Below are 111905 nucleotides of genomic sequence, written 5' to 3' on the forward strand. Positions count from 1 at the left end.
TGCTCTCGGAGTAAGCCTGGCCGGCGTTCCAGCGCCGCAGGGTCCAGTCGATGTCCTCCAGTGAGTCGCTGCCGCTTCGGTGCAGGCCGCTGCTGAGGTAGATCAGGCGGTCCGGCCGGTCGATCAGTGCCGTGAGCAGGTACGGCGCCAAGGTGTTCACGGCCAGTGTCCGGGCGTGCCCCTCGGGCGTGGTTCCGCGTGCGGGTTCCAGGTACCTGCCGGCGTTGTGGATGACGGCGGCCATTCGGCCGATGCTATTCACCTGGTCGGCCAGTGAGCGGGTTTCCGCCAAGCTGCTGAGATCGCCGACGGCGACGCCGGCCGCCTGTGCAGCCAGGTCGCCGAGGTCGTTGGCGCGCCGCGGCGTTCGGGCGTGCAGGACGACATCATGGCCCGCGCGGAGGAGGGTTTGTGCCGCGGCCAGGCCCAGCCCGTCGGCGGAACCGGTGATGAAGATGCGTGCCACGAAATCTTCCCCTCATCGTGGAACATTGCGGAACAGGACCCGGAAGAAGCGGACGCGTTCCGGCCCGCGAGACTCCTGTGTGGTTGTCAGCCCGTGGCGTTCTGCGATTTAGCCAGGGCCAGCCTCGGGCCCTCCCGGCCGAGGACGCAAAGGGGATGCAGCAGGTGCAGCCGGAGACGGTCCGCTATCCCGAGGACACGGTAAATAGCCTCCGCCCAGCCTTGCCCCGCAAGGGTGACTCCTGCGGGGAGGCCTCCCAGTCCTGCGCCAATGATCACTGCGTCTGCTCGCTCCAGCATGCCAACTCCTTAGGACAGATTCATCCATTCAACGGAGGACCAGCTGAACTCAACAGGGCCAAAGGTCTTGGGACCCGGGCCGCTGGGAGGCCGCGTGGAGCCGGGGTCGTTAGCCGGGCTGATCTTTCCCGAGCGCACGCCAGGGATTTCTCCGGCATCGCCGGGCGGTCGCCCTCGCGCAGCCAGTCGTCGAAGTCGGCTTCGACTTCCGTGACCATGGCCAGGACGTTAGAGAGGAGCCGGCCTACCGGATCGGTCGGGTCGTGGACGGAGTCGCCGAGCTCAGGTTGAATGTGTCGTTAAGACGATCCCAAACCGGGGGAACCACGCAGGTTCGGCCGTCAGTTCTTCGTCTTCAGTTCCTCGGCGAGCATCACTATGATGCCGCTGGGACCACGAACGTACGTGAGTCTGTAGACGTCCTTGTAGGTCGCCACGCCGCGTAGCGGCTGGCAGCCGTGCCTCGCGGCGATCTCAAGGGCTTCGTCAATGTCGTCGACGGAGAAGGCGACGCGGTGCATGCCGATCTCGTTGGGACGGGTCGGGGCCGACTCAATTGCTTCGGGGTGGATGTACTCGAAGAGCTCCAGGCGGCCGTGACCGTCTGGTGTTTGGAGCATCGCAATATTGGCGTGGTTGCCATCAAGGCCCACGGCGGTATCGGTCCACTCACCACTGACCGTGTCACGGCCGACGACCGTGAGACCGAGGTCGGTGAAAAAGGCGATTGTTGCTTCGAGGTCGCGAACGGCGATGCCGACGTTCTCAAGTTTAATGGCCATGCATTGCACGCTACCGAGTCGGGCCGACTGGCTCCAGTGGGGATGGGGACTAAATCGGACAAGCCCCGTGGGCAATCAGGGCAACGGCAGCTCTGTCATGGGCACATTCCGTGCTGACACGGCTTCCCCTGCACGGAGTGCTGCCAGGCGTTCTTTCCACGCCTGTAGCGCCTCGGGCGCCTGCCGTGTCCAATCGGTGACTTCGCCTACGACCCTGAGCGGGGCACGGCTGCGATATGACCGGGTCGAGTTCCATGAAGGCTTCGAAGCCGTCCGTCGTCGTCGTCGAGTAGCGGCGCAGCCCCAATCTAGAGCCGGAAACAAATGGTCAGGAAGCCGGCGGCATCCGTTTCCAGGGTGGCACGCACGGAAGTGTAGTCGTGGATGTGCAGAACGCCGGCGGGGAGCGGGCCGGTATTCGGGCCCACTGCCACCGTGCGGATGCCCGCAGCCAAGCCGGCCGCGATCCCGGCCGGCGCATCCTCGAAGACGAGGGCGTCCGCAGGATCCACCCCCAGCAGTTCGGCCGCCCGCAGGTACCCCTCTGGATGCGGCTTGCCCCGGGTGATCACGTCAGCGGTGACAACCGTCGCAGGCATGCCCAGCCCGGCTGCGTCCATGCGGATATCCGCCAGGATCCGGTCCGCCGACGTCACCAGGGCAACGGCGTTGAGGGGAAGAGTGCCCAGGAGTTCCGCGGCGCCGGGCAGCGGCACGATCCCCTCGATCCGGACGCGCTCCGCGGCACCGAGCTCCGCGGCAAGCGCTTCGATGTCCGCACCTGCCGGGGCGAACCGGCGGACAGTGTCGATGGCCTGGACGCCATGTGACGTGCGCAGGATCTCGGCGGAGTCCAGGCCGTAGCGGTCGGCGAACTCACTCCATACCTGTTCCACTATGGAGGTGGAATCCACCAGCGTGCCGTCCATGTCGAAGAGGACAGCACGGCAGGTGAGGAAGCGCAGGGCAGCGGTTGCGGGCATAGCCATGATTCAATCATGGGCCAAGCGGACGGTGGATCCCCATCAGTGGGCGCAGAACTGGCCTTCGGCCCGAAGGGTCGGTACCGTCGGAAGTAGAAGTCCGCGAGCAGGCAGGGGCACCATGGGCAAGAACGGCAAGAACCGTCACCGGGGCAAAGCCGGGTCCGTCACCGGCGTCCCGGCCTCCGCACCCCAATCCCTGAGCGCCGTCCGGGCCGACCGTGCCGTGGACGCGCTCACGCCCGCATTCGTCCGCTGGTTCGAGGAGGTCTCACCCGGCTCGGCGCTAGCGGCTTTGGAATGCCTGGAGCCGATCAAGGCCGTCCTGGGCCGTTACATGGACACCACAGCCGCGGCCGACGTGACGAGCCTTGAACCTTTTGGATTGTCAGTCGCCGTGTCGGACGAAATCCTGGCCGCGTTGGACGACGCCGGCGACGTAGCCGACGCTACGACCGTCGAGGCGGATGCCTTCGAGAGCACGACGTACGTTGTTCACTCCGTTGGCGCCTTCGTCGAGTTCCTCGTCGAGACGGGCCGGTGGAGCGGTACAGAGGATCAGCTGGCCGCAGTCATGGACTTCCTCGACACGACTGCGGAGGACGACGGCGGCGGCGGCGGTTTCGTCGAGGTGCCGGACATCCCTGATGAGGAGGCCCTGGCGGCCTTCGCCCAGCTGCCGCTTATCCAGAGGGTCACGGCGCTGTTGCAGTGGATCGGGGAGGGGAAGCCCGTCACAGCAACCGGTGCGCTCCGGCTGCGGGACATTGAGGCGGCCGCCGCGTGCGTCGGCGTCGTCGTCCGCGGCGGGACCAAACGGTCGGGTTCCCCCCAGCCGGGCACCGGCGGCCCGGCCGATCAGGTGCCAACGGTCCGCAGCATGTACGAGGTGCCGCTGCTGGCCCTTCTGTGGAACGTGCTGGAGGCCGCCGAGCTGATTGAGATCAAGTCGGCGAAGGTGGTTCCCGCGGCGGAGGCCGGTGTGTTCCGGACGGGCGGGACTGCCGGCCGGCTGGGCGAACTGGTGTTTATCGTTGACCTGTTCCTGGCGACGGCGGTGCTCGGCTGGGATCCGGCGCAGCCGTGGGAAAGGCTGGTCTCCAGTATGCAGGCCTCCATCCTGCTCGCGGCGGCATCGGCCGATCCGCCGGAAACGGCGCGGATCATGGCCGCACCAGACCTCGCGCCGCCTGCGGAACGGGCAATGACTGATCTGTTGACGGGGGTGGCCATGACTCGTCTGGAGGGGCTCGCCGAGCTGGGGCTGCTGACCATCGACGCGCATATCCGGGTGCCGCCGGCTCTCATCCGCTGCGTTGCGAATGTTTTCGACGACGACTTGGTGCTCGCAGACCTGGGACTCGGGGAGGTGCCTGACGACGGTGCCGGAAGGGAGCCGCTCCAGGCGGCCCCGGGGACGGCGGCACCGGCGCTGTCCGCGGTCCGGGAAGCGCCGCGGGGGGCAGGAGGGCCGGTTCTGCAGCTGAAGGTCATGCTCAACAATTCGAAGCCACCCGTCTGGCGGCGTGTCCTGGTTCCCGCCGGCATGCCGCTGCCTCAGCTGCACCAGGTGATCCAGGCGCTGTTCGGCTGGTTCGACTACCACCTGCACGAGTTCCGCACCGGGGGATTCCGCGGGCCCGCGTATGCGCCGGTGGACCTGGACGGCGACAGCGACTTCCACGGCGATGCCTCCCTTGACGAATCGAAGGTGACCGTCGGCGAGCTGCTGCCGGCCGCGGGCAGCACCATGAGCTACACGTACGACTTTGGCGACAACTGGGTGCTCGCCATCAAGGCGGAGAAAATTCTGCCGGACGACGACGGCGGCGGGCAGCTGCCGCGGTGCATCGCCGGGCGCGGCGCGGCGCCGGCGGAGGACAGCGGCGGCACGTGGGGCTGGGCGAACGTGGTCGAGGCGGTCAACGATCCCAGTCACGAAGAGCACAAGGAATATCGGGAGTGGCTGGGAATGCTGCCGGGCGAAGCGCTGGATCCCACGGCCTTTGACCTGGACGAGGCCAACGAGGACCTGGCCGGCCTCTTCTGACAGCTGCGGCGCGCGCATTATCCCCACCCTCCCGCGAAAGGGCCGTTCCTGCAGGGGCTCAGACCCTCTACATTGAAGTTCATGATGACTTGCCGATTCGCTGCCGGTAGCGCGTCCGCGGATGCCCCCTCCGGCCGACGCCGCGGGGACCCGGTTCGGTGATTCCGCCTGACAGCACCGGCCCGCCGGCGGCCGGGAGGGAACCCGGGGCTCCGCCGCCCCGGCGCGCAGCTGATCTGCTGCGCGCGCTGCGGGTGCGGAACTACGCACTCTTTTGGACCGGCCAGCTCATCTCCGGCACCGGCACCTGGATGCAGATGGTGGCGATGGCCTGGCTCGTGCTGGACATCAGCGGGTCAGCAGCTGTCCTTGGCCTGGTGACCACCATGCAGTTCCTGCCGCTGCTGATGTTTGTGCTGCCGGCCGGAGTCCTGGCCGATCGTCTCCCCAAGCGGCGAATAATGCTGGCGGCCCAGGCGCTCGCTACGGTGCAGGCGCTCCTGCTCGGCTTTCTGGCGCTGGCCGGCTCCCCGCAAATCTGGCAGCTGGCCCTCCTGGCATTCACCCTCGGGGTCTCGAACGCGATCAACAATCCGGCACAGCAGGCGTTTGTACCCGAAATGGTGGGCCCCACGCTGGTGCCCGACGCCGTGGCGATGAACAGTGTGCAGTTCAACTCCAGCCGGATGATCGGGTTTGCCCTTGGCGGCTTGGTGGTGGCGCATTTTTCGGCCGCAGCCGTCTTTTTCATCAACGCGGCGAGCTTTGCCGCGGCACTTGGCGCCCTGCTTGCCCTCCGCAGCGGCGAGCTTCGCGTCTCCCGGGTCGGGCCGGCCCGTCGAGGCGCCCTGCGGGAGGGACTGCGTTATGTCATGCATACTCCCGCTGTGCTCTTTGTCCTTGGGGCACTGGCCGTCGTCGGCACGTTCGGCTACAACTGGCCGGTCGCGGCGCCGCTGCTGGCGCGCGATGTGCTGAATGTGGAGTCCGTCGGCTTCGGCGCGCTGATGTCGGCGTTCGGCGCCGGGTCCCTTGTCGCCGGCGTCGGACTGGTGGTCGTCGGCGGCAGCAACGACCGCCGGATGATCACCTCGGGCGGGGCTCTTGCGCTGATATTGATCCTTCTCGGCATCTCACGGTCCTACCCGGTGAGTCTTGGGCTCATGGTGCTGGCCGGACTCACCGGCACGGTGTTCACCACCACAGTCAACACCCGGCTCCAGGGACTGGCGCCGGACCGGCTGCGCGGCCGGGTCATGAGCCTGTTTGTGCTCCTGCTGGCGGGCACGACCCCGTTCGGCTCGGCCCTGCTTGGTTTCGGTGCGGAGGCCTTCGGCGTCTCGGCGACCATCATCGGATTCGGTGTCATCACCCTGGCGGGCCTGGCCGGACTGCTCGTCCTTCGCGCCCGGAAAGACCGCGCTGTCCGTCGCGGCGCCGTTCCAGCTCGACGACGTCTCTGGCGAAGGAGAACATGAGCAGCGGAAAGGCCACTGCCGGGGCCGCACACGCAACAGCAGGTGGGATCCCCGGCGTCAAGGCAAGGAGCAGCGCGAAGGGCTGGAAGGCCCCGATTGCCTTACGCGCCGCGCTCAAGGGAAGCGGCGCGCGAAGGTGGGGACGAAAGTGGCCGGCGGCCAGAAAAACGTAGTACAGGGCTCCTATGCCGAGGGTCCAGGGCCCGATGGCAGCCGCGGCTGCGGCAGCCAGAACAAGCACCAAAGCGGCGTCGGTCGCGGTATCAAGTCGTGCTCCCGCCGCCGATGCAGTTCCATTGCGCCGGGCGACGGCACCGTCGACAGCGTCGAGCAGGAAAGCAGCGGCCCCCATGACGACAAGGAGCGGGTCGTGGGGGAACCTGTGAACAACACCGGAACGGCCGACACAGCGCAAAGGGACACCAGGACGGCCCGCAGCAGTGTGACCCGGTCCGCGGGCGTTGAGTAGCGGGGAATGCGCCGCAGGACGGAGGTGGCGGCCACTCCGATCACCACGGTGCCGGCGGCCAGGCCGACGGACTGCAGACCGGGGCCGGGGGAGTGCACCGAGGCGAGCCAGCTGCCTGCGACGGCGTATGCGGCGACTGCCGCCATCGCGTCGGCCGATGCGCGCTCCGCGGTCCTGCTTTTCATGAGCCACCTCGCCCACATGCCAGCAACAGCATGCCGGCCGGACCACCATCCCGTGATGAACCTCGGGTCGTCCCTTAAGGGAGAGCCGTGACCTCAGCGGCCTTCTTCGGGGAGGCAGCCGCGGGGCTGTCCAGCGCCTCCGCGATGATCTGGACGATGTGGCGGGAATCGCGGCCGGCCAGATCGGTCACCTGGGTCCGGCAGGAGAACCCGTCGGCGAGGATGGCCCGGTCCGGGGCATCGGCGATCTTGCCCAGAATGCCCTGTTCGGCAATGGCCACGGACACTTCATAGTGGCCCTTTTCCATGCCGAAGTTCCCGGCGAGACCGCAACATCCGCTGGAGGTCTCCACGTCGCAGCCCATGGACTTCAGCAGCTCCAAATCCTTCCCGTACCCCATGACGGCGTTTTGATGGCAATGAGGCTGCGCAAGAATCCGTTCCCCGCTGGCGGGCGGTTGCCAGTTGATGGACGTGAGGAATTCCGACACGGTCTGTGTCCGGGCGGAGACCTGCGCGGCGCGTTCATCGTCGGGCAGCAGTTCGAGCAGGTCAGAACGGAGCACCGCCGTGCAGGACGGTTCGAGTCCGATGACGGTCCTGCCGTCGGCCACATGCGGGTGCAGGACGTCAAGGGTCTTCCCGAGGGCGGCTTTGGCCGCGGTCAGCTGTCCGGTTGAAATCAGTGTCAGGCCGCAGCATGCGCCAGGGCCCGCAATTTCAATATCACATCCCGCAGCCTGCAACACCCTGATCGCGGCTAGGGGGACATCGGGGCTCAACGCATCGGAGAACGAATCCACCCAGAGCAGGACCCGGTGCGGAGGTGCCGCCCGTCCCGCGGCGCCTAGCGCTTCCGGGATCCGCACTGTCTTCGGAGTTGAGGATTGAAACTTCACCAGGGAATGGAACGGTGCTTTGGGAAATGCCGGCAGGGACCGGCGGGGATCCGCGCCGGCCAGCCGCAGCATGGTCCGGCGGAGGACACCGATGGACGCGACCTTGTTGACCAGGGGGCCGAACGGTCCGATCAGTCCCAGCCAGGTGGGCAGCCGGCCGAGGGTGTAGTGGGTGAGCGGACGCAGCCGGCCCTTGTAACTCTGGTGCAGTGCCTCCGACTTGTACATCGCCATGTCGATCCCGGTGGGGCAGTCGCTGGCGCACGCTTTGCAGCTCAGGCACAGGTCGAGGGCCTCGTGGACCTCCGGGGACTTCCAGGATATGTCCACGATGCCGCCGTTGAGCATTTCCTGCAGGACGCGCGCCCTGCCCCTGGTCGCGTCCTTTTCATCTTTGGTGGCGAGGTAAGAGGGGCACATGAACCCGCCCTCCTCGCGGAGGTCGGCCCGGCACTTTCCCACGCCTACGCAGCGGTGCAGGGCATTGGTGATGTTGCCGCCGTCGTGGGCAAATGCGAAACCATCTGTGGCCAGCAGGTTGCCGGCCTGCGGGCGGCGCAGGTGCGCGTCGAAGGGGTCAGGCTTGATGATGACACCCGGGTTGAAGATGTCCTGGAGGTCGAAGAGGGCTTTGAACCCGGACATCGCGGCCAGGGCCCGGGACGAATACATTGTTTTCAGCAGTTCGCCGCGCGCCCGGCCATCTCCGTGTTCTCCCGATAGCGAGCCGCCGTACTTGGCGACAAGGTCCGCTGCGGCCGTCAGGAAGCGGCGCATCACGGCGGCGTCATGGTCCAGCGGGAAGTCGATCCTGACGTGGACACAGCCGTCACCAAAATGGCCATAGGCCAACCCCGAAACGTTCTCGCGGGCCATGAGCCGCTCAAGATCGCGAAGGTAGTCGCCCAGATGTTCGGGCGGGACGGCCGAATCCTCCCACCCCGGCCAGGCCTGGTTCCCGGCGGCGGTTCGCCCGGCCAGGCCGGCGCCGTCGGCCCGGATCTGCCACAGCCGTTTGGCCTCGGGTCCGGCCGGAAGGATCATTGAGTCGATCGCGCCGGCGTCCAGGACCATCCGCTCTGCGGCAGCTACCGCCTCCTCCGACGTCGCTCCGCCCACTTCCACCATGAGCCAGCCGTTCCCCGCCGGCATGGTGGGGACGGCGTGCTCGCCTTTGGCGTTGCGGATCACGTTAACCAACTGCGCATCCAGGCCCTCCAGGGCCAGCGGATGGTGCGGAAGCAGGCCAGGGACCGCGTCGGCCGCAGCCGGCATATCCGGATATCCCAGTACTGCCAACGCCGGGGCGGCCGCCTGCGGAACCAGCCTGACCTCGGCCTCCAGGATGATGCCGCAGGTTCCTTCCGTCCCGGTCAGGGCTGCGGCCAGGTTCCCGCCGTTCTCGGGCAGGAGATGCTCAAGGCTATAGCCCGAGATCTGTCGGCCGAACCGGCCGAACTCCAGCCGAAGCACGTCCAGATTGGCGGCGATGAACTCATCGAGTCCGGGGATCTGGGCGGTGGCGCCCCTGCCCGAGCCCAGCTCCAGCACCTGTCCCGCGCCGGTCAGCCAGCGCAGCCGGCGCACGTTGTCCGCTGTCCGCCCGTACGAAAGCCCATGGGGGCCGCACGCGTTGTTGCCGATCATGCCGCCGATGGTGCAGCGGGTGGACGTGGACGGATCGGGCCCGAACCGCAGCCCGTGGACAGCGGCGGCCCGCTGCAGGTCGCTGAGGACGACGCCAGGCTGTACCACCGCCGTCCGGCGCTCCGGATCAATGCTGATGATCTGGTTCATGAACCTGCTGAAGTCCAGCACCAGTCCGGGCCCCACCGCGTTTCCGGCGCACGATGTGCCTGCGCCACGGCCGGTGACGGCCAGACCGTGCCGGCGGGCAATCCTGACCGCCTCGAGAACGTCGTCCGCGTTCCGGGGCATGACAACGACCTGGGGCACCACCCGGTAGTTCGAGGCGTCCGTCGAATATTCCGCACGCCGACGCGTGCTGCTGTCAACGATGCCCGCAATGGCCGCGGTCAGTTCTTCAACAATCTGGTCAATATTCATGCGTGGAGCTCTTCCTTGTCCTGCGGCGGTACGTGGGTGCGGCTAGTACTGCAGGGGCTTGCCGCGCAGCTCCATGGCGCGGCGGACCCGGCTCTGGGCCAGGGAACGGGCGGCATGGTGGGTGGTGGAATCCAGCTTCTCCGCCTCCGCCAGGACGATGGCCGTGTTCGCACGGAGCTTATGGGAGACGGTGGTGAAGATCTGCTCGGTTTCGGGACGGAACGGCGAATACCGGGACTCCATGGCAAAGGCCGCACTGACCACGCCGCCGGCGTTGGCGACGAAGTCGGGCACCACTGTCACAGATGCCGCGCGCAGCGCCTGCTGCGCCGCCGCGTTGGTGGGAAGGTTGGCGCCCTCGACCACGAGCTTGGCCGAGATGCGGCCAACGTTTCCCTCGTGGATGACATCCTGCAGGGCAGCCGGGACCGCGATTTCGGCGTCGACAAACAGCTCGGTGCCGGCCGGAATGGCCAGCTCCGGAAACTCTTTGACCAATCCGTCGCCGAGCCGGGCCCGCATCGCCAGCAGCCTGGGGATGTCCAGCCCGGCGGGATCGTGAAGCGCGCCCTCGGCAGTGGAAATCGACACGATGCTGTAGCCGAGCTCATGAAGCCGGGCAGCCGTGGCATGCCCCACAGCGCCGAATCCCTGGATGGCCGCGCGCTGGCCCTGGAGTCCGATGGTTGCCGCTGCCTCATCCGCGACTTCAGCGACGCCGTAGCCGGTGACGCCCAGCTGATCGTAGGGTACGCCGCCGAGGTCGTACGGTGTCCCTACTGCTGCACCGCGGTCGCCCAATTCATCGATGATGATGGCCGCGTCGTTTTCCGTCAGCCCCATGTCCAGGCCATAGACATACTCGGACGGAACCTCATTTCTCAGGGCCCGGACAAAGGAGCGGAGGATTGCCTCCTTGTGCGGTGAGTTGGGATCGGCCCGGATGCCGGCCTTCGCCCCACCGAAGAACAGGTCGACGCCGGCCCACTTCCAGGTCATAACCCGGGCCAGACGGGCAATCTCCTCGACGGTGACGCCAGGCTGCATCCGGGTGCCCCCCTTGCCCATGCCGCGGGCGGTGTTGTCGATGACCAGCACGCCCTTCATTCCGGTTTTGGCGTCGCTGACCGTGACGATCTTTTCCGGTCCCCATTCATCCATCATGTCGAACAGACTGGTCATCGCTGGATACTCCTAGTGTGCTGGCAGGTACCTGATGTGGCAGCTACGTGATGTGACGGGGGGGCTGCGGAGACGGCGCCGGCCGGACCGGCACCGTCTCCGCAGGGGTTTCTAGAGGAACTTCACGCCCTGGGCGAGCGGGAGCTGTCCGGAGTAGTTGACGGTGTTGGTCGCCTGGCGCATGTAGGCCTTCCACGAATCGGAACCGGACTCGCGGCCGCCGCCGGTTTCCTTCTCGCCGCCGAACGCGCCGCCGATTTCTGCCCCGGAGGTGCCGATGTTGACGTTGGCGATGCCGCAGTCCGATCCGCTGGCCGACATGAAGCGTTCAGCCTCCGCCTGGTCGTTGGTGAACACAGCCGAGGACAAACCCTGCGGAACGTCATTCTGGATGGCGATGGCGTCGTCGAAGTCCGTGTAGGTCATCACGTAAAGCAGCGGTGCAAAGGTCTCGTCCTTGACGACGGCGGTCTGGGCCGGCATCCGGACGATCGCCGGTTCCACGTAGTAGGCGCCGGGCTCGTCGTCGGTGTTCACCCGGCCGCCGCCGCAGAGGACGGTGCCGCCCTGTTCCTGAGCCGACTTAATGGCGTTCTGCATGCCATCGAAGCTGGACTTGTTAATCAGCGGCCCGATCAGGTTCCCCTCATCCAGAGGGGTCCCAATGCGCAGTGTGCCGTAGGCACTGACAAGTTTTTCCGTCAGTTCGTCAACGATCGACTCGTGCACAATCAGACGGCGCATGGACGTGCAGCGCTGGCCGGCGGTTCCGACGGCCGCGAAGACTATGCCGCGCAGGGCCAGATCGAGATCGGCCGACGGCGCGATGATCGCCGCGTTGTTCCCGCCGAGTTCGAGCAGGGCCCGGCCGAAACGGCCGGCCACGCGGGGGGCGATTTCCTGGCCCATCCGGACCGACCCGGTGGCGGAGAGCAGGGCAACGCGCGGATCATCGACGATGACCTGGCCGCCGGAACGATCGGCCAGGACAAGCTTGTGCAGGTCCTGGGGCGCGTCGACGTCCGCGACGGCGCGGGCCAGCAGGGCGTCGGCGGCCAGCGCGCTGAGCATGGTCATGCCCGAGGGCTTCCAAACGATGGTGTCGCCGCAGACCAGGGCCAGCGCCGTATTCCAGGAGTAGACCGCAACCGGGAAGTTGAACGCGGAGATGATCCCGACAACGCCCAGGGGATGCCAGGTCTCCATAAGACGGTGGCCGGGGCGCTCCGAAGGCATGGTTTTGCCGTACAGCTGGCGGGACAGGCCGACCGCAAATTCGCAGACATCGATCATTTCCTGGACCTCGCCGAGAGCCTCGGACTGGATCTTGCCGGCCTCGGCCGTGACAATCCTGGCCAGATCCTCTTTGTGTTCTGTCAACAGCTCCCCCCAGCGCTTGACCAGGTTGCCGCGGAGCGGCGCGGGCACATCGCGCCAGGTCTTGAACGCCTCGTGCGCCTGGCCGATCATCGTGTCGATCTCCGCCGGTGTGTTGACCGGCAGGGTCATCAGGACCTCGCCGGTGAGCGGCGAGGAGGCCTCGTGCGGGCCGCCGAGGCCGTCAAGATTGACGCCGCAGGCCTCCAGGGCGCCGCGGACGATCCCTGCCAGTTCGGACGTGTGGGTGAGGGTTTCAGTCATCATGATCTCCTGTGGTTGTTTGGTCTGCGGGGCTGTCTAGGGGGTGACGGTGATGTTCAGGCGGCGTGCCAGGACAGCGATCGAGTCGTCCTGCTGCCGCTGGTAGAGATCGTTCGGGTTGTGGACCTCGGAGCCGACAATCTGGGACATCCGGTGGATGTCATAGCTGGTTCCGGTCTGTTCGTCGTCCTTTGAACCCTCATCCGTCAGGTTCGACTGGAAGATTCCGGCGGCCGAGCGGGGGAGGAAGTCCTCATAAACAATGGGTTCCGGGACGGCGATTCCCGCTTCTATGAGATCGGTCAGGGACGCCGTACCGGCAAGGGGTGCGCCGTCCAGGGCCTCTTCGTTGAGCCGGTAGGTGAAAAACGCCAGTCCCTGCACGGCCAGCTCCCTCTCGGTGCGGGGAAGGTGTTCCGCCCACACCCCCGTGGCAACCTCGACGCGCGTGGTTCCGGCCGGCGCCAAGGCCAGCCGGGCGTCGGATTCGGCGACCATCCGGTCGTAGAGGTCGCGGCCGGCCACCGTCAACGCAATGCCGCGGGCCTCGACTTCGCCGAAGCGCACCCGCAGTTCACCTTCGTTGGTGGACCCGTCGGCGTAGCGGAACACCCGGTGTTCACCGAGCGCCCGGAAGGAAGTTTGTCGCAGGAGCAGATCCGGGCCATCCCAGCGCGGCGGTCCCTGGATCTCATCGATCATGCTGATGCCGCGCGCCTGCATGCGCTGGTACAGCTCATCGATATCCAGCACCCGGGGCGTGAGGTGGTTGATGTGGGTCGTGGAAACCCCACCGATGTCGGAGGCGACGGCGGAGACCGCTTCCAGCCTCTTGTACCACTCGTAGTCCACGGGCTCCCCGGAGAGTTCAAAGGCCGCGGTGGCCAGCTCCAGCAGCTGTTCTGCGTCGTCCGTCGGGAGACCGCCGCTTGCGGCTGCCCTGTCCGCGAGGTCAAGCAGTTCCGTACCGAACAGCTGCCGGGCGTCGATGAATTCGGCCAGCTCGGCGCGCAGTTCGCGGTCAAAGAACCGGGGGTCCTCGGCCGCTAGCATGGAGGTGAAGACACGGAACGGATTCTTTTCCAGTTCAGCGCCATCGATCGGGCGGAAGGCGGTCGAGACCACGGGCACGGAGCTTGAGGACGCATCTCGAAGGTCATAGAACCCGACCGGGTACATGCCGAAGGCTGCAAAAATGCGTGCAACCTGGGCCATCTCTCTCGGGGAGCCCACGCGGATGGCGCCGTGGCGCTCCGCCGTCACCCGTGAAATGCTGCCCAGCCTCTCGGCCTCGGCGCCGTGCTTGGCTACGTACGCTTCGTTTACTTCGGTGGAAACCTCGACGAGCGTGTTGTACGCGGGAACTTCCCTGCCGTACATGGCGGAGAGCCGCTGCGCGAACTCGGCTCGAAGTTCCCAGGTTTCAAGGGCAGTCATGGCGTGGGTCCTTTCAGGAATGTTGTGGGGGAGCGTGATGGCGGCACGGAGCGCTGTGGCGTTCCGCGCTAGATGATGTGCACTTCTTGAATGAGCTGGTCGGCCGTGTGGAAACGGTCGGCGGAGAACGAGGTGTGGTCCATGAAGGATTCCCGGTCCAGGTAGAGGTCCCGGACGAGTTCGCCGACGGCCGGCCCCTGCAGGAAGCCGTGGCCGGAGAATCCCGTGGCGTAGTAGAAGCCCCCCACTGAACTGGAGGCGCCGATGAGGGCATTGTGGTCCGGCGTGTTCTCATACAGTCCTGCCCAGCCGCACTCAAGCTCCGGTGCCGCCAAAGCAGGGGCGCACACGCGGGCGGCTGCGTTGAACTCCGGCAGCCATTCGTGTGTGAAGTCACGGGCGAAGCCAGGCTCCTGGTTGGAGTTGGAGATGCCAAGGAGCATGCCGTTGCGGTAGTTGTGGAAGTACAGCGTGGTCGACAGGTCCAGCGTGAACGGCACGGTAGGCATCGGCGAGCTCATCTGACGGGTCATGCCGATCTGCCGCCGCACCGGGACAACCGGCAGATTGACGTTGACCATTTCGCCCACACGCTGGGACCAGGCGCCGGCACAGCAGATGACGGCATCGGTGGTGATGGTGCCTCGATTGGTGGTCACCGAGCTGATGTTCCCGCCCGAAGCGGCCACATCCATGACTTCCGTGTGCTCCAGAATGCACACGCCCAGAGCTGCCGCGGCGTCGGCGTAGGCCCGGACCACTTTCCCCGGTTCCGCGAATCCATCCTCCGGTGAGAACGAGGCGCCGATGAGGGCCTCCTGGCGCAGGAAGGGATTGATGTCGACTGCTTCGGCAGGAGAAATCATCCGGCTGTTGCTGCCGAGACTGTTTTGGATGACGGTGCTGCGCTCACAGTCCAGGATTTCGGATTCGCTGCGGCACAGGAAAAGGTAGCCGACTTTGCGCAGTCCGATGTCGGTGGAGAAGCGCCGGCCGAAGCCCTCGAAGGCCCGCAGGCTGCGCTGGCCGAGCACAATATTGGCCGGATCCGAGAACGTCGCCCGCACACCGCCGAGCGGCTTGGCGGACGATCCCGCACCGAGGTCGGACCGGTCGACCAGAACGATATTGCGGACGCCGGCTTCGGCCAGGTGGAACGCGATGCTGGTTCCCATGATGCCGCCGCCGATGATGACCACGGCCGCATGTGAAGGCTGTTGGGTCCCGGGGGGAAGCTGGAGCGACACCACATTTGACATTGATCGTCCTGTCTCAGTTGCGGAAGCCATACCCGCCCAGCGGCGAGTATCAACTATCGGTAACGGGTTATATATAACTATCTTGGAGTCGAATGTGATCTGCGTCAAGCAAAATTTTCCGCCGGATCCCCGCTGCAGCGAAGTGGCCATGAATGGGTCCGGGGCGCTTCGTGCGCTGGGCGTGCCACGCGTGACAGGGCGATGCCACGAGGCGTGCGGGAACGGCAGGGGTGCCCCGTTAGGGCAGCGCGCAGCTGAACGGCAGGGGTGCCCCGTTAGGGCAGCGCGCAGCTGAACGGCAGGGGTGCCCCGTTAGGGCAGCGCGTAGCTGAGGTGCTCGACCATGAGGGACTCGACGAGCTTCCGGTCGCCCGCAATCAGGGCGGCCAGGATGGGTCCGTGTTCGGCGGCGCTGGCGGCAAGCAGTCCGCGCTCAGCCAGGTGGTAGGAGCCGCTGATCCGGCTTTGGTCCCGAAGATTTTCAATGATCTTCGTCATGCGGGTGTTGCCCAGCAGCTCGACTATGGCCAGGTGGAACTGCTGGTCATGTTCGAGGTAGTCGACCATGGTGTCGGGCTTGGCTGTCGCGAGCGCTGCTTCTGCCAGTTCCGTGAGCCGCGCGGCGTCGGCGGGGGAGACGCCCTGTTCGGCGACGCGGCCCACTGCAGTCACCTCGATCAGCAGGCGGAGGTCATAGACCTCCTTTTGGTCCTTCGGGGTCATCTCCACGACCCGGAACCCTCGGTTGCGCACCACTTCGAGGAGGCCTTTTTCGCTCAGGGCCATCATGGCCTCGCGGACCGGGCTGTTGGAGACACCCAGCTGGGTGGCCAGGGCGTTGGCCGAGTAGATCTTGCCTGGCTGCATGGTGCCGGACATAAGGGCGTGCCGAACTATGGAGGTGGCCTCGTCTTTGAGGGTGACCCGGCCTTCGCCAAGCTCAGATATCCCTGCAACGGCTATTCGCTGTCCCTGCATTTCGCTCCTCAGACGGTGGCCCTCACGGCTAACACTAAGTCACAACCTGCGCGCCGCTGTGATGGGTTGTGATGATTTTCGACTTGTTTCCACGTTTTCAGCGGCGATTTCAATGCTTGACATCCACGGGGAATGGATGCAGATTGGTAATCGACAATCGATAGTGTGTCATATATCACTAGCTTGATCGTGGGCGATGGCATCGAATCGTTGGGCTCTGAACAAACTTCAGCTCTGATCAAAGGGGTCATTATGAACACTCGCAAAATCCTGGTGGGCGGCGTTTCGATTGCCGTGCTGGCACTTTCGCTGTCCGCATGTGGCGGGGCAGCCGAGAGCGCCGTCGCGAAAGGGTGCCAGCCCGAATCAACGTTCAAGACGATTTCCGCTGGCTTCCTGACCGTTGCCGCGCCCGAGTTTCCGCCGTTTTCCTCGAACAAGGACGGCAAGCTCACCGGTGTCGATGCTGACATCATCAAGGAATTCGCCGCCAAGAACTGCCTCGACATCAAGGTCGAGCCGACGTCCTACGCGGGGACCATCCCGGCCGTCCAGAGCGGGCGGGCCGACGTGGCCATCGGCTGCTACTACCGGACCGCCGTCCGGGCCGAGATCGTCAGCCTCTCCGATCCGATCTACACGGACGAGATGGGGATTGTTTCCGAGTCCGGGGTCAAGGACATCAAGGACCTCGAGAGCATGAAGGTGGGCACCGTCGACGGCTATCTGTGGGTGCCGGACATGAAGAAGGTCATGGGTGAAAAGCTGACCATCTACCCTAGCGCAGTGGAGATGCAGGCCGACCTTAAGGCCGGACGCATCCAGGCTGGAATCGACGGATTCGGCTCGGCCCTCCAGATGTACAAGGCCGATGCCAAGTACAAGGTTGCGGGAGCCAGTGCTGACTCCCGGGTTATTGCGTCCAAGGAGCCCGCCCAAATCGGATTCCCGATCGGGAAGGACAACACGGACATGACCAAGGCGGTGAATTCCTCCATCAAGGCCATGAAGACCAGCGGCAAGATCGCGGAGGTCGTGAAGTCGTACGGCCTGCCCCAGTCAGCCGTTGAAACCGGTGAACCGCGCCTCGTGAAGTAGGTGCGGACCCTGCCACCAACGTCCTGCACCGCGAGTTAAGGATCGATTCCATGGATTCACCGACCGGCCCTTCGGGGCACCCGCCAGCACCCCTGTTCATCGACGGCGGCACCGTAGCCGCGGCACTGACGGCGCGCGAGGCGGTGGCCGCCATGGAATCGGTCCTGGCATCCGGGTTCGATCCCGAAAGGAGCGCCGCGCGGACCCGGGTGGAAACGGCCGGGGGGACGTTCATGCAGATGCCGGCGAGTAACGGCCAGTACGTCGGAACCAAACTCCTGACCATCACGCCGGGCAATGCGACATCCGGATCGCCGGTCATCCAGGGACTCTATGTCCTGTTCGGTGGCCACGACCAGCGGCCGCTCGCTGTGCTTGACGGTGTGGCGTTGACCGCACTGCGGACGTCGTCTGTTTCTGCGATGGGCGCCATGCTCCTGGCTGCGCCCGGGCCCAAGCGTCTGGTCGTCTTTGGCACCGGGGTGCAGGCGTGGGCCCACATCGTGGCGTTTGCCGGGCTCTTTGAGTTGGAGGGCGTGGACATTGTCGGCCGCAACGTGGAGGCAGCGGAACGGCTGGTAAAAAAGGCCGAAGCAATCGGTCTTGCTGCCGCCGCGGCCGGTCCGGGAGCCGTGCGGGAGGCCGACCTCATCGTTTGTGCCACGGCTTCGCCGACGGCACTCTTTGACGGTGCCATGGTGAAGGATTCCGCGGTCGTGGTGGCCATTGGCGCGCATGACCGGGAGCACCGCGAGCTTGATGACAATCTCCTCGCCAGGGCCACGGTGTGCGTGGAGTCGAAGGAGTCTGCGGGGCGCGAGGCGGGCGACGTCATCCAGGCCATGGAATCGGGTGCCATTGCCGGGCCCGCACAACTCATCACCCTTGCGGACCTGGTTCTAAAACGCCGGGAGGTCGCCGCGGACCGGCCGGCGGTGTTCAAGACAACCGGCATGCCGTGGGAGGACCTTGCGGTCGCCACCGCCCTCTTCGAAGCCTGCACCTCCGGCGGCAGCGATCACCGGCCCGGCGGGCTGCAGATGCAGGCGGTGCCCCGGATGGGACCGGGGCGCAGCATTGACAGACCCGGCACGACTATTAGAAACGGACGAACTGATGATTGAGCCGAATATCCGGACCGGCACCCCTGTGGTCCGGGTGACGAATCTCGCCAAGGCCTACGGTTCGAACGTGGTGCTTCGTGACGTCTCCCTGTCAGTGCCGGAGGGATCCGTCACGGCCATGATCGGGCCCAGCGGCGCCGGAAAGAGTACCGTCCTGCGCTGCATGAACTTGCTGGAGCAGCCGGACAGCGGCGAAATCGAGATCGATGGACACCGCATCAATGCCGGCCGAAAGCCCAACCCCAAGAATCTTGCGGCCCTTCGCCGCAGCGCCGGCATGGTCTTCCAGCACTTTAATCTCTTCCCCCACATGACGGTCCTGCGGAACATCAGTTTGCCCCAGGAACGGGTGCTTGGGCGCAGCCGCGACGAGGCCAACGAAAAATCCATGGAACTGCTCAAGCGCATGGGGTTGGCCGAGAAGGCTGACCAATATCCGTCGAGGTGCTCCGGGGGCCAGCAACAGCGCATCGCCATTGCCCGCGCGCTGGCTCTTGGCCCCAGGGTCATGCTCTTTGACGAACCGACCTCGGCGCTGGACCCCGAAGTCGGGGTTGAAGTGCTCGAGGTCATGAAGGAGCTCGCGTCCACCGGCATGACGATGGTCGTAGTGACCCACGAGATGGCGTTCGCTGGCAACGTCGCCGATGAACTGGTGGTGATGGCGGACGGCGGCATCATCGAGAAGGGCGAGCCGGGGCAGATCCTGCAGGATCCGCAGCACGACCGCACCCGCCGGTTCCTTCGCGCCGTGCTGGAGCGCTGACCCGTGGAAATGCTCCGGGCCATCGCCATCGGCCTGCCGCTGACAGTCCTCGTGACAGTCCTGGCCCTGATGATCGGGACGGTGCTGGCGCTGCCCATCGTTGCCGGGCTGCGGAGCCGCCACAGAATCCTATGGCTCATGTCGCGCCTGCTCGTTGACCTGCTGCGGGGGGTCCCACCCGTGGTGTGGCTTTTCATCCTGTACTACGGCGTCTCCATCGGCGCCATCCGCCTCACGGCTCTGCAGGCTGGTGTCCTGGGCCTTGGCGTGGTAGCGGCAGCCTATCTCGCGGAGATCTTCCGCGGCGCCATCTCTTCCATTCCCAAGGGCCAGTGGGAGGCCAGCTCGGCGCTGGGTTTCCACCGGGCCACCGTCTGGAGCCGAATCATCGGTCCGCAGACAGCACGGGCCGTAGTCCCGGCCTACACGACGTTTGCCATCGGGCTGCTCAAGGATTCCTCCATCGCCTCGTCCATCGGCGTGGCTGAGATCGTTTTTATGTCCAGCCAGTATGCCCGGCAGTCCGGGGAAGGCATCATGGTGTTTTTTGTGGCTGCCGGTGTCTACATCATATTGAGCGTTCCCCTGGGACTGCTCTCCAGGCACCTTGATGTCAAGATGCGCAAGGCGGTGGCTCGATGAACAACCTGGTCGAAGTCGCGATCCAATATGGCCCCACACTCTTTGACGGACTCAAGGTCAGCCTCACCCTGACCCTCCTGAGCCTGGCCTTCGGCCTTCCGCTGGGGCTGGTGTTCGCCTTCGGCGTGACAGCCCACAACAGGTCTTTCCGTTATCTGTCGGTGTTCTTCGTCGAGGTAGGCCGTGGAGCGCCGGCCCTGGTGCTCCTGCAGCTCATGTACTACGGACTTCCGAACGCCGACATCACCCTCAGCTCCATGGCCTCGGCATGTTTGGCCCTGACCTGGACGACGGCGGCCTATAGTGCCGAGCTGATCCGTGGAGGCATCCAATCGGTTCCTCCGGGTGAAGTCGAGGGGTCCCACGCACTGGGCATGAGCTATCGGGACTGCCTGAGGTTCGTGGTCATCCCGCAGGGACTTCGCATCGCCCTTCCTTCGTTGATGGGCTTTGCAGTCCTCCTGTTTCAGGCGACGTCTCTGGCGTATTCAGTAGCCGTGCCGGAACTCATGAGCCAGGCGTACTCGATCGGCTCCTCCACGTTCCAGTATCTGCCGGTCTTCATCATTGCCGGCCTGCTCTACGCCGCCATTTCGATCCCCGCAACGTGGCTCTCCGTCTATGCGGAACGCATGCTGAGCCGACACCTGTAGCCGATGCCAGAAAGCAACCAGATGAAGAAACCGCAATCAGCCATAGTCGTCGGCGCCGGCGTCGTCGGTCTGTCGACAGCCTGGCACCTGCAGCAGCAGGGACTGTCGGTCACGGTCGTCGACAAAGTCGGGCCCGCCGCGGGGGCGAGCTGGGGCAATGCCGGCTGGGTGACGCCGGGCCTGGTCATGCCCCTGGCGGAGCCGGGCGCCTGGAAATACGCCCTGCAAAGCCTGACCGATCCGAACGCCCCGCTGCACGTGCCGCTGCGCTTTGACCCGCACTTGTGGAAGTTCCTCATGCGGTTCGCCGGCAACATGAACGCCCGGAAATGGCAGCAAACCATGTCAGCGCTCCGGCCCATCACGAGGACCGTGGACGCGTCCTTCGCCGAGCTGAAAGCGCAGGGCATTTCCTCGCCGGTCATCGCGGCCCCCTACGTTGCAGGCTTCAGCAGCGCCACGGCCGCGGCAGCGTTCCGGGCCGAGCTCGAACACCTCCACGCCATGGGCCAGAGCATAGGCGTCAGCACACTGGCCGACGGGAACCGGCCCGCAGCGCTCGCCGACGCCGTGGTGCACGGCCTGGAGATATCCGGACAGAGCTATCTTGATCCAGGGGACTTTGTCTGGGACCTTGCGGGGGCCTTCAAGGCGTGCGGCGGCGAGATCAGGGATGGTACAAACGTGATCTCCGTTGATGCAGGGCCTTCCTCGGCGACCGTGACGGCCGACGACGGAAGCCTCCTCACGGCCGACGTCGTCATCCTTGCCACCGGCGCGTGGCTGCCCAAACTGGCCGCAAAGTGGGGCCTAAAAATTGGGGTCCAGGCGGGTCGGGGCTACTCGTTCACTGTCGACGGCGACTGCCTCCCGAACGGGCCGCTGTACTTTCCGGAACAACGGGTCGTCTGCACGCCCTACCGGGGGGCCCTCCGAATCGCGGGAACCATGGAGTTCCTTGGTCCCGACGAGCCGGCCGATTCTTCCAGGCTTGAGTCAGTCGCCAAGGCTGTCCGTCCGCTGCTGCGGGGCATCGATTGGTCCTCTCTTCGCGACGCGTGGGTCGGCTCGCGTCCAATCACGCCCGACGGGCTGCCTATCGTTGGCCGTCTGGCCTCGGACAGAATCTTTGCGGCAGGTGGGCACGGCATGTGGGGGATGGTTTTGGGACCGGCCACGGGCAAGCTGCTCGCCGCACAGATCGTGAGCGGTGAAGCACCGCACGAGATTTGGGCGTTCAACCCCCTGCGTAGATAAGACAGTCATCAGGCATTCCGCCTGCCTGCAACAAGAACGAAGGGCACACTCATGCGAATTCTCGTCATCGGCGCCACCGGAACTGTGGGCCAAAACGTGGTGCGGGCACTGTCCGCGCACCACGAAAAGGTTGGCCCAGGGCAGCTGGAAATCATCAGCGCGTCACGCTCATCAACTGAACATCCCGTTGATTGCCGGGACGATGCCAGCGTCGCGGCACTCTTTGACCGGGTAGGGACGGTGGACGCGGTGGTCAGCACCATTGGCGGAGCCAAGTGGGCGTCGGCAACGGATGCGAGCCTGGAAACCTACGCAGCGACAGTGAACGGCAAGCTGCTGTGCCAGGTCCGCATAACCCTGGCTGCCCGTGGCCATGTCCGGGAGGGCGGGTCCATCACGTTAACAAGCGGGATCGTGGGAAATTTTTCCTTCCCCGGCGGCTCGCCCAGCGCCATCGCCAACCTCGGGCTTGACGCTTTCGTCAAGACTGCCGCCGCGGAGCTGCCACACCTCCGACTGAATACTGTCAGCGCCACAGTGCTGGAAGAATCCGCCGATGCGTATGCGGCGGTGTTCCCCGGCTTCGCTGCCGTTCCCGGCGCCGTGGCGGCCGCGGCCTTTGTGCGCAGTGTCTACGGTTCCGAAACGGGTCAGACGATCAAGGCCTGGTCGTAGCCCAGGAAGCGCATCCGTGTCAGGATCAGGTATGCCACCACGCCTCATGCTGCTCGACACCGCGTCGCTGTACTTTCGCGCCTTTTACGGCGTGCCTGACACGATCCGACGCGCCGACGGCACGCCGGTGAATGCTGTTCGCGGGCTGCTCGACATGATCGCGCGGCTCACCGCCGACTACGACGCGACACATCTGGTTGCCTGCTGGGACGACGACTGGCGGCCGCAGTGGCGCGTTGACCTGATCCCGGGCTACAAGTTGCACCGGGTCGCCGAGGAGGTCGCGGGTGCCCCTGACGTGGAGGTCGTGCCGGACGCGCTTGAGGCACAGATTCCGATGATCCGCCGGGTGCTTGGTCTCGCCGGCATCGCCATTGTGGGGGCGGCCGGACATGAGGCCGACGACGTCGTCGGCACTTACGCGAGCCACGCTGAGCTTCCCGTGGATGTGGTGACCGGCGACCGCGACCTCTTCCAGGTCATCGACGACGCCCGCGAGGTGCGGGTGATCTACACCGCGCGCGGCATGAAGAACCTCGAAGTCCTGACCGACGCGGTGATCGTCGGAAAATACCGTGTGCTGCCCGGGCAGTACGCCGACTATGCGACCCTCCGCGGCGACACCTCTGACGGCCTGCCGGGCGTCGCCGGCATCGGCGAGAAGACCGCCGCGTCACTGCTCGGGGAGTACGGCACGCTCGACGGGCTGCTCGCGGCGGCCACGGATCCGGGAAGCGTGCTGTCGGCCTCCGTCCGGTCAAAGCTCGCCGCGGCCGCCGACTACCTGGCGGTCGCACCCGCCGTCGTGAATGTCGTGCGCGACCTTGAGCTGCCGACGCTGGAGCAGGCCGGCGCGCAGCTGCACCCCGTCGTCGGCGATGCCCGCGCCGAACTCGAGCGTCTGGCCACCGATTGGAACCTCGGAGGCTCGGTCAGACGGCTCCTCGACGCGCTGGACCTGCGGCACTGAGGGGGGCGCTCCGGTCAGTCCCCACGATCGCCGGACCTGTCGGGCTTCTTGGTCATGGACTCGGGCGGCGGCGGGAAGGCCTCGGCGGGATAGAGCCCGGCGACCTCGAGCATGTAGTTCGCCCACTGCGGGCCGGCGAGCATGTAGCCGTCGATGCTCTTGTAGAACTTGCCGTTGACGGTGATGTTCTGGCCGGGGCGTTTTTGGCCGTCCAGGGCGTCGCCGAAGAAGGACGCGGTGGCCAGGCCGCTGGTGTAGCCGACCACCCAGGTGGCGCCGTTGGTGTTGGAGGTTCCGGTTTTGGCCGCCACCGGAAACTGGCTTTGGACCTTGGGCTTGATGTAGACACCGGACCCTTTCTTCAGCACGTCCTGAAGCACGGAGGTCACACCGCGGGCAACGCTGGGCTTGATGGCCTCACGGCAGGACTTGCTTTCGGACGGAAGCTGCTGTCCCGCCGGGTCGGTCACGCCCACAATGGCGACGGGCTCGCAGTACTTGCCGTCATTGGCGAACGTGGCAAAAGCGTTGGCCAAAACGAGCGGTGCCACACCAATGGCGCCCAGCAGGTTGCCCAGTTGATGCATGTTCACCGGAGCGTTGTCCAGGCCGCTGTGGATTCCTGTTTTGTCCACCATTTTCTGGATGCCGCAGAAATCCAGTTGCGCGGCCTCCGCGAAGGTAGCGGTGTTGATGGAGTTGTAGAGCCCGTAGTCGACGCGCATGCGGCGGTAGTACCCGGTGTCGTTGTTCTGCAGATCATCGGCCGCTCCGAGGGCCCGCTGCTTCGTGTCGTAGGCACCGAGGACTTTGCCGCAGCTGGATTTCCAGCGGAAACCAAGCGGATACGACCGGCGGGAGGCGTCCACCTGGTCGGTCAGGGACTTGCCCTCCTGGAGCCACTCCGCCAGGGTGAACGGTTTCATGGTTGACCCGGGTTGGAACCCGCCGGCGCCGTTGAGGTCATTGCCCTTGGCGTCCTTGGAATCGACGTTAAAATTCAGCTGGGTGTCGAACTTCCCGGGTTCGGGGAGGAACACGGTGTTTTGCGCCATCGCCAGGATCTTCCCCGTGCCTGGCCCGATGGAGACCAGCGACGCGCCCCACCTGTCCGGGTTGGCCCCGGCCGTGGCGTCGACCTGCGCCTGCGCGGCCGCCTGCAGCCGGCTGTCCAGCGTGGTGGTGATGGTCAGCCCGCCGCGGTACAGCTTCTTCACGCGCGCGGCAAGGTCGACGCCGTACGCCGGGTTGTTAAGGATCAGGTGCGAAACGTAGTCGCAGAAGTAGGGTGCCATGTCGGCGGCCGCGCACCCCTGCCTCCCCGGCGTCATGTTCAGGTCCACCCCGGTGGCGGCCGCGGCGTCGTGGTCCGCCTGGGAGATCCGGCCGAGGCTGAGCATGGCATCGAGGACATGGTTGCGCCGCTGGATGGCGTTCTCGGGATAGACGGCGGGGTTGTAGAAACTGGGGCTTTTCACCAGGCCGGCGAGCAGTGCAGCCTGCGGCAGGGTCAGGCCCTTGGCTGTGGTGCTGAAGAAATAGCGCGAGGCGGCTTCAATGCCGTAGGCATCCCGGCTGAAGAAGACGATGTTGAGGTATCCCTCCAGGATCTGGTCCTTGGTGTACTTCTTTTCCAGTTCGATCGCGAGCCGCATCTCGCGCACCTTGTCGGCGATGCTCTTCTGCCCGTTGAGGACGATCTGATCGCCCTTGTCCGCGGACACCAGGGACTCGTTGAGAACGTTGGTGATGTACTGCTGGGTGAGGGTTGAGGCGCCCTGCCGGCTTCCACCGGTCAGGTTGGACGCCAGGGCCCGAAGAATCCCCTGCGGGTCGACGCCGGCGTGCTCGTAGAAGCGGCGGTCCTCGACGGCGACAATCGCGTCCTTGATGAAGGGGGACATCTGGTCCAGCCCGACCTTCACCCGGTTCTCCGAATAGAAAGTGGCGATCGTCTTCCCGTCCGCGGTCAGGACCTTCGTGGATTGCGACGGCGAATCAACCTTCAGCTCCGAGGGGAGGTTGTTGAAGTACGTGGCCGATGCCTTAAGGGCAACGCCGGCCCCTGCCAGGGCGGGGACCACGAGGCTGGCTGCGAGGACGCCGCAGACCGCACTCACGGTGAAGTAGCCGACGACCCTCCGGAAGGCCGCCAAAAGCTTCGAACCGGGGCGTGACATGTCCCGACCCTAGGGGCGTTCCCCGGAGGGCACCTCATCCGAAGCGGATGGTCCGGCCGCCATCACCGGCAATGTGCGGCGGGGAAGTCTTGAGTGTCGCTCCACCGCGTAGTAGCGTGACAAGCACTGTCAACACGCATCACAAGGATTCGGGAGCGATTATGGCATTTATGACACGTGGGCTGGTGGCCGCCACTGCGGCGCTGGCCTTGAGCGTGACGGGCGGCGCCGTTGCCGGCCCCGCGTTCGCCGATCCGCGGGAGACAGTCAAGGATTCGACCGCCACCGGGTACGGCGGTGCCGTGAGCACCGTGGACCCGGAGGCATCAGCGGCGGCGATCGAGGTCCTGCGCAAGGGCGGAAACGCCGCGGACGCCGCCGTCGCCGCAGCCGCGACCCTCGGCGTGACTGAGCCCTACAGTTCCGGGATCGGCGGCGGAGGCTACTTCGTGTTCTACGACGCGAAGGCCGGCGAGGTCGGCACCATCGACGGCCGGGAGACGGCACCGGCAGGAATGCCGCAGGACGCGTTCATCGACCCGGCGACCGGCCAGCCCTATCGCTTCACGCCTGAGCTCGTCACGAGCGGCGTTTCCGTTGGCGTCCCCGGAACTCCGGCCACGTGGGAGCGTGCCCTGGACCGCTGGGGGACCGTCAGCCTCGGCGATGCGCTCAAGCCGGCCATCAAGGTGGCGACCCGTGGCTTCGTGGTCGACGACACGTTCCGCCAGCAGACCCTCGACAACAAGCTCCGCTTCGGGGCGTTCACCTCGACCAGCAACCTCTTCCTCCCGGGCGGCGACGCCCCCGCCGTCGGCAGTGTCTTCCAGAACCACGAGCTCGCCGACACCTACCGGCTCCTCGCGAAGGAGGGCACCAGCGGTTTCTACGGCGGCCCGCTCGCAGCGGAGATCGCGGCCACCGTCCAGGCCCCGCCCAAAACGGCCGGCACACAGCTGCCCGTCCCCGTCGGGCACCTGACGACGGCGGACCTCGCCGCCTACCGTCCCCTGGACCAGGCGCCCACGCACGTGGACTACCGGGGCCTGGATGTCTATGGCATGGCGCCGTCGAGCAGCGGCGGCACCACAGCCGGCGAGGCGCTGAACATCCTGGACTCGGTCAACCTTTCCGGGATGTCCACGCCCGGCGCCCTGCACTACTACCTCGAGGCGAGTGCGCTGGCGTTCGCGGACCGCGGCAAATACGTGGGCGACCCGGCGTTTGGCGCCGTCCCCACCGCCGCGCTTACTGACCCGCTGTTCGGCAAGGAACGCGCCTGCCGGATTGACCCGCTGCAGGCGGCTGCCAAACCGGTCCTGCCGGGGGACGTGTCCGCGTACGACGGCGTGTGCCCTGCCGCCGCCGTGTCCACCTCCGATGAGAAGGACACCGAAAACATCTCCACGACCAACCTGACAGTCGCGGACAAGTGGGGGAATGTCGCTGAATACACGCTCACCATCGAGCAGACCGGCGGGTCCGGCATCGTGGTCCCGGGCCGCGGTTTCCTGCTCAACAACGAGCTGACCGACTTCTCCACCGTGTACAACGCGGCGGACCCGAACCGGATCGAGCCGGGGAAGCGCCCGCGCTCGTCCATGTCGCCGACCATCATCCTCAAGGAGGGTGCGCCGTTCCTCGCGCTCGGCTCGCCCGGCGGGTCGACGATCATCACTACCGTCCTGCAGACGATCCTGAACCGGGTGGACCTGGGCATGACCATCTCCGAGGCCATTGCAGCCCCGCGTGCCTCGCAGCGGAACACGGCCAAGGTCACGGCGGAGCCGGAGTTCATTGCGGCGTACGGGAGCCAATTGGCGCCGTACGGCCATGAGTTCACACCGTCGGGTGACGCGTTCACCTCGGCAGCAGAGATCGGCGCCGCGACCGCCATCGAGTTCCTGCCCGGCGGGGGCATGGTCGCCGCGGCCGAGCCCATGAGGCGCGGGGGCGGATCCGCGATGGTCCTGACCCCGACGGCGAAACGATGAATCGCGGCGGGGGGCGTCATGTACCGGGATCCCCAAAGCCGGCGGAGCGCCCTATCTCGTGGTGCTGCATCCATGCAAGCATGGGGGCTCACCGAAAACGCACTGTGAGGGGACTCGATGAAATCCAACGAACTGCTGCTCGACGCCTTCGTCCGGATCCGGGAGACCGTCGCCGCCACGCTTGACGGGGTCGACGACGATGCCCTGGTCCGCCGGCCCTCAGGAAACGGCAACTCGATTGCGTGGCTGATCTGGCACCTCAGCCGGGTGGAGGATGCCCAGGTCGCCTCCGCCGCCGGCCTCAAGCAGGTGTGGACCTCACAGGGGTTCGCGGGACGCTTCGGTCTGCCGCTGCCGGAACGCGACACCGGCTATGGCCATTCGACCGGGCAGGTCGACTCGGTGAAGGCCCCTCCGGAGCTGCTGCTCGAATACTACGACGCCGTGCACCGGCAGACCACGAAGTTCCTGGCTGCCCTCGGCGATGTGGATTTCGACCGCATCGTCGACACGCGCTGGGACCCGCCCGTCACGCTCGGGGTGCGGCTGGTCAGCACTATCGCCGATTGTCTCCAGCACGTGGGGCAGGCCGCGTATGCCAAGGGCCTGAAGCCGGCCCCCGCCCGCTGATATGTAGGTCGGGGTTGTCAAGGGGCAGAGGTGAGCGGCTCCTGGCGCTTTGTGGTTCCGGGGGCCGCTCATCGTGTGCCGGCCCGGTCGTGGTGTGAGTGGTGGCGAGTCGTTTTCGACTGGGGCAGTGTCAGGCTGATATTCGCGGGTTGGTTACCGCATGACGATCTGTTCGGCTGGAGCATTGTCGGTGTCTAGGATCGAGCGTCGACGGTTGGGGCCGTCTGCTCATAGCGGGCTCTCGAGTTAGCTCCGCGTGCTGCCGTCGCACTTGCACCACGTCCCGGGGGCACGATCTGGGTCAGGCCGCGTTCATGCGTTCTCCTTGCTGGAGTGGGGCGGCCAGGGACCAGCACCAGCCGGCGAGTTCGCGGGCGATCGCGGTGTTGGCCTTGACTGACATTTTGTGGCGTTCATCGAAGACTTCCCACTTGTGGTGGAGCCGGTGGTTGCCTTCCAGGGCGCGGATGCGGGTTGCCGGGGCCACACGGTCGAGCTGGCGCAGCAGCCGATCCCCGGGACGGGCGTAGGGGCGCCGGTGCTGCCAGGCGGCTTCGATGAGGAGTTTGCGGGCGTAGGTGTTCCCGGCCTTGGTGATCGGGCCCTGGTGCCGGGATTGGCCGGAGGAGTTCTCACTGGGGACCAGCCCGAGGTAGGAGCCGATGGACGAACCGGTGAAGCGGGTCCAGTCCCCGGTCTCCACGGCCAAACCGAACGCGGTCGTAATCTGGATGCCCCGCAGGCACATCAACGCCTCAATCACCGGGGCGTAGCGGCATGTCGCGGCCGTGGCGGCGACCTGCTTGTCGATCCTTTTGAGTTGCCCGGCGAGCAGTTCCGCCTGCTCGACGTCGGCCTCGTAGGTGAACTGCAGTGCCGGTTCATCAAAGTGCTGGCGGTGCAGCCACCGGCTGTGTTCCTGCGTCCATCTGGTCTCTTTGGGGTAGCGGATGCCGTGGCGCAACAGGATGGCGTTCACGTGCTGGCGGGCGTGCGCGAGGTCCTTGGCCGTGCCCGAGCGCAGCCGGGACAGGTCCCGGAGCGCTTCTTCCTCCGGGTCCTGGATCCGCACCTCGGCCACCGAGCCCACGGCGAGCATCTCAGCCAGCACCCGGGCGTCCCGCCGGTCGGTTTTAATCCGGTCCCCGGGTGCGCGCAGCAGTTTCGAGGACGTCGCGACGACGCAGCTGATGCCTGCGGCCCGGAGGTATCTGGCCAGGACAAACCCTGTCGGCCCCGACTCGTAGACGACCTTGACCGGCGGGGCGAACCGGCGGATCCACTCCAGGACCATGGCCGGGTCAGCGGCCATGGTGTGGGTGCTGATTTCGCCGGTGGCCGGGTTCAACGCATGGCCCACGACGTTGACCGCGTGAACATCCAGACCAATGAAAGTATGCTCAAACATAGCCGGGACCTCCCAAACTTCACATGTGGCACTACGATTGCACCCCCGACGAGCCGCCCAGGCCAAGGGAGCCGTTAATGGCAACCCACGGACCCTGTGAAACAGAAGGCCCCGGCCCCTTTGCCGTTACCTGGCCCCGTCCGGGATAGAGGACATCACCGCCGGGATCAGGCCCCGAAGCGCCGCCTGCCACGCAGACCGCAACCGATCACACCAAAGCCGGCGCTGCCGGGACCGCCCGGCGATAATGGCCGGTCCCGGACGGGACCAGGACCCGCAAGCTCTCACTTCATATCGTCTAGGCCGTGCACTAGGAAGGGCGGGTGGCCGTGGTGCCGGGATCGGCGTCAATGGCCGCGGCGACCAACCGGTCGAAACTCGCCGTCCCGTTCTCCGGGGGCACCACGGTGAACACCGCGAGCCATCTGTTGGGCGCATCCTTCTCCAGTGCGGCAATCCGTTCCACATGCAGGTTCAATCCGGGCACCCCGCCAACGAGGAGCGGCCGCCGCTCGCCGCTCTTGACCATGCGCCGGAATTCTTTGACCGACAGCTGGTCGCCGGGAGTGTTGGTCACCTCGGCGACAGTGTCGTTGACCCTTTTGGTCAGCCCGCGCATGAATTTCCGCCGGCCCGAGAGGGCGGGAAAAGTGAGCAGGGCCGCGAAGAAGAAGGTGAACAGGACGACGGCTCCGAAACTCCTGAGGCCGGGCAGGAAGATCATCAGGATCAGGCAAAGGATCATGCCGAGGATACTGAAAAGAACGAACTTGATCACGGGATGTTCGCCCGGCGTCCTGGACCAGCGGACCAGCGCCACGGTGTGTTTGCCTGGCTGATCGAGGGAATTTCCCATGACTAGTACCCTTTCACTTCCATTAGCGCTTCGGCCAGGATGACGGCTTCGCGCGCTTCCCTGAGATCGCCCAGCAGGCCCATGTCAGCGAGGGCTGGAGCGGCCATGGTTGAGCCGGCGAGTGCAGAAAAGATGCTGCCCAGCTTTTCGCGGTCCTGTGACAACATCCGGGACGAATCCAGTTTGACCCTGCTTGCTTCAAGCTCCAGCAATGACTGGTGAATTGCCGCGAGACGACGGTGCATCATCGACAGCTTTTCCGTGATGCGCTGGGTACGCCCCGCGAGCATGGACTGCATCTTCCCTGCCACGTCGTGGAGCTCGCTCAGTGCGGCGTGGGTGTGCAGCGCCCAGGACTGCCGGGCGAGCTGCTCGTCTACGTCGAGTCGACGTCGTTCCCACTCCCGCGCTGCGGATTGGTAAGGCCCCAGGAGCAACGAGACGGCTGCCAGCGCCTTGTCCAACGAGGCCGCCCGCGTGCTCAGGTTCGTTGTCGCGGCGTCCAGTCTCGCCAGGAATTCGTCGTAATTGTCATGAGCCGGGGGGCCGTTGGTCTTCATGGGCTGCCCGCACGCCGTGCCGCCGCGCCGCCGCAGCCGTCCCGCCCGGGACGGCGCGATCTGCCTCGCCGGTATGTGCCCCCAACCCTCATGGCAAGAGAATAGAGGCTCCGGGCACGTTGTCATAGGGTCCCCTCTTTGCCCGGTTCTGGAGCCCGCGGCGGAGGCCCGCATCCGGCGGACCTTGACACTGACTTTTGCGGACACAGAGACTGAAAGGTCCAGGCAGCTCACCGAGGCTAGGGAATGGAAGACAAGATGGCCGGTACAGGTTCATTCGTGGTTGTGGTTGGTTTTGATGGTTCCGAGAGTTCTCAAAATGCCCTGCAGTGGGCCGTGGACGAAGCGAAACAGCGCAACGGCCAGCTTCGTCTCGTCACGGCCTGGAGCAAACCGGCGCTTGCCTGGTATCCGGCCATGCTGGAAACGGCCGTCGGCGAAATCGTGACAGAGGATTCCCCGGAAAAAACAGCAGAGACGCTCCAGGCTGCGGCCCTGAAGACCGCTGAAGATGCGGGGGTGGCCGCCACCGGTCAAGTCGTCCACAATGACTCGGCGGCGTCTGCACTTCTCGAGGCTGCCAAGTCCGCGGACCTCGTTGTGGTTGGCTCCCGAGGGCACGGCGGATTTCCCGGCCTGCACCTGGGTTCGGTGCCGGCCCAGGTCATCGGCCATGCACCCTGCCCGGTCCTCGTCGTCCGGCCCAAGGCCTCTTAGGGAGTGAATGCCCAGCTGGGCCCGGCCTTTGTCGGCGCCTTTTCGATCAGCGCTCCCGAGGTTCCGGCGGGGCTTTGCGGCAACCGTTGTAAGGGCGAGGGGGACGGCCTACCATGTGGCCACAGCCCCGCTCCGGGGACCAACTCCGGGACCTGCCCTCATGGGGTTCCGGGCACACCTTCGGATGCCCGGGTCCTGGACATCACGGGAAGGTAAGCGACCATGGCCAAATATCTGTTCGAAGCGAACTATGTGGGTGAGGGCATCAAAGGCCTCATGCGCGAAGGGGGCACGAAGCGCCGTGAAGCGCTTGTCGAAGCCCTCAAATCCGTCGGAGGCTCACTCGAATGCTTCTACTATGCCTTCGGCAAGACCGATGTACTGGGGGTCTTCGACGTTCCGGGGCCGGCCGACGCCGCAGCCCTTTCCCTCATGATCAATTCCACCGGCTCCGTGAACGTTCGTCTGAAACCGCTCATGACTCCGGAAGATCTTGACGAGGCGGCTAGGAAGACACCGTCCTACCGGGCCCCCGGGCAGTAAATGGCCGACAGCCGCCCACACCCCGCGTTTCCGCCTGGCCGCGTTACCGGCGCCGGCGTTTCCAGCTGGCCGCGCGGGCGGCAGCCGTCGGGAGGGGTTACTAGCCGGGCGGCCGGAACGGCCGGCGGCCAGACGGGAGGCTACCCGGCATCGTCGGGGGTGCTGCCCAGCTCCCCGAGCCGGCTTAGCTGCAGGAGGGTCGCGTGGCTGTCACCGTCGGGCACGGCGTCGCCGTGCCGGTGGATGATCCTCCACTCGCCGTCCTCGCGTCGAAAAATCGTTGTGACCCTCAGGGCGTAGGGCTCCGGCGGCGTCCCGCCGATCGACGCCGTCGTGTGCTCTATTCCCACGATGTAGGCGAGGTCCCCGCTGGCACCGGACGCGATGACCTCGTACTGAAAGGACGTGCAGTTCGAAAAGCGGGATGCCAGAAGGTCGAAGGCTGGCGCCACCTGGTCCCGGCCGATTTTGGTCATGACTGCGCCGAACAGAGTCACTGGATCAGTGCCTGACCACATGGCCTTGCGCGGTTCGGCATCGCCGTTGTGAAGTGCGGTTTCGACGTCGGTGAGCCGCGGCATGACGGCTGCCAGGAAGTCGTTGTGGCTGTCCACGGTCTGTCCTCTGTTCGAGCTCCCAGGATCAATTATCGGACGCCAAAAATGCCGCCGCAAGATGGTGTGGGAACCTCGACGCTCCACTTTTCAGCGGATCCTTGGCGTCAGCCCGCTGAGCGAGGACAGCCAGCCCTGGTACAAGGGTGCCTTGGGGGAGATCGCGGTTGGCCGAATCCTGGCGGGGCTGGGGCCGGAGTGGCTGGTCCTGTTACAACGCGGCGCATGAGGCGGCTCGGGCGTCCAAACGCCTCAGCGCCGCAGCGGGCACTGCCGTCATTGTCACCGGCGTCGTGGTGGTCGTAGAACCCAAGGCGATGACGGTCAAGGCGGCGCCGGACCAAGTTTCCGTGGTTACGGAGCGGCAGCTAATGCGTTGGCTCAAGGGTCGCCGCCATGTGTTGGACCTGGCGCAGGTGTCCCGGATCGCGGCGGCGGCCGTCCTGGCCCGGACCTGGCACCGGAGCCCTGGCCAGCCGGGTGACGCTCAAACGGTCCAGCAGGACTTCGCTGCCCTGCGGTTGCTGGTGGACAGGGCACGACGGCGTCGGGCAGCCCGGGTGCTGGGCTTGCCAGCCCTTGGATTCCTGTTGGCGGACCCCTGAGGGCGGCAATACTTCATACGCTGACCGGCCGCTGAACTTCAGATCCGTCAGACGCGCCGGGCGGTGAGCGTCCGACGGCCGATGCCGGCGGCAGAACTGCAGGGCTACCGCCACGGAATCATGCAGCAAGCCAATCGGCGGACGGCGCGCATTTTGCGGCTTTCAAGTGATGCAGGAGTTCGCGACGCTCGGGGGAGAGGACCCGGACCCGGGAGTTCCGCAGCGAACGAGCCTCGACAGGTTCCCACCCCGGCAACGGCGGGGCCAAGGATTGGTAGGTGTGTCCGGTGGGGGTGGTGACGTTGAGGGTGTGTCTGGGTCCGGGGCTGGGGCGGGAGGTCCAGCCGGGGGTTTCTTTGGTGTGGTTGCAGGCTTCGCAGAGTCCGGCGCCGTTGGTGTGGTTGGTGGTGCCGTCGTGGTGCCAGGGGATGATGTGGTCGAATTGGCGGATGGGGGCGTCGCAGTAGGGTGTGCGGCAGGTGGTGTCGCGGGCGGTGAGGTAGCGGCGGAGTCCGGGCGGGAAGAGCCGGGCTCGTGAGTCCATGGCGGTGAGGTCGCCGGTGCCGGGGGCGGTGTAGAGCCGGCGGAGCCAGACGTTCAGGGCTGCGTCTTCGCCGTCCGCGGCGCGGTCCCCGGCGCTGGTGCGGACGGTGTCGCCAACTTCCCTGCCGGTACCGGCTCCAGCGCTCATGCCCGTGCCCGTTCCTTCGGTTTTGAGGAGGGTGCGGGCCCAGCTGGCGGGGACGATGCCGTAGCCGGGGAGGCGGGCGGGTTCGCTGTGGCCCTGGAAGAGGGTGCGGTCGGTCATGACGAGTTGGATTTCGATGCCGCTGATCCCGCCGGGGGTGCCGGTGGTGCGTTCGATGAGGGCGTCGGCCATGAGTTGCCCGCGGGTGCGGGGGTCTCCTCCGGCGCGGAGGGTGGCCGCGTGCCGGGTCAGGGCGGCGTGGGCGGCGACGCCGGCGGCGACGGGGAGCAGTGCGGTGAGGTAGCACATGGTGTCCGGGGCCGGGCGGAGGCTGACGTGCCGTTCGGCGGCGGCGTGGCCGGCGCGGGCGGTGACGGTGCGGGGGTCCAGCCGGTACGCGGCGGTCCGGGCGGCGGCGATGATGCCCCGGTCCCCGGTCCCGTTGAAGGTTCCGGTGTCGGCGGCGAGTTCGTCATCCACGGCGGCCCGGTCCGTCGCGGACAGGCAGGCGGTTTCCTTCACCAGCAAGGTGGCGCGCCATTCGTTGAGCTGCCCGCTCTCCAGGGCCGCGAGGGTGTGGGGCATTTCGGTGAGGAGGGCTTGGGCCAGGCCCAGGAGCCGTCCGCCGCGGGCCGGGGATTCCCGCCGGGCCAGGGCGATCTGCGCGCCGACCCCGGATCCCAGCTCCGCCGCCGGCAGACCAAGGTTCCGCTGTTCGCGGCGCTGGAGGAGGTCGAAGGCGACGGCGATTCTCGCCTGCAGTGCGGCCGTGGCGGATTTCAGGTCCTCGAGTTCCCGGAGCTGGCCGATCAGTCCGGCACTCTCACAGGCCGGGCGGACGGCGGCGAGGGAGCGGGCCACCTCGGTGACCGCCCCACCAACCGCCGCTTCCGGAACCATTTCGGGCCCCTGCTTGCCGTCCATGGAAACACACTATCGGGCACCTGCGACATTAAAAGCGACCCGGAACGCGGCCACCAAAAATGCGAAAGAATAGCCCAATGAGCGAAGCCGGTGAATTCATAGACTGGGCGCTCCAGCGTGAGTCGTCTTGGAGCCGCGCGGAGGAAGCGGAGGCGAGGCACGGCAGCGATCACCGCTACTACGGGGCGTCCGTCGGCGCCGTGCGCGGAACGGTCCGCGACGCCCTCCGCCGCCATCCTGGACTGACGCACGATGACATCACCGCCCTAAGCTCCGAGTTATGGGAGGTGCCCGTCTTCGAACGCCGCCTCGCCGCCGTCGTCCTCCTCCAATCCAGCGCCGGTCTGCTGACCAACACGGACCTGACCCGGATCGAAGGCTTCGTGCGGAGCGCACAGGTGGGCGCGCTGGTCGATCCGCTCGCCATCGACGTCGTCGGTCCCCTGATCGCAGGACTCGACGTCGTCGGCAGGGTCCGCGCTGACAGCGTCCTGGACCGTTGGGTTCGGGATCCCGACGGCTGGCTGCGCCGCGCAGCCCTGCTGTCCCCGCTGTGCGGGCTGCGCGCCGGCGCGGGGGATTGGTCCCGGTTCGTGCGCCACGCCCGCTCGGTGCTGGCTGAGCCGAACCTGACGCAAGACGCCGGGGCCGCGGCCGCGGCCGCCGCCGACGCGGTCTCGCTGGTGCTTGCCGAGATGGCCAGGCGCCGGCCCGAGCTGGAATTCTGACCGGGCGGCCCTGATCAGCGGGTACTCTCCTGGTGCGGCAGCCGCCGCTCCACCACGGCGTAGGCCTTTTCGTCGAAGAACTCCCAATCGGTGATCACCATAAAGCCGAGGGCGTCCACCCGGTCGTTCAGAACGTGCACGTCGAAGCCACCGTCGCGGGGCTCGGCGTCCCACGTGGAAACGTGAACCTCCCCGTTTTCCAGCACCAGCAGTTCGGTGTTGACGCTGAAGTCCTCCTGCGGCTGGTTGCTTAGCTGGCAGATGGCGACACAGTGCCTGGCGCCTTCGGGGTTGTTCATGGTCGGGCCTCCGTTTCGGGGGAACGGTGATGGCATCATCCTATGCCCGGGGCCGATAAATCCGCCCGCGTCCGGCCGGGGCGCTGTGCCCCGCGAAACACACCCGGCGTTACCCCAATGTGACTTGTCGTAATCATTCCGTTACCGTTGTTAGGTGCCTGTTGTTTCCGAGACAGGCTCTCCCCTGCCGATTGCCTAACTCTGCCGCGGCGTGGGGATAACTCGCAGCAACGTCCGGCAGAGACGGGGAAACCACTTTTGACCCGCTGTTCTCCAGGGGTCTTGGGGTGAAGCCGCACGGCCCGTCATGATCGGGCCAGCGTGCGGCCGGGTGCCTCCCATCCGAATCCGACAGCTCACCTCGCAGGCATTGGGAGAGGCTCCTTTAATGACTTTTAGCAATACCCGTGCGCCCAAACGCGCCGACCTTCGCAGCAAACGCCGCACCGCCGGCACCATCGGCCGCCAGGCCGCAGTCCTCGTCGCCGCATCCGGAATGGTGCTCAGCGGCGCCATGGCCGCCAATGCAGCCGACGCACCGGCCGAACGCGACTCCGCGCCGGCGTCGTCCGTTGACGTCCAGGGCCAGGTCTCCGCGCCGGTCATGGCAGACTCCGCCGTCCAGATCACCTTCGAGCGCCCGGCCGTTGAGACTGCCCCGGCTCCCGTGGTCGAGGCACCCAAGCCCGTAGTCGCTCCGACGGCCCCCGCCGCACCGGCCCCGGCAGCCCCTGCCGCCGCCAAGGCGACCGTGAAGGTCCAGGCCGCGCCCGCCCCGGCCGCTGCCCCGGCAGCCGGCGGAGTCAACGCCACCCTGCTGTCCATGGCGTACGGCCAGATCGGCGTCACGCAGGACTGCACCGCAATGGTGGAGAAAGCCCTGAATGCTGCCGGCATCCCGGTCGGGGACATCGGACCGCAGGCCTTCCTGAAGTACGGCAAGGTAGTCGCTGACCCCCAGCCCGGCGACATCATCGTTCAGTCCGGCCACGTCGCCATCTACGCCGGCAACGGCCAGGCCATCAGCGGCGGCATGAACGGCGTCAACGCCACCATAGCGCACCCGCTGTCCTGGCTCACCGCCACCGGACCCGTGACGTTCGTCCGCGCCGGCTAGCAGCACCGCCAACAGCGCACAGCAGGCCGGTCGATCGGTTGCCTTGGGGCAGCGGATCACCGGCCTTCTGCGTGCCCGGTGTCCGGCTCCACTGTGTACCGCAGCAGCACCACGCCGTTGCCGAACGTCCGGCTCTCCAGCAGCCGGAGCGGCGTCGGCGCCTCCGCCTCCTGGAACAGGGGCTTGCCCCGGCCCACAAGGACCGGATGCACATAGATCCGGTACTCATCGATCAGGCCGAGCCGCCGGAAAGCAGCCGCGAGATCGGCCCCGCCCAGCGCGAGATCACCGCCGGGCTGCTCCTTGAGCCTGACCACGTCCTCGGCAACGACGTCGCGCACCACCTCGGTGTTCCAGTCCGCCTTCGCCAGGGTCCTGGAGTAGACGATCTTCGGCATGTCACGCCAGATCCCCGCAAACTCGGCAATCGGCGCAGGGACCGACGGGTCCCGGTCCGCCGTCGGCCAGTATCCGGCCATCAGCTCATAGGTGACACGGCCGTCCAGGAAGCCGCCCATGGCGCGGAGTTCGTCGTTGAAGTGATTATGCAGTTCCTCGTCGACCCGGTGCCAGCCCAGGTCCCGCCCCGGGCCCTCCATGTATCCGTCCAGGGACACCTGCATCATGAGGATGATCTTGCGCATGCGGGGCTCCTTCGCTGGGCTGCCGGGGTTCCAGCGTACGCCGCGTACCGCGGCCGTGGCAGGGGAGGGAAGGCCCGACGTCGGCGGCAGCATCTTGCCGGAACGTACCTCCCGCTGGATGCAAATGGGCCGAACAGAGCAGAACCGGCAACATCTTGCCGAAACTTGCGAATCACGGCAGGATGGGAGGATCGGATTCCTCAACCGGCAGTATCCTGCCGACTGGAGCCGATGACTATGGAGTCGATGACTGGGGAGCCGAGAAATGGGTGACGTGGTGTCCATTGGGGCCAGCATCCGGAGCGCCCGCAAGGACGCCGGGATCACGCAGGAGGACCTTGCCCACCTCGCCGGGGTTTCGGTGCGCACCGTGCGGGCGATCGAGACCGGGGCCGGAAACCCCTCGCTGCAGGCGGTGGCGGCCGTAAGCGCTGTCTTGGGCCTGCGGCTGACAGCGCGCTGATGGCCGCCGAACTGCAGGAGCTGAAGTTCGTTCGTGCTGCGGATGTCTACAAGGGCGGCACCCTTGCCGGGCACCTCAGCCGGACCGGCTTCGGCGGGGTCCGGTTCAGCTACACCATGGAGTACCTCGCCGGCGGCGGTCCGGCCGTAGCGGTCTCCCTCCCACTGTCCGGGGACGCGGTGGAGACTCCGGGGGGTGCGCTTCCAGCTTTCTTCGCCGGGCTGCTTCCGGAGGGTCACCGGCTCACGGTTTTGAAGAACGCGACCAAGACCAGCTTTGACGACGAACTGACCCTGCTGCTGGCCGTGGGGGCTGATGTCCCCGGTGACGTCCAGGTGGTCCCGGCCGGCGAGCTCCCGGTGGAACCGCCCGCCCTTGCCGATACCTCGAGGCCTGAGACGCTGGACTTCTCCATCCTGGTCAACACCGTGGATCTCCACGGGCTGCCGGGAGTACAGCGCAAGACCAGCGCCTCGATGCTGACCACACCACTGGCCGTCAAGGGGCACCGCTACCTGCTGAAACTGGACCCGCCGGAGCATCCCCACCTCGTGGAGAACGAGGCGGTTCACCTGCACGCTGCAAAGGCGCTGAAGATTCCGGTGGCCAAGTGTTCTGTCATCCAAGACCGGAACGGCCTGCGTGGGCTGCTGGTGGAACGGTTCGACCGGGTCAAAGGCCCGGCCGGGACATGGGTCCGGCTGCCGCTGGAGGACGGGACCCAGGTTCTGGGCCTGCCGCCCGCTTCCAAGTACGGCGTGAGCTCCGAGGACGTGGCAACGGCGCTCGCGGCCACGTGCACTGCCCCCTTGCTTGCCAGCCGCAACCTGTACCTGCAGTTTGTCTTTGCCTGGCTGACCGGCAACGGAGACCTGCACGCCAAGAACCTTGCGGTGCTGGGCAGCCCGCGCGGGTTCGTGATGGCCCCGGTATTCGATGTCCCGTGCACCCTGCTGTACGGGGACGAAACCCTGGCGCTGCCGGTCTGCGGCAAGACGCGTCACCTCAAGGCCAGGCACTGGGCGGAGTTTGCCGGTTCGCTGGGCCTGCCGCAGCGGGCCGCCGCCGCGGCGAACCGGACGGCGCTCGCCGCGGCCGCCGCGGTCCGGCTTGAGGACCTGCCCTTTACGGGTTCCCCGCTGCACGGGGCGCAGCGGGAACTCCGCTTCCGGCGGCGGGAACTGGCGGGCTGAGCCACGCTCCGTCAGGCGCGGCGTCTTGTGCTGGGGCTCTGTCGGGGGCAGAATGGCCGGATTTGAAGCCGCGCCGCGGTTCCTCAGCTGAGAAGGACAAGCATGCCTGCGAACCTGACTGCGACATCAACCGATACAGCGCCTCCGTCGATGCCCGGTCGATGAGGCCTGATGGATTCCTGGGGGCGCGGCCGGCATTACAGCAGCGGCCGGCATACACGTAAGTCGACCCGGGGCGCTGATTGGCGCCTGCTGGGATTCATGGGCGGGATCCGCCCGCAGTTCCTGATCGTGGTGGTCGCCGTCCTGGGCCTGGTCTCGACGGCGATCGTCTACGCCGCCATCCAGGCCCGGGTTCCGGTCGATGCTGCTGGTCCGCCGGCAACCCCGGTGTCCGCGTCGGCGTCCCCGTCTGCATCAGCGGACGCAGGAACAGCCGACTCGCCAGCCGCCGCAGCAACGCCGTCGGCACTACCCAGCACCCCGGCGCCCACCCCAGCGCCCACCCCGGCGCCCGTCCTGGCTCCTCCGGCGCCGGCCATCGGCCCCGCACTCGATGCCGAAATCAATGCGGTCCTCGCCGCCAACAGCGGGTACCGGGTGGGTGTCGCCCTGATCGACGTGCGTGATGGGGCGGTGCATGAGTACGGGGTGAAGACCAAGTTTGTGGCGGCCAGTACCGGAAAGATCCTCGCCGCTGCCGCCTACTACCATCTTGTGGAAACCGGCAAGGCTTCGCTGGGGGCCAGGATGGGGGCATCCACCGCCGGCCAACAGATCCGGCTGATGGTCCAGCAGAGCAACAACGAGTCGTGGGCGTTGATTTTGAACGCCGTGGGTTACCAGGGCCTGACCGACTATGCCGCCTCGATCGGCATCCCCTATGACCGGACAATGAACAGCCTGACTCCGGCTGAGATGGCGAAGATACTGGCTGAGCTGTACAGCGGCCGGCTGCTCAACCCCGCGAACACCGCCCAGCTGCTGTCCTACATGCAGAAAACCAACTACGAGAAACTCATCCCGGCCGCGGTACCGGCGGGGGTCAGCGTCTTCCACAAATACGGGCTGATCAACGGCTACCTCCACGATGCCAGCATCCTGGTCCAGGGCGAGCGGGCCTTCATTTTTGTGGTCTACACCCTGGGCTGGGACGGACCGGAGGGGGCCGCCCGGAGGAATGTCTTCTACGAGCTCACCGGCAAGGTCACCGCCGGGCTCTTCTGACGGGCATCTGTTCCCCAAACGGGCACAGAACCGTACGCTGAAGCATGGAGGTGAATGCCATGAAAGCAGCCCAGGGAGACCGCATCATTATCCGTGGCACCACGGTCGAGTCATCGGACCGCCATGGGGAAATCCTGGAGGTCAAGGGGGCAGACGGCGCCCCGCCGTATCACGTCAGGTTCGACGACGGCCACGAGACCATACTGTTCCCCGGCGGCGATTTCGTCGTCGAGAGCAGCAAGACCGCCTGATCCGGCTAGAAGCCCGACGAACTGCCCGAGCCGGAGAAGCTGCCGCCGCTGGCGCCATAGCCGGTGCTGCTGCCGCCTCCACCGCGGGCACTGCTGACACTGCTGACGCCGGTGTTGAAGCCGGAGTTGAAGGTGGGCACGGAGAAGAAGTAGTACGCGGGGTAGACGGTGCCCAGAATGCTGGGCTCGTAGGTGCGCCCGTACTTGGACTTGCTTCCGGCCTGCGCGCTCTCCATCTCCTGGCGCATCAGCGAGGCTTCCTTCTCGTTCTTGGCGTACCCGTCGATGACCGTATCGGCGTGGTTCTTGAGCAGCTCGGACAGGTGGGTGCGGGCGTCGCGCAGCCGGTCAAGGGCGGTCTCGGGCGTGATCGTTCCGTCCGAGAGTTCCGCGGTCCACTGTTCGAGGTCGCGGTGGCTCTGGTCGCGGAAGGAGCGCAATGCCGCCGCGGTCGCCGAGTCGCCCCGGGCGTTGCGCTTGCTGAGCATCTGCTCGATCGCGGCCAGGTCGGCGCGGAAGGGGGCCAGTTGCCGGTCCCAGGCAGGCGCCCACGCGGAGCCCCGGTTGAGCAGGGCGTTGGTGTCCGCGATGACGTCGTCGAGGGCGTCCAGCTCGGCGGCGGCGTCCGCGTAGCTCCTGACCAGCTTCAGGTTCGGGCGCCTGCTGAGGTCCCGGGGGGAGAGGGCATGGACCTGGTTGGAGAGGCCGGTCGCGGTGTTGTACTTCGCCATGAAGCTCCGGTGCTTCTCCAGCACGGTACTTCCGTAGCGGGAGGCTTCCGGGATGGTGCTGGCGTTGAGCTCAGTGACCTGGAGGTCCAGGCTGACGTTGGAGTAGCTGGCGTCGCCGCGGGCGAGTTCCTTGCGGCTGCTGACCCGGGTCCGCCAGCGCACGATCAGCCACGCCGCGGCGCCCGCGACGGCGGCCGCCAGGGCGGTCCATGCCGTGACGAGGAAGGCAGTGGACCGGTACCACGGCTGGTTGATCAGTTCGGCGCCGCGCTGGATGCCGGCGATGGTGCCATCCGTCCACTGCGCATCGCGAAGGAGGTCCTTGGATGCGTTCTGGATGTCCTCGCGTTGTTGCAGCGAGACTTTCCGGTCCTCACCCATGTACGTCCCGACGTGCCGGCCCACCGGGTCCAGGGCGAAGATGAAGAGCCCGTTCGCCCACTTCTGCCCGTCCGCGCTGATCCACTCCGGATGTTCGGCCCGGGCGAAGCGCAGGACCTCCTCGTTGAGGTTGTCCGAGGCCGAGCCGTTGTAGGTGTAAACGGCCACCTTGGTGGGCTGGTAGAAGTCCATCGCCTGCACGGCCGGCAGGAGCTTGTTCTGGTCCAGCACCCCGGCCCGGTCCTTCACAACGACGTCGACCGGCGTGACGGCAACTGCCGCCGGCCCCGAGCCCACCAGCCCGATTGCCACCAGCAGGAAAAGGCCTAGGATTTTCCGCACGAATCTCATTTCCCGAGCGTAATGCCTGCCGGGGGCAGCGTCGACGGACCCGCGCCGCCCGCGCAGGCTGTTTTCGGCTAGGCGGGCCACCCCTGGTTCTGAACTTTGCCGTCTCTGCCGCCCTCGCCCTCGTCGTCGCCCCGCTCATTGTCAGGGGCGTCCGACGGCGGAGAAACCGCAGGTCAGCGGGGAATGGGGCCTAAAGACACGATGACGGCGCTCCCCGCCTGCCACATACTGACCTCATGAGTCCAGAGCCGCAGGAACCCGAGCCGAACGTACCCAAACCGGCCACAGCACCGGCCGGACCGCCGGCAGCAGAACCGGCCGCGGCCCGGCACCGGCCGGACCGGACGCTGCTGGCCATCCTCGCAGCCATCGCCGTCCTGGTGATCGTCGCCCTGATAGTCGTGTTCACCCGGGGCGAGCCAGCCCCCTTGGACGCGGCGACCCCCGCCGGTGTCGTCCAGCGCTATTCCGCCGCTGTGATCGCCGGAGACGAGACGGCGGCGACCGCCTACCTGACGGATGCAGCCAAGACCCGCTGCAGCACCGACATGCCACGCTCGGGAGCGGACAGCCTCCGCGTCACGCTCGTCTCAACGACCGAGCGACCGGAGTCCGCAGACGTCAGGGTGCTGATGACCGTCTCCGAGGGCGGCGGCCCGTTTGGCAGCGCCGAGTACCAGATGGAGGACTCCTTTGACCTGGTCAAGGCCGGAGACAAGTGGCTGATCGACAGAGCCCCGTGGCAGCTCACGGTGTGCCAGAACACGGCGGTGAAGTGATGAGCACGGCATCCGCCGCGGGCTCGGCCCAGCGGACCGTCCGCCGCCTGATCACCTACCTGCTGCTGTTCGCCCTCGTGGTGATCGCAGCCATCGGCCTCAGCGGCCTCCTGGAACGGCTGCTGGTGGCGGGCACCACGCTGGTGACGGGGGATATTGCCGGGCTGGCGCGCTCGCTGGCCTTCGCCCTGATCGGCGGACCCCTCGCGGCGGTCCTCTGGTGGATTGTCTGGCGGCGCCTGGGTGATGAAACGGAACGGGCGTCGGTCGGCTGGGGCCTGTATATGACCGGGGTTTACGTGCTCTCCCTGATCCTGGCGACGACCAACCTGCTGAGTACCCTGACCACCCTGATCGGCGGCCGGTCGCTACAGTGGCGCTCCTCCCTGGCCGCCGGCCTGGTGTGGGCGGCCGTCTGGGTCTGGCACCGCTGGATGTGGCGCCATCCCCGGAAGCGGCCGCTGGATCTGACGGACGTCCCCACGGTCCTCGGCAGCTACATCGGGCTGGTGATGGGGGTCAGCGGCGCAGTCACAGCCTTGTCCGTCCTGCTGGATGCCGCGCTCCGGGGGGCCATCGCCGCCGGGATGGTGGGCAAGCCCTGGTGGATTTCCGCGCTGCAGTCCCTCGTCTGGGCCGTGGGCGGCGGCCTGGTCTGGTGGTGGCACTGGAAACACGACGGCGGCCGGCTGCTGCGCACCGATCTCGCCAGTGTCGTCCTCATGCTCGTCGGGGTCCTCGGCGCCGGGGTGCTGACACTCGGCGGTGCCGGAGTGACGGTGTTCACGCTGCTGCGGCTCGCTTTCGACCGCACAGAACCGATGGAGCAGCTGCTTGAGCCCCTGGCGACGGCGGTGGCCGCGGCCGCTATCGGCTCTCTCGTCTGGGCATACCACCGCGGGCTGGCCCGCGGAAGTTCCGAAGGCGTCCGGCAGGGAAGCCGGCTGATCGCCTCCGGCGTCGCGCTGGTTGCCGCTGCCTCCGGCATCGGCGTGATCGTCAATGCCGTCCTCGCCATGGCGGCCACCCCGTTCGTGGGATCCGGGATTCGCACGCTCCTGCTCGGCGGCATCAGCTCGCTCCTGGTTGGAGGCCCTGTCTGGTGGGTTGCGTGGAAGCCGCTCCGACGGACGCCCGCGGCGAAGCCTGGCGCTGCCGGCGATACCGGGCGCTGGCAGAACGCCCGGCGGGTTTACCTGGTCGTGGTGTTCGGCCTCAGTGCCGTGGTTGCCGTCATCACCCTCCTGGTCATCGGGTACCGGGTGTTCGAGTTCTTCCTGGGCGACCTCTCCGGGGGCAGCGTGGTGGAGAGGATCCGGGCCCCGCTCGGCTTGCTCGTTGCCACCGGGCTTGTGGCCGGCTACCACTTTGCGGTGTGGCGCGACGAGCGTGCCGCCGGCGCGGCGGCGGGGCCGGCCCGGAAGCGGACCATCGGGCACGTCGTGCTGGTGACCGGCTCCGATCCGGCGCCGCTACACCGGGTGATCGAGGACGTCACCGGGGCTGGCGTGACCGTCTGGCGGCGGGCCGACGTTGGGGCTCTTCCTGTTCCTGTCACCGTCCCCGGGCCTAGGCTTGGGCCTGTTCCTGGCAGCGTACTGGGGCCGGGGCCCGGGCAGGGGCTGGCGCCTGGCCCCGGTGCCGACGCCGGACAGCTGGCCGGCCGGCTGGCGGCGGCGCTTGAGGGTGTGACGGGAGCACGGGTGCTCGTGACGGTCAGCCCGGACGGCAGGATCGATGTGATTCCGCTGCTGGGCTAAGCTGCTGGTCTGAGGACCCCGGCGCCCGTTCCTACTCGAGGTCGAAGGTGCTCTTGTAGTTCCGCACCGCGTTGGTGACCGTGGGGAAGAAATGGTCCGGGCCAAAGCGGCTGCTGACGCCAAACTGGATCAGGCGGTCCTTGATGGGGCCCTTCATTTCGGCGAAAACGAGGCTGATTCCGCGTTTCGCCAGCTCGTCGTCGAGTGCCACGAGGTCGTCCAGCGCGGTGGTGTCCAGGCCGGTGATGGCCTCCGATGCCACGATCACCCACCGCACCGGTTCAGGGGCGGCGGCCACGAGGTTCCTGATGTGTTCGGTGAAGACGGCGCCGTTGGCGAAGAACAGCGGCGCGTCGAAACGGGCGATCACGAGTCCCGGGACGCGCTGGCCCTCGGGGTGCCGGCTCAGGTCGTGGTAGCCGGGGACGTCCCCCACACTGCCGAGCTCGGTGCGGTAGGGGTCCAGGGCGCGGCTCACGAAGGCGATCAGGGACAGCCCGATGGCGACAACGATGCCTTCAAGCACGCCGACAAACGCGACGCCCAGGAAAGTGGCCACCAGCAAAGCGGCCTCGATCCGGCTCATCCTGAGCAGCCGGAGAAGCGTTTTCAGGTCAAGGATCGACGTCGCGGCAACAATCACGACGCCGGCCAGCACGGTGGAGGGCAGGAAGGTCGTCACCCCGGGCGCGATGAGCATAAAGGCCACCACGAGGACGGCGGCAACGACTCCGCCCAGCGGGCTCTTGGCGCCGGCCTCGAGGGCGATGGGCGTGCGCGAGGTACTGCCGGAAATCGGAAATCCGCTGAAGAGTCCGCTGGCCACGTTTGCGACGCCGAGGGCACCCATCTCCTGGTTCCCGTCCACCTGCCCGCCCTGCCTGGCGGCCAGGCTTTTGGAGAGCACGGAGGTGTCCGCGAAGGCAATCAACGCGATGCCGGCCGCTGGGCCGAGCAGGGCGAGGACCTCCTCGAGGCTGACTCCGCCGATGGCGGGAACCGGCAGGCCGCGGGGCAGGGCGCCCACGGTGGGAAGCGCCGCCGTGAGGTCCAGAACGGCGGTCAGTGCCGTGGCTGCCACGACGGCGATCAGCACGCCGGGAAGCTTCCACGGCAGGAAACGGCAGACGACAATGATGGCGATGGTGCCCGCACCGAACAGCAGGGCGAGGGGATTGGTGGCACCCTGGGCCACAGCCCGTGCGGTGGCGGCGGCGCTGTCGACGAGCGAGCCGCCGGTTGCCGGGATGCCGAGCAGTTTGGGCAACTGGCTGAGCATGATGGCGACGGCGATGCCGTTGAGGTAGCCCACACGGATGGGTTTGGACAGCAGCCCGGTGACGAAACCCAGTTTGAAGACCCTGCCGGCCAGGAGCAGTCCGCCGATCAGCAGTGCCAGGACGCCGGCGAGGGCCACCGCGTGGTCCGGATTCTTGCCGGCAAGGGGCAGGATGGCGGCGGCGATCATCGGTGCGAGGCTGGAGTCCGGGCCGATGATCAGGACCCGGGAGGGCCCGAAGACGGCGTAGACGAGCAAGGGGATGACCGAGGCGTAGAGGCCCGTAACGGCCGGCAGCCCGGCCGCTTCGGCGTAGGCCATGCCGGCCGGAATGAGGAACGCGCTGAGGGCCGCGCCGGCGGTCAGGTCAGATTTGAGCCAGGGACGCCGGTAGTCCCGCACCATGCGCAGACCGGGCGGGGCTTTTAGTCCCCACGTTCCGCGCACGGTGGCCCTGGCTACGCAGCAGGGGACGCGGAGCCGCCGGCCGCCGGAGCGTCCTGGCCGTACTCCGCCGAAACGAGGATGGGGAGGTGGTCTGAGGCGCCACGCGGGAGGGTTTCGACACTCTCGATGTTCAGGCCCTGCGACGTGGCGAAGTCAAAGTGGCCCTTGAAGACCCTGTACCGCGTGTAGGTACGGCGGTCGCTGAGCGTCAGGTCGTAGCCTGCATCCTTCATCTCTTCGGTGAGGTACTTGGTGAAGAACGGGTAGTTGAAGTCACCGACCATCAGTGACATGAGGCCGCCGCCCATGCTCAGCAGTTCCGCGTGGGCGGCATGGATCTGGTTCCGGCGCAGTGAATTTGACGCCGTGAGGGGGGCCGCGTGGAAGGAGGCGATGACCAGGTCGTGGTCCGTCTCATTGTCGATCACCCGGGTGCCGATGAGCCGCTCGTGGGCGGGGGAGAGGACGCGGTCATGCAGTGACTTCTTCAGGGCAAAGGTCTTCGTTTCGTACGCCGTGAAGCGGTCCTTGCGGTAGTAGATCGCCAGGCCCAGCCGGTTGCCCTTGGTGGAACTGGCCAGGTGCAGATCGCCAATGGTGTCCGGGATGTCGTTGGTGTCGCATTCCTGGAGACACAGGGCATCAATGTCAAAATCGCGGGCCAGATCAACCAGCTCACCGCTGGCATGGTGCTTACGCAGGTTGTAGCTGATGACTCGAATCAGGGGAGCACCTCTTCGGCGGGTAGTCGTGGAAAGTCTGATTCCGAGTCTACCCAGTCCGGCTAAGCCCGTGGGAACTGAGACTGCGCGCCCGCCCGGAAGAACGGAATCATTGGGCTGACCCGGACGTTGACCCAGTAACGCGCGGCTGCGGCCGCGTTTTTGCACGAACTTCCCGGCAAAGAGCAGGAGACACCGCCATGGCAAAGGCAATCTGGAACGGCGCGGTCATCGCGGAGAGCGACAACACGGTCATGGTGGAGGGAAACCATTACTTCCCCCGCTCCTCGGTCAACGCCGCGTACCTGGAGGACAGCAGCCACAGCAGTGTCTGCCCTTGGAAAGGCCAGGCCGGCTATTACAGCCTCGTGGTTGACGGCGAGCGGAACAAGGATGCTGCCTGGTTCTACGCTGAGCCGAAGCCCGACGCCGGGCACATCAAGGACCATCTGGCGTTCTGGCAGGGCGTCCGCGTGGAAGCCTGAACGCAGGCACCGTAGGGCACCGGGGAAGCGATAGTGTGTTCTGGGATTACCAGCCACGCGAAAGGGCAGACCTTGACTGCTGAACTACCGGTGCTTGCCGAGGGCGACTACTACTACGAGGTGCTGGGCGGCGGTCGTTTCCGCTCCACCATCCACGCCCAGGGCGCCTGGAATGAACACGAGCAGCACATGGCCCCCGCCTCCGGCATCATGGCCGACTGCCTGGACCGGCATGAGCCGCGCGACGACATGCGGATGGCTCGCCTGAGCTACGAGATTCTTGGCCTGATTCCCGGCGGAGAGTTCGAGGTCGTCACCACCACCCTGCGCCCCGGCCGGACGATCGAACTGGTGCAGGCCGAGCTGACCGCCGGCGGCCGCACCGCGATCCGCGCCACGGCCTGGCGGATGATCACCTCCGACACCTCGGCCATCGCGGCCTTTGAGGATCCGAAGATCCCCGCGCCGGAGAACTGCGAACCCTACAACGCCGCGAGCATCTGGCCGGGCGGCTACATCGCGTCACTGACGATGAAGATTGCCGACGGGCACCGCGCCGGTTCGGGCACGGTCTGGCTGCACACCGAACACCCCCTGACGGACCGGAACGACAGCAGTGACCTGGCCCGGCTGGTCGGCCTGGTGGACACCGCCAACGGGATCGCCGCCCGCGTCCCACCGGGGAAAGGCAGCTACTCGTTCCCCAACCTGGACCTCCAGATCCACATGTACCGGAAGCCCGAAGGGGAGTGGCTTGGGCTGGACAACGAGGTCTCCTTCGGCACTGACGGGATCGGCCTGACCTCGACCGTGCTGCACGACCTCAAAGGCCCGTTCGGCCGGGCCGAGCAAATCCTGACGCTCCGGAAGTCCTAGGGGCCGGCAGTCCCGGCGGCGGAACCGCCGCCTGGACTGGTGGACGACGGGCTGGTGGACGTCGGTCTAGGGGGCGTCGGGCCGTTGGGGGACGACGGGCCGCTGGGGGACGACGGGCTAGTAAAAGACGAGCCAGCCCACCACGGTGGCCAGGCCGGTCAGCACCGCGCCCCAAGCGATGTCCGCCACCACGATGACGAGCGGCCAGTTCTTCAGGGTGGCGGCGTTGGTGAGGTCGTAGGTGGCGTAGGCGAAGGTGCCCAGCGCTGCGCCGTAACCGAGCGCCGTGAGCCAGCTGCCGCCGTGCAGCGCGGGCTGGAGGGCGAAGAAGACGATCCCGGCGATGTACAGGACATAGAAGGCGACGGCGTACCCTAGATTGGGCTTGTCCGCCATGAGGTGCCCCAGATGGCTCCGGTAAAACTTGCTCATCGACTTGAGCCAGACGGAATCGATGACGGCGAACGCGGCGGCTACGACGAGGAACTGCAAGATGACCATAAGGGAGCATAACAAGATGCCGGAGGCCGCGGGCGCACCCCGGACGCTGACGATTTTCCGGCAGAAGGCATCCCTTGGCGCCGCCGCGGACCTGGACCTCGCCCTCGAGCTGCTGCGGAAGGTCAAGACCGGCGGGGTGGGCCCCATGCTCCGGCTCTACCGCCCGGCGCCCACCGTGGCCTTCGGGCAGCGCGACACGCACCTGCCGGGCTTCGACGCCGCAGCGCGGGCCTGCCGGGGGCTCGGGTTCGAACCGCTGATCCGCAAGGCCGGGGGCCGCGCCGCGGCCTATCACGAGGGGACCCTGGTGATCGATCACCTGGAACCGGACCCGGATGCGATCGCCGGAGCTAAGCGGCGTTTCTCCTTCTTCGGCGAGCTGCTGGCTTACGCGCTGCGGACCGCCGGCGTTGACGCCGCGGTGGGGGAGATCCCGGGCGAGTACTGCCCCGGCGAATTCAGTGTCCACGGCCAGGACCCGGAGTTTCCGCAGCACCGGCTCAAACTTGTCGGCACCGCCCAGCGGGTGGTGGCCGGCGGCTGGCTGTTCAGCTCGGTCATCGTCGTGGAGAACTCGGCCCCGATCCGCGCGGTGCTAGAGGCCAGCTATGCCGCCCTGGGCCTGGAATGGGACCCGGCCACGGCAGGCGCCGTCAACGACCTGGTCCCGCATCTGGACGTGGACGCCATCGAGGCGGCCGTGATCGAGGCCTACGCCCGCTACGCCACCCTGGACTATGGGGACTTCGGCAGCCTGCTCGGCTGAGACCGGCGCCCCGCTCCGGTGCCCGGCCGGGAAAGTCCGGACGGATGGGGCATTCGCCGCGGACCCAACCGACGCGCAGCAGGGGCCGTTCTGGTTGCCCAAAACGGCCCCTGCTGCCAGCTGCCTTGCTAGTGGCCGCGGGCGATCCATTCCTCCAGCTGCGGCGCTTCAGCGCCGACGGTGGTCGGGTCGCCGTGGCCGGTGCGCACCACGGTGTCCGCCGGGAGCGTCAGCAGCCGCGTTTTGATGGACTCAATGATGGTGGGGAAGTCACTGTAGGACCGTCCGGTGGCGCCCGGACCGCCCTGGAACAGGGTGTCGCCGCTGAAGACGGTGCCCTCGCCCGCCAGTGCAAAGCACATGGAGCCGGGCGAATGCCCCGGCGTGTGCAGCGCCACGAGTCGTGCGCCGGCGACGTCGAAGCTGTCCCCGTCCTCGATCGCGTGGTCCGGTTCGGTGCCCGGGAACACGCGCTGCCAGAGCATCCAGTCCTCGCGGTTCAGGTACACCGGGGCCTTCACGCGCGAGCGGAACTCGCCGACGGCGCCGATGTGGTCGTCGTGGCCGTGGGTCAGCAGGATTGCCTTCACTCTCCGGCCGGCGACGGCGGCCTCGACCGCGGCGGCGTCGTGCGCCGGATCGATCACGATGCATTCCGCGTCGTTGCCCACGATCCAGACATTGTTGTCAACGTCCCAGGTGCCGCCGTCGAGCGAGAACGTGCCCGAGGTGACCAGCCGGTCGATCCGCAGGCTGTTCCCCGGACCGCCGCTCACAGTTCCACGACCGAGCGCAGCACGGCGCCGGAGTGCATCTTGTCGAAAGCTTCCTCGATCTGGTCGATCGTGATCCGCTCCGTGACGAAGGCGTCCAGGTCCAGCTTGCCCTGCCGGTAGAGGTCGATCAGCATCGGGAAGTCGCGCGAGGGCAGGCAGTCGCCATACCACGAGGCCTTGAGCGAGCCGCCGCGGCCGAACACGTCCAGCAGCGGCAGTTCCAGGGTCATCTCGGGGCTGGGAACGCCGACCAGGACCACGGTGCCGGCGAGGTCGCGGGCGTAGAAGGCCTGCTTGTACGTTTCCGGGCGCCCGACGGCGTCGATCACGACGTCGGCGCCGAAGCCGCCGGTCAGCTCGCGGATGGCCTCGACCGGGTCGACGGCGGAGGAATCGACGGTATGGGTGGCGCCGAGGTCCTTGGCGCGTTCGAGCTTTTTCGGGTCAATGTCGACGGCGATCACGGTGGTGGCACCGGCGAGCGCGGCGCCGGCAACAGCAGCCACGCCCACGCCGCCGCAGCCGATGACGGCGACGGAATCGCCGCGCTTGACGTTTCCGGTGTTGATGGCCGCGCCGATGCCTGCCATCACGCCGCAGCCAAGCAGGCCGACGGCGGCGGGATCGGCGTCGGGGTCCACTTTGGTGCACTGGCCGGCAGCGACGAGGGTTTTCTCGGCGAACGCGCCGATACCCAGGGCAGCCGAGAGTTCAGTTCCGTCCTCCAGCGTCATCTTCTGGACGGCGTTGTGGGTGTTGAAGCAGTACTGCGGCTGGCCCTTGGCGCAGGCACGGCACTCGCCGCAGACGGCGCGCCAGTTCAGCACCACGCGGTCGCCGGGGGCCACCTGCGTGACGTCCGGACCCACTGCACTGACGACGCCGGTGGCCTCGTGTCCGAGCAGGAACGGGAAATCGTCGTTGATGGCGCCCTGCTTGTAGTGCAGGTCGGTGTGGCAGACACCGCAGGTGAGGATGTCCACCAGGGCCTCGCCGGGCCCGGGATCCGGGACCAGAATGGTCTCCAGGGTGACGGGTGCTCCCTTGGAGCGGACTACTGCGCCTTTGACTTTATGGACCATGGAAATAGCTCCTCTGCTCTTGTCGCGGCTTCAGCCGCAAAACTGGTTGTCACAAACTTCTCAAGCAAACTTCAGTTGCACAACGCAACGCGGCGCGGCCACCGGGGTGGCCGCGCCGTCGTCGTCATCGGGAAAAAGGAAATGCCTTAGGCCGCGAGGCGGCTCTTGACCTCTGCCGCGGAGGGATTGGTGGCCGCGGTGCCGTCCGGGAACAGCACGGTGGGCACGGTGCGGTTTCCTCCGTTGAGCTTCTCCACGAGATCTGCGGTGCCTTCAACTTCTTCGATGTTGATCTCGGTGTACCCGATGCCCTGGGCATCCAGCTGCTTCTTCAGACGGTTGCAGTAGCCGCACCAAGTGGTCGAAAACATGGTGATGGTGCCGGATTCGGGGGTGAAGTCCACGAAGTTCTCCTTCAAGCTGTTTGACGGCGCTGGTGGCAGCGCCGGTTGCCGACAAAAAGTCGTACGTCATTGGCAACAACCGTAACCCGCAGGCCGCTATTCCCGCACAGCGGGTGCGGTTACAGGCGGACGATGGTTTCGCCCCCGAGCCCGGCAGCAACACGGTTGCTGTTCTTGCCATGCCCGGAGTCTATGGGGCGGACCAATGAGGCGACTGTGCTCTTGACGCGGCCCGGGCCACAAGGGTAGACAGGGGCCATCCCGGTGCCGTCGCGGGGGTCCCGGCTGCAGAACAAACGCGGGCAGCGCGGGGACCGTCATTCTGACCCACGGCGGAGCAGCGGAGTGAGGTGTGAGCGATGACCGGATTTGTTGCCCTCCGCTTCGTGGCGCTCGGCTGGGCAGGCTTCGTCGCCGCGGAAGCAGGGATTGTGGACGAATGGGGGTATTACTTCGGCGTCTTCGTGATTGTGCTGGCCCAGTGCGCCGGTGTTCCGCTTCCCGCCGTGGCCGCACTGCTGGGGGCCTACGCCTCGGCGCGCCACGGAAATCTGAACCTTGCTGCCGTTATCGCGGTCGGCAGCCTGGGCGCCATGCTCGGGAGCACCATTGGCTACGTCCTGGGGCGGGTGGGAGGCCGTCCCTTGATGCTGCGACTTGCACAGCGCTTCCACGCCGACGAGAAACGCATCACCCAACTGGAGTCGTTCTTCGATCGGCACGGCGGCACCGCCTTGTTCTTCGGCCGCTGGGTCATTGTCGTCCGGCTCTGGGGCGCCATTGCCGCGGGGGCTGCCAAGATGCCGTGGCCCAAGTTCCTGCTGTGGAACATCACAGGGTCCATTGCCTGGGTCGCGAGCCTGAGTGTCCTCGCCTACCTGGCCGGGGCGCTGGCCCAAACCATCGGTGACGCTCTCGACATCGGCGGCTGGGTGCTGGTCCCCTTCGTCGTGCTTGGCCTGGTGGTCGTCTGGCGCCGGCGCAGACGCCGGAAGCTGAAGTTGGCGGAAGGGGCAGGGGACGGCGTGCCCGACGCCGACTGAAGCCGGCCAAGCTGTCAACCTGGTCCCGGCTGTCAACCTGGTCCCGGCGCGGCAGCCAACGCCATTACCCGCCTGCCCTGGGCAGCCGCGACCCTGCAACGGCCCCGGGACCGCCCGGCCACACCGTGAGGGCAGCACACCGGATGACAGGGGCGGGGCGCGGTGGCAAGCTGGTGCCATGTGTGGACGCTACGTGATGGCCCGGGCCGTCGGAGACCTGCTGGCCGAGTTTGACGCCGAACTTGAGGACGAGGTGGCGATTCCGCCGTCGTGGAATGTGGCTCCGACGGCGGATGTGCCGATCCTGCTGGAGCGGCTGGTGGACGGGGGACCGGTCCGCCAGCTCCATATTGCCCGGTGGGGCCTGGTGCCGTCCTGGGCCAAGGATCCGGGGATCGGGTCGAAGATGATCAATGCCCGCAGCGAGAGTGTGCTGGAGAAGCGGCGTTCCGGAAGGCCACCCGCTCCCGGCGCTGCGCCGTCCCGGCCGATGGCTACTACGAGTGGAAGGGTGAGGGGCGCGGCAAACAGCCCTATTACGTGCACCCAAGGGACGGCCACCCGATTGTCTTCGCCGGACTCTACGAATGGTGGAAGGACCCGTCCAAGGCCGAGGGCGACCCGGACCGCTGGCTGCTCTCCACGTCGATCATGACCACCGACTCGCCGCCGGAGGGCTACGCCGGGGGAATGCTGGCCGAACTCACGGCACTGCACGACCGGGTGCCGCTCCCGATGGACCGCGGGACGATGCAGGCGTGGCTGGGCCCGCAGGCCGACGATGCCGCCGGACTCGTGGACCTGGTCCGGTCCGGGGCGCATGACGTTGCGGAGGGCTGGACAATCGACGCCGTCGGCACCGCCGTCGGGAATGTAAGAAACGACTCCCCGGAACTCATCCAGCCGGTGGGGAGCCTGTTTTAGCCTGGTGCCAGTCGCGCCGGACGGGAGCGCCGTCTTTGGGGTGAACGGAGGAAACGGGCGGTAATCCGTGCTGGATGCGGGAATCCCCGGCGGCGCCATCGTGCGGCGGCTCGTCTGTCCGCTGGTGCGGATGCTGCGTGGTGCCGCCGACAGACGCCGGCACCACCGCTGCTTCCTGGCACACCGGCTCGAATAGGCGTGCCGCCGTGTACTCCAGCCACGTTAGCCTCGCGACCGGGAACCTCAACAGGGTCATTGTGCCCTGGGTCACAGCAGTGCGGCTTTGTCGGCGAAAGCAATGCGGGCAGAGGTGGCTTAGGGCACCGAGGTACTCCGGCGTTTGAATCTCTCACCGCCTCAATGGCCTGACCAGTCAGGGTTCCCGCTTCGATCCGGTGTCAGCAACGGCAGCCCCCTGCCGCGGCGACCCGGCAAGAGGCCGTTGTCGCGAATTATGGATGCAAATCGCCGCAGTAAATTGTTCCCGGCCTGCAACGCCGTGGGGGACACCGCATCGAGACTGAGGAATCCGTGAACTTGTCCCGCATGACCAACGTGGTGGACCTCTGTTCCTGCGGCAATCAGCTTTTGAGCCAGAGCACCGCCCTCATCACGAAGCGGATCGTGTTCCGCCGTTGCTATCACCGTCGGTGGCAGACCGCTGAACCTGACGTGCAATGGGCTCCACATCTCGAGTTTTTCAGCGTCGATGTCCGGCACCCATTGCTGTAGCGACCACGCTAAAGCCCCCGCGTCCAGTCCCCATCCCCACCCTGTCTGCTGCACGCTCGCTGTCGCCGGCAAGGGACGGGGAACCCTTGATTGATCCTGGAATTGCCGCTGGCCCGACGGCCCACTTCAGGGTGGCGACCACATCGTCAATCGCCGCCGGTGCCGGGTTCTCCGGCGCTCGCCGATAGTGGACCGCCAGTACCGCGGCGTTGGCCTCCACTGCCAGACGGCGACACGTCCGGTCATGGGAATCGAGGTCCCCGAAAATGAAGGCCCCGCCATGGACGTAGACAACGAGCGGCAGGGGCTGCGCGGTGGGGCGGTAGAAACGCAGTTGAACCGCGTTGTCGCCGGGCAGCGACAGCTCCAGTACCTGAAGCAAGCTTGGCCCGGCCGGCCTCACACGCTCGGCGCGCAGCTTGTTCACATCCAGGGGCGGGGCCTCTGCTGGTTGTGACCGGATGTCCGATATCCACTGCGTCAACTCGTCATCGGCAAATGTCTCTTTCACCTGCCAGTGATCTCCTGAGGAATGCCCCTTGACGGACCTGGACCAGCAGGGAAGGCTTTGGACCCGGCCGGCTGAATCCCACGCCGCCGTAGGAGCGGTCTATCCAGCGGGCCCCGCCCCGGTCGATTGCGGAGCGTGCCACCCCGGTAGGCGCGGAACGGCAGGCAGACGTCGATGCCGGGCGCTGCATCATGGCATTCGCCCAGGGAGACCCGGCCGGACCAGGGCCTGAGCGCACAACAGGCACCTCCGTGGAGGACGCTCTGACGAGTGCCTCCATGCGGTCATGCTGCTTCCAGGATTCTTCCGGGCTAAGCCATCCTGTGAGCTCCATGACGCCGGTATGGCAAAACCCCTGCGGGGCTGACCCGCCGACGGCGGGTCAGAGCGTGACTTTGCCGCCGCTGTCGACCGCCCAGCTGGGATTGAAGGCAACTTCCCAGCGGTAGCCGTCCGGGTCGGCGAAATACCCGGTGTAGCCGCCCCAGGGCTGGGTCTTCGGAGCGGCGACGATGGAGGCTCCGGCGGAATCGGCCTCTGCCATCACCGAGTCGACTTCCCTGGCGCTGCCCAGGTTGTGGCTCAGCGTGATGGACGGACTGGCAGTTGGGGGATCGGTGGCGGCTTCGGCCTGCATCTGCCCGGTGTCCCAGAGCGAGAGGATGAGACCGTGATTGGCCTGAATGAAGAGGACCTCGCCCCGGACTTCCCGGTGCACGGGCCAGCCCAGGCCGTCGACGTAGAAACGGCGGGAGGCCTCGACGCTGTGGACGCCCAGTGAGATCAGATCGACTCGTGGCTGCATCCTTCGATATTGTCATGGACATGTCCACAAATCACCAAGACGAAAAAGCTGCCAAAGCCGACCGGGAACAGCTGGCCGCCGTGCGGGTTGCTGTTGACGAGGTGGACGAGCAGATCGTGTCGCTGATCGGCCGCCGCGAGCGCCTGATCCGGATCGCCGGAACCCTGAAGGCGGACAGTGCCGAGGTGCGGGCCCCCGGGCGCGTGGAGCGCGTTATCGAACACGTCCGCGCCACCGCGGAACAGAAGGACATCGACGTCGACCTCGTGGAGAAGACCTACCGGGCAATGATCGACGCGTTCATCACGCTCGAGCTGGAAGTCTACAAAGCCAGCTCGTAGGGCCGGCGGCCTAGAGGGCTTCCTCCACCGGGACATTCGCCTGGTAGTCGCGGCCGTCGCAGTCGCTGAACGCCGTCATGAGGTGGCCCTTGGCCAGGCCCATGACCGTGCTGAGGGGAAAGTGCCCGGTAATGGTGTTGCCGGAGTGCTCCACGCCCTTGAGGTCAAAGTTCTCCTCCGTGCCGTCGTGGCTGAAGCAGTAGAAGGACACTGCCTCCCCGTTCATGAACTCGATCCCCATTCGTCGCTGGTGGGAATGATCCGGGGTAGCCGCCACCAGCCCCACCACATAGGCGCCCTGGCCGGGGATATTTCCGTCTATATCGAACTTCGCCACCAAGGACATGTCCTCGGCGGCGATGCTTACGTGCTTCAGAAGTGCGTTATGGGAGCTCATGGCTCAATCCTGCTACCTGTGCCTGCGTCCGTCCACCCCTGATCTAGGTTTTGCCCCGGCACCGTCGTAGACTGGAGTTGTTCGAATATGTGTTCGAATAGTTGCCTACTGTTTTGGTACAGATGATGGTTTATTCAGATGGTGTGGTCCGGGAGGCACGATGGGCATGTTCAGCGAGTCGGTGGACGTCGTCTGCTCACCTTCCGGCCAGCCGCTGGAGCTCGACTGGGCCGGCCGCCACTACACCGTCTGTGCGGAACCGGTGCGCTGGTACGAGCGGCGCCAATGGTGGGCGGAAGAACAGCGGGCGCCGCTGGGCAGCGGCCCCGGGCTGGTGGACCATGAGATCTGGCGGGTCCAGGTGCGCCCGGCGGATTCCTCCAACCTGGAAAGCCTCCTCACCCTTGACCTCACCCGGCATGTGGGCAGCGGGCGCTGGCGGCTGCTGCGGATCCATGACGCCCTGCTTCCAGTCCGGAAGCCCGAATCAGCATGAGCTTCACCCATCTCCACGTCTCCACCGCCTTCAGTGCCCACTACGGTGTCTCCTGGCCGGAGGAGCTGGCGGCCGCCGCGGCCGCGGACGGGGCAACGGCGCTCGCCTGCACGGACCGCGACGGCCTCTACGGCACGGTCAAGCACCTGTTGGCCTGCATGGCCGCGGGGCTGGACCCCATCGTCGGGGTGGACCTGGCGGTCTTTGACGACGACGGCGACCTCCGCACCCAGGTGGGGGGACGCGTCGTCGTGCTGGCCCACGGGCACAACAACGGCGCCGGCTACCGGGCGCTGTGCCGGCTGATCTCCGATGCGCATGCCCGCACCACGGGCAAGGCCGGGGGAGCGGTGCCCGTGGCCGTTACCCGGGCCGAACTGGCCTCCCGCACCCTGCACCCGGAAACCCACCAACCGGTGCTGACCGTGCTGGTCGGCCCGGACTCCGACGTCGGACGGGCCATGGGAGGAAGGCGCTACCTGCGCCCCCGCACCCTGTTCAAACGCTGGCTCGACACCATGCCGCCCGGAACCATCGCCGCCGAGGTGGTCAGCCAGCTCAGCCCGCCCGGGGAGCCGCTCAGCACCGCCCACGCGGTGCGGATGCTCAAGCTCGCCGCTGAACACGGGGTTCCGGCCGTGCTGAGCAATGCCGTGCGGTATGTCGCGGAGGACGGGGCCGCCACCGCGGACGTGCTGGATTCCGCCCGCACCCTGAAATCGCTCCCCGAACTCTCCGCCGCCCCGCTGCTCCAGCCCAACGGGCAGGGCTGGCTCAAATCCGCGGCACAGATGCTCCAGCTGGGCAAGGAGATCATGCACGCCGCCGGATACGGCGCCGCCGACCTCAAAAGCCTGATGGCGCAGACCGAGGCGCTCGCGGACCGTTGCCGCATCGATCCGGTGACGGACATGGGCTGGAAACAGCCCGTAGTGCCGGAAGCCTCGGTGATCGGCATCGCCGGGGACGCCCTCGTTGAACTCACCCAGCGCTGCGAAGCTGGCATCAGCAGGCGGTTCCCGGGGATCACCGGCAAGCCCGCGGAGGAGCTGCGCTCGCGGCTGGGCCACGAGCTGCGGATCATCGACAGCCTGGGCTTCGCCGCGTACTTCCTGACCGTGGCGGAAGTTTCCCGGATGATCCTGGACATGGGGGTAAGGGCGGCGGCCCGCGGCTCGGGGGCCTCCAGCCTGGTCAACTACCTGATCGACGTCAGCCAGGTGAACCCGCTGCAGCACGACCTCATCTTCGAGCGCTTCCTCTCCCGGGACCGGGCCACCCTGCCGGACATCGACATCGACGTCGAAAGCGCCGAACGGCACAACGTATACCGGAAGATCTTTGAGCGCTTCGGCTCCGAGCGCGTCACGCTGATGAGCATGCAAAACGGCTACCGCGCTCGCGGTGCCGTGCGCGACGCCGGCCTGGCGCTCGGCATGGAGGAGGGCGAAATCGGGGACATCGCCAAGCAGCTGTGGCGTTTCTCGGCCCGGAACTTCCGCGAGGCCCTTGAGGAAAAGCCTGAGCTGAAGGAGTTCGCCGGCAGGGTGGGGCAGCGTGGTGTCGGGGAAAACCAGCAGCTGGACCTGCTGGTGGACCTGACCGAACGGCTGGACCGGCTGCCTCGGCATATCTCCATGCACCCCTGCGGGGTCATCCTGGGGGACGCCACCCTGCTGGACCGTACACCCGTGCAGCCCAGCGGACTGGGCCTGCCGATGAGCCAGTTCGACAAACACGACATGGACCCGATGGGCATGCTCAAACTCGATGTCCTCGGCGTCAGGATGCAAAGCGCCATGGCCTTCGCCGTCCGCGAAGTGATCCGGCTGCATCCCTCCAAGGCCGAGGTTGTGGCAGCGGGGGCCCACCCGGTGGGGCCGGACGGCGCCGGGCCGGACTACATCGCCGGGAACGGCCTGATCGACCTCAACGCCGTGCCGCTCGACGACGAACCCACCTATGAGCTGATCCGCAGCACCCACACCCTGGGCTGCTTCCAGATCGAATCCCCCGGGCAGCGCGAGCTCATCGGCAAACTCGCCCCCCGGGAGTTCAACGACCTCATCATCGACATTTCCCTCTTCCGGCCGGGACCGATGAAATCGGACATGGTCCGGCCCTTCCTGGAGCACCGGCATGGCTTCGCCCCCGAGGTCTACCCGCACCCGGACCTCAAACCCGTGCTCAAGGAAACGCACGGCGTCACCGTCTTCCATGAACAGATCCTGAAGACCTTCGACGTCATGACCGGATGCGGGCTGGCACGGGCCGACGAATTCCGCCGCGCCCTCGGCAACGAGGTGCTGGAAGGAAAGGTGGAGGAATTCTTCCGCAAGGAGGCCAGGGCCCGTGGCTACGGCCCCGCAGTGGTGGACAAGGTCTGGGGGACGCTGAAGGCCTTCGGCAGCTTCGGGTTCTGCAAAGCCCACGGCGCCGCCTTTGCCGTGCCCACCTACCAGTCGGCATGGCTCAAGACCCACCACCCGGAGGCCTTCCTCGCCGGGCTGTGGGAACACGATCCGGGCATGTATCCCAAGCGGCTCCTCGTGTCCGAGGCCCGCCGGCTCGGCATCCCGATCCTGCCCCTGGACATCAACCGGAGCCACGCCGAGTACCGGGTGGAACGCGTGGACACCGGCCCGGAGCGCGGCAAGCTGGGCATCCGGCTGAGCCTGAACGGCATCTACGGTCTCTCCGGAACCGAGCTGAAAAGGATCGTGGCGGGACAGCCCTATGACTCGCTCGCGGACCTGCGGGCCAGGTCCCGGCTCAGCAAACCGAGCATCCAGCGGCTGGCCCAGCTCGGTGCCTTCGACTCCCTGCACCGGGCCGCCGGCGGGACCGCCAACCGTGCCGACCTCGTGCATCACCTGCAGTCCCTGCAAAGCCGGCCGCAGCGCAAAGGCCCCGACGTGATCGAGGGGCAGCTGTCGCTGCCGCTGGGCGACGTGGAACTGAAGAACCTCAAGGCGGGGCTGCCCGAACCCACCCTGGTGGACACAGTTCGGGCCGAGCTGGACCTGATGGCCGTGGATGTCAGCGACCACCTGATGGCCAGCCACCGGCCGCTGCTGGACCGGCTCGGCGTCACCACCGCGGACAAGCTGCTGGGACTGCGCAACGGCACCGAGGTGCTGGTCGCCGGAGTCCGGGTCGCCACCCAGACACCACCCATGCGGGGAGGCCGCCGCGTGGTGTTCATCAGCATCGACGACGGCACCGGCTGTGTGGACTCGGTGTTCTTCCATGAGGCCCAGGAGCTGGCCGGACCGCTGCTGTTCGGCACCCGGCTGCTGCTGATCCGGGGGACCACCCGGCGGACCGGTCCCAGGGGGATTAGCATCAGCGCCAGCATGGCCTGGGACCTGAGCCGCACCGGCACCCTGCCGTTCCCGGTCCCCGCCACCGGGATCCCGGAAGACCGGGAACCGGATCCGCCGGGCGCGCTGGACGGCATCAGCCGCAACCTCGCCATCACCGGGCTGGGCGGCTGAGTGGCGCGTTGGTTGGCCTCTGCAGAAACCGATAGCATGGACGAGGCTGGCTGTGGTCCCCGTACGCCACAAGCTACGAAGCCTTAACCTTGAATAGGAGACACCCGTGTCAGATGCCCAGCAGATCACCCTTCTCGTCGATGGCGAAGAGACCAAGGTGGCTACCGGGACCACCGGCGCGGAACTCTTTTTTGAGCGCCGCGACGTCGTAGTGGCCCGTGTCAACGGCGAGCTGAGGGATTTGGACCAGCCGCTGCCCGAGGACGCCACGATCGAGGGCGTCACCATCGATTCCCCGGACGGCCTCAACGTCCTGCGCCACTCCGCCGCCCACGTCATGGCCCAGGCCGTGCAGCAGCTGCGCCCCGACGCCAAGCTCGGCATCGGCCCGTACATCACCGACGGCTTCTACTTCGATTTCGACGTCGAGGAGCCGTTCACGCCGGAGGACCTGAAGACCCTGGAAAAGATGATGCAAAAGATCATCAACCAGAACCAGAAGTTTGTCCGCCGCGTGGTCAGCGAGGACGAGGCCCGCGAGGCGATGAAGGACGAGCCGTACAAGCTCGAACTGATCGGCCTCAAAGGCGCCGGCTCCGACGCCGACGGCTCCAGCGTTGAGGTGGGCGGCGGCGAGCTGAGCATCTACGACAACGTGGAGCGCAAGGAAGGCACGACCGTCTGGTGCGACCTGTGCCGCGGCCCGCACCTGCCCAACACCAAGCTGATCTCCAACGCCTTCGCGCTCACCCGCTCCTCCGCGGCGTACTGGCGCGGCAGCGAGAAGAACAAGCAGCTGCAGCGCATCTACGGCACCGCCTGGCCCACCAAGGAAGCCCTCAAGGCCTACCAGGAGCGGATTGCCGAGGCCGAGCGCCGCGACCACCGCAAGCTTGGCGCGGAACTGGACCTGTTCTCCTTCCCGGACGAGCTGGGCTCCGGACTCCCGGTCTTCCACCCCAAGGGCGGCATCATCCGCAAGGCGATGGAGGACTACTCCCGGCAGCGGCACGTCGAGGCCGGCTATGAGTTCGTCTACACCCCGCACATCACCAAGGGCCACCTCTACGAGGTCTCCGGCCACCTGGACTGGTACCGGGAGGGCATGTTCCCCCCGATGCACATCGACGCGGAGCTCAACGAGGACGGCACCGTCCGTAAGCCCGGCCAGGACTATTACCTGAAGCCGATGAACTGCCCGATGCACAACCTCATCTTCCGCTCCCGCGGCCGGTCCTACCGCGAACTGCCGCTGCGGCTGTTCGAATTCGGCTCCGTCTACCGCTACGAGAAGTCCGGCGTCGTGCACGGCCTCACCCGGGTCCGCGGCATGACCCAGGATGACGCCCACATCTACTGCACCCGCGATCAGATGAAGGACGAGCTCACCAAGACGCTCAACTTTGTACTCGCGCTGCTCAAGGACTACGGCCTGAACGACTTCTACCTGGAGCTCTCCACCAAGGACCCGGAAAAGGCCGTGGGTTCGGACGAGATCTGGGAGGAAGCCACCCAGACCCTCGCCGAGGTCGCCGAGGGATCCGGCCTGGACCTGGTCCCGGATCCGGGCGGAGCCGCGTTCTACGGACCGAAGATTTCGGTGCAGGCCCGCGACGCGATCGGCCGGACCTGGCAGATGTCCACCATCCAGCTGGACTTCAACCTGCCCGAGCGCTTCGAACTCGAGTTCCAGGCCGCCGACGGGACCCGCCAGCGCCCGGTTATGATCCACCGCGCCCTGTTCGGATCGATCGAACGCTTCATGGGCGTCCTGACCGAGCACTACGCCGGCGCTTTCCCGGCCTGGCTGGCTCCGGTCCAGGTGGTCGGCGTGCCGGTGGCGGAGGCGTTCAACGACTACATGTTCGACGTCGTCGGCCAGCTCAAGGCCGCAGGCATCCGCGCCGAGGTGGACATTTCCTCGGACCGTTTCCCGAAGAAGATCCGCACCGCCAGCAAGGACAAAATCCCCTTCGTACTGATTGCCGGGGGTGACGACGCCGAAGCCGGCGCCGTGTCCTTCCGCTTCCGTGACGGCAGCCAGGACAACGGCGTGCCGGTGGCCGAGGCCGTCCAGCGGATCGTGGACGCCGTCCGCAACCGGACCAGCTAGCGGACAGGGAAGAACCAGGCATGCAGGAAACCACAGGGGCCGTTCCGGAGTATCCGGGGGACGACGGCGTGACCGACGACTTTGGCCTGGCCGGGGTGCCGGACGCGTTCCAGCGCCTGTGGACCCCGCACCGGATGGCCTACATCAAGGGCGGGCAGCACCAGTTCAAGAACGTGGACGACTGCCCGTTCTGCGTGGCGCCGGAACGCGAGGACGACGATTCACTGATCGTCTACCGCGGACGGACCAGCTACGTGGTGCTGAACCTGTTCCCCTACAACCCGGGCCACCTGCTGGTCTGCCCCTACCGGCACATCCCCGACTACACGGACCTCACCGTGGAGGAGACGGCCGAATTCGCCGAGCTGACCCAGACGGCGATGCGGGTGCTGCGCAAGGTCGCCAACCCGACCGGCTTCAACCTCGGAATGAACCAGGGCGTGACCGGCGGCGCCGGGATCGCCGGGCACCTGCACCAGCACGTCGTGCCGCGCTGGGGCGGGGACGGAAACTTCTTCCCGATCATCGCCCAGACCAAGGCCATCACGCAGACGCTGGGCGAGGTCCGCCAGCAGGTGGCGGACGCCTGGCCCCAGACCACCGCCGGGGCGACGGATACAGGGCAGGCGACCGCCGGGGCGACGGATGCTGAATAGGCACGCGCGCGGTTTCTTCACCGCCCTGTTTACCCCCCTTGCCCGGTGGCTGCTGCGGATCGGTGTCTCCCCGGATGCCGTGACCATCGTCGGGACGGCCGGCGTTGTGGTCGGTGCCCTGGTGTTCTACCCGCTGGGCCAGCTCTGGTGGGGAACCCTCTTCATCACCGCCTTCATCTTTTCCGACGTCATCGACGGCATCATGGCACGGATGCAAAAGGGCGGCGGCCGCTGGGGCAACTTCCTCGATTCCACCCTGGACCGGGTGGCCGACGGCGCATTGTTCGCCGGCGTCGCGGTCTGGTTCTTCACCGGAGGGGCGAACACCGCCATCGCGATCGCCGCCGTCGTCTGCCTGGTCCTGGGCATGGTGGTGTCCTACGCCCGGGCCAAGGCCGAGGCGCTGGGCTTCGAAGCAAACGTGGGCATCGCCGAGCGCGCCGAACGGCTCGTGTCAGTGCTGGTGGTCACCGGTTTCACCGGGCTGGGGCTGCCCACGGTGGTGCTTTTCGCGACGCTGTGCCTGCTTGCCGCTGCGAGCCTCGTGACCGTCATTCAGCGCATCATGACGGTGCGCCGCCAGTCGCTCGGGGAGACCGAGGGTACGGCCACCGAACAGGCCGCCTGAGCGCGCAGCTTCGCCGGGTCCCGCGCGTGTAACCGGAATTCAGCCCGGTCGCAGCGGGGGACTAGTATTAGCTTTACCGGCCAATGGATCCGGTAATCCGGTGTGTGCGAAGCGGCATTTGTGTGCCGTCCGCGCTCCGGCGAGGTCATCTATCTACCCATAGGGGTTTTTGTGTCTACACCTGATGTAAGCAGCGAAGCCGGCGCGTCCGCCAAGAGCGTTACGGGCAGCAACCGCGTCAAGCGCGGCATGGCGGAGATGCTCAAGGGCGGCGTCATCATGGACGTCGTCAACGTCGAGCAGGCCCTCATTGCCGAGGATGCCGGTGCCGTGGCAGTCATGGCGCTGGAACGCGTTCCCGCCGACATCCGCGCCCAGGGCGGCGTGTCCCGGATGTCGGATCCGGACATGATCGAGGCGATCATCGCGGCCGTGTCCATCCCGGTCATGGCGAAGGTCCGGATCGGCCACTTCGTCGAGGCCCAGGTCATCCAGACCCTCGGGGTGGACTACATCGACGAGTCCGAGGTCCTGACCCCGGCCGACTACGCCAACCACATCGACAAGTGGAACTTCACGATTCCCTTCGTCTGCGGCGCCACGAACCTGGGTGAGGCCCTGCGCCGCATCAACGAGGGCGCGGCCATGATCCGGTCCAAGGGCGAGGCCGGCACCGGCGATGTCTCCAACGCCACCACCCACATGCGCTCGATCCGTGCGGAGATCAAGCGGCTCGCCGGCATGGCCGAGGATGAGCTTTACGTCGCCGCCAAGGAGCTGCAGGCCCCGTACGAACTGGTCAAGGAAGTTGCCGCCACCGGCAAGCTCCCGGTCGTGCTGTTCACCGCCGGCGGCATCGCCACCCCGGCCGACGCCGCCATGATGATGCAGCTCGGCGCGGACGGCGTCTTCGTCGGCTCCGGCATTTTCAAGTCCGGCAACCCGGCCCAGCGCGCCGCCGCCGTCGTGAAGGCGACCACCTTCTTCGATGACCCGGACGAGATCGCCAAGGCCTCCCGCGGCCTGGGCGAGGCCATGGTCGGCATCAACGTGGACGAAATCCCGCAGCCGCACCGCCTCGCCGAGCGCGGCTGGTAGTTCGCGCCCTGGGGGCGCCGGACGGCGCTCCTGATTGAACGACGGCGGCCGGTCGCCTTCCTGAGGTGGCCGGCCGCCGTCGTCGTTTGTTTGTTTCTCAGTCGAGGCCGCGGCGCTTGAGCAGCGGTTCGAGTTCCGCGTCGCGGCCGCGGAAGGCGCGGAAGGAATCCAGCGGATCCCGGCTGTTGCCCCGGGAGAGCAGTTCGGCCCGGAAGAAGTTGCCGTTGGCCCGGGTCAGGCCGCCGTTCTCCTTGAACCATTCCACCGTCTCGGCGTCGAGCACCTCACTCCAGATGTAGGAGTAGTAGCCCGCGGCGTAGCCGGCGCCGGCAAAGATGTGCTGGAAGTAGCCGGTGCGGTAGCGCGGCGGGATCAGGTGGTGGGCCACACCGGCCGCGGCCAGCGCCTTGGCCTCGAACTCCAGGACATCCTCAGGCACGTCGGAGCGGTCCAGCACATGCCAGGCGAGGTCGAGCAGGGCCGCGCCCAGGTATTCGGTGGTGCCGAAGCCCTCGCCCCAGAGCTGGGCGGCGTCGAGTTTGTCCACGACCTCCTGCGGCAGCGCTTCGCCGGTGGCGTGGTGGCGGGCGTAGTTGGCGAGGACTTCCGGCCACATGATCCACATTTCATTCACCTGCGAGGGGTACTCCACGAAGTCCCGCGGCACGGCGGTGCCGGAGAAGCGCGGGTATGTGACCGAGGAGAACAGCCCGTGCAGGGCATGGCCGAACTCGTGGAACGTGGTGCGGAGCTCATCGAGGGTCAGGAGTGTGGGCTCCCCGGCCGGCGGCTTGGAGATGTTGAGGTTGTTGATCACCACGGGCCGGGTGTTGAGCAGTCCGGACTGTTCCACGAGGGAGTTCATCCAGGCCCCGCCGCGTTTGGATTCGCGGGTGTAGTAGTCGCCCAGGAACAGGCCCAGTTCGGTCCCGTCGGCGTTGCGGACCTCCCAGACGCGCACGTCCGGGTGGTAGCCGGCGAGGTCGGCGCGTTCGTGGAAGGAGATGCCGTAGAGCGCGTTGGCGGCGAAGAACACGCCGTCGTTGAGGACGCGGTCCAGCTCGAAGTAGGGGCGCAGGGCCTGCTCGTCCACGGCGTAGCGTTCGCGCTTGACCTTGGCCGAGTAGAAGGCCCAGTCCCAGGCCTCGAGGGGATGACCGGCGATTTCGGCCAGTGCTTCGGCCTCGGCGTCGGCGTTCCGGACCGCGGCCGGCGCGAGCCGGTTCATCATGGTCTGCACGGCCGCGAAGTCCGGGGCGGTCTGCTGGTCCACGGTGAGCTCGGCGTAGTTGGCGAAGCCCAGCAGCGTGGCTTTCTCGGCGCGGAGCCGGACCATGTGCTTGACCAGGCCCAGGACGTCGAGCGGGCCGCCGTCGCTGCCGCGGGCGATGGACGCCTCGTACAGGCGGCGGCGCACGTCCCGGTTTTCCAGGGCGGCGAGGGCGGGCTGGTTGCTGGGCTGGATCAGGGTGAGCAGGAACTTGCCCCCGTGGCCGGCGGTGCGGGCGGCTTCCGCGGCGCTGGCAACATCATCCGCGGGCAGCCCGGCGAGCTCTGACGCGTCGTCGAGAAGCAGCGAAGCGGACTTCATGGCTTCCTTGACCCGCTGGCCGAACTCCGTTCCGAGCCGGGAGAGTTCGGCGTTGACGGCCTTGAGCCGTTCCTGGCCGGCGCCGTCGAGCTGGATTCCGGACTGGCGGAACTCTTTGAGGTACTCGTCCACGAGACGGGCGGATTCGGCGCCGAGGCGGTCGGTGTTGAGCGCGGCGAACCGCTCGAACAGCCCCCGGTTGAGGTAGACGGCGTCCTGGTGGGCCGAGAAACGCGGGGACAGCGTTGTTTCGAGGTCGCGGATGGTATCCGAGGCGTCGGCCGAGACGAGGGTGAAGAAGGACGCCGCCGCGCGCTGCAGGAGCTGCCCGGACGTCTCCATGGCCAGCGCGGTGTTCTCGAAGGAGGCCGGCTCCGGCGTGTCCACGATTGCCTGGATTTCAGCGAGGTGCTCGGCGAGGCCGGCGTCCACGGCTTCGGCGTAATGCCCGTCGGTGATGTCCGCGAACGGCGGCAGGCCGAAAGGCAGGGGGCTGGGGCTCATCAGGGGATTGGTCATGAAATAACTCTTTCATGTAACGGGATCAGTCTCAACGGTCGGCTGGGCGTGTTGTGACCGCGGCCACCGTAGGATGGGCGCCATGCCTACGATCACCCCCGCGTTGCGCGGCCGTCTGTTCGCCGCCGCCGCGGCACTCTCCCTCGCGGCCACCATGGCCTCCTGCGGCAACGGCGGCCGCCCGGAAAGCGCCGCCCCGGCGTCGCCGGCGGACACCGGGAGCACCTCCGGGACGGCAGCAGCGCAGAGCCCGGGAACGACGGCGGCAGCGTCGCCGCCGGGCACCCCGTCGCCGACCGCTGCACCCACACCGGGGAAGGGTCCGGCCTGCGCGGCCGTCCGGTGCACGTCGGTACTGGTCACCGGGGACATGCTGGTCAACGCCCAGCTCTGGGAGCAGGCCCGCGCCGACGCCCTGGCCGGCGGCGCCAAGGGCCTGGACTTCGGCCCGATCCTCGAGGGCCAGCGCCGGTACATCGAGAAGAGCGACCTCGCGGTCTGCCATCTGGAAACACCCGTGGCCACCCCGGGCGGACCCTTTTCCGCCTATCCTTCCTTCAACGTTCCGCCGCAGATCACCACGGCTGTCCAGCAGGTCGGCTACCAGGCCTGCACCACCGCGAGCAACCACACCCTGGACCGCGGCACTGCAGGGCTGCTCCGCACGCTCGACGCGCTCGACGCCGCCGGGCTGCAGCACACCGGCTCCTACCGGAGCGAGGAGGACGCCCGGGGCATCATGATCCTGCCGACCGCGGGGGCGAAAATCGCCGTGATCGATGCGACGTACGGGCTGAACGGGCAGCTCCCCGAGGCGGCCTGGCAGGTGGACATGCTGGACCCCGAGGCCATGATCGCCAAGGCCAAAAAGGCCCGTGCCCTGGGTGCTGACATTGTGCTTGGCGCCATGCACGCCGGGGACGAGTATTCCAGTGCGCCCAACGCCGAGCAGAAGAACGTCGCCCACGCTCTCGCGGACAGCGGCCAGTTCACCATGATCTACGGCCACCACACGCACTCGGTGCTGCCGGTCGAGCAGTACAAGGGGACCTGGATTGCCTATGGCCTGGGCAACGGAATCACCGAGCTCTCGCCGGACTATGTGGTGAACAACGAGGGCCTGATGCTCAGGGCCCAGTTCAGCCAGGACGCCGCCGGGAGGTGGACCGCGTCCGACCTGGCCTGGGCGCCGTCGGTGATGGTCCGCGGACCCTACCGCTGGTGCTCCGTGGCATCAGACGCCCCGCAGGGCACCTGCGCCGGTGCCGCAGCCGACGCGGCCACCCGCCAGCGCACCCGGACCGTGGTCGAGTCGATGGGGGCCGCGGCTGCGGGCGCCCACGAGCTGCTCATCACCAAGGATCCTTAGGTTTGGCGGAACGACGCCGGGCAGCCGGCCGGGATCTTTGAGGACCTGCGGATCTTGCCCTGACAACAACCGGCGCATACCGTGGTGGTGACGCGAGGGGCCTGAGGAGCCGGCTCCCGTCACCACCGGACCGGAGGCTTTCGTGGGCAGTGTAACGACGGCGGACCGGGAAACCCGGAGCGGGAGCTTCCCGAACGGCATGGACTACCTGAGCCTGGGCAACGGCACGAAAACCCTCCTCTTCATCCAGGGCGGCCCCGGGAGCACGGTTCCCCAGGGGATGCTGCGCCGGGTGCTCCGGCGGCAGTTCACGCCCCTTCTCCAGGCCGGCTACTCCGTCTGGATTGTCACCCGGCGCCGGGGCATGCCGCCGGGGCACAGCGTCGCCGACATGGCGGATGACTACGCGCAGCTGATCGCCGATCAGTTCGGCGGCCGCGTGGACATCGTCGTGGCGGAGTCGTTCGGCGGCATGATCGGCCAGTATCTGGCGGCGCGGCATCCCGAATCCTTCGACCACATGGCCATGGTGGTCACCGCGGCGGAGCTGAGCGACTGGGGCAAGGACGTCGATTCCCGGATGGCGCAGGCCCTGGCCGCCGGGGACACGGACGGGGCCGGCATGGTCTTCGCCGAGTATCTGCTGCCGGGCCGGCGCCTGAAGTGGCTGCGGCGGCTGATCGGCCCGGCCATCAGGCGCGGGCTTCTGAGCGGATCCGAGTACCCGGCCCAGGATGTCCTCACCGAGGTGCGGGGCGAAGTGGCGTTCAACTCCCGGGACGTCCTGCCGCTCATCCGGCGGCCGGTGCTGCTGGTCTGCGGGGGCTCGGACCAGTTCTTCCCGCGCGGCGTCGCCCAGGAAACGGCCGGCCTCATCCCGGACTGCACCCTCATCTGGTACGAGGGCAAGGGCCACATCCGGGCAGCCTCCAGCGGCCGCATTGCCCAGGATGTGCTGGCGTTCGCCGGCCGCGGCCACAACGTGGCCGGGAGTGATGCCGGGGCGGAGTGCTAGGGTCCCATCACCCCGACGGGCCGATGGCCTCCACGGAGATCAGGACCACACCCAGATCCCGGACCTTGGCGAGGATCCCGTGCAGTCCGGAGTCGACCACGCCTGTGATCTGAAGAGCAGGCCGTACAGTATCCTTCCGGGCAACGAACGGCTCAGCCCCTCCGCCGAGGTCGCCGGAAGCGCGCGGGGTCGCCGTAACGTTCCGGCGACTCTGCCGCCCTCCGGCGATTTCGCGTCCGGGACCAGCCACCAACCGCCGGCTCAGCGGGGGCGGCGGGCGGCGTGTTCGCGGGCCAGGACGGCGTAGGTGTCATCCGGGGTGCCGGGGGAGAAGCTGCCGTATTTGCGCTCGACGGCGGTCCGGATGAGGAAGTCCGCCAGAGCCGGGTTCTTCGGCAGCAGCGAGCCGTGCAGGTAGCTCGCCACGATGTTCTTGTAGCGCGCGCCTTCCTGGCCGTCGTGGCTGTTGTTGCCCGTGCCCTTGGCGGTAATGCCCAGCGGCGCGACGCCCGGACCGAGGGTGGTCTGGCCGCTGTGGTTCTCGTAGCCGAGGACGGTGCCGAATTCGGGGGAGGATATCGACACGTTGCCGATCAGCCGCTGGTCCGTGCCGTGCGTCTCCACATCGAGGATGCCGATCCCGGGGATGACGGAACCCGTGCGGGTCTTGAAGAACTTCCCGAACAGCTGGTACAGGCCGCAGATCACCAGCATGGGCGTGCCGTTCTCGGCCAGTTCCTTCAGGACGGACTCCCGCGACAGCAGGTCATCCTGGATCACCAGCTGTCCGCTGTCCTGTCCGCCGCCGCCGACGATCAGGTCGACCTTCGCCGGGAAGTCGTCGCCGACGTTGTATTCGAGCAGCTCCGGGGTGTAGCCATGCCAGCGCAGCCGCTGTGCCAGCACCAGCGCGTTGCCCCAGTCGCCGTAGATGTTCATGTCCCGCGGGTACAGCTGCACGACCCGGATGGTCCCCTTGCTGGGCGCGGGGGAGTCCTCCGGCGGAAGCTCGTGCCCGAAGGAGAGCGGGGGGTGCCCGGGCTCGTTGGACGGCACGGACGCACCGGCCTGGGACTGGGGGGTCATGAGACCACCTCCACTGTGGTGATTTTGGACAGCTCGCGGCGGATGGCCAGCATCGCTGTGTAGGTGCAGAAGACCCGCTTGGGTTTGTCCTTGGCCGCGCTGATGAAGGCGGCCAGGGCGGGCGCAATCTCGGTGTTCACCGCGCCGACCGGGACGTCGTCGTACTGCAGCCGCAGCGCCATGTCGTAGGCGCGTGAGCCGCTCAGCTGGTCCACGCCGCCCACGCGGAGGGTGTCGAATTCGACGTCCCACAGCCAGGACATGTCCCGGCCGTCGGCGTAATTGTCGTTGATCGCGATCATCGTGGCGTAACCCGCGGCGGGAAAGGACTTCAGCCCGAGGCGGAAGCCGCTGGGGTTTTTCACCAGCACCAGGTCCAGCGGCAGGCCGTCAACGACGAGGCTTTCACCGCGTCCGAACGCCGGCGCCACCTGGGACAGTGCCTTCAGCAGGCCCTCGTTGTCCGCAACGGCCGTTTCCCCAGGGGCAGAATCCCTCACCGCGATGGCCCGGGCCAGCGTCAGCGCGGCCGCGGCGTTAAAGATGTTGTAGACGCCGCGGAGCTTCATCGCCGTGGTGGCCGTGACGCCGTCGTACTCAAAGTCCGCGTCCGCGGCACCCACCCGGCGCAGCACGACGTCGGCGTGCGGTCTGGCGGGAGCCGGCGGCACCGGGCTGCCGGGGGCCGCCCGCAGCTCGTCGTCGTTCGGGAAGGTGCTGAGCAGGGAGTCGTCGAGGCCGAAGTAGCGGACCTCGGGACCGTCGAGCGTTTCCGCGATCCGGGCGACGCGCGGGTCCTCGCGGTTCAGCACCACGGTCCCCGTGGTCTTGGAAGCGATGTGCTGCAGCAGCTGCGCCGTCTTGTCGATCTCGCCAAAGCGGTCCAGCTGGTCCCGCAGGACGTTGAGCAGGAGGCAGTAGCGCGGCGGAACCTGGTTGACGAAGTGCACCGCGTGGGCCTCATCAAGTTCCAGCACGGCGACGTCCGCGTTCAACCGTCCCCGCCAGTCCACCTCGCCGAGCAGCGCGGCGGCCACGCCGCGGGTGAAGTTGCTGCCGGTGCGGTTGGTGAAGACCTTCAGCCCCTGGCTCTCGAGCAGTTCCACCACCATTTTGGTGGTGGTCGTTTTGCCGTTCGTGCCGCTGACGACGGCGACGCCGTGCGGCAGGGTCGAGAGTGTCCTGCGCATGAAGCCGGGGTCGATCTTCTCGACGACCAGCCCGGGAAGGGCCGAGCCTCCGCCCCTAAGCCGGGAGACCCGGCGGACGAGCTTGCCGAGCGGAACGCTGAAGTAAAACATGCTTTGTAATATATCCCAGCGGAGGCATGGAAGCCCGCCGCGAACCGGCCCCGCGTGCCCGGTCGAAGCGGACCGCGCATTATGCTGTTCGGATGACCAACCCCTCTACTGTGCCTCCTTCCCGCGTGGGAACAGGCCTCCGGATCGGTGTCCTGGCCCTCCAGGGCGACTTCCGGGAGCACCTGCACGCGATGGAAGCAGCCGGCGCCACGGGCGTCAGCGTCCGCCGGCCGTCCGAACTCGACGGCCTCGACGGCCTCATCATTCCCGGCGGCGAATCGACCACCATCGACAAGCTGTCCAGGGCGTTCGGGCTCCGCGACCCGCTGCGCCGGCGCATCCGCGACGGGCTGCCCGTCTACGGCTCCTGCGCCGGGATGATCCTCCTCGCCGACGAGATCACCGACCCCGCGAAGGACCTCGCCGGCAACCCGCAGCAGACGTTCGGCGGGCTGGACATCACGGTGCGCCGGAACGCCTTCGGCCGGCAGCGCGAGTCGTTCGAGACGGATCTCGATTTCAAGGGTCTCGGTTTCAGCGCCACTGAGGACGGCGTGGCCCCGGTCCATGCGGTCTTCATCCGCGGACCCTGGGTGGAACGCGTCGGCGGCGGTGTGGAGGTCCTCGCCACGGTTGAACCGTCCAGGGCGTCCCACCCCGAGGCCCTGGCCGGGACGGCTAGAATTGTAGCTGTGCGTTCCGGCAAGCTGCTGGCCACCTCCTTCCACCCGGAAGTGACGGGGGAGAAGCGCGTGCATGAATTGTTTATTCGAATGATCAGAGGAGAAGCGTAAAGCATGTCAGGCCACTCCAAATGGGCAACGACCAAGCACAAGAAGGCCATCCTCGACAGCCGCAGGGCCAAGTCGTTCGCCAAGCTGATCAAGAACATCGAAGTTGCCGCACGCATGGGCGGCCCCGACCTGGCCGGCAACCCGGGCCTGGAACTTGCCGTCACCAAGGCCAAGAAGACCTCGGTTCCCGCTGACAACATCGACCGCGCCATCAAGCGCGGCGCCGGCCTCACCGGCGAGGTCGTGGACTACACCGAGATCATGTACGAATGCCGCGGTCCGCAGGGCTCCGCGCTGCTGATCGAATGCCTCACGGACAACAAGAACCGTGCGGCCTCCGAGGTCCGGCTCGCCATTTCCCGCAACGGCGGCACCATCGCCGACCCCGGATCGGTCAGCTACCTCTTCTCCCGCAAGGGCGTTGTCTCGCTGCCGAAGAACGGCCTGACCGAGGACGATGTCCTGATGGCCGTCCTCGACGCCGGCGCCGAGGAAGTCAAGGACAACGGCGACAGCTTCGAGATCCACTCCGAACCGACCGACCTCCAGGCCATCCGCGATGCGCTAAAGGACGCCGGCATGGAGTACGACACCGACGAGGCCGAGTTTGTGCCCTCCATGCAGGTGCCGCTGGATCTCGACGCCGCCAAGAAATTCATGAAGCTCGTGGACGCCCTCGAGGAACTCGACGACGTCCAGAACGTCTACAGCAACGCCGACCTCAGCGACGAAGTGCAGGCCGCACTGGAAGCCGAGTGACCCTTCGCGTCCTCGGCGTCGATCCGGGCCTCACCCGCTGCGGGATCGGCGTCGTGGACGTCGAAAAAAACCGCCGCGCCACCATGGTGGCGTTCGGCGTCGTCGGAACATCACCCGAGGAAAGCCTGGACCAGCGACTGCTGGTCATCGCCACCTCGATCGATGAATGGCTGGACCGGTACGAGCCCCACGTCCTTGCGGTCGAACGCGTGTTCTCCCAGCTCAACGTCAGCACCGTGATGGGCGTTGCCCAGGCCTCCGGCGTCGTGATCGCCGCCGCCGCCCGCCGCGGCATCCCGGTGGCGCTGCACACCCCGTCCGAGGTCAAGGCCGCCGTCACCGGCAGCGGAACGTCCAACAAGGATGCCGTCACCAAGCTGGTGACCAAAATCCTCCGGCTCGACGCCCCGCCACGGCCGGCCGACGCCGCCGACGCCCTCGCGCTGGCCATTACCCACGCGTGGCGGGCCGGGATCGGGACACCCAGCAAGGGCGCAGCCACCACCGGGCCGGGGAGCCTGTCCCTGACCCCGGCGCAGCGGGCCTGGGCGGACGCCGAAGCCAAAGCGCGCCGGGCACGCTGAATGTCCGGCTGTCCTGAAGTAGAACTTGGTAGGGTATTCGTAGATATGTTCGGATAGTCCGGTCTTTCCCGGTTCTATCTTTCAGCTGAATTTTCAGGAGCCCGGCTTTGATCAGTTTTCTCCGCGGAACCGTAGCGCACGTCGGCCTGTCCTCCGCCGTGATCGACCTCAACGGCGCCGGCATGAGCGTCAACGCCACGCCGCAGACCCTCAGCAGGCTCCGCACCGGCGAGGAGGGGAAACTCTTCACCTCCCTGATCGTGCGCGAGGACTCCCTGACCCTGTTCGGGTTCGGCAGTGACGACGAACGCGAGGTCTTCGACGTCCTGCTCAGCGTCAGCGGCGTCGGACCCAGGCTGGCGCTGGCTGTCCTGGCCGTGCACGAGCCCGAAGCGATCCGCGTTGCGGCGCACTCCGGCGACGGCAAGGCCTTCACGAAAGTGCCGGGCATCGGCCCCAAGGTAGCCGGCCGGATCGTGCTCGAACTGGCTGGAAAGCTGGTGCCGCACGGCACCGCCGGCGGCACCCCGGCGCCGGCGGCATCCTCCGAAGCAGTCTGGAAGCCGCAGGTCGTTGCGGCCATGACAAGCCTGGGCTGGTCCGAGAAGGACGCCACCTCCAGCATCGACAAGTCACTTGCTGATTCACCCGAACTGGCCGAGAAGGGCAACGTCGCCGAGATCCTGCGCGCCACCCTCCGCTGGCTGGGCCAGGACGGCGCCCGCGCCGGGAACAGGGTAGGCGCCCGTGGCTGAGCCGTCGATTGTCGCCGGGGGGGAGGAACCGGAGGAGCGGGTCATTGAGGCCGCACTCCGGCCCAAGAACCTGCACGACTTCGTCGGCCAGCACCGGGTCCGCAAACAGCTCTCCCTCGTCCTGGAGGCCTCGCGCATGCGCGGCCGCAGCGCGGACCACGTCCTGCTCTCCGGTCCTCCCGGTCTGGGCAAGACCACACTGTCGATGATCATCGCGGCCGAGATGAACGCCCCGCTGCGGATCAGCAGCGGACCGGCCATCCAGCACGCCGGGGACCTGGCGGCGATCCTGTCCTCGCTTTCCGAAGGGGAGGTGCTCTTCCTCGACGAGATCCACCGGATGTCCCGGCCTGCCGAGGAAATGCTCTATATGGCGATGGAGGACTTCCGGGTCGACATCGTCGTCGGCAAGGGTGCCGGTGCCACCGCGATCCCGCTGGAACTCCCGCCGTTCACCCTGGTGGGTGCCACCACCCGCGCCGGCCTGCTGCCCGGGCCGCTCCGGGACCGTTTCGGTTTCACCGGCCACCTCGAGTTCTACTCCGTGGCTGAACTGGAACTCGTGCTCCGGCGGTCCGCCGGGCTCCTGGACCTCAAGGTCAATTCCGCCGGTTTCAGCGAGATCGCGGGGCGTTCGCGCGGCACGCCCCGGATCGCCAACCGGCTCCTGCGCCGGGTCCGCGACTGGGCACTGGTGCACGGGATCGAGCAGATCGATGCCCGGGCCGCGTCCGCGGCGCTGGACATGTACGAGGTCGACAAACGAGGCCTGGACCGGCTCGACCGTGCCGTCCTTGAGGCCCTCATCATGAAGTTCGGCGGCGGGCCGGTGGGGCTGTCGACCCTGGCCATCGCCGTCGGCGAAGAGACCGAAACCGTGGAAACCGTCGCCGAGCCGTACCTCGTCCGTGAGGGGCTGCTGGGACGCACCCCGCGGGGGAGGATCGCACTCCCGCCTGCCTGGACGCACTTGGGCTTCGCAGTGCCGCCCGGAATCTTCGCGCAGGACCCGCTGGAACTCTTCCGGGTCGACGACGAGGCCACGGACCCGGAGGACGGGCTGGGCCAGGACGCTGATCCGGAATGGATCCGTAACAGTCAATAGCACCGCGCCGTAACCTTTTCCCTTTAGACTGGAATGACGCTCGGCACGTTCGGGTCTTTGTTTCTGTGGGCGGGCCAGCACCTGGCCGCCGTCGGCCCGGCATGAATCCCTGCCAGCCGGCCCGGAGCGAAACCGACGTTGCTGTAAACCAGCTACGCAAGTACAGAACGGAATTATCCCTGTGTTCGGACTTATCTCTGCCCAGACCCAGCCGCAGGCCGGCGGCGGTATCGACATCATGACCATCCTGTTGTTCGCCATGCTTGGCGTCTTCGTCTTCATGATGTTCCGCCGCAATAAGAAGACCCAGCAGCAGCAGTCGCAGCTCCAGTCGAAGTTCGCACCCGGTGTTGAAGTCATGACGAGCTTTGGCCTGTACGGCCGCATCGTAGAAATCGACGAGGACGAGAACAAGGTCCTGCTGGAACTCTCCCCGGGCAACACCGCCACCGTGCACCGCCAGGCAGTCACGAAGATCGTCGAGCCGGTTGTCGCGGCAGAGGAGCCCACGGTCGTTCCCGACGACGCCTCCTCGCTCACCATCGACAAGGCACGCAGCGACGTTCCGGTCAGCGAAGCCCCGCGCGATGAGACGCCGGAAGAAACCCTGCGCCGCCTCAACAACGAAGGCAAGAAAGACAGCTAGTCTGCCTGTTTGAGCTATCCCGCGAAGTAACGGCTGCGGGCAACCGCCGGAGCGGGCCCGCCAGGGCCGCCCGGCGGTTCCTCCGTAATTAATAGAAAGATCGACAATGGCACGAACTGGCCCCAAAAATTCAGCCCTCAGGGTGCTGGTTTGGCTCGGCGTTATCCTCGCCGTCCTGACCGCCGTCCTGGCAGGCGGCACCATGGCCGGCCAGGCGAGCTGGGCTCCCAAGCTCGCCCTGGACCTTGAAGGCGGCACCCAGATGATCCTGGCGCCCAAGGTTGAGGGCGGTTCGGACATCAACGAAGACCAGCTCAACCAGGCCGTGGCGATCATCCGCCAGCGCGTGGACGGTTCCGGCGTTGCGGAAGCTGAAATCAGCACGCAGTCCGGACGGAACGTCGTCGTCAGCCTCCCGGGCACACCGTCAAAGGAAACCCGTGCACTGATCCAGGCGTCCGCCGACATGAACTTCCGGCCTGTCCTGCAGGCCGGGCCCGGCGCAGCCGTCCCCGCGGAGTCCCAGACCCCGGAAGACCAGCTGCCCAAGCCCACCGCGGAGCCCACCAACGGCAGCGACATCAACTGGGTTACCCCGGAGATCTACAAGAAGTTCGAGACGCTCGACTGCGACCACCCCTCGCAGGACAAGCAGGAACGCTCCGACCCGGCCAAGCCGCTGGTCACCTGCGAACCGGCCTCCGCCAACTCACCGGCGATCAAATACATCCTTGGTCCGGTTGAGGTCAAGGGCTCCATGATCTCGGGGTCCACCTTCCAGCTGCAGCGCGGCGCCCAGGGCGCGGTGACCAACGAGTGGGCTGTGAACATCCAGTTCAACGCGGAAGGCACCGCCAAGTTCAAGGAAGTCACTGAGCGGCTGTACAAGTTCTACGCCGCCGGCGGCGCCCAGGGCGGTTCGGATCCGAAGTCCCAGTTCGCGATCGTCCTCGACGACCAGGTCATTTCCGCTCCGCGGTCCCTCGCCGTCATCACCGACGGCCGTCCGCAGATCACCGGCGGGTTCACCGAGAAGTCGGCCAAGGCCCTCTCGGACCAGCTGCGCTTCGGTGCCCTGCCGATCAGCTTCGAGATCCAGAGCGAACAGCAGATTTCGGCGACCCTCGGCGGGGAGCAGCTCCGGATGGGCATGCTTGCCGGCCTGATCGGCCTGCTGCTGGTGGTGGTGTACTCGCTGTTCCAGTACCGGGCGCTGGGCCTGGTCACCGTCGCCTCCCTCGTGGTGGCCGGCGCGCTGACGTACCTGGCCATCTGCATCCTGGGCTGGACGGAGAACTACCGGTTGTCCCTCGCCGGCGTCGCAGGCATCATCGTGGCCATCGGCCAGACCGCTGACTCGTTCATCGTCTACTTCGAACGCATCCGTGATGAGCTCCGTGAAGGACGCGGCCTCGTGTCGGCAGTCGAGAACGGCTGGAAGCGTGCCAAGCGCACCGTCCTGGCGTCCAAGGCCGTCAACCTGTTGGCCGCCCTGGTGCTGTACTTCGTGGCAGTGGGCAACGTCCGCGGCTTCGCCTTCACCCTCGGCCTGACGGCCATCGCCGACCTCATCGTCGTCTTTATGTTCACCCACCCGACCCTGCAGATGCTGGCCAAGACCAGATTCTTCGGGGAGGGCCACCGGTTCTCGGGACTGGATCCGAAGAGTCTCGGCGCCGTTCCCCTGTACCGGGGCGCGGGCCGGCTCCGCACTCCTGCGGACAAGCCGGCAGCTGTTGCCGCGCTCCGCGCCAAGAACACCGGCGCCACGGCTGAGGCCGAACGCCGGATGACCATTGCAGAACGACGCCTCGCGGAACGACAGGAACAGCTTGCCGGTTCCTCCAAGAGCACGTCCAAGGAGGGCAACTAAATGGCCAGCAGCTTTGCCAAATTCGGCAATGAGCTCTACACGGGCAAGCGCTCGTACGACTTCGTGGAATCCAAGAAGATCTGGTTCCTGATCGCAGCTGTCCTCGTTGCGCTGTCGATCCTGCTGCCCGTCGCCAAAGGCGGGTTCAACCTCGGCATCGAATTCCGCGGCGGCTCGGAGTTCACCGTCTCCAACGTGAAAACCACCGACGCTGCCATCGGAGAGAAAGCCGTCACGGACGTCGTTCCCGGCAGCATTCCGCGGGTGGCAAACGTCGCCGGCAACACCATGCGCATCCAGACGGACAAGCTCTCCGACGATGAGACGCTGCAGATCAAGGAAGGCCTCACCAACGCCTACGGCGTGACCGAGAACGAGGTGACGTCCACGTTCGTCGGCCCCACCTGGGGTGCAGACGTGACCAGGCAGGCCCTGCTGGGCCTGGCGATCTTCGTCGGACTCGCCGCCGTGCTGATGGCGCTGTACTTCCGGACCTGGAAGATGTCCCTCTCGGCACTCGTGGGAATGCTCGTGACGATGTTCATCACGGCCGGCGTGTACGCCCTCAGCGATTTCGAGGTCACGCCCTCGGCCATCATCGGCTTCCTGACCGTGCTGAGCTATTCGCTGTACGACACCGTGGTGGTCTTCGACAAAATCCGCGAGAACACCTCGGACCTGCAGGCCTCCACCCGGCGGACCTTCGGCGAGGAAGTCAACCTGGCCGTCAACCAGACCCTGGTCCGTTCCATCAACACGATGATGGTGGCCATCCTCCCGGTGGGTGCCATCCTGTTCATTGGCGCCGGGCTGCTGGGCGCCGGAACGCTGCGGGACCTCTCGCTGGCCCTGTTTGTGGGGATCCTGATCGGCACAGCGGCCACGATCTTCATCGCCGCACCGCTCTACGCCTGGCTGCGGCAGGGCGAGCCGGAACTGGTCAAGCAGGCCCAGCGCGTGCACCAGCGCCGCGCCCAGGCTGCCGCGAAGACCGACGCTGCGGCGGCGTCCGCCACGGCCTAGCCGCAGCGGTCCCGCCGGACAGCTCACCGCCGGGATGCCACCCGGCGGCCCCAACGGGCCGGAGAACGTCATTCCTGACGCTCTCCGGCCCGTCGCCGTATCGCCGCCGGTTATCGATGTATCCTGCCGCGGGAATACACTGGAAGAATTAACAGGTTCGGAGAGGTGCTCCATTGGAAGAACGTTCGACGCCGGTGCCAGCAGCGGCGGTGGATAAGGCCCCAGGCCAGGGTTCACAGACTGGTGTGGTGGCTCCCGGACGCGCCGATCCGCCGGTCCCCGTGGACAGCTCCGGAGCACGCCCGACTTTCCCCGGCCGGCGTGAGCGCACCCGCTCCCGGCTTGCCCGGCTGACCGGGCGCGGGGCCCCCGCGTATTCCCCCATTCTCGAGCCGCTGCTGCGCACCGTCCGCGCCAACAACCCCAAAGAGGACTTCGACCTCATCCAGCGCGCCTTCGTCGTGGCGGAGACCTGCCACCGCGGCCAGAAGCGCAAGAGCGGCGATCCGTACATCACCCACCCGGTCGCGGTGGCCACCATCCTGGCCGAGCTGGGTCTCAGCGGGACCACCCTGGCCGCGGCGCTGCTGCACGACACGGTCGAGGACACCTCCTACACCCTGGATGACCTGAAGGCCGAATTCGGGCCCGAAGTGGCCATGCTCGTTGACGGTGTCACCAAACTGGACAAGGTCAGCTTCGGTGAGGCGGCGCAGTCGGAGACCGTGCGCAAGATGGTTGTGGCCATGGCCAAGGACATCCGTGTCCTCATGATCAAGCTGGCCGACCGGCTGCACAACGCCAGGACGTGGCGTTTCGTCTCGGCCGAGTCCTCGGCGCGCAAGGCCCGGGAAACCCTGGAAATCTTCGCCCCGCTGGCGCACCGGCTCGGTATGAACACCATCAAGTGGGAACTGGAAGACCTCTCCTTCGCGGCCCTGTACCCGAAGGTCTACGAGGAAATCGTGCGGATGGTGGGGGACCGGACCCCCGAGCGCGAAAAGAACCTCTCCGTCATCCGCGACCAGATCACCGAGGACCTGCGCGCGGCCAAGATCAAGGCCACCATCACGGGCCGGCCAAAGCACTACTACTCCATCTACCAAAAAATGATCGTCCGGGACAAGGACTTCGACGACATCAACGACCTGATGGGCGTCCGGGTCCTGGTCGACTCCGTCCGGGACTGTTACGCGGCACTGGGCGCCATGCACTCGCGCTGGAACCCCCTCCCGGGGCGGTTCAAGGACTACATCGCGATGCCCAAATTCAACATGTACCAGTCCCTGCACACCACGGTGATCGGCCCGGGCGGCAAACCCGTGGAGATCCAGATCCGCACCCATGAGATGCACCGCCGCGCCGAATACGGCGTCGCCGCGCACTGGAAGTACAAGGACCAGCCGAACCGCACGGCGGCCGGGCCGGGAAGCCCGCGCGACGGCGACATGGGCTGGCTCCGGTCCTTGGTGGACTGGCAGCAGGAAACTTCGGACCCGGGTGAGTTCCTCGACTCGCTGCGCTTTGAAATCAACGCCCGCGAAGTCTTCGTCTTCACCCCGAAGGGCGAGGTCATGGCCCTGCCCGCCGGCTCCACGCCCGTGGACTTCGCCTACGCGGTCCACACCGAGGTGGGCCACCGGACCATCGGTGCCCGCGTCAACGGCAAGCTGGTGCCGCTCAACAGCGAACTGAACCACGGCGACTGGGTGGAGATCTTCACCTCCAAAGCTGAAGGTGCCGGGCCCAGCCAGGACTGGCAGCACTTCGTCAAGAGTGCCCGCGCCCGCAACAAGATCAGGCAATGGTTCAGCAAGGAACGCCGCGAGGAGTCGATCGACCGCGGCAAGGAGCTGCTGACGAAGGCGATGCGCAAGCAGAACCTCCCGCTGCAGCGCCTCATGACGCACGACGCCCTCGCCGCGATAGCCGAGGACTTCAAGTACGTTGACATCTCCGGCCTCTACGCCGGCGTCGGTGACGGCCATACCTCCGCGCAGTCCGTCATGGAACGCCTCGTGGAGAGCCTGGGCGGCAATGACACCCCCGAGGACGACCTCAGCGAGGTTTCCATCCCGACCCAGGTCACCAAAACCCGGTACTCCGATTCCGGTGTCGTGGTGCGCGGGGTGGACGACGTGTGGGTCAAGTTGGCCCGCTGCTGCACCCCGGTGCCGCCTGATCCGATTCTGGGCTTCGTCACCCGCGGCTCCGGCGTCTCCGTGCACCGGACGGACTGCACCAACGTCAGCGGACTGCGGGAGCAGCCGGACCGGATCGTCGAAGTTGAATGGGCACCCACCCAGTCGAGCGTTTTCCTGGTCGAAATCCAGGTCGAAGCGCTCGACCGCAAGTCCCTGCTCTCGGACGTGACCCGGATCCTGTCGGAGAACCACGTCAACATTCTGGCGGCCAGTGTGCACACCTCCACGGACCGGGTGGCCATCTCCAAGTTTGCCTTCGAAATGGGCGACCCCAAGTACCTGAGCCACGTCCTGAGCGCCGTCCGCCGCATCGACGGGGTCTTTGACGTCTACCGCACGACCGGTAACCGGCGGCGCAGCTGACCTCAGCCGCTGCCGTGCGGTCCGCGGGGCCCGTCCTCAGGGTGCCGGGCCGGCCCGCAGGTGTTCAAGTTTCGCCAGGGCTGCCCTTTTGTGCGGCATCCTCGGGGCGGCCTCCACAGCGAGCATAAGCAGCCGGAGGCGCAGGCCCAGCTCGGGCCTGGCCAGGAGGGCCCGCAGCGCCGGCACAGCCCGTTCGGGGTCCACGTGCAGGGCGATGTCCACGGAGGTCCGCAGCGGGCTGGAGACCATCAGCCCGCCCAGGCTCACGACATCGTACGGGCCCAGGCGCACCTCATGCAGGGTGCAGCCACGGGTGGACCTGAGGCTGGAAATCCGCCGGCTGGCATCCACGAGCAGCGCGAGCCGGTCCGGTTCGGCGGCGCAGCCGTAGATCCAGGCCGCCGTCATCCTGCCTGCGACGACCCGCTGCCGGATGGCCGGACGGATGAGGATGGACGCGGCGCGGGCGCGGAGCTGCGGTGTGGGCCGTGTTCCGGGTGTCAGGTAGCCCTGCTGGGAGAGCTGCGCCAGCACGCCGTCGGACGCCATCGCCTGAAGCTCCGGCCACGAGAAAAGTGCCCCGGGGGTGTACAGCTCTGGCGGAGGCGGGTCCGGCGCGGCAGGGCCTGGAACAATGACCATACGGCCATAGTGTCCGTTCCGTGGAAAAGCCAACAGGCCCCGCACCGGTCATGTGGATAACCGGTACGGGGCCTGGTTCAGGCAGCTCGCTGCCTTACTGCATGGCGGCTAGGAAAGCTCGCTGGCGGACTTCTCCAGCTGTTCCAGCCATGCCTCGCGGGCTTCGAGGGCTTCCTTGGCGGCCTTGATCTTGCGCTCGTCGCCGGCCTTCTCGGCCTTGGCGAGGTCATCCCGGAGCCCGGCAATGGCCGATTCCAGCTGCGTCAGCGCGCTGTTGGTGCGGGCCTTCGTCTCCGGGTTGGAGCGCTTCCAGTTCTCGTCTTCAGCCTGGCGGACGGCGTCCTCGACCTTCCGCAGCCCGGCCTCAACCCGTGCCATGTCAGCGCGCGGAACCTTGCCGGCCTCTTCCCAACGGTCGCGGATGGACTGGAGCGCCTTCTTGGTGGCGGCGAGGTCCTTGATCGGAAGGAGCTCACTGGCTTCCGCCAGCAGGGCTTCCTTGACCACCAGGTTGGCGCCGTATTCCTGGTCGATCTCGTCGTTGGCTGCCTGCCGGTGGGTGAAGAAGACGTCCTGGGCGGCACGGAACCGTGCCCAGAGGGCGTCGTCGTCCTTGCGGCTGGCGCGCGGTGATGCTTTCCACTCGTCCATCAGGCGGCGGTATTCGCCGGCGGCGAAGCCCCAGTCGGTCGAGGAGGACAGTTCTTCCGCCTCGGCGATCAGCTTCTCCTTGACGGCCTTGGCCGCCGAGTTGGTGCTGTCCAGCTGGGAGAAGTATGCGCGGCGGTGGCGGTCAAAGACTGTACGGGCGGCACGGAACCGCTTCCAGAGGGCGTCCTCGTTGCTGCGGCCGAGCCGGACGCCGCTCTTCTGCGCGGTCTTCCAGCTCTCGAACAGTTCGTTCATCCGGGCGCTGGAGGTCTTCCACTGGATCTGGGCCGGGTCGTGGCCTGCGATCTCTTCGGCCTCGGCGACGATGGCCTCGCGGGCGGCCAGTTCGGCAGCGCGGACGGCGTCGTGTTCGGCTTTCTCGGCTTTTTCGAGATCGGAGATCTGCGTGGCGAGAGTGTCCAGGCGGGCCTCGGCGGAGCGGATATCGCCTACCATGTTGCGCTCTGCCAGCTGCTCGCGCAGGTGTGTGACGGTCTTCTGCATGTCCGTGCTGGGCGCCTTGGAGCTGACGCGCTGTTCCAGCAGGAGGATCTGCGCGGTGACGTCGTCGTACTTCCGGGCGAAGTAGCCCAGGGCCTCGTCATCGCTGACGCCCGGGTACTGGCCGACGGCGTGTTCCTCGCCATCGACGGTCAGGAACACGTGGCCGTCTCCTTCAACACGGCCCCAGCGTGCGGCTTCTGCCAGCGAGGCTGCGGAGGACACCGACGCCGGCGCGGCGGCCGGAGCTGCCGGTGAGGGCTTGGCTTTCGGCCGGGCAGCGAAGGCTGCCGGTGACGGCGCGGGGCGCGCGGCGGCCGGAGCCTCGGGTGCGGCGGGAGCCGCGGCGTCGGCCGCAGCGGCCGCTGCGTCCGGCCCGGTTGCCGTCTCGGGCGCCGTGTTGGTGGGAGTGTCGGTCGTCTGCGCTGTGCCGTGTTCTACGAACGAAGCCTCGGCTTCGGTTTCGTTGGCAGCTGCTGCTGACACTGTTTCGTCGGATTTCTGACTGTCTGTCACCGCTAGAAGTCTTTCGCTTGGAGGGAAATACCGGGGCCGTGGCCCAGAGGGCAACGGCTGGTTACTTCAGAGAGAACGAGTCTATCGTGACTGGTTCCGCGGGGGCGCCGTCTGTGGCGTTATCACCGGGTTTTAGTCCGGCGGCCGCAATATTTGCCACCACATCCAAGCCGGAGGTCACCTTCCCCACCACGGTGTAGCCGCCCGCGGCATCGGCCGGGATGACGGTGTCCTTGTACACAATGAAGAACTGGGTGCCGTTGCCGTAGGCGTTTCCGCCGCTTCTGGCGACCGCGATGGTCCCGGCCGGGTACTTGTTGTCCGGGGGAGTGTTCTCCAGCGGGCCCCAGGTGTAGCTCGGATCGCTGCTGCCGTCGCCGGCCTTGGAGCCGCACTGCAGCACGCCGAACGTCTCGGCCGTGGTGAGCCGGTGGCAGTTCAGCCCGGCGTAGAAATTCTGGTCCGCCAGGGACTTGAAGACGGCGGCCGCCTGGGGTGCCTTGGTGCCGTCGAGTTCGACGCCGAGGGTGCCGCGGTTGAGCTTGAGCTCGCCGGTGAAGGTCTGGCCGGCGGCCGTTTCAGGCTTCGGGATGTTGTCGGCGTTGCTGGGGGAGGCCGACGGCGTGGCGTCCGGCGTGGCGGACGGGGTGGTGAGCCCGGCCTGGACGGCAGCGTATTCGGCCTCGGTTGGATTGGAGGAGAAGACCGTCAGCTGCAGCACCAGCGCAACGGCGACCGCAGCCGTTCCTGCGCCGACGGCGAGCACGTTGTCGCGCTTCCGGCGACGATCCTGCTCCTTGCGCAGCTCGCGCTTTGCCTCCATTTGCTGGACGCGCCGCTTGGCTTCGCGGGCGCTCCGTGAACTGGCCGCCAAAAGTCCTCCTGGGTGTAGGGCCGAAACCGGGACAGCGCCGGGGCGTCGTCGCGGGTTCAGGGGTCAAGCTGCCTGCAATCCGGCCATCCCCGGCCGCATTAGAAGATGCGGGCGCGGAAAGCATAAACTGACTGCCGCACACAGTTTATGCATGACCGGCCTGTCTGCAGCCCATCTGGTCCCATTTCGGACGCCCCGTTTCGGCCCCGACGCGGCGCAGGAGACTCCGGCCGGTTTTATCTGAGGAGAAAATCCACCATGGCACGCACCGCCTCCCTGTCCGGATTCCCCGAGTGGCTTCCCGAGGAGCGGCTGGTGGAGCTGCATGTGCTGGACACGCTGCGCCGGGTCTTCGAGCTCCACGGCTTTTCCTCCATTGAAACCCGGGCCGTGGAGACAGTCGGGCAGCTCCTGCGCAAGGGTGAGATCGACAAAGAGGTCTACGGGCTGAGCCGGCTGCAGGACGACGACGGCGCCGCCACGACCAACACGGAGAGCGCCGCGTCGCACAAGGGCGATCCGCACGCGCTGGCCCTGCACTTCGACCTCACCGTGCCGTTCGCCCGGTACGTCGTCGAAAATGCCGGGTATCTCGCCTTCCCGTTCCGCCGTTACCAGATCCAGAAAGTCTGGCGCGGCGAGCGTCCGCAGGAGGGCCGCGCCCGCGAGTTCACCCAGGCGGACATCGACATCGTGGGTGACGGCGAACTGCCGTTCCGGTACGACGTCGAGATCGCGCTGGTCATCGCCGAGGCCCTCAGCGCCCTGCCGATTCCTGACTTCCTGCTCCGGATCAACAACCGCAAACTGGCCGAGGGCTTCTACAACGGCATCGGGCTCACCGACACCGCCGGAGTGCTGCGCAGCATCGACAAACTCGAGAAGATCGGCCCGGCCAAGGTGGCCGAACTGCTCAAGTCCGAGCTCGGCGCCACCGAGGAACAGGCGCAGTCCGCCCTCAAGCTCGCCTCGATCCGCACCCCGGACACCTCCTTCGTGGCGCAGGTCCGCGACCTCGGGGTCAGCAACGAGCTGCTCGAGGAGGGTTTGGCCGAACTGGAGCAGGTCATTGCGGCCGCCGTCCAGCGGGCCCCGGGCAAGGTCGTCGCGGACCTCAGCATCGCGCGCGGGCTGGACTACTACACGGGCACCGTGGTGGAAACCGTCCTGGTCGGGCACGAACAGCTCGGCTCCATCTGCTCCGGCGGCCGCTACGACGCTCTCGCCAGCAAGGGCAACCGCAAGTTCCCGGGTGTCGGCCTCTCCATCGGTGTGACCCGGCTCGTCTCCAGGATCCTCAGCCAGGACCTCGCCAAGGCAAGCCGGTCCGTGCCGACCGCCGTGCTGGTGGCGCTCAACAGCGACGACAGCTGGGGCGCGGCGCAGGATGTCGCCGCGGAGCTGCGCAGCCGAGGGATCGCTACCGAGGTCGCGGCAAAGGCCGAGAAGTTCGGCAAGCAGATCAAGTTCGCCGACCGCCGCGGCATCCCGTTTGTCTGGTTCACTGACGACGACGGCAAGCACCAGGTCAAGGACATCCGTTCCGGCGAGCAGGTCGACGCCGATCCGGTCACCTGGGCTCCGGCAGCGGAGGACCTGCACGTCCGGGTCCTGAAGGCCTAAGCGGCGGTCTTCCGCAGCCGCAGCACCAGGAAACGCCCGGCCAGGCCCGCGGCCAGCACCGCCGCCATGCCCAGCACCGAGGCGGGCGGCAGGGCGACGGCCAGGAGCAGGCAGCCGAGGAATCCCAGCACATTGAGCCAGCGGGGCGCATGCCAGGGACGCGTGGGCAGGGTGAAGGCAGCGGCGTTGGTTACCGAGTAATAGATCAGCACCCCGAAGCTGGAAAAGCCCACGACCGTCAGTACGTTGGTGGTCAGCAGCAGCACGATCACGGCGGCGGCGACGGCCAGTTCGGCAAGGTAGGGAACGGTGTGGGCGCCGCCCACCCTGGCCAGCGGCGACGGCAGGTCGCGTTCCCGCGCCATTGCCATGGCAGTCCGGCCCACTCCCGTGATCAGCGCCAGCAGGGCGCCCAGGCACGCCGCAGCAGCGCCGGCCTGGACGAACGGGGCACCGGCGCTGAGCTCCGAGCTGGCGACGGCGTCGAGCAGCGGTGCCGTCGACCCGGCCAGCTGCTCAGCCGGGAGCTGCCACTGCAGCAGCAGCGCCAGCCCGAGGTAGATCACGAAGGCGCCGGCCAGTGCCGCGAAAATGGCCCGCGGGACGGTGCGCGTGGGGTCCTTGACCTCCTCGCCCAGGGTGGCGATCCGGGCATAGCCGGCAAAGGCAAAGAACATCAGCCCGGCTGCGGGAAGCACGCCCCAGCCGCCCGCCGCCGCGCCGGCGTCGCCGTCAGAGGGAGCATGCGGCCCCAGAACCGCGGCGGCGGCCACAAAGGCCAGGGTGGCGAGGACCACACCCAGCAGGATACGGGTGAGCAGTGCCGTCCGGGTGATCCCAAGCAGGTTCACCCCGGTCAGGACCACAACGGCGGCCACCGCCAGCGGCGTCGCGAACGCCGGCGCCACATAATGGCCGAACGTCAGCGCCATCGCCGCGCAGGACGCCGTCTTGCCGGTCACAAACCCCCAGCCCGCAATGAAGCCCGGCCATTCGCCCAGCCGGTTCCGCCCGTAGATATACGTTCCGCCGCTGGAGGGGTAGATGGCGGCCAGCTGCGCGGAGGCCACCGCGTTGCAGTACGCGATCACCCCGGCCACGGCCACCGCGACGGCCAGCAGGGATCCCGCCAGCGCAGCAGCCGGCGCGAAGACCACAAAGACTCCGGCGCCCAGCATGGAGCCGAGCCCGATCGCGGTCGAATCAAGAACGCCCAGCCGGCGCTGCAGACGCTGGGGGGCTGGCCGGTCAGGGGACGGTGTGCTCTGGGGCCGGCTTGCCATGGCGGGAGGTGCCTTTCCAACGGGTAAACTCGAACGGGATCGTTCCTGTAGCGATCCTATTGAACATGAGTCTTGATTTCCCTCTGTCTTCTTCAGAAAGGCGTGCTGTGCTGCGCACACATGACCTCGGATCCCTTCGTTCCGAGCACATTGGACAAACCGTAACCCTCGCCGGCTGGGTCGGCCGCCGTCGTGACCACGGTGGTGTCGCCTTCGTTGACCTGCGCGACGCAACGGGTGTGGCCCAGGTCGTCGTCCGTGAAGAGGAAGTCTTCCACGGCCTGCGCAACGAGTATGTGCTGCAGGTTACCGGCACCGTTTCCCGGCGCCCCGAGGGCAACGAGAACCCCGCGCTGGCCACTGGAGAGATCGAGGTTATGGCCGAGAAGGTCACCATCCTCAACACCTCCGAGCCGCTGCCCTTCCAGATCGACGAGCACGTTGAGGTCGGCGAGGAAGCCCGCCTCAAGCACCGCTACCTGGACCTGCGCCGCCCCGGCCCCGCCCGCAACATGCGCCTGCGTTCCGAGGCCAACCGCGTGGCCCGCGAACTGCTGCACCAGGACGGCTACGTCGAGATCGAAACCCCGACGCTGACGCGTTCGACGCCGGAAGGTGCCCGCGACTTCGTCGTCCCCGCGCGCCTGGCCCCGGGTTCCTGGTACGCGCTGCCGCAGTCCCCGCAGCTGTTCAAGCAGCTCCTGCAGGTCGGCGGCTTCGAAAAGTACTACCAGATCGCCCGCTGCTACCGCGACGAGGACTTCCGTGCGGACCGGCAGCCGGAATTCACCCAGCTCGACATCGAAGCCAGCTTCGTCGAGCAGGACGACATCATCCGGCTCGGCGAAAGCATCGTCAAGGCACTGTGGAAGCTGATCGACGTCGAGATCCCGACGCCGATCCAGCGCATCACCTACCACGACGCGATGGCCCGCTACGGCTCGGACAAGCCGGACCTGCGCTTCGGCCTGGAGCTCACCGAGCTCACCGAGTTCTTCAAGGACACCAACTTCGGCGTCTTCAAGGCACCCTACGTCGGCGCCGTCGTGATGCCGGGCGGAGCCTCCCAGGCCCGCCGCGCCCTCGATGCCTGGCAGGAATGGGCCAAGCAGCGCGGCGCCAAGGGCCTGGCCTACGTCCTCTTCAAGGAAGACGGCGAACTCACCGGCCCGGTGGCCAAGAACCTCACCGACACCGAGCGCGCCGGCCTCGCCGGGGCCGTCGGCGCCAAGCCAGGCGACTGCATTTTCTTCGCCGCCGGCGAGAAGACGCCGTCCCGCGCCCTGCTGGGTGCCGCCCGCGTGGAGATCGGCCACCGCACCGGCCTCATCAACCCGAGCGACTGGGCCTTCTGCTGGGTGGTGGACGCCCCGATGTTCGAACCCGCAGCCGCCGCCGTCGCGTCCGGCGACGTCGCCGTCGGTGCCGGGCAGTGGACCGCCGTGCACCACGCGTTCACCTCGCCCAAGCCCGAGTTCATGGACAGCTTCGACAAGGATCCCGAGTCGGCGCTGTCCTACGCCTACGACATCGTCTGCAACGGCAACGAAATCGGCGGCGGCTCGATCCGTATCCACCAGAGCGACGTCCAGGAACGGGTCTTCGAGCTGATGGGCCTGGACAAGGCGGACGCGCAGACGAAGTTCGGCTTCCTGCTTGAGGGCTTCAAATTCGGCGCGCCCCCGCACGGCGGCATCGCGTTCGGCTGGGACCGGGTGGTCGCCCTGCTGGCCGGTGTCGAGTCCATCCGCGACGTCATCGCGTTCCCGAAGTCCGGCGGCGGCTACGACCCGCTGACCCAGGCGCCTGCCCCGATCACGGCGCAGCAGCGCAAGGAAGCCGGCGTGGACTTCAAGCCGGAAGCCGCGAAGGCGGCCGCACCGAAGGCAGCAGATGTCAAGAAGTCCGGGGACGGCACCAACTAGCCTGACCTGATCGGCAGCAAGGCTCTCCGGGGAACCGGGGAGCCTTTGCTGTCCCTGCATCCGCTGCGGCTGGCGTGGCGGTGAAGGCTGAAGTTGAGCGCGACAGGAAGGGACACCATGGCACCGGAACCGACCGCCGGGCTGGAGGCAATGATGGATGCCGCGTGGCCGGCCGCCGAGCGGGAGGAATCCGGCGGCTGGGTGCTCCGGGCCGCCTCCGGCGTGACCCAGCGGGCCAACTCGGTCTGGCCCCGCAGCCCCGGGGCCGACGCGGAGAGTCTGGCCGCCACGCTTCGGGAGGCGCGCCTCTGGTACCGGAAACGCCGGCTGCCGCTGATCTTCCAGGTCTTCGAGGACCCGCGCTCTGCGCCGCTCAACGCCGTCCTCGACGAGGAAGGGTTTACCCGCCAGTCTGAGACCCTGGTGCTGGTCCGGGACGGCGGCACGCATTCCCCGCGGACGGACGGCGTGGAGATTTCCGCTGTGCCCTCCGCGGAGTGGCTGCGGCTGTGGTGGAGCGTGGACGGCCGCGGCGACGATACTGCCCTCGCGGTCGCCCGCGGAATCCTCGAACGCTGCCCCTCGCTGTACGCCCTCGTGCGGGACGACGACGGCCGGCCCGCCGCCGTCGGGCGCCTTGCTGTTCCTCCCGGCAGGGCAGGAAGCCTGGGCGGGCTGTACTGCATGGCCACCCGCCCGGACGCCCGGCGGCGCGGCTATGCCGCCCGAGTCCTGGACACCCTGCTCCGCGAAGGGGACGCCCGTGGCCTCCGCAGCTACTGGCTGCTTGTGATGTCCTCCAATGCCGGAGCCCGGGAACTCTACGCCCGCGCCGGTTTCCGGGCCGCCGGCCGGTATCTCTACCGGCAGGAACGGCCGAAACGGCACCTGACCGGCTGCTGACCGCCGCCCACGGGATTGCCCGCGCTCAGAACCTCAGGCGAGGATCCCCGGCGGTGATCCGCCGACCGAGTCGAGCTGGATCGATATAGTTGCGGCATGCCCGAGCTGATCGAACCTACCGGCCGTTTGCAGGCAGCCTGGCTCGAGGCGCATGCCGAATGGGGTGCCGGCGTCCACGAGGACGGGTTCGGGCTCTTGCCGGCGGACGACGTCGATACGCCAGCCGGGTTCGCGGCCTGGCTGGCGCGTTCGTGCCGTGGGCCGGACACATCGGATATGGTATCCGGCCGTCCGCGCGCCGGCGCGGACTGGCCGCCTGGGCTCTCGGCTGGATGGTCTGCGAGGCGGGGGCCCTCGGCATGGCGTGCGTGCTGGTTGTCTGCGGGACTGAGAACACCGCCTCGGCGAAGACGATTCTGCGCCAGGGTGGCATCCTCGAGGATGCCGCCGGCCGCGGCGCTGTGCTGCGTTACTGGATCACGCCCGGTGGGCTGAGCACCTGAGCCAGGGTGCACCAGTCCAGACCGGCGGCGTTGTACCCAGGGACGTGCGACTGGATTGCTCAGGGCGCGCCCACCTGCGCGGGGACTGTCAGCGCGGCGGCTGAAAGCGCTCCCACGCCGATTGCCTGGTCATTCCCAGGGCCGCGCCAATGCGCGCCCAGCTGATTCTCCGTTCACGCGCGGTACCGACCCAGGCGCTCAGTCGCTCTTCGACCTGCGAGGCGATGGCGGCGACTTCCGGCAGGTGCGCGAGTAGTTGGTCATCAGTCAGTGGGGCCAGGGGAGCCACGGACTCCGATCTTGCTGTGCTGCTGAACAGTTCCATGGCTGCGGCTGCACAGTCCTGGCAGATGGCAACGCCTGGGCCCGCCACCAATCGACGGGAAGCGCTGGCCGGACCCGCGCAGAAGCTGCACATCATGGGGTGAGTCAGCGGCTGTTCCAGTTCCACGGCATTCCCCTTACGGGTGGTCGGCTATCAATGTTCAGCATAGTTGACTTGTCAGGTTAATCCTGACATGTTGTCAGGCGTGACCTTACAAAGTGCTGCAGCCGCCGGAGCCCGTCCACCCATCGGGACGCCGCTCCTGCGGTTGGCTGCATTCCGGAAGTTGTGGACTGCCACTGCCTTGGAAAGCGCCGGGGACGAAGCCAGCCGGGTCGTGATCCCGATCATTGCTGTCTCGACGCTCGGTGCCGGCGCCTGGGAGGTGGGGATCATTAATGCGCTCGGCATGAGTGCGTTCCTTGTCCTGGGCCTGCCGATCGGTGTCTGGGTGGACCGGCTGCGTCGGCGCAGGCTGATGATTAGCGCGGATGTGTTCCGGGCGTTGGTGGTCTTGAGTATTCCGGGGGCTTTCATTGCCGGGGCCATGACAATCGGCCACCTGCTGGTCTGCGTGGCATTGATCAGCGTCGCCGATGTGGTCTTTACGACGGCACAGGGAGCGTTCGTGCCGTCGGTGGTGGGCCGGGATCGAATCAGCGACGCCCATGCCGGGCTGCAGTCGGCGGCCAGCGCGGTCGCCGTCGGCTCCCCTTCCCTGACCGGGGTGCTGCTCAGTGCGATCGCCGCACCGTTTGCGCTGGTCACGGCCGGGATCTCCTACGTCCTGTCCGCGCTGGCCCTCACGGGCATCCACGTCGATGAGGAGATGATGCCAGACCGGGAGCGCGGGGGATTCTGGCTTGCGGCCCGGGCCGGCTTGTCCTTTACCATTTACCATCCGGTGCTCCGGGGCCTTTTCCTGTCGGGAATGATCCTTAACGCTGCCACCATGTTCGGCAGCGCCGCCACGGCGGTATACGCCCTCAATGTCCTGGGGCTCAGCCCCGCCGCTTTCGCGCTGCTCAGCACATTCGCTGCCATGGGTGGCCTCGTCGCCTCCTTCTCCGCGCCAGCGATTCTGACCCGGCTCGGCATCGGAAGGACCAGGATTCTCGCTGGCATCGCCTGCGTCCCGGCTGTCGCGCTAATGCCCCTTGCCCCGGTCCTTCCATGGTTCCCGGCACTCTGGCTCGGCGTTTCCGCGTCCGGATGGGCCTTCCTGGTCGTGGTCATCTCGGTAGCCGGGGCCGGAATCATTCCGCGCATTGCACAGTCCCGCAGGCTCGGAACAGTCATGGCCAGCAGCAGACTTTTCACCCTCGGAATCATGCCGATCGCCAGCCTTGCCGGTGGCGCACTGGCCGCATGGATAGGTGTCCAACCGGTGCTCTGGATCTGGGCACTGCTCGCCGGCGTCTCCACGGTCCCAATCGCACTCTCGCCGATGCGGACCTGGACGGAATTCCCGGTAGGTTCCGACTCGTCAGTTCTCCCACTTGCCGGCTGACGATCATGCTGGTCATGTGCTGGTGGAACCCAGGTGATCGTGGGCTGCTGAGGCACGGGCAAGGCAACGGGACGCCGGGCCGGACGGCGGTTCCGGTGCCGGGCTGGCACGCAGAGCCGGTGTCGGTTTTTTGTCGGAGGCTCCCTCTATTCTGAAAGTGTGGATAGCCGGACAGTATGGAGTGCGGAGTGCAGGGCGGCTTTTGAGGCCGTCGCGGCGTCGGTTGCTGCGCTTGCTGCGTTCACCGGCACCGGCACCGGCACCGGCGCGGACGGCGCGCAGCCGCGGGACACGGATCCGTTCCGGGGCATCGATCCGTTGCGGGATCTGGCCGATGATTGCCTGGATGCGTTGGCGGGGGTGGCGCGGCTGGAGGCGGGGACGGCGGCGTTGAAGGTGCGGTGGGCCGCGGAATACGTGCAGGCCACCAGGGCCCTGACGCCGGCGTCGTTGCTGGACTCCGTCCAGGATATGGCCGTGACCGCGGAGGTCGCCGGTGTCCTGACCGTCAGCGAACGGACCGCGGATGCGTTCCTGGGCGACTGCCAGGCACTGACCACGTCGCTGCCGCTGACCCTGGCGGCGCTGCAGGCCGGGACGATCTCCTGGCAGCACGCCCGGATCATGGTCGATGAAACCACCAACCTGGACCGGGCCGGGGCGGCGGGGCTGGAAGCGCACTTCCTGGACGCGCACGCACCGAACCCGGCCCGTGGGTGTCCGGCCGGGGAGCTTGTCCCGGGACGGTTCCGGGCCAAAACACGTGTTTGGCGGGAACGCCACCACCCCGTCAGCATCGAGAAACGCCATACCAAGGGTGCCGCGGACCGGCGGGTGGAGTTCCTCCCGGACCGGGACGGGATGGCCTGGTTCTCCGCGTATCTGCCGGCGGATACCGCTGCGGGGATCTGGGACCGGACCACCGCGGCCGCCCGGGCCCTGCAGGGCCCCGGCGAGGCCCGCACCCTGGCCCAGCTGCGCGCCGACATCGCCGCGACCCTGCTTCTCGCCGGCACCGGGCTGGGCGGGGACACGGGGGCCGGGTGCGGGGATGTTCCGGTGCCGCGGGCGCAGGTCCTGGTCACGGTCCCGGTCCTGTCGCTGCTGGGCGTGACCGGGGAGCCGGCGGTCCTGGACGGGTACGGGCCGATCCCGCCCTCGATGGCCCGGCGCCTCATCGCCGAGGGTGCAGGGTCGTTCTACCGGGTCCTGACCGACCCGCGGGACGGGGCCCCGATGGAAATCGGCCGGACCCGCTACCGCCTCACCAAAGCCCAGCGCCGGTGGCTGCGCCTGCGCGACGGGAAGTGCCCGTTCCCGGGCTGCAACAACGCCTCGCTGGATAACGACGCGGACCATCTCCTGGCCTGGGCCGACGGAGGGACCACCGGGATCTCCAACGGCCAGCCCTGCCCCAGACACCACAGACTCAAACACGGCTCGGCGTGGACACCCTCCGGGGCCAGCAAAGACAAACCACCGGGGTGGACCTCACCCTCGGGACGGTACTACCCCAGCGAAGAACAGGACTGGGAACCACCCCACTGGCCACCCGGCCTCCTGACCACACCCACCGACGCGAACACGCACACGGACACGGACACGGACACGTTCACGTTCACGTTCCCGGACCTGGATGCGGACGCGGACCAGGCACTGCCCGAAGACCCCTTCCCGGACTGGCACCTGTTCACGGCCGCACACGGATTCCCCGCCGCGGAGCCGGAAGATCCGGTATACCCGGAGGACCTTTACTGGCCAGAGCCACGCGACGACGCCTACCCCGAATCCTCACTGATCCACTCCGCCTGAACGACTCGGGGCACACGTTCGGGCCGGCGGCCAGACTGGTGGTGTTTCCCCGGCGTCAAGCGCTAGCCACCCGCCACGTGCTGGCCACGCGGGGACAGGGTCCTTCAGCCCTTGGAGCGCTGATCGCGGCTGGCGAATAATCGAACGAGGGGCACGTGCCCCGGCTTCGTCCAGGATGCCCGACCGGTCATCCCTGGCTGCACTTCAAGGAGGCTCCTCATGAAAGTTGTAATTGCAGAATCCGTGGCAATGATGGCCATCGGTGACGGTGTCCTCGGAGCGTTGTTTCCGGTGCAGCACTCAACCCGGTGGGATCTCGGCCCCGAGCCCTGGCGCAAGTACATGCGCATGTGGGCCCAACATCCTGAATTGGTTCGGGCATTAAGTCTCGTGGAGATCGTCGCCGCCATAGTTTGTGCCTCGCGCCTCCCTGCAACCCCCGCCAAATAGGACTCAGGCTCCACCGCAGGAAGTGGAAGTGCGGTGATGTCCGGGTTCCAGTTCCGGTAATGACACCCAACATGCCCGTCTGCTGGCTGGCGCTCGAATTCCAGGACCGTGCGACGGCGCCGGCCAACGCCTCGAAGCCATCCAGAACGCGCTTGCCCAGGCCGACAGGATAGCTTCGCACATCCCGGCCAGTCCGCCGCGGACCCGGAAATTCCCTGGTTCTGGGCCGTGCAGCACGGCGTCCGGCTGCAGACCGCCGGGTTCCCCACGACGACCAGGTGATCGAGCGCGGCGCCCCGCCGGAGGCAAGTTCGCCGCGGACTATCTCTGCAAGGGACGCGCCGCCGACGTCGACACCATTGGGGGCCTGACCGATTTCCGGCCCCCAAGAAACTCATCTCCCCAGCACCGGTGAGGGCCGGACGGCAACCCCAGATCGGCAGGCGCCGTCGCCCGTCAGCTGACTTCGCGGATGGAACGGCGGCCGCTGCTACGCCGGCGGGTCCGTCACCAGGATCCGCACCGCGCACAGATCCGCGGCCGCTTTCTTCAGGACCGCAGCGCGCGGATCCGGGACGTCCAGGAAGGCCAGCCGCGGCCGTGCAGCGTACTGCTTCAGCACCGGTTCGGCGAGGACCTGCTCGGCCAGGGTCCGGTCGCCGCCGGGCGCCAGATACTCGATCCGGTGATCCGCGAAGATCCGGGCGGCGTGGTCCGCCACGGCCTCGACCAGGGCATCGGCCTGGTTTGCGCGCCGCCGGGCAAAGCGCTGCTGGGACCAGCCGCCCGCTGCCGTCCGGGACTGGACATGCCGGGTGCCGGTCTTGGATGCGAGCACGGCCCCGCCGCTGATCACAGCCACCGAATAGCCACCCCGGCGGACCAGCACGGCCCCGATACACCGGGGCTGCCCGGCGAGCGACGCGAGCCGGGACACTGCGTCACCGCCGCGCCCGGGACGGCCGTCCGCCGGCCACGGCGCCTGCAGCAGGGCCACGGCCCCGTCCGCCGCACGCAGCTGCAGCCCGGCGTCGAGCTCCTCCTCGGTCAGGCCGCCGTGGCTCGCCGCGAAGCGCTCCACCCAGCCCGGCAGCCGGGCGCCGGAGACGAACGCCACGCGGGTTTCGGTGCTTGCCATGGCGCGGGTCTCCGTTGTGGGGGTGTCGGGGCGGGCGGGAACTAGAAGTAGCCTATCTATGTGGATGATCTCTTTGGCGCAGGACGGGACAGCGCCGCTGTCGAAGATGACGGCGACGCCGAAGACACGGCCGACGCGGGCTCCGCCCGGCGTGCCGCCTCGCCGCGCAGCCCGCTTGCGGTCCGGATGCGGCCCCGGACGCTCGATGACGTCGTGGGCCAGCAGCACCTCCTGGGCCAGGGCTCGCCGCTGCGCCAGCTCGCCGCCGGCACGGACGCAACCGGACCCGCGGGTCCCAGCTCGCTGATCCTCTGGGGGCCTCCCGGCACCGGCAAGACCACGCTCGCGCACGTCATCGCCAAGGGCCCCGGCCGGAAGTTCGTCGAGCTCTCCGCCATCACTGCCGGGGTCAAGGACGTCCGCCGCGTCATGGACGAAGCCCTCACCGCCCGGGACCTTTTCAAGACCACCACCGTGCTGTTCCTGGACGAAATCCACCGCTTCAACAAGGCCCAGCAGGACGCCCTGCTGCCCGGCGTCGAGAACCGCTGGGTTGTCCTGGTGGCCGCGACCACCGAAAACCCCTCCTTCTCGGTGGTCTCCCCGCTGCTCTCCCGGTCGCTGCTGCTGACCCTCAAACCGCTCACCGATGCCGACGTCGAGGCCCTCCTGCTGCGGGCCGCGGCGGACCCCCGCGGGCTCGGCGGCAAGGTGGAACTCAGCGGCGAGGCCCTCGCGCACTTGGTCCGGCTCTCCGGCGGGGACGCCCGCCGGGCACTGACCGCGCTCGAGGCGGCAGCCGGCGTCGCCTTCGGTGACGCGGACGACACTGACGCGGTGGTGTCCGGCGCAGCTGCCGGGGCGGCCGGGGAAGCCCCGGTTAAGATCGAACTCCGGCACACGGAGCGGGCCCTCGACGTCGCCTCGGTGCGCTACGACCGCGCCGGCGACCAGCACTACGACGTCGCCAGCGCCTTCATTAAGTCCATCCGGGGTTCCGACGTCGACGCCGCCCTGCACTACCTCGCCCGGATGCTCGAGGCGGGGGAAGACCCGAAGTTCGTGGCCCGGCGCATCGTCATTTCCGCGGCCGAGGACGTCGGCATGGCGGACCCGACGGCGCTTCAGACCGCCGTCGCTGCCGCCCAGGCGGTGCAGCTGATCGGCATGCCGGAGGGCCGCATCATCCTGGCCGAGGCCGTGGTGCACCTCGCCACCGCGCCCAAATCCAACGCCGCCTACCTGGGGATCAACCAGGCGATCGCCGACGTCCGCGCCGGCCTCGGCAACGGCATCCCCGCCCACCTGCGCGACGCACACTACCCGGGATCCAAGCAGCTGGGCCACGGGCAGGGCTACAAATACGCCCACGACGCGCCGCACTCGGTGGCCACCCAGCAGTATCCGCCCGACGACCTGGTGGGACGCAACTACTACGAGCCGACCGGCAACGGCGCCGAGCGGGACATCTCCACCCGGCTGGAACGGCTGCGCAGGATCATCCGGGGCAAGTAAGCTGCGGGCGGAAAATTGGACGTTGACTTCGCGTCCGTGAGGTCTAACGTGGACTTAAGTCAGCAAGGACCTGCTGAACGTGTCCGCCCCGACCGGGGACAGCGGCACACTTTGCCGGATCTTCGCTTCCCGGACCTCAGGTCGGCGGCCGGCCCCCAGCAGCCTGGTTCCACACCGGGCCGCTTCGCCCACACTCCAAGGTCGTCTCGCATGTCCGTAAATTTCGTCACAGCCCTGGCAGTCAAGTCGTTCGATGTGCCGGACAGGAAACGCTGCCCGGACAACGCCGAATTCGACCTTGTCACCGTGAACGACTACTCGGTGGCACGGCTGATCCTTGGCCCGGGCTGGCGGTGGTCCGAGTCCGTCAGACCCTTCGAGCAGACCGAGCTGTGCCAGCACCACCATCTCGGGTTCTGCATCTCGGGGGAGATGGAAGTCGAATCCTCCGGGGGGCTGCGCTCCACGATCCGCGCCAACGACACCTACGCGATCCCGCCCGGCCATGATGAACGGGTCATCGGGCCCGACGCCTTTGTGGCGGTGGAATTCCTCGGTGCTGCATCCTTCGGGCGGCGCAGCAGCAAGGGCATGCACGCGAGGACCTGACGGGCCGCGGGCCCCGACATGGTAAGGTTATTCGTTGTCTGGCAAGGCACAGACGCACAATCCACCTGATGTCAGCATTTCACGCTGTTGAGATGGGTTTGTCCTGTGCCCAGTAGCAAAAGGCAGCGGTTGGCCGATGCTCTCCATTATGGAGGCCAGTAACACTGACACACCGCAGATATTGGAAGGACACAAGTGGCTAACAACACTCGTGCTCGCCGGACCGCACGCCTTTCGCGTGCACTCGGTATCGCTCTGACCCCCAAGGCCGCCAAGTACATGGAGCGCCGTCCGTACGGCCCCGGTGAGCATGGCCGTGCCCGCAAGAAGCAGGACTCCGACTACGCCGTACGTCTGCGCGAAAAGCAGCGTCTGCGCGCCCAGTACGGCATCCGCGAAGCCCAGATGACCCGTGCCTTCGAAGAAGCACGCCGCACCAAGGGCCTGACCGGTGAAAACCTGATCGAACTGCTCGAAATGCGTCTCGACGCCCTCGTGCTGCGTGCAGGCTTCGCCCGCACCATCGCCCAGGCCCGCCAGCTGGTTGTCCACCGCCACATCCTGGTCGACGGCATCCGCGTTGACCGCCCGTCTTTCCGCGTCTCTGAGGGCCAGCTGGTCCACGTTCACAGCCGCAGCGAGACCATGCCTCCGTTCCAGGTTGCAGCAGCCGGCGCTCACCGCGACGTCCTGCCGATGGTTCCGGCATACCTGGACGTCAAGCTTGACGCCCTGCAGGCACGCCTGGTCCGTCGCCCGAAGCGCTCCGAGGTCCCCGTGACCTGCGAAGAGCAGCTCGTCGTGGAATTCTACGCACGCTAGATCCAACGCGACACCTTACAAAGAAGCCCGTGGCAAGCGCCGCGGGCTTCTTTGTATGTAAGGTACTTGGGGGACTTCTGCGGTTGCCGGCTGTGTCAGCCGGAGGCGCCCGCAGGGACACAACGCAACAAGGAGATGAACGACTATGACTGGTGGCGATATTGCCGGCCTGATCGCGGCCGGAGTGTTTGCACTGCTCGTCCTGCTGCTGGCCGTGCCGATTCTGAAACTCGGGGGAGTGCTCGACGAAGTGCGGACCTCCATCCGTTCGATCAGCGACGGCGCCACACCGCTTATGGACGAAGTCACCGCCACCGTCTCCACCACCAATGAGCAGCTGAAGAAGGTCGACGGCATCGCGAACAACGTCTCGGACGCTTCCGCCAACATCTCTGCGCTGTCCTCCCTCATGGCCGCCACCGTGGGCTCGCCGCTGATCAAGGTCGCTTCCTTCAGCTACGGCGTCCGCTCGGCCTTCACCGCCCGCAAGAAGCCCGCCACCGGCCGCCGCAGCCGCTAACCCAGCTGGAGAACCTGACATGAACAGAATCATCTGGATGGGAATCGGCGTCGCCATCGGCGTCATCGCGTTCCGCAAGTTCACTGAAGCGCAGTCCAACCTTGGCCCCGAGGGCCTTAACCGTGCGGTGGGCCGGCTCGCCGACGGTTTCTACGACTTCGCCGACGCGGTCCGCGAGGGCATGAACGAGCGGGAGACTGAACTCCGCTCCGCCCTTGGCATCGACGCCGGCCTGGAGAAGGCCATCGGCCACGGCCCCGCCGGCCGGGATGCAGTCCGGCGCTAGCCGGGAGAGAATGAGAAAGAAGGCGGCACCCGCAAAAGGGGCCGCCGGAACGGCCGACGGCCGGAGCACACCGTTCCGCGGACCACGCGCGCAACCGCAGACGCAACAACAGACGCAGTGAATATTGAAGGGTATGTAATCAGCTCATGAAGTCGCAGGAGATCACCAAGCGCTGGATCGACTTTTTTGTCAGTAAGGGCCACACGGCGGTTCCCTCCGCCTCGCTGGTCTCCAGCGACCCGTCCCTGCTGTTCACCGTCGCCGGCATGGTCCCGTTCATCCCGTACCTGACGGCCCGTGAGGAAGCGCCCTACAAGCGAGCCACCAGCGTGCAGAAATGCATCCGGACCGGCGACATCGAGGAAGTCGGCAAGACGGCCCGCCATGGCACCTTCTTCCAGATGTGCGGGAACTTCTCCTTCGGCGACTACTTCAAGGAAGACGCCATCAAGTTCGCCTGGGAACTGCTCACCACGAGCGTGGACGACGGCGGTTACGGGCTTCCGCCCGAGCACCTCTGGGTCACCGTCTATGAAGAGGACGACGAGGCGGAGCAGCTCTGGCTCAAGAACACGGGCATGCCCGCCGGGCGCATCCAGCGGATGGGCAAGGCCGACAACTACTGGTCCACCGGCCAGCCCGGCCCCGCCGGCCCCTGCTCCGAGATCTACTACGACCGCGGCCCCGCCTACGGCGTCGAGGGCGGTCCGATCGCCGACGAGAACCGCTACGTCGAAATCTGGAACCTCGTGTTCATGCAGTACCAGATCGACAATGTCCGCTCCAAGGTCGACTTCGACATCACCGGGGAACTGCCCCAGAAGAACATCGACACCGGGCTCGGCATGGAACGCCTCGCGATGATCCTCCAGGGCGTGGAAAACATGTACGAAACGGACCAGGTCCGTCCCGTCATCGACCGGGCTGCGGCCCTGTCCGGCCGGGAATACACCTCCGCCGAATCCGCCGCGGACCCGCACCACACCGACGACGTCCGGATGCGCGTCGTCGCCGACCACATCCGCTCCTCGCTCATGCTGATCGCCGACGGCGTCACCCCCTCCAACGAGGGCCGCGGCTACGTGCTGCGCCGCCTCATCCGCCGGGCCGTGCGCTCGATGCGCCTGCTCGGCGTCGAGAAGGCCTGCCTGCCGGAACTGCTGCCGGCCTCCCGCGACGCGATGAAGGGCGTCTACCCGATCGTGGAGACGGACTTCGACCGGATCAGCCGGATCGCCTACGCCGAGGAGAAGGCGTTCCTGCGCACCATCGCGTCCGGTACGGCCCGCCTGGAGGACGCCGTCAAGGAGTCCCAGGCCGCCGGCCGGCCGCTCTCCGGCGCCGACGCCTTCGCGCTGCATGACACCTACGGCTTCCCGATCGACCTCACGCTCGAAATGGCAGAGGAGGCCGGACTGAAGGTCGACGAGCCCGAGTTCCGCAAGCTCATGCTCGAACAGCGCCAGCGCGCCCAGGCCGATGCCAAGGGCAAGAAGGGCTCGCACGCGGACCTCAGCGCCTTCCAGGAACTGCTTTCCGCCGGCGAAACCGTTTTCACCGGCTACACCGAACTGAGCGGCGAGTCCAAGGTCCGCGGCATCCTCGCCGGCGGCCGCAAGGTCTCCCAGGCCTCCACGGGTGAGGAAATCGAACTCGTCCTTGCCGAGACCCCGTTCTACGCCGAAGCCGGCGGCCAGGCCGCCGACACCGGGCTGATCACCGGCGACGGCTTCGTCGTCGAGGTACTCGACGTCCAGCGCCCCATCAAGGGCCTGAGCGTGCACAAGGCAATCGTCCGAGAGGGCGAAATCGGCGCCGACTCCCTCGTCCAGGCCGCCGTGGACCGGGAACGCCGGCACGCCGCAGAGCAGGCCCACACCGGCACGCACATCGTGCACGCGGCCCTGCACCAGATCCTCGGCCCGGAAGCGCTGCAGCGCGGCTCCTTCAACAAAGCCGGCTACCTGCGGTTCGACTTCGCCTGGGGCGAGGGCCTGAGCCCGGCCACCCGCTCCGAGATCGAGGAAGTCTCCAACATCGCCATCCGCAACAACTACCGGGTGGAGACCAAAATCATGGGCCTCGCCGAGGCCAAGGCCCTCGGTGCCATGGCACTCTTCGGGGAGAACTACGGCAATGAAGTCCGTGTCGTGGAAATCGACGGCGCCTGGTCCCGCGAACTCTGCGGCGGAACCCACGTTCAGAACACCTCGCTGATCGGCAGCCTGTCCCTGCTCGGGGAACAGTCCGTCGGATCAGGAAACCGCCGGGTCGAGGCCTTCGTCGGCATGGACGCCTTCAGGCACCTCGCGGCCGAGCGCGCCCTCGTCACCGAACTCACCGATTTGCTCAAGGTTCCCTCCGGCCTTCTCGCGGACCGGATCGCCACCACCCTGACCAAGCTCAAGACTGCCGAGAAGGAACTTGAGCGGCTGCGCCGCGAGCAGCTGACGGCAGCAGCCGCGCAGCTCGTCGGCACCGCCAAGGATGCCGCCGGCGTCAATGTCATCGCGCACGACGCCGGACAGGTCAGCGGCGCGGACGACCTCCGCGGCCTGGCCCTGGACCTGCGGACCCGCCTCGGCTCCGAGCCGGCCGCAGTTGCGGTCGCCGGCGTCAGCAACGACCGCCCGGTCATCCTGATCGCCACCAACGAAGCCGCCCGCGCGGCCGGCGTCAAGGCGGGCGCCCTCGTGCGCCTCGCCGCCGGACTTCTCGGCGGCGGCGGTGGCGGCAAGGATGACGTCGCCCAGGGTGGCGGCACGGACACCGGCAAGGTCGGCGCGGCCCTCGCCGCCGTCGTGGACGCCATCACCCGGCGGTAACGGACCCTCCATGAACGAAGCTGCCGTGCCCGGCGACTACCCCAGGGGCGTGAAACTTGGGGTGGACGTCGGCACCGTCAGGGTGGGGGTGGCGGTCTGCGACCCCGATGGCATCCTGGCCACGCCCCTGCGCACCCTGGACCGCAACGTGAAGAAGAACACCGACGTGCGGATCCTCGCGGCCCTGGCCGTGGAACTCGGCGTGGTCGAGATCTTTGTTGGCCTGCCGCGCACGATGAAGGGCGAGGAGCATGCCTCGGCCCGGATGGCTACTGACTACGCGAAGCTACTGGCAGGTAAACTGGGGGAGTGTGGTTCCGGGGCGCCGGTGCGGCTGGTCGATGAGCGGCTGAGCACCGTCACTGCCCACCGGAACCTGCACGAAGCTGGCATGAGCAGCCGGAATCACCGTAAGGTAGTTGATCAGGTTGCGGCGGCAGGTATCCTGCAACATGCGATTGATATGCAAAAGGCCAAGGGGACGGAGGTCGGAAGCCGCGTTTACGCGGAGTCCGCACCGGGGCCAACCGGGGATGGCGCTCAGGCCGGTCCGGCACTAGACACACATTCTGCACGAGGCATTCTGCCCAAAATGGAAGGCGACAGTGAGCCCGGTCAACAGTGACGACCCCTCCGGTGAGGCTTTCGGCGGCGCCGGCCGGCCGCTGACCCGCAAAGAGATCAGGGCCCAGGAGAAGTTCCAGGGGACCCAGGGTCACGACGCTATCCCGCCGCAGGCTTTCGAAACTGGCGAGGACACCCCCCAGCCGGTCCAGTCCGAGCCGATCCAGGCTGCGGACGCGCCTGACCTCCCGGCGGCCGCCCCCACCGTGCATCACGAACAAGTCCACGAAGAGCCCGTGCCCGAAGAGCCCGTGCCCGAAGAGGCCGTGCCCGAAGAGGCCGTCCACGAAGAGCCCGTGCCCGAAGAGGCCGTCCACCAGGATGTTGCGCTGCACGAGCTGGTCCACGGAGAGCCCGTCCACGGAGAGCCCGTCCACGGAGAGCCCGTCCACGGAGAGCCCGTCCACGAAGAGCCGGTGCACGAGTACGCCGGCGGAGTCGTCCGCGGGGACGCCGCCCACGGTGAAGCCGACACTGCGGCGGGCCACGGACCCCGGAATGACGCCGGGGTCCACGGCGGCCCCGCCGTCCACCCCGACGGCGAAGCCCATTACGTCTATGAGGCCGCGGATGACCGCCCGGCCGAATACCACCACGAGGAAGACGGCCACCTTGTGTTGGCCGAAGGTGCCGCCATCCGCACGTCCAAGGGCCCGTCCAAGAAGGTCCGCCGCCGGCGCCGCTTCCTGGCGCTGCTGCTGAGCCTGACCGTTTTCATCGTGGCGATCGCCGTCGGCGCCCAGTTCCTGAAGCCGCTCCTCGGCGGGGACACCGTGGCCGACTATCCGGGCCCCGGAACCGGCGAGGTCACCATCACCGTCCCGGCGGGCGCCGGTCCGAAATCGGTGGCAACGCAGCTCCAGGAAAAGAAGGTGGTCGCGAACGCCGACACCTTCCTGCGGGAATTCGCGGCCTCCGGCGGTGCGCTGGCCCCCGGTGAATTCACCATGCGCACCGAAATGAAGAACTCCGACGCCGTCAACGTGCTGCTGAACAAGGACAAGGCCAAGGTCATGTACTTCGCCCTCAGCGCCGGGCTAAGGATCAACGAATCGCTCCAGGCCATCTCCGAGGGCACCGGCGTTCCGGTCGCCCAGCTCAAGGAGCTCAGCGATTCGCCCGGCCAGTTCGGCGTGTCGGCGAAGGCCAAGAACCTCGAGGGCTTCCTCGCCCCCGGCGAACACCGTTTCCCGCTGGGAACCCCGGCCAAGGACGTGCTGAAGAAACTCGTGACCAGCACCCTGGATGAACTCACGGCCCAGGGCGTCACGGACCCCGCGAAACAGTACGACGTCGTCACGGTCGCCAGCATCGTCCAGGCCGAGGGCGGCCAGGCCGAATACGGCGATGTGGCGGGCGCAATCTACAACCGGCTCAAGCCGGACAACACCGAAACCAACGGGCTGATCCAGTCCGACGCGACGGTCACCTACGGGCTCGGCATCAAAAGCTTCCACATTGACGAGGACCAGAAGGCCGACAAAACCAACCCCTACAACACCTACGCCAACCAGGGTCTTCCGGTGGGACCGATCGGCTCCCCGGGCAAGACAGCGATCGATGCGGCCGCCAAGCCCAAGACGAACGACTACCTCTACTGGGTGACGATCAACCTTGACACCAAGGAAACCATGTTCTCCAAGACGCTGGCGGAGCACAACACCTACGTGGCCAAGTACAACTCCTGGTGTGAGGCCAACCCCGGACGCTGCATATGACGCCCCGGGCCGCCGTACTGGGCCACCCGATCAGCCACTCGAAGTCGCCCGCGCTGCACCGGGCCGCCTACGCCCATCTCGGCGTGCCGCTGGACTACACGGCGATCGATGTGACCGAGGCGGAGCTGCCGGCCTTTATGGCCCGGGTCCGGGAAGACGTGCGGCAGGGGGAGAGCTGGCGCGGCCTGTCGGTCACCATGCCGCTGAAGGCCGGCATGGTCCGCGAGGTCGACGAGGTCCGCGGGGTTGCCCGCGAACTCGGGGTCGTGAACACGGTCGCGTTTGAGCCCGCTGCGCCGGGGGACAGCACCGGTTCCACCCGGCTGGTCGGCTACAACACGGACGTCGCCGGCATCGTCAACGCGCTGCGGCACGCGGGCGCCGTGTCCTCACCCACCGGTGTTGTCCTGGGCGGAGGCGGAACCTCAGCCGCCGCCATCGCGGCGCTGAAGGAACTGGGCGCGCCGGGCGCGGACATTTTTGTCCGCGATGTCAACCGCGCCGCGGAGGCACGGGCCGCCGCTGCCGCCCTGGGCATGCCGGTCAGGGTCCTCCCGATGAGCGAAGCAGCGGCAGCCATGGCAGCGGCCGACGTCGTCATCAGCACGCTGCCGCCCCGGGCCGCCGACCCGCTGGCCGGGGAACTGGCCGGGCTGTTCGCCCGGCCCGCCGATCAGCCGTACCGGGAAACCCGGCCGGGCCTGTCCGGAGTCCTGCTGGATGCCGCCTATGATCCCTGGCCCAGCCGGATCGCCTCAGCCTGGCAGTCAGCCGGCGGCGCCGTGGTGCCCGGGCTGGAGATGCTCATCTACCAGGCCGTGGAACAAGTCCGCCACTTCACCGGCCTGGACGAGGCCGTGACGGCGGAAGTCATAGATGTGATGTGTGACGCAGTCGGGGCACCCCGACGGGTGTTCTAACCGCCTTACATGGCAGGATGGATTTTATGTTGCGTTGGTTGACTGCCGGAGAATCCCATGGCCCGGCCCTGGTCGGAATTATTGAAGGCGTGCCCGCCGGTGTTGAACTCACCAGCGCCCGGATCGCCGATTCGCTGGCCCGCCGCCGGCTCGGCTACGGCCGCGGCGCGCGGATGAAGTTTGAGCAGGACACCGTCACGATCCTCGGCGGCGTCCGCCACGGCATCACCCAGGGCGGCCCCGTCGCCATCCAGGTCGGCAACACCGAGTGGCCCAAGTGGGAACAGATCATGTCCGCGGACCCCGTCGCCCCGGAAATCCTCGCCGACCAGGCCCGCAATGCCCCGCTGACCCGCCCCCGCCCCGGGCATGCCGACTTCACCGGCATGCAGAAATACGGCTTCGACGAGGCACGTCCCGTGCTGGAACGCGCCAGTGCCCGTGAAACCGCAACCCGGGTGGCCCTCGGCACGGTCGCGTCCGCGTTCCTGCGGCAGCTCGGCATCGAACTGGTCTCCCACACCGTCTCAATCGCCAGCACCGCCGTCCCGGAAGGCCGGCCGCTGCCGCTGCCGCGGGACGTCCTGGCCCTCGATGCCGACCCGCTGCGCTGCTTCGACCGCGAAACCTCCGACGCCATGGTCGCCGAGGTCGACATTGCGCACAAGGAAGGCGAAACCCTCGGCGGCGTCGTCGAGGTCCTCGCCTACGGGCTGCCGCCGGGACTGGGCAGCTACGTCCACTGGGACCGCCGCCTCGACTCACGGCTGGCCGCCGCCCTGATGGGGATCCAGGCCATCAAAGGCGTCGAGGTCGGCGACGGCTTCCTCACCGCCTCCCGCCGCGGCTCGGCAGCGCATGACGAGATCGTGAAAGACGCCGACGGCAAGATCGTCCGCACCTCCAACCGCGCCGGCGGCATCGAAGGCGGCATGAGCATCGGCGACGTGCTCCGCGTCCGCGCCGCGATGAAGCCGATCGCCACCGTGCCCCGCGCGCTCAAGACCGTCGACGTCAGCACCGGCGAGGCCGCCAAGGCCCACCACCAGCGCTCGGACGTCTGTGCCGTTCCCGCGGCCGGCGTTGTCGCCGAGGCCATGGTGGCCCTTGTCCTGGCCGAAGCGGTCACCGAAAAGTTCGGCGGCGATTCCGTGCAGGAAACCGCCCGCAACATCAAGGGTTATCTGGACAACATTCCGGCGTCCCTGGACTCGATCGGCCGGTAGTGCCTGCTGGAATGCCGGCAGCGCCGGCCGGGAGGACCGCCAGGCCCATCGCGCTGATCGGGCCGATGGCGGTGGGCAAATCAGCCATCGGACACCAGCTTTCCCAGCATCTGGGAGCCTGCTTCGTGGACACCGACGTCGTGGTTGTCGCGAACCACGGATCCATCGCGGAGATCTTCGCCAGCCGCGGCGAGCAGGCCTTCCGGGAGCTGGAAGCCAGGGCCGTCGCTCGTGCCATCGAGGACGCGCAGGGCAGCAACACGGTCATCTCCCTCGGCGGCGGGGCCGTGCTGGACTCCGGCACCCAGCAACTGCTCGAACGCTGCACCGTGGTCTACCTGCAGTGCGACGCCGACACGGTGGCGGAACGCATCGCCCGCAATTCGGGCCGGCCCCTGCTGGCCGGAGACGCCATGGAGCGATGGAAGACACTGTTCGCCACCCGCCGGCCGGTTTACGAACGGTTGGCCGACCTCGTAATCGACGTGCGGAACGGGTCCGTTCCGGACCTCGCGCACCGGATTGAAGATGCCCTGCGCGGCTACGCCGCCGCGGGAACCGCGGCCGTACCCACGCCAGCGGCGACAAAGGAAGTTGAAAAGTGATCACTGAATCAACAGTCATCAAGGTCACCGGGCAGACGCCCGGCGAGAACTACGACGTCGTTGTGGGCCGCGGCCTGCTGGCCGGCCTGCCCGGACTGCTGGGGGAGCGGGTCAAACGCGTCCTCGTCATCCACCCGCGTGCGCTGCGCCTCACCGGCGACACCGTCAGGGAGGAACTGTCCACCGCAGGGTTCACGGCACTCACCGCCGAGATCCCCGACGCCGAGGAGGGCAAACACATCGAGGTGGCCTCCTTCTGCTGGCAGGTGCTGGGCCAGAACGACTTCACCCGCTCGGACGCCATCGTCGCCGTCGGCGGCGGGGCCGTGACGGACCTGGCCGGCTTCGTGGCCGCGACCTGGCTGCGCGGCGTCAAGGTCATCCACATGCCCACCAGCCTGCTCGGCATGGTGGACGCCGCCGTCGGCGGCAAGACCGGCATCAACACCGCCGAAGGCAAGAACCTTGTCGGGGCGTTCCACCCGCCCGCCGGTGTCCTCGCGGACCTCGACACCCTGGACACGCTGCCGAAAAACGAAATCATCTCCGGCATGGCCGAGGTCATCAAGTGCGGCTTCATCGCAGACCCCGCCATCCTCGAACTGATCGAAAACGATCCCGCCGCCGTGTCCGATCCCCGTTCGGACGCCGTGCGGGAACTCATCGAACGCGCCATCACGGTGAAGGCCAGGGTCGTGTCCGAGGACCTTAAGGAAACCGGCCAGCGCGAAATCCTCAACTACGGCCACACCCTGGGCCACGCGATCGAACTGGTCGAGCGCTACTCCTGGCGGCACGGCGCCGCCGTCTCCGTCGGGATGATGTTCGCCGCGGAACTGGCGCGCAGCGTCGGCCGCCTCAGTGACGCCGACGCCGACCGGCACCGCAGCATCCTGGAAAGCCTCGGGCTGCCCATCACCTACCGGCGCGACCGCTGGCAGGCCCTGCTCGACGGCATGCGGCGGGACAAGAAGTCCCGTGGCGACCTGCTGCGCTTCGTGGTGCTCGACGGCGTGGCCCGCCCCGGAATCCTCGACGTCCCGGACACCTCGCTGCTGTTCGCCGCGTACCAGGAGATCGCCTCCTGATGCCCATTTCCACAGGCGGCACCAGCGATTGGCCGGACGGAGGGTTTTCCGGGATCCGGATCAACCCGGACACCCTGGTGCCGCAGATCGTCAACGAGGACGCCGTCGCGGCAGCGCTGGCAGCCTCGACCGACCCCGGCGACCTGATCTTCGTGCGCCTCGTTCAAGGCCACGCCGCCGAAGCAGCCGAGCTGCTCGCCGAGGCCCGCTACAAGGACCCCTCCTCGCTGCGCCTGCGCATTTTCGAAGCGGACGTCCTTCGGGTCTCCAACCGGCTGGACCGGGCGGTCGAACTGTTCCGGCAGCTGCTGGCCGAGACCCGCGGCACCCCGGACGAGCCCGTCATCCGCCAGCACCTCGGACAGTCCTACTTCGCCAGCGGCAACACTGCCGCCGCCGTCGAATGCTTCGCCAAGGCACTGGACCTGTTCGTCGCCGGGTCCGCGGATGCCGCCCTGATCTACGCCTCGACGGTGGCGCTGCAACGCGCCCGGTACGTCCTCGATCTCTCCTCCTGACACCGGGCAGCCAGGGCCGCCGCGGGGGCCCCGCGCGGGCCCGTCGGGCAGCCGACCCGCAAAACCGGTAGAATGGATCTTGGATTTTTGATAAATACACGCTGGCGGGCCGTTCGGCATGCTTGCCTGGCATAACCGGCCTGCAGCTAGCAGCAGCCAATAACGAAACCAGAGGAAACAGTGGCAACCACTAACGACATCAAGAACGGAACCGTCCTTAAGCTTGAGGGCCAGCTCTGGAACATCATCGAGTTCCAGCACGTCAAACCCGGCAAAGGCGGCGCGTTTGTACGCACCAAGATGCGCAACGTGATGTCCGGCAAGGTCGTCGACAAGACCTTCAACGCCGGACTCAAGATCGAAACCGCCACGGTTGACCGCCGCGACTACCAGTACCTGTACCAGGACGGCGCGGACTTCGTGTTCATGGACACCACCGACTTCGACCAGCTCACCGTCCCGGGTGCAACCGTCGGTGACGCCACCAACTTCATGCTCGAGAACCAGATGGTCAACATCGCCATCCACGAGGGCAACCCGCTCTACATCGAGCTGCCCCCCAGCGTCGTGCTCGAGATCACCTACACGGAACCGGGCCTGCAGGGCGACCGCTCCTCGGCCGGCACCAAGCCCGCCACGCTCGAAACCGGATACGAGATCCAGGTGCCCCTGTTCGTCGAGAACAACACCAAGGTCAAGGTCGACACCCGCGACGGCAGCTACCTCGGGCGGGTCAACGACTAGTGAGTGCACGCGGTAAGGCCCGTAACCGGGCCCTGGATGTTCTCTTCGAGGCGGAACAGCGTTCCGTATCGGCGTTCGATGTGCTGAAGTCCCGCCGGGAGCAGACGGACCAGATCGTCAACCCGTACACCCTCGAAATCGTCGAGGGCGTCATCTCGCACCAGAGCGCGATCGACGAGTTCCTGGAAACCTATTCGCAGGGCTGGACCCTGGAGCGGATGCCGTCGGTGGACCGCATCATCCTGCGGATCGGCACCTGGGAGCTGCTCTACAACGACGACGTTCCCGACGGCGTTGCCGTCAGCGAGGCCGTGGCGCTTGCCAAGACGCTCTCCACGGACGAGTCGCCGTCGTTCATCAACGGCCTGCTGGGCCGCCTGCAGCAGCTGAAGCCTTCGCTGCTCGCCTAAAGCCAGACGCGCCAAAGAACCCCGCCCGGAACATCCCGGCGGGGTTCTTGCGTTTCTCCGGGTCAGCCCACGACGGCGGCCCGGAGGGCGCCGATCTCGGCGAGCTGGCGGCGCTCATCGAGCTGGTGCACCGGCACGTCCCGGCCGCTGAGGATCCGCTGCCGGGTGAAGGCGAGCTGGGTGGCGGCACGCAGCAGGGCCTTCATCTGCGGGCCGCGGCCGATGGAGTTGGCCCAGCGCAGGGCGGAAC

General features: G+C 67.2%; 108 protein-coding genes, 2 pseudogenes and 1 riboswitch (2 of these 111 only partly in view). Of the genes and pseudogenes, 68 read left to right on the plus strand and 42 right to left on the minus strand.

The genetic code is table 11. The features are described from left to right. The 6 genes and pseudogenes from AC1MFL_RS17760 to AC1MFL_RS17785 all read right to left on the minus strand — a co-directional run. Window positions 1-466: the 5' portion of an SDR family NAD(P)-dependent oxidoreductase gene (locus tag AC1MFL_RS17760; protein ID WP_479811568.1), read on the minus strand. 305 nt of this gene lie to the left of the window's left edge; 466 of the gene's 771 nt are visible here — the first part of the coding sequence; the start codon lies at window positions 464-466; the stop codon falls past the left edge of the window. Between the two features lie 86 nt (window positions 467-552). After that, window positions 553-765 (minus strand): hypothetical protein, encoded by a 213-nt coding sequence (locus AC1MFL_RS17765; RefSeq protein WP_479811570.1) that lies wholly within the window; start codon window positions 763-765, stop codon window positions 553-555. Window positions 766-959: 194 nt separating this feature from the next. After that, a pseudogene (locus tag AC1MFL_RS17770) lies at window positions 960-1043 on the minus strand (recombinase family protein); the annotation flags it as partial. A gap of 63 nt (window positions 1044-1106) precedes the next feature. After that, window positions 1107-1547, minus strand: a complete 441-nt coding sequence (locus AC1MFL_RS17775) for a VOC family protein (protein WP_479811572.1) — start codon at window positions 1545-1547, stop codon at window positions 1107-1109. A 75-nt stretch (window positions 1548-1622) separates the two neighbouring features. Further along, complete coding sequence (locus tag AC1MFL_RS17780) at window positions 1623-1871, minus strand: NAD(+)--rifampin ADP-ribosyltransferase (RefSeq protein WP_479811573.1); 249 nt, start codon at window positions 1869-1871, stop codon at window positions 1623-1625. Beyond that, a complete protein-coding gene (locus AC1MFL_RS17785) occupies window positions 1856-2536 on the minus strand; it encodes an HAD-IA family hydrolase (RefSeq protein WP_479811574.1) in 681 nt (226 codons plus the stop codon). Before AC1MFL_RS17785 ends, AC1MFL_RS17780 begins: the two co-directional genes overlap by 16 nt. A gap of 115 nt (window positions 2537-2651) precedes the next feature. Between AC1MFL_RS17785 and AC1MFL_RS17790 the strand changes: the two genes are divergently transcribed. Both AC1MFL_RS17790 and AC1MFL_RS17795 read left to right on the plus strand, forming a co-directional pair. Next, window positions 2652-4580, plus strand: a complete 1929-nt coding sequence (locus AC1MFL_RS17790) for an IS1096 element passenger TnpR family protein (protein ID WP_479811576.1) — start codon at window positions 2652-2654, stop codon at window positions 4578-4580. Between the two features lie 158 nt (window positions 4581-4738). Next, the gene (locus AC1MFL_RS17795) at window positions 4739-6058 is read left to right on the plus strand and encodes an MFS transporter (RefSeq protein ID WP_479811578.1); all 1320 of its coding nucleotides are present in this window, start codon (window positions 4739-4741) and stop codon (window positions 6056-6058) included. Here the strand turns inward: AC1MFL_RS17795 and AC1MFL_RS17800 are convergent. The 7 genes from AC1MFL_RS17800 to AC1MFL_RS17830 form a co-directional block, all read right to left on the minus strand. Then, on the minus strand, window positions 5949-6761 hold the full coding sequence (locus AC1MFL_RS17800) for a CDP-alcohol phosphatidyltransferase family protein (RefSeq protein ID WP_479811580.1): 813 nt from the start codon (window positions 6759-6761) through the stop codon (window positions 5949-5951). The genes AC1MFL_RS17795 and AC1MFL_RS17800 overlap by 110 nt on opposite strands. A gap of 25 nt (window positions 6762-6786) precedes the next feature. Continuing rightward, a complete protein-coding gene (locus AC1MFL_RS17805; protein WP_479811582.1) occupies window positions 6787-9678 on the minus strand; it encodes an FAD-binding and (Fe-S)-binding domain-containing protein in 2892 nt (963 codons plus the stop codon). A gap of 42 nt (window positions 9679-9720) precedes the next feature. Next, window positions 9721-10860 carry a Glu/Leu/Phe/Val family dehydrogenase gene (locus tag AC1MFL_RS17810; RefSeq protein ID WP_479811584.1) on the minus strand — a complete coding sequence of 380 codons (1140 nt, stop codon included), beginning with the start codon at window positions 10858-10860 and terminating at the stop codon, window positions 9721-9723. Between the two features lie 111 nt (window positions 10861-10971). After that, window positions 10972-12501 carry an L-piperidine-6-carboxylate dehydrogenase gene (gene amaB, locus AC1MFL_RS17815; RefSeq protein WP_479811586.1) on the minus strand — a complete coding sequence of 510 codons (1530 nt, stop codon included), beginning with the start codon at window positions 12499-12501 and terminating at the stop codon, window positions 10972-10974. A 36-nt stretch (window positions 12502-12537) separates the two neighbouring features. Further along, window positions 12538-13938, minus strand: coding sequence for a 2-oxoadipate dioxygenase/decarboxylase (gene hglS / locus AC1MFL_RS17820; RefSeq protein ID WP_479811588.1), 1401 nt, complete (start codon window positions 13936-13938; stop codon window positions 12538-12540). 68 nt (window positions 13939-14006) lie between these two features. Then, complete coding sequence (locus AC1MFL_RS17825) at window positions 14007-15197, minus strand: NAD(P)/FAD-dependent oxidoreductase (RefSeq protein WP_479811590.1); 1191 nt, start codon at window positions 15195-15197, stop codon at window positions 14007-14009. Window positions 15198-15509: 312 nt separating this feature from the next. Further along, window positions 15510-16175, minus strand: coding sequence for a GntR family transcriptional regulator (locus AC1MFL_RS17830; RefSeq protein ID WP_479811592.1), 666 nt, complete (start codon window positions 16173-16175; stop codon window positions 15510-15512). 252 nt (window positions 16176-16427) lie between these two features. Here AC1MFL_RS17830 and AC1MFL_RS17835 point away from each other — a divergent pair, with 252 nt between their 5' ends. Genes AC1MFL_RS17835 through AC1MFL_RS17870 form a run of 8 tightly spaced genes read left to right on the plus strand, consistent with a single transcriptional unit; the run spans window position 16428 to window position 23360 of the window. Further along, window positions 16428-17273 carry a substrate-binding periplasmic protein gene (locus AC1MFL_RS17835; protein ID WP_479811594.1) on the plus strand — a complete coding sequence of 282 codons (846 nt, stop codon included), beginning with the start codon at window positions 16428-16430 and terminating at the stop codon, window positions 17271-17273. Between the two features lie 50 nt (window positions 17274-17323). Continuing rightward, complete coding sequence (locus AC1MFL_RS17840) at window positions 17324-18397, plus strand: ornithine cyclodeaminase family protein (protein WP_479811596.1); 1074 nt, start codon at window positions 17324-17326, stop codon at window positions 18395-18397. Continuing rightward, window positions 18390-19163 carry an amino acid ABC transporter ATP-binding protein gene (locus AC1MFL_RS17845; protein ID WP_479811598.1) on the plus strand — a complete coding sequence of 258 codons (774 nt, stop codon included), beginning with the start codon at window positions 18390-18392 and terminating at the stop codon, window positions 19161-19163. Before AC1MFL_RS17840 ends, AC1MFL_RS17845 begins: the two co-directional genes overlap by 8 nt. Window positions 19164-19172: 9 nt before the next feature. Beyond that, window positions 19173-19805, plus strand: coding sequence for an amino acid ABC transporter permease (locus AC1MFL_RS17850; RefSeq protein WP_479815552.1), 633 nt, complete (start codon window positions 19173-19175; stop codon window positions 19803-19805). Next, on the plus strand, window positions 19802-20458 hold the full coding sequence (locus AC1MFL_RS17855) for an amino acid ABC transporter permease (protein ID WP_479811600.1): 657 nt from the start codon (window positions 19802-19804) through the stop codon (window positions 20456-20458). The genes AC1MFL_RS17850 and AC1MFL_RS17855 overlap by 4 nt, the downstream gene beginning before the upstream one ends. Window positions 20459-20479: 21 nt before the next feature. After that, window positions 20480-21715 carry an NAD(P)/FAD-dependent oxidoreductase gene (locus AC1MFL_RS17860; protein ID WP_479811602.1) on the plus strand — a complete coding sequence of 412 codons (1236 nt, stop codon included), beginning with the start codon at window positions 20480-20482 and terminating at the stop codon, window positions 21713-21715. Window positions 21716-21766: 51 nt separating this feature from the next. Next, window positions 21767-22390, plus strand: a complete 624-nt coding sequence (locus tag AC1MFL_RS17865; protein WP_479811604.1) for a short chain dehydrogenase — start codon at window positions 21767-21769, stop codon at window positions 22388-22390. 31 nt (window positions 22391-22421) lie between these two features. Continuing rightward, window positions 22422-23360, plus strand: coding sequence for a 5'-3' exonuclease (locus tag AC1MFL_RS17870; RefSeq protein ID WP_479815554.1), 939 nt, complete (start codon window positions 22422-22424; stop codon window positions 23358-23360). 14 nt (window positions 23361-23374) lie between these two features. On the opposite strand, the gene AC1MFL_RS17875 is transcribed toward AC1MFL_RS17870, so the two are convergent. Next, window positions 23375-25540, minus strand: coding sequence for a transglycosylase domain-containing protein (locus AC1MFL_RS17875; protein WP_479811606.1), 2166 nt, complete (start codon window positions 25538-25540; stop codon window positions 23375-23377). 161 nt (window positions 25541-25701) lie between these two features. Here AC1MFL_RS17875 and ggt point away from each other — a divergent pair, with 161 nt between their 5' ends. Together ggt and AC1MFL_RS17885 are read left to right on the plus strand one after the other, a co-directional pair. Next, window positions 25702-27534 carry a gamma-glutamyltransferase gene (gene ggt, locus AC1MFL_RS17880; RefSeq protein ID WP_479811608.1) on the plus strand — a complete coding sequence of 611 codons (1833 nt, stop codon included), beginning with the start codon at window positions 25702-25704 and terminating at the stop codon, window positions 27532-27534. A 117-nt stretch (window positions 27535-27651) separates the two neighbouring features. After that, the gene (locus AC1MFL_RS17885; RefSeq protein ID WP_479811610.1) at window positions 27652-28164 is read left to right on the plus strand and encodes a mycothiol transferase; all 513 of its coding nucleotides are present in this window, start codon (window positions 27652-27654) and stop codon (window positions 28162-28164) included. A gap of 301 nt (window positions 28165-28465) precedes the next feature. On the opposite strand, the gene AC1MFL_RS17890 is transcribed toward AC1MFL_RS17885, so the two are convergent. The 3 genes from AC1MFL_RS17890 to AC1MFL_RS17900 all read right to left on the minus strand — a co-directional run bounded on the left by AC1MFL_RS17890 (window position 28466) and on the right by AC1MFL_RS17900 (window position 30988). After that, window positions 28466-29572: an IS110 family RNA-guided transposase gene (locus tag AC1MFL_RS17890; RefSeq protein ID WP_479811612.1), complete on the minus strand. Its 1107-nt coding sequence runs from the start codon at window positions 29570-29572 to the stop codon at window positions 28466-28468. Between the two features lie 310 nt (window positions 29573-29882). Beyond that, the gene (locus tag AC1MFL_RS17895; RefSeq protein ID WP_479811614.1) at window positions 29883-30428 is read right to left on the minus strand and encodes a hypothetical protein; all 546 of its coding nucleotides are present in this window, start codon (window positions 30426-30428) and stop codon (window positions 29883-29885) included. 2 nt (window positions 30429-30430) lie between these two features. Beyond that, window positions 30431-30988 carry a hypothetical protein gene (locus AC1MFL_RS17900; protein WP_479811616.1) on the minus strand — a complete coding sequence of 186 codons (558 nt, stop codon included), beginning with the start codon at window positions 30986-30988 and terminating at the stop codon, window positions 30431-30433. Window positions 30989-31234: 246 nt separating this feature from the next. Between AC1MFL_RS17900 and AC1MFL_RS17905 the strand changes: the two genes are divergently transcribed. Further along, entirely contained in the window at window positions 31235-31705 is a 471-nt protein-coding gene (locus AC1MFL_RS17905; protein WP_479811618.1) for a universal stress protein, read from the plus strand. A gap of 222 nt (window positions 31706-31927) precedes the next feature. After that, window positions 31928-32248: a GYD domain-containing protein gene (locus tag AC1MFL_RS17910; RefSeq protein ID WP_479811620.1), complete on the plus strand. Its 321-nt coding sequence runs from the start codon at window positions 31928-31930 to the stop codon at window positions 32246-32248. Between the two features lie 140 nt (window positions 32249-32388). On the opposite strand, the gene AC1MFL_RS17915 is transcribed toward AC1MFL_RS17910, so the two are convergent. Next, window positions 32389-32862, minus strand: a complete 474-nt coding sequence (locus tag AC1MFL_RS17915; protein ID WP_479811622.1) for a YybH family protein — start codon at window positions 32860-32862, stop codon at window positions 32389-32391. A gap of 167 nt (window positions 32863-33029) precedes the next feature. Between AC1MFL_RS17915 and AC1MFL_RS17920 the strand changes: the two genes are divergently transcribed. After that, window positions 33030-33467, plus strand: coding sequence for a hypothetical protein (locus AC1MFL_RS17920; protein ID WP_479811624.1), 438 nt, complete (start codon window positions 33030-33032; stop codon window positions 33465-33467). A gap of 118 nt (window positions 33468-33585) precedes the next feature. Here the strand turns inward: AC1MFL_RS17920 and AC1MFL_RS17925 are convergent, their stop codons facing one another. Next, window positions 33586-35079 (minus strand): HNH endonuclease, encoded by a 1494-nt coding sequence (locus AC1MFL_RS17925; RefSeq protein ID WP_479811626.1) that lies wholly within the window; start codon window positions 35077-35079, stop codon window positions 33586-33588. Window positions 35080-35156: 77 nt separating this feature from the next. Between AC1MFL_RS17925 and AC1MFL_RS17930 the strand changes: the two genes are divergently transcribed. Continuing rightward, window positions 35157-35807: a DNA alkylation repair protein gene (locus AC1MFL_RS17930; RefSeq protein WP_479811628.1), complete on the plus strand. Its 651-nt coding sequence runs from the start codon at window positions 35157-35159 to the stop codon at window positions 35805-35807. Window positions 35808-35821: 14 nt separating this feature from the next. Here AC1MFL_RS17930 and AC1MFL_RS17935 read toward each other — a convergent pair whose 3' ends face one another. Continuing rightward, window positions 35822-36106 carry a hypothetical protein gene (locus AC1MFL_RS17935; protein WP_479811630.1) on the minus strand — a complete coding sequence of 95 codons (285 nt, stop codon included), beginning with the start codon at window positions 36104-36106 and terminating at the stop codon, window positions 35822-35824. Window positions 36107-36319: 213 nt separating this feature from the next. After that, a riboswitch (cyclic di-AMP (ydaO/yuaA leader) is annotated at window positions 36320-36490 on the plus strand. 4 nt (window positions 36491-36494) lie between these two features. Between AC1MFL_RS17935 and AC1MFL_RS17940 the strand changes: the two genes are divergently transcribed. Beyond that, complete coding sequence (locus tag AC1MFL_RS17940; RefSeq protein WP_479811632.1) at window positions 36495-37223, plus strand: NlpC/P60 family protein; 729 nt, start codon at window positions 36495-36497, stop codon at window positions 37221-37223. A 56-nt stretch (window positions 37224-37279) separates the two neighbouring features. Here AC1MFL_RS17940 and AC1MFL_RS17945 read toward each other — a convergent pair whose 3' ends face one another. Beyond that, the gene (locus AC1MFL_RS17945) at window positions 37280-37867 is read right to left on the minus strand and encodes a dihydrofolate reductase family protein (protein ID WP_479811634.1); all 588 of its coding nucleotides are present in this window, start codon (window positions 37865-37867) and stop codon (window positions 37280-37282) included. A 265-nt stretch (window positions 37868-38132) separates the two neighbouring features. Between AC1MFL_RS17945 and AC1MFL_RS17950 the strand changes: the two genes are divergently transcribed. From AC1MFL_RS17950 to AC1MFL_RS17965, 4 genes are all read left to right on the plus strand, one after another. Beyond that, window positions 38133-38330 carry a helix-turn-helix transcriptional regulator gene (locus AC1MFL_RS17950; RefSeq protein ID WP_479811636.1) on the plus strand — a complete coding sequence of 66 codons (198 nt, stop codon included), beginning with the start codon at window positions 38133-38135 and terminating at the stop codon, window positions 38328-38330. Continuing rightward, window positions 38330-39523: a type II toxin-antitoxin system HipA family toxin gene (locus AC1MFL_RS17955; RefSeq protein ID WP_479811638.1), complete on the plus strand. Its 1194-nt coding sequence runs from the start codon at window positions 38330-38332 to the stop codon at window positions 39521-39523. Before AC1MFL_RS17950 ends, AC1MFL_RS17955 begins: the two co-directional genes overlap by 1 nt. A gap of 261 nt (window positions 39524-39784) precedes the next feature. Then, a complete protein-coding gene (locus AC1MFL_RS17960; RefSeq protein WP_479811640.1) occupies window positions 39785-40750 on the plus strand; it encodes a serine hydrolase in 966 nt (321 codons plus the stop codon). Between the two features lie 59 nt (window positions 40751-40809). Beyond that, on the plus strand, window positions 40810-41001 hold the full coding sequence (locus tag AC1MFL_RS17965) for a DUF1918 domain-containing protein (protein ID WP_479811642.1): 192 nt from the start codon (window positions 40810-40812) through the stop codon (window positions 40999-41001). Between the two features lie 5 nt (window positions 41002-41006). On the opposite strand, the gene AC1MFL_RS17970 is transcribed toward AC1MFL_RS17965, so the two are convergent. Next, entirely contained in the window at window positions 41007-42464 is a 1458-nt protein-coding gene (locus AC1MFL_RS17970; RefSeq protein ID WP_479811644.1) for a DUF5129 domain-containing protein, read from the minus strand. A gap of 236 nt (window positions 42465-42700) precedes the next feature. Here AC1MFL_RS17970 and AC1MFL_RS17975 point away from each other — a divergent pair, with 236 nt between their 5' ends. Together AC1MFL_RS17975 and AC1MFL_RS17980 are read left to right on the plus strand one after the other, a co-directional pair. Further along, window positions 42701-43243 (plus strand): LpqB family beta-propeller domain-containing protein, encoded by a 543-nt coding sequence (locus tag AC1MFL_RS17975; protein WP_479811646.1) that lies wholly within the window; start codon window positions 42701-42703, stop codon window positions 43241-43243. Then, on the plus strand, window positions 43243-45003 hold the full coding sequence (locus tag AC1MFL_RS17980; RefSeq protein WP_479811648.1) for a DUF5671 domain-containing protein: 1761 nt from the start codon (window positions 43243-43245) through the stop codon (window positions 45001-45003). The genes AC1MFL_RS17975 and AC1MFL_RS17980 overlap by 1 nt, the downstream gene beginning before the upstream one ends. Before the next feature lie 31 nt (window positions 45004-45034). On the opposite strand, the gene AC1MFL_RS17985 is transcribed toward AC1MFL_RS17980, so the two are convergent. Both AC1MFL_RS17985 and AC1MFL_RS17990 read right to left on the minus strand, forming a co-directional pair. Beyond that, window positions 45035-46729, minus strand: coding sequence for a SulP family inorganic anion transporter (locus AC1MFL_RS17985; RefSeq protein WP_479811650.1), 1695 nt, complete (start codon window positions 46727-46729; stop codon window positions 45035-45037). A gap of 11 nt (window positions 46730-46740) precedes the next feature. Continuing rightward, complete coding sequence (locus tag AC1MFL_RS17990) at window positions 46741-47451, minus strand: endonuclease/exonuclease/phosphatase family protein (protein WP_479815556.1); 711 nt, start codon at window positions 47449-47451, stop codon at window positions 46741-46743. 200 nt (window positions 47452-47651) lie between these two features. On the opposite strand from AC1MFL_RS17990, the gene AC1MFL_RS17995 reads away from it, so the two are divergent. Together AC1MFL_RS17995 and AC1MFL_RS18000 are read left to right on the plus strand one after the other, a co-directional pair. Then, the gene (locus AC1MFL_RS17995; RefSeq protein ID WP_479811652.1) at window positions 47652-47936 is read left to right on the plus strand and encodes a DUF427 domain-containing protein; all 285 of its coding nucleotides are present in this window, start codon (window positions 47652-47654) and stop codon (window positions 47934-47936) included. A gap of 72 nt (window positions 47937-48008) precedes the next feature. Then, on the plus strand, window positions 48009-48812 hold the full coding sequence (locus AC1MFL_RS18000) for a thioesterase family protein (RefSeq protein WP_479811654.1): 804 nt from the start codon (window positions 48009-48011) through the stop codon (window positions 48810-48812). 117 nt (window positions 48813-48929) lie between these two features. Here the strand turns inward: AC1MFL_RS18000 and AC1MFL_RS18005 are convergent, their stop codons facing one another. Continuing rightward, window positions 48930-49313 (minus strand): DUF2177 family protein, encoded by a 384-nt coding sequence (locus AC1MFL_RS18005; RefSeq protein WP_479811656.1) that lies wholly within the window; start codon window positions 49311-49313, stop codon window positions 48930-48932. Here AC1MFL_RS18005 and AC1MFL_RS18010 point away from each other — a divergent pair. Continuing rightward, complete coding sequence (locus tag AC1MFL_RS18010) at window positions 49306-50079, plus strand: lipoate--protein ligase family protein (RefSeq protein WP_479811658.1); 774 nt, start codon at window positions 49306-49308, stop codon at window positions 50077-50079. The two genes, AC1MFL_RS18005 and AC1MFL_RS18010, sit on opposite strands and share 8 nt — an antisense overlap. Before the next feature lie 128 nt (window positions 50080-50207). Here AC1MFL_RS18010 and AC1MFL_RS18015 read toward each other — a convergent pair whose 3' ends face one another. The 3 genes from AC1MFL_RS18015 to AC1MFL_RS18025 form a co-directional block, all read right to left on the minus strand. After that, window positions 50208-50855, minus strand: a complete 648-nt coding sequence (locus AC1MFL_RS18015) for an MBL fold metallo-hydrolase (protein ID WP_479811660.1) — start codon at window positions 50853-50855, stop codon at window positions 50208-50210. Then, the gene (locus AC1MFL_RS18020; protein WP_479811662.1) at window positions 50852-51937 is read right to left on the minus strand and encodes an S-(hydroxymethyl)mycothiol dehydrogenase; all 1086 of its coding nucleotides are present in this window, start codon (window positions 51935-51937) and stop codon (window positions 50852-50854) included. The genes AC1MFL_RS18015 and AC1MFL_RS18020 overlap by 4 nt, the downstream gene beginning before the upstream one ends. A 146-nt stretch (window positions 51938-52083) precedes the next feature. After that, on the minus strand, window positions 52084-52341 hold the full coding sequence (locus tag AC1MFL_RS18025) for a mycoredoxin (protein ID WP_024367105.1): 258 nt from the start codon (window positions 52339-52341) through the stop codon (window positions 52084-52086). A 359-nt stretch (window positions 52342-52700) separates the two neighbouring features. Here AC1MFL_RS18025 and AC1MFL_RS18030 point away from each other — a divergent pair, with 359 nt between their 5' ends. Beyond that, window positions 52701-53384, plus strand: coding sequence for a DedA family protein (locus AC1MFL_RS18030; protein WP_479811664.1), 684 nt, complete (start codon window positions 52701-52703; stop codon window positions 53382-53384). 196 nt (window positions 53385-53580) lie between these two features. Beyond that, window positions 53581-54308: pseudogene (locus AC1MFL_RS18035) on the plus strand (SOS response-associated peptidase). Between the two features lie 357 nt (window positions 54309-54665). On the opposite strand, the gene AC1MFL_RS18040 reads toward AC1MFL_RS18035, so the two are convergent. The 3 genes from AC1MFL_RS18040 to AC1MFL_RS18050 form a co-directional block, all read right to left on the minus strand. After that, entirely contained in the window at window positions 54666-55094 is a 429-nt protein-coding gene (locus AC1MFL_RS18040) for an alpha/beta hydrolase fold domain-containing protein (protein WP_479811666.1), read from the minus strand. Continuing rightward, on the minus strand, window positions 55009-55551 hold the full coding sequence (locus AC1MFL_RS18045) for an alpha/beta hydrolase fold domain-containing protein (protein WP_479811668.1): 543 nt from the start codon (window positions 55549-55551) through the stop codon (window positions 55009-55011). Before AC1MFL_RS18045 ends, AC1MFL_RS18040 begins: the two co-directional genes overlap by 86 nt. Window positions 55552-55933: 382 nt before the next feature. Then, window positions 55934-56356 (minus strand): VOC family protein, encoded by a 423-nt coding sequence (locus tag AC1MFL_RS18050; RefSeq protein ID WP_479811670.1) that lies wholly within the window; start codon window positions 56354-56356, stop codon window positions 55934-55936. A gap of 14 nt (window positions 56357-56370) precedes the next feature. Here AC1MFL_RS18050 and AC1MFL_RS18055 point away from each other — a divergent pair, with 14 nt between their 5' ends. Further along, a complete protein-coding gene (locus AC1MFL_RS18055; RefSeq protein ID WP_301231250.1) occupies window positions 56371-56697 on the plus strand; it encodes a chorismate mutase in 327 nt (108 codons plus the stop codon). Between the two features lie 10 nt (window positions 56698-56707). Here the strand turns inward: AC1MFL_RS18055 and AC1MFL_RS18060 are convergent, their stop codons facing one another. Further along, on the minus strand, window positions 56708-57094 hold the full coding sequence (locus AC1MFL_RS18060) for a hypothetical protein (protein WP_479811672.1): 387 nt from the start codon (window positions 57092-57094) through the stop codon (window positions 56708-56710). A 160-nt stretch (window positions 57095-57254) separates the two neighbouring features. Between AC1MFL_RS18060 and AC1MFL_RS18065 the strand changes: the two genes are divergently transcribed. From AC1MFL_RS18065 to pdxS, 6 genes are all read left to right on the plus strand, one after another. Then, window positions 57255-57590 (plus strand): DUF6504 family protein, encoded by a 336-nt coding sequence (locus AC1MFL_RS18065; protein WP_479811674.1) that lies wholly within the window; start codon window positions 57255-57257, stop codon window positions 57588-57590. Continuing rightward, complete coding sequence (locus AC1MFL_RS18070) at window positions 57587-61087, plus strand: DNA polymerase III subunit alpha (protein WP_479811676.1); 3501 nt, start codon at window positions 57587-57589, stop codon at window positions 61085-61087. The genes AC1MFL_RS18065 and AC1MFL_RS18070 overlap by 4 nt, the downstream gene beginning before the upstream one ends. A gap of 106 nt (window positions 61088-61193) precedes the next feature. Further along, window positions 61194-63200 (plus strand): threonine--tRNA ligase, encoded by a 2007-nt coding sequence (thrS, locus tag AC1MFL_RS18075; RefSeq protein ID WP_479811678.1) that lies wholly within the window; start codon window positions 61194-61196, stop codon window positions 63198-63200. 20 nt (window positions 63201-63220) lie between these two features. After that, window positions 63221-63856, plus strand: a complete 636-nt coding sequence (locus AC1MFL_RS18080; RefSeq protein ID WP_479811680.1) for an HIT family protein — start codon at window positions 63221-63223, stop codon at window positions 63854-63856. Beyond that, window positions 63846-64484: a phosphatidylinositol phosphate synthase gene (gene pgsA / locus AC1MFL_RS18085; RefSeq protein ID WP_479811682.1), complete on the plus strand. Its 639-nt coding sequence runs from the start codon at window positions 63846-63848 to the stop codon at window positions 64482-64484. The genes AC1MFL_RS18080 and pgsA overlap by 11 nt, the downstream gene beginning before the upstream one ends. 171 nt (window positions 64485-64655) lie before the next feature. Next, entirely contained in the window at window positions 64656-65582 is a 927-nt protein-coding gene (gene pdxS, locus AC1MFL_RS18090) for a pyridoxal 5'-phosphate synthase lyase subunit PdxS (protein WP_479811684.1), read from the plus strand. Window positions 65583-65679: 97 nt separating this feature from the next. On the opposite strand, the gene AC1MFL_RS18095 is transcribed toward pdxS, so the two are convergent. After that, a complete protein-coding gene (locus AC1MFL_RS18095) occupies window positions 65680-67692 on the minus strand; it encodes a M3 family metallopeptidase (protein ID WP_479811686.1) in 2013 nt (670 codons plus the stop codon). Window positions 67693-67774: 82 nt separating this feature from the next. Here AC1MFL_RS18095 and AC1MFL_RS18100 point away from each other — a divergent pair, with 82 nt between their 5' ends. Together AC1MFL_RS18100 and AC1MFL_RS18105 are read left to right on the plus strand one after the other, a co-directional pair. Beyond that, window positions 67775-69061 (plus strand): CapA family protein, encoded by a 1287-nt coding sequence (locus tag AC1MFL_RS18100; RefSeq protein ID WP_479811688.1) that lies wholly within the window; start codon window positions 67775-67777, stop codon window positions 69059-69061. Window positions 69062-69203: 142 nt separating this feature from the next. After that, window positions 69204-70076, plus strand: coding sequence for an alpha/beta fold hydrolase (locus AC1MFL_RS18105; protein WP_479811690.1), 873 nt, complete (start codon window positions 69204-69206; stop codon window positions 70074-70076). A gap of 261 nt (window positions 70077-70337) precedes the next feature. Here AC1MFL_RS18105 and AC1MFL_RS18110 read toward each other — a convergent pair whose 3' ends face one another. Continuing rightward, window positions 70338-71162, minus strand: coding sequence for a type 1 glutamine amidotransferase (locus AC1MFL_RS18110; RefSeq protein WP_479811692.1), 825 nt, complete (start codon window positions 71160-71162; stop codon window positions 70338-70340). Continuing rightward, window positions 71159-72463: a MurT ligase domain-containing protein gene (locus AC1MFL_RS18115; protein WP_479811694.1), complete on the minus strand. Its 1305-nt coding sequence runs from the start codon at window positions 72461-72463 to the stop codon at window positions 71159-71161. Before AC1MFL_RS18115 ends, AC1MFL_RS18110 begins: the two co-directional genes overlap by 4 nt. A 92-nt stretch (window positions 72464-72555) precedes the next feature. Between AC1MFL_RS18115 and pdxT the strand changes: the two genes are divergently transcribed. The 9 genes from pdxT (at window position 72556) to AC1MFL_RS18160 (ending at window position 82569) form a co-directional block, all read left to right on the plus strand. Next, complete coding sequence (gene pdxT, locus AC1MFL_RS18120; RefSeq protein ID WP_479811696.1) at window positions 72556-73257, plus strand: pyridoxal 5'-phosphate synthase glutaminase subunit PdxT; 702 nt, start codon at window positions 72556-72558, stop codon at window positions 73255-73257. A gap of 3 nt (window positions 73258-73260) precedes the next feature. Next, the gene (locus AC1MFL_RS18125; RefSeq protein WP_226759199.1) at window positions 73261-74016 is read left to right on the plus strand and encodes a YebC/PmpR family DNA-binding transcriptional regulator; all 756 of its coding nucleotides are present in this window, start codon (window positions 73261-73263) and stop codon (window positions 74014-74016) included. Further along, window positions 74013-74600, plus strand: a complete 588-nt coding sequence (gene ruvC, locus AC1MFL_RS18130; RefSeq protein ID WP_479811698.1) for a crossover junction endodeoxyribonuclease RuvC — start codon at window positions 74013-74015, stop codon at window positions 74598-74600. The genes AC1MFL_RS18125 and ruvC overlap by 4 nt, the downstream gene beginning before the upstream one ends. A 107-nt stretch (window positions 74601-74707) precedes the next feature. Further along, window positions 74708-75355 (plus strand): Holliday junction branch migration protein RuvA, encoded by a 648-nt coding sequence (gene ruvA / locus AC1MFL_RS18135; protein WP_479811700.1) that lies wholly within the window; start codon window positions 74708-74710, stop codon window positions 75353-75355. Continuing rightward, window positions 75348-76460 carry a Holliday junction branch migration DNA helicase RuvB gene (gene ruvB / locus AC1MFL_RS18140; protein WP_479811702.1) on the plus strand — a complete coding sequence of 371 codons (1113 nt, stop codon included), beginning with the start codon at window positions 75348-75350 and terminating at the stop codon, window positions 76458-76460. Before ruvA ends, ruvB begins: the two co-directional genes overlap by 8 nt. A 238-nt stretch (window positions 76461-76698) precedes the next feature. Next, entirely contained in the window at window positions 76699-77106 is a 408-nt protein-coding gene (gene yajC / locus AC1MFL_RS18145) for a preprotein translocase subunit YajC (RefSeq protein ID WP_479815558.1), read from the plus strand. A gap of 106 nt (window positions 77107-77212) precedes the next feature. Next, on the plus strand, window positions 77213-78979 hold the full coding sequence (gene secD / locus AC1MFL_RS18150; RefSeq protein WP_479811704.1) for a protein translocase subunit SecD: 1767 nt from the start codon (window positions 77213-77215) through the stop codon (window positions 78977-78979). After that, window positions 78980-80002: a protein translocase subunit SecF gene (gene secF, locus AC1MFL_RS18155; RefSeq protein WP_479811705.1), complete on the plus strand. Its 1023-nt coding sequence runs from the start codon at window positions 78980-78982 to the stop codon at window positions 80000-80002. 173 nt (window positions 80003-80175) lie between these two features. Next, a complete protein-coding gene (locus AC1MFL_RS18160; RefSeq protein ID WP_479811707.1) occupies window positions 80176-82569 on the plus strand; it encodes a RelA/SpoT family protein in 2394 nt (797 codons plus the stop codon). 36 nt (window positions 82570-82605) lie between these two features. Here the strand turns inward: AC1MFL_RS18160 and AC1MFL_RS18165 are convergent, their stop codons facing one another. The 3 genes from AC1MFL_RS18165 to AC1MFL_RS18175 form a co-directional block, all read right to left on the minus strand. Next, window positions 82606-83211: a hypothetical protein gene (locus AC1MFL_RS18165; protein ID WP_479811709.1), complete on the minus strand. Its 606-nt coding sequence runs from the start codon at window positions 83209-83211 to the stop codon at window positions 82606-82608. Window positions 83212-83319: 108 nt separating this feature from the next. Next, window positions 83320-84879 carry a DUF349 domain-containing protein gene (locus AC1MFL_RS18170; protein WP_479811710.1) on the minus strand — a complete coding sequence of 520 codons (1560 nt, stop codon included), beginning with the start codon at window positions 84877-84879 and terminating at the stop codon, window positions 83320-83322. A gap of 61 nt (window positions 84880-84940) precedes the next feature. Continuing rightward, complete coding sequence (locus AC1MFL_RS18175) at window positions 84941-85753, minus strand: peptidylprolyl isomerase (RefSeq protein ID WP_479811712.1); 813 nt, start codon at window positions 85751-85753, stop codon at window positions 84941-84943. 258 nt (window positions 85754-86011) lie between these two features. Between AC1MFL_RS18175 and hisS the strand changes: the two genes are divergently transcribed. Then, window positions 86012-87376, plus strand: coding sequence for a histidine--tRNA ligase (hisS, locus tag AC1MFL_RS18180; RefSeq protein WP_479811714.1), 1365 nt, complete (start codon window positions 86012-86014; stop codon window positions 87374-87376). Here hisS and AC1MFL_RS18185 read toward each other — a convergent pair. Beyond that, window positions 87373-88659, minus strand: a complete 1287-nt coding sequence (locus AC1MFL_RS18185) for an APC family permease (protein ID WP_479811716.1) — start codon at window positions 88657-88659, stop codon at window positions 87373-87375. The two genes, hisS and AC1MFL_RS18185, sit on opposite strands and share 4 nt — an antisense overlap. Before the next feature lie 107 nt (window positions 88660-88766). Between AC1MFL_RS18185 and aspS the strand changes: the two genes are divergently transcribed. From aspS to AC1MFL_RS18200, 3 genes are all read left to right on the plus strand, one after another. Next, a complete protein-coding gene (gene aspS, locus AC1MFL_RS18190) occupies window positions 88767-90584 on the plus strand; it encodes an aspartate--tRNA ligase (RefSeq protein ID WP_479811719.1) in 1818 nt (605 codons plus the stop codon). Window positions 90585-90701: 117 nt separating this feature from the next. Beyond that, entirely contained in the window at window positions 90702-91487 is a 786-nt protein-coding gene (locus AC1MFL_RS18195; protein ID WP_479811721.1) for a GNAT family N-acetyltransferase, read from the plus strand. A gap of 251 nt (window positions 91488-91738) precedes the next feature. After that, window positions 91739-91990, plus strand: coding sequence for a GNAT family N-acetyltransferase (locus AC1MFL_RS18200; protein WP_479811723.1), 252 nt, complete (start codon window positions 91739-91741; stop codon window positions 91988-91990). An 88-nt stretch (window positions 91991-92078) separates the two neighbouring features. On the opposite strand, the gene AC1MFL_RS18205 is transcribed toward AC1MFL_RS18200, so the two are convergent. Next, window positions 92079-92441 carry a ClpX C4-type zinc finger protein gene (locus AC1MFL_RS18205; RefSeq protein ID WP_479811724.1) on the minus strand — a complete coding sequence of 121 codons (363 nt, stop codon included), beginning with the start codon at window positions 92439-92441 and terminating at the stop codon, window positions 92079-92081. 67 nt (window positions 92442-92508) lie between these two features. Here AC1MFL_RS18205 and AC1MFL_RS18210 point away from each other — a divergent pair, with 67 nt between their 5' ends. The 3 genes from AC1MFL_RS18210 (at window position 92509) to AC1MFL_RS18220 (ending at window position 96087) form a co-directional block, all read left to right on the plus strand. Next, window positions 92509-93825, plus strand: coding sequence for an MFS transporter (locus AC1MFL_RS18210; protein ID WP_479811726.1), 1317 nt, complete (start codon window positions 92509-92511; stop codon window positions 93823-93825). Window positions 93826-93984: 159 nt separating this feature from the next. Then, complete coding sequence (locus AC1MFL_RS18215; RefSeq protein ID WP_479811728.1) at window positions 93985-95637, plus strand: HNH endonuclease signature motif containing protein; 1653 nt, start codon at window positions 93985-93987, stop codon at window positions 95635-95637. Between the two features lie 219 nt (window positions 95638-95856). Next, window positions 95857-96087: a hypothetical protein gene (locus tag AC1MFL_RS18220; RefSeq protein WP_479811730.1), complete on the plus strand. Its 231-nt coding sequence runs from the start codon at window positions 95857-95859 to the stop codon at window positions 96085-96087. 490 nt (window positions 96088-96577) lie between these two features. On the opposite strand, the gene AC1MFL_RS18225 is transcribed toward AC1MFL_RS18220, so the two are convergent. Further along, on the minus strand, window positions 96578-97225 hold the full coding sequence (locus AC1MFL_RS18225; protein WP_479811732.1) for an acVLRF1 family peptidyl-tRNA hydrolase: 648 nt from the start codon (window positions 97223-97225) through the stop codon (window positions 96578-96580). A gap of 60 nt (window positions 97226-97285) precedes the next feature. On the opposite strand from AC1MFL_RS18225, the gene AC1MFL_RS18230 reads away from it, so the two are divergent. The 15 genes from AC1MFL_RS18230 (at window position 97286) to nusB (ending at window position 111655) form a co-directional block, all read left to right on the plus strand. After that, on the plus strand, window positions 97286-98740 hold the full coding sequence (locus AC1MFL_RS18230; protein ID WP_479811734.1) for a replication-associated recombination protein A: 1455 nt from the start codon (window positions 97286-97288) through the stop codon (window positions 98738-98740). A 210-nt stretch (window positions 98741-98950) separates the two neighbouring features. Beyond that, on the plus strand, window positions 98951-99349 hold the full coding sequence (locus tag AC1MFL_RS18235) for a cupin domain-containing protein (RefSeq protein WP_479811736.1): 399 nt from the start codon (window positions 98951-98953) through the stop codon (window positions 99347-99349). A gap of 195 nt (window positions 99350-99544) precedes the next feature. Beyond that, a complete protein-coding gene (gene rpsD / locus AC1MFL_RS18240; RefSeq protein ID WP_224046625.1) occupies window positions 99545-100171 on the plus strand; it encodes a 30S ribosomal protein S4 in 627 nt (208 codons plus the stop codon). A gap of 145 nt (window positions 100172-100316) precedes the next feature. Next, the gene (locus AC1MFL_RS18245; protein WP_479811739.1) at window positions 100317-100691 is read left to right on the plus strand and encodes a DUF948 domain-containing protein; all 375 of its coding nucleotides are present in this window, start codon (window positions 100317-100319) and stop codon (window positions 100689-100691) included. 19 nt (window positions 100692-100710) lie between these two features. Then, a complete protein-coding gene (locus AC1MFL_RS18250) occupies window positions 100711-100977 on the plus strand; it encodes a DUF6167 family protein (protein ID WP_479811741.1) in 267 nt (88 codons plus the stop codon). A 146-nt stretch (window positions 100978-101123) separates the two neighbouring features. Continuing rightward, window positions 101124-103802, plus strand: coding sequence for an alanine--tRNA ligase (alaS, locus tag AC1MFL_RS18255; RefSeq protein WP_479811742.1), 2679 nt, complete (start codon window positions 101124-101126; stop codon window positions 103800-103802). A 10-nt stretch (window positions 103803-103812) separates the two neighbouring features. Continuing rightward, entirely contained in the window at window positions 103813-104427 is a 615-nt protein-coding gene (ruvX, locus tag AC1MFL_RS18260; protein ID WP_479811744.1) for a Holliday junction resolvase RuvX, read from the plus strand. After that, the gene (gene mltG / locus AC1MFL_RS18265) at window positions 104408-106144 is read left to right on the plus strand and encodes an endolytic transglycosylase MltG (RefSeq protein ID WP_479811746.1); all 1737 of its coding nucleotides are present in this window, start codon (window positions 104408-104410) and stop codon (window positions 106142-106144) included. Before ruvX ends, mltG begins: the two co-directional genes overlap by 20 nt. Next, window positions 106141-107064: a shikimate dehydrogenase gene (locus tag AC1MFL_RS18270; RefSeq protein WP_479811748.1), complete on the plus strand. Its 924-nt coding sequence runs from the start codon at window positions 106141-106143 to the stop codon at window positions 107062-107064. Before mltG ends, AC1MFL_RS18270 begins: the two co-directional genes overlap by 4 nt. Before the next feature lie 26 nt (window positions 107065-107090). Beyond that, entirely contained in the window at window positions 107091-108290 is a 1200-nt protein-coding gene (gene aroC / locus AC1MFL_RS18275) for a chorismate synthase (RefSeq protein ID WP_479811750.1), read from the plus strand. Window positions 108291-108301: 11 nt separating this feature from the next. Continuing rightward, window positions 108302-108895, plus strand: coding sequence for a shikimate kinase (locus tag AC1MFL_RS18280; RefSeq protein ID WP_479811751.1), 594 nt, complete (start codon window positions 108302-108304; stop codon window positions 108893-108895). Continuing rightward, complete coding sequence (gene aroB / locus AC1MFL_RS18285; RefSeq protein ID WP_479811753.1) at window positions 108892-109983, plus strand: 3-dehydroquinate synthase; 1092 nt, start codon at window positions 108892-108894, stop codon at window positions 109981-109983. Before AC1MFL_RS18280 ends, aroB begins: the two co-directional genes overlap by 4 nt. Continuing rightward, complete coding sequence (locus AC1MFL_RS18290) at window positions 109983-110501, plus strand: tetratricopeptide repeat protein (RefSeq protein WP_479811755.1); 519 nt, start codon at window positions 109983-109985, stop codon at window positions 110499-110501. Before aroB ends, AC1MFL_RS18290 begins: the two co-directional genes overlap by 1 nt. A gap of 180 nt (window positions 110502-110681) precedes the next feature. Beyond that, window positions 110682-111245 carry an elongation factor P gene (efp, locus tag AC1MFL_RS18295; protein WP_056429593.1) on the plus strand — a complete coding sequence of 188 codons (564 nt, stop codon included), beginning with the start codon at window positions 110682-110684 and terminating at the stop codon, window positions 111243-111245. Then, the gene (gene nusB, locus AC1MFL_RS18300) at window positions 111245-111655 is read left to right on the plus strand and encodes a transcription antitermination factor NusB (protein WP_226761371.1); all 411 of its coding nucleotides are present in this window, start codon (window positions 111245-111247) and stop codon (window positions 111653-111655) included. The genes efp and nusB overlap by 1 nt, the downstream gene beginning before the upstream one ends. A 62-nt stretch (window positions 111656-111717) precedes the next feature. On the opposite strand, the gene AC1MFL_RS18305 is transcribed toward nusB, so the two are convergent. Then, window positions 111718-111905, minus strand: the end of a protein-coding gene (locus AC1MFL_RS18305; RefSeq protein ID WP_479811758.1) for a PrsW family intramembrane metalloprotease. 1081 nt of this gene lie beyond the right edge of the window; only the last 188 of its 1269 coding nucleotides appear in the window; the start codon falls outside the window, past its right edge; it ends in the stop codon at window positions 111718-111720.

This window comes from Arthrobacter sp. BG3, assembly GCF_056680185.1.

What these genes read in the sequence shown, in the direction of transcription:
- AC1MFL_RS17765 (WP_479811570.1), bottom strand. Translation starts at nt 765, where the DNA reads ATGCTGGAGCGAGCAGACGCAGTGATCATTGGCGCAGGACTGGGAGGC.
- AC1MFL_RS17775 (WP_479811572.1), bottom strand. Translation starts at nt 1,547, where the DNA reads ATGGCCATTAAACTTGAGAACGTCGGCATCGCCGTTCGCGACCTCGAA.
- AC1MFL_RS17785 (WP_479811574.1), bottom strand. Translation starts at nt 2,536, where the DNA reads ATGGCTATGCCCGCAACCGCTGCCCTGCGCTTCCTCACCTGCCGTGCT.
- AC1MFL_RS17790 (WP_479811576.1), top strand. Translation starts at nt 2,652, where the DNA reads ATGGGCAAGAACGGCAAGAACCGTCACCGGGGCAAAGCCGGGTCCGTC.
- AC1MFL_RS17800 (WP_479811580.1), bottom strand. Translation starts at nt 6,761, where the DNA reads ATGGTGGTCCGGCCGGCATGCTGTTGCTGGCATGTGGGCGAGGTGGCT.
- AC1MFL_RS17805 (WP_479811582.1), bottom strand. Translation starts at nt 9,678, where the DNA reads ATGAATATTGACCAGATTGTTGAAGAACTGACCGCGGCCATTGCGGGC.
- AC1MFL_RS17810 (WP_479811584.1), bottom strand. Translation starts at nt 10,860, where the DNA reads ATGACCAGTCTGTTCGACATGATGGATGAATGGGGACCGGAAAAGATC.
- amaB (WP_479811586.1), bottom strand. Translation starts at nt 12,501, where the DNA reads ATGACTGAAACCCTCACCCACACGTCCGAACTGGCAGGGATCGTCCGC.
- hglS (WP_479811588.1), bottom strand. Translation starts at nt 13,938, where the DNA reads ATGACTGCCCTTGAAACCTGGGAACTTCGAGCCGAGTTCGCGCAGCGG.
- AC1MFL_RS17825 (WP_479811590.1), bottom strand. Translation starts at nt 15,197, where the DNA reads ATGTCAAATGTGGTGTCGCTCCAGCTTCCCCCCGGGACCCAACAGCCT.
- AC1MFL_RS17830 (WP_479811592.1), bottom strand. Translation starts at nt 16,175, where the DNA reads ATGCAGGGACAGCGAATAGCCGTTGCAGGGATATCTGAGCTTGGCGAA.
- AC1MFL_RS17835 (WP_479811594.1), top strand. Translation starts at nt 16,428, where the DNA reads ATGAACACTCGCAAAATCCTGGTGGGCGGCGTTTCGATTGCCGTGCTG.
- AC1MFL_RS17840 (WP_479811596.1), top strand. Translation starts at nt 17,324, where the DNA reads ATGGATTCACCGACCGGCCCTTCGGGGCACCCGCCAGCACCCCTGTTC.
- AC1MFL_RS17845 (WP_479811598.1), top strand. Translation starts at nt 18,390, where the DNA reads ATGATTGAGCCGAATATCCGGACCGGCACCCCTGTGGTCCGGGTGACG.
- AC1MFL_RS17850 (WP_479815552.1), top strand. Translation starts at nt 19,173, where the DNA reads ATGCTCCGGGCCATCGCCATCGGCCTGCCGCTGACAGTCCTCGTGACA.
- AC1MFL_RS17855 (WP_479811600.1), top strand. Translation starts at nt 19,802, where the DNA reads ATGAACAACCTGGTCGAAGTCGCGATCCAATATGGCCCCACACTCTTT.
- AC1MFL_RS17860 (WP_479811602.1), top strand. Translation starts at nt 20,480, where the DNA reads ATGAAGAAACCGCAATCAGCCATAGTCGTCGGCGCCGGCGTCGTCGGT.
- AC1MFL_RS17865 (WP_479811604.1), top strand. Translation starts at nt 21,767, where the DNA reads ATGCGAATTCTCGTCATCGGCGCCACCGGAACTGTGGGCCAAAACGTG.
- AC1MFL_RS17870 (WP_479815554.1), top strand. Translation starts at nt 22,422, where the DNA reads ATGCCACCACGCCTCATGCTGCTCGACACCGCGTCGCTGTACTTTCGC.
- AC1MFL_RS17875 (WP_479811606.1), bottom strand. Translation starts at nt 25,540, where the DNA reads ATGTCACGCCCCGGTTCGAAGCTTTTGGCGGCCTTCCGGAGGGTCGTC.
- ggt (WP_479811608.1), top strand. Translation starts at nt 25,702, where the DNA reads ATGGCATTTATGACACGTGGGCTGGTGGCCGCCACTGCGGCGCTGGCC.
- AC1MFL_RS17885 (WP_479811610.1), top strand. Translation starts at nt 27,652, where the DNA reads ATGAAATCCAACGAACTGCTGCTCGACGCCTTCGTCCGGATCCGGGAG.
- AC1MFL_RS17890 (WP_479811612.1), bottom strand. Translation starts at nt 29,572, where the DNA reads ATGTTTGAGCATACTTTCATTGGTCTGGATGTTCACGCGGTCAACGTC.
- AC1MFL_RS17895 (WP_479811614.1), bottom strand. Translation starts at nt 30,428, where the DNA reads ATGGGAAATTCCCTCGATCAGCCAGGCAAACACACCGTGGCGCTGGTC.
- AC1MFL_RS17900 (WP_479811616.1), bottom strand. Translation starts at nt 30,988, where the DNA reads ATGAAGACCAACGGCCCCCCGGCTCATGACAATTACGACGAATTCCTG.
- AC1MFL_RS17905 (WP_479811618.1), top strand. Translation starts at nt 31,235, where the DNA reads ATGGAAGACAAGATGGCCGGTACAGGTTCATTCGTGGTTGTGGTTGGT.
- AC1MFL_RS17910 (WP_479811620.1), top strand. Translation starts at nt 31,928, where the DNA reads ATGGCCAAATATCTGTTCGAAGCGAACTATGTGGGTGAGGGCATCAAA.
- AC1MFL_RS17925 (WP_479811626.1), bottom strand. Translation starts at nt 35,079, where the DNA reads ATGGACGGCAAGCAGGGGCCCGAAATGGTTCCGGAAGCGGCGGTTGGT.
- AC1MFL_RS17930 (WP_479811628.1), top strand. Translation starts at nt 35,157, where the DNA reads ATGAGCGAAGCCGGTGAATTCATAGACTGGGCGCTCCAGCGTGAGTCG.
- AC1MFL_RS17935 (WP_479811630.1), bottom strand. Translation starts at nt 36,106, where the DNA reads ATGAACAACCCCGAAGGCGCCAGGCACTGTGTCGCCATCTGCCAGCTA.
- AC1MFL_RS17940 (WP_479811632.1), top strand. Translation starts at nt 36,495, where the DNA reads ATGACTTTTAGCAATACCCGTGCGCCCAAACGCGCCGACCTTCGCAGC.
- AC1MFL_RS17945 (WP_479811634.1), bottom strand. Translation starts at nt 37,867, where the DNA reads ATGCGCAAGATCATCCTCATGATGCAGGTGTCCCTGGACGGATACATG.
- AC1MFL_RS17950 (WP_479811636.1), top strand. Translation starts at nt 38,133, where the DNA reads ATGGGTGACGTGGTGTCCATTGGGGCCAGCATCCGGAGCGCCCGCAAG.
- AC1MFL_RS17955 (WP_479811638.1), top strand. Translation starts at nt 38,330, where the DNA reads ATGGCCGCCGAACTGCAGGAGCTGAAGTTCGTTCGTGCTGCGGATGTC.
- AC1MFL_RS17960 (WP_479811640.1), top strand. Translation starts at nt 39,785, where the DNA reads ATGGGCGGGATCCGCCCGCAGTTCCTGATCGTGGTGGTCGCCGTCCTG.
- AC1MFL_RS17965 (WP_479811642.1), top strand. Translation starts at nt 40,810, where the DNA reads ATGAAAGCAGCCCAGGGAGACCGCATCATTATCCGTGGCACCACGGTC.
- AC1MFL_RS17970 (WP_479811644.1), bottom strand. Translation starts at nt 42,464, where the DNA reads ATGAGATTCGTGCGGAAAATCCTAGGCCTTTTCCTGCTGGTGGCAATC.
- AC1MFL_RS17975 (WP_479811646.1), top strand. Translation starts at nt 42,701, where the DNA reads ATGAGTCCAGAGCCGCAGGAACCCGAGCCGAACGTACCCAAACCGGCC.
- AC1MFL_RS17980 (WP_479811648.1), top strand. Translation starts at nt 43,243, where the DNA reads ATGAGCACGGCATCCGCCGCGGGCTCGGCCCAGCGGACCGTCCGCCGC.
- AC1MFL_RS17995 (WP_479811652.1), top strand. Translation starts at nt 47,652, where the DNA reads ATGGCAAAGGCAATCTGGAACGGCGCGGTCATCGCGGAGAGCGACAAC.
- AC1MFL_RS18010 (WP_479811658.1), top strand. Translation starts at nt 49,306, where the DNA reads ATGACCATAAGGGAGCATAACAAGATGCCGGAGGCCGCGGGCGCACCC.
- AC1MFL_RS18005 (WP_479811656.1), bottom strand. Translation starts at nt 49,313, where the DNA reads ATGGTCATCTTGCAGTTCCTCGTCGTAGCCGCCGCGTTCGCCGTCATC.
- AC1MFL_RS18020 (WP_479811662.1), bottom strand. Translation starts at nt 51,937, where the DNA reads ATGGTCCATAAAGTCAAAGGCGCAGTAGTCCGCTCCAAGGGAGCACCC.
- AC1MFL_RS18030 (WP_479811664.1), top strand. Translation starts at nt 52,701, where the DNA reads ATGACCGGATTTGTTGCCCTCCGCTTCGTGGCGCTCGGCTGGGCAGGC.
- AC1MFL_RS18050 (WP_479811670.1), bottom strand. Translation starts at nt 56,356, where the DNA reads ATGCAGCCACGAGTCGATCTGATCTCACTGGGCGTCCACAGCGTCGAG.
- AC1MFL_RS18055 (WP_301231250.1), top strand. Translation starts at nt 56,371, where the DNA reads ATGGACATGTCCACAAATCACCAAGACGAAAAAGCTGCCAAAGCCGAC.
- AC1MFL_RS18060 (WP_479811672.1), bottom strand. Translation starts at nt 57,094, where the DNA reads ATGAGCTCCCATAACGCACTTCTGAAGCACGTAAGCATCGCCGCCGAG.
- AC1MFL_RS18065 (WP_479811674.1), top strand. Translation starts at nt 57,255, where the DNA reads ATGGGCATGTTCAGCGAGTCGGTGGACGTCGTCTGCTCACCTTCCGGC.
- AC1MFL_RS18070 (WP_479811676.1), top strand. Translation starts at nt 57,587, where the DNA reads ATGAGCTTCACCCATCTCCACGTCTCCACCGCCTTCAGTGCCCACTAC.
- AC1MFL_RS18080 (WP_479811680.1), top strand. Translation starts at nt 63,221, where the DNA reads ATGCAGGAAACCACAGGGGCCGTTCCGGAGTATCCGGGGGACGACGGC.
- pgsA (WP_479811682.1), top strand. Translation starts at nt 63,846, where the DNA reads ATGCTGAATAGGCACGCGCGCGGTTTCTTCACCGCCCTGTTTACCCCC.
- AC1MFL_RS18095 (WP_479811686.1), bottom strand. Translation starts at nt 67,692, where the DNA reads ATGACCAATCCCCTGATGAGCCCCAGCCCCCTGCCTTTCGGCCTGCCG.
- AC1MFL_RS18100 (WP_479811688.1), top strand. Translation starts at nt 67,775, where the DNA reads ATGCCTACGATCACCCCCGCGTTGCGCGGCCGTCTGTTCGCCGCCGCC.
- AC1MFL_RS18110 (WP_479811692.1), bottom strand. Translation starts at nt 71,162, where the DNA reads ATGACCCCCCAGTCCCAGGCCGGTGCGTCCGTGCCGTCCAACGAGCCC.
- AC1MFL_RS18115 (WP_479811694.1), bottom strand. Translation starts at nt 72,463, where the DNA reads ATGTTTTACTTCAGCGTTCCGCTCGGCAAGCTCGTCCGCCGGGTCTCC.
- pdxT (WP_479811696.1), top strand. Translation starts at nt 72,556, where the DNA reads ATGACCAACCCCTCTACTGTGCCTCCTTCCCGCGTGGGAACAGGCCTC.
- AC1MFL_RS18125 (WP_226759199.1), top strand. Translation starts at nt 73,261, where the DNA reads ATGTCAGGCCACTCCAAATGGGCAACGACCAAGCACAAGAAGGCCATC.
- yajC (WP_479815558.1), top strand. Translation starts at nt 76,699, where the DNA reads ATGACCATCCTGTTGTTCGCCATGCTTGGCGTCTTCGTCTTCATGATG.
- secD (WP_479811704.1), top strand. Translation starts at nt 77,213, where the DNA reads ATGGCACGAACTGGCCCCAAAAATTCAGCCCTCAGGGTGCTGGTTTGG.
- secF (WP_479811705.1), top strand. Translation starts at nt 78,980, where the DNA reads ATGGCCAGCAGCTTTGCCAAATTCGGCAATGAGCTCTACACGGGCAAG.
- AC1MFL_RS18165 (WP_479811709.1), bottom strand. Translation starts at nt 83,211, where the DNA reads ATGGTCATTGTTCCAGGCCCTGCCGCGCCGGACCCGCCTCCGCCAGAG.
- hisS (WP_479811714.1), top strand. Translation starts at nt 86,012, where the DNA reads ATGGCACGCACCGCCTCCCTGTCCGGATTCCCCGAGTGGCTTCCCGAG.
- AC1MFL_RS18185 (WP_479811716.1), bottom strand. Translation starts at nt 88,659, where the DNA reads ATGGCAAGCCGGCCCCAGAGCACACCGTCCCCTGACCGGCCAGCCCCC.
- AC1MFL_RS18195 (WP_479811721.1), top strand. Translation starts at nt 90,702, where the DNA reads ATGGCACCGGAACCGACCGCCGGGCTGGAGGCAATGATGGATGCCGCG.
- AC1MFL_RS18210 (WP_479811726.1), top strand. Translation starts at nt 92,509, where the DNA reads ATGTTGTCAGGCGTGACCTTACAAAGTGCTGCAGCCGCCGGAGCCCGT.
- AC1MFL_RS18220 (WP_479811730.1), top strand. Translation starts at nt 95,857, where the DNA reads ATGAAAGTTGTAATTGCAGAATCCGTGGCAATGATGGCCATCGGTGAC.
- AC1MFL_RS18225 (WP_479811732.1), bottom strand. Translation starts at nt 97,225, where the DNA reads ATGGCAAGCACCGAAACCCGCGTGGCGTTCGTCTCCGGCGCCCGGCTG.
- AC1MFL_RS18235 (WP_479811736.1), top strand. Translation starts at nt 98,951, where the DNA reads ATGTCCGTAAATTTCGTCACAGCCCTGGCAGTCAAGTCGTTCGATGTG.
- AC1MFL_RS18245 (WP_479811739.1), top strand. Translation starts at nt 100,317, where the DNA reads ATGACTGGTGGCGATATTGCCGGCCTGATCGCGGCCGGAGTGTTTGCA.
- AC1MFL_RS18250 (WP_479811741.1), top strand. Translation starts at nt 100,711, where the DNA reads ATGAACAGAATCATCTGGATGGGAATCGGCGTCGCCATCGGCGTCATC.
- alaS (WP_479811742.1), top strand. Translation starts at nt 101,124, where the DNA reads ATGAAGTCGCAGGAGATCACCAAGCGCTGGATCGACTTTTTTGTCAGT.
- ruvX (WP_479811744.1), top strand. Translation starts at nt 103,813, where the DNA reads ATGAACGAAGCTGCCGTGCCCGGCGACTACCCCAGGGGCGTGAAACTT.
- AC1MFL_RS18270 (WP_479811748.1), top strand. Translation starts at nt 106,141, where the DNA reads ATGACGCCCCGGGCCGCCGTACTGGGCCACCCGATCAGCCACTCGAAG.
- aroC (WP_479811750.1), top strand. Translation starts at nt 107,091, where the DNA reads ATGTTGCGTTGGTTGACTGCCGGAGAATCCCATGGCCCGGCCCTGGTC.
- AC1MFL_RS18280 (WP_479811751.1), top strand. Translation starts at nt 108,302, where the DNA reads ATGCCGGCAGCGCCGGCCGGGAGGACCGCCAGGCCCATCGCGCTGATC.
- AC1MFL_RS18290 (WP_479811755.1), top strand. Translation starts at nt 109,983, where the DNA reads ATGCCCATTTCCACAGGCGGCACCAGCGATTGGCCGGACGGAGGGTTT.